This is a genomic window from Brachybacterium sp. 107 (genome assembly GCF_052379725.1).
GTDB lineage: Bacteria > Actinomycetota > Actinomycetes > Actinomycetales > Dermabacteraceae > Brachybacterium.
Genome location: NZ_JBQSYW010000004.1, coordinates 113,587 through 228,577 on the forward strand (window position 1 = coordinate 113,587; position 114,991 = coordinate 228,577).

At 69.7% G+C, this 114,991-nt stretch carries 91 protein-coding genes (2 of these 91 running past the window's edge); 41 read left to right on the top strand and 50 right to left on the bottom strand.

Going from position 1 to position 114,991, the window contains the following annotated elements:
• From ACT3UL_RS06970 to ACT3UL_RS06990, 5 genes are all read left to right on the top strand, one after another.
• Window positions 1–190, top strand: the 3' portion of a protein-coding gene (locus tag ACT3UL_RS06970) for an LLM class flavin-dependent oxidoreductase (RefSeq protein ID WP_444577405.1). It extends 791 nt beyond the left edge of the window; only the last 190 of its 981 coding nucleotides appear in the window; the start codon falls outside the window, past its left edge; it ends in the stop codon at window positions 188–190.
• A gap of 209 nt (window positions 191–399) precedes the next feature.
• On the top strand, window positions 400–825 hold the full coding sequence (locus ACT3UL_RS06975; RefSeq protein ID WP_444577406.1) for a (deoxy)nucleoside triphosphate pyrophosphohydrolase: 426 nt from the start codon (window positions 400–402) through the stop codon (window positions 823–825).
• Window positions 822–3,962 carry a DUF3427 domain-containing protein gene (locus ACT3UL_RS06980; RefSeq protein WP_444577407.1) on the top strand — a complete coding sequence of 1,047 codons (3,141 nt, stop codon included), beginning with the start codon at window positions 822–824 and terminating at the stop codon, window positions 3,960–3,962. The genes ACT3UL_RS06975 and ACT3UL_RS06980 overlap by 4 nt, the downstream gene beginning before the upstream one ends.
• A 149-nt stretch (window positions 3,963–4,111) precedes the next feature.
• Window positions 4,112–4,789, top strand: coding sequence for a class I SAM-dependent methyltransferase (locus tag ACT3UL_RS06985; RefSeq protein ID WP_444577408.1), 678 nt, complete (start codon window positions 4,112–4,114; stop codon window positions 4,787–4,789).
• Between the two features lie 193 nt (window positions 4,790–4,982).
• Window positions 4,983–6,014: a hypothetical protein gene (locus ACT3UL_RS06990; protein ID WP_444577410.1), complete on the top strand. Its 1,032-nt coding sequence runs from the start codon at window positions 4,983–4,985 to the stop codon at window positions 6,012–6,014.
• Here the strand turns inward: ACT3UL_RS06990 and ACT3UL_RS06995 are convergent.
• From ACT3UL_RS06995 to ACT3UL_RS07035, 9 genes are all read right to left on the bottom strand, one after another.
• Window positions 6,004–6,921 (bottom strand): hypothetical protein, encoded by a 918-nt coding sequence (locus tag ACT3UL_RS06995; RefSeq protein ID WP_444577412.1) that lies wholly within the window; start codon window positions 6,919–6,921, stop codon window positions 6,004–6,006. The genes ACT3UL_RS06990 and ACT3UL_RS06995 overlap by 11 nt on opposite strands.
• A 281-nt stretch (window positions 6,922–7,202) precedes the next feature.
• On the bottom strand, window positions 7,203–8,195 hold the full coding sequence (locus ACT3UL_RS07000; RefSeq protein ID WP_444577414.1) for a hypothetical protein: 993 nt from the start codon (window positions 8,193–8,195) through the stop codon (window positions 7,203–7,205).
• Complete coding sequence (locus ACT3UL_RS07005) at window positions 8,188–11,112, bottom strand: GAP1-N2 domain-containing protein (protein ID WP_444577416.1); 2,925 nt, start codon at window positions 11,110–11,112, stop codon at window positions 8,188–8,190. The genes ACT3UL_RS07000 and ACT3UL_RS07005 overlap by 8 nt, the downstream gene beginning before the upstream one ends.
• A complete protein-coding gene (locus ACT3UL_RS07010) occupies window positions 11,109–13,337 on the bottom strand; it encodes a hypothetical protein (RefSeq protein WP_444577417.1) in 2,229 nt (742 codons plus the stop codon). The genes ACT3UL_RS07005 and ACT3UL_RS07010 overlap by 4 nt, the downstream gene beginning before the upstream one ends.
• Before the next feature lie 48 nt (window positions 13,338–13,385).
• Window positions 13,386–15,995: a hypothetical protein gene (locus tag ACT3UL_RS07015; protein ID WP_444577418.1), complete on the bottom strand. Its 2,610-nt coding sequence runs from the start codon at window positions 15,993–15,995 to the stop codon at window positions 13,386–13,388.
• Between the two features lie 10 nt (window positions 15,996–16,005).
• A complete protein-coding gene (locus ACT3UL_RS07020) occupies window positions 16,006–19,572 on the bottom strand; it encodes a tubulin-like doman-containing protein (protein ID WP_444577420.1) in 3,567 nt (1,188 codons plus the stop codon).
• A gap of 61 nt (window positions 19,573–19,633) precedes the next feature.
• Window positions 19,634–22,492, bottom strand: coding sequence for a VWA domain-containing protein (locus tag ACT3UL_RS07025; RefSeq protein WP_444577421.1), 2,859 nt, complete (start codon window positions 22,490–22,492; stop codon window positions 19,634–19,636).
• On the bottom strand, window positions 22,489–22,998 hold the full coding sequence (locus ACT3UL_RS07030; protein ID WP_444577423.1) for a hypothetical protein: 510 nt from the start codon (window positions 22,996–22,998) through the stop codon (window positions 22,489–22,491). The genes ACT3UL_RS07025 and ACT3UL_RS07030 overlap by 4 nt, the downstream gene beginning before the upstream one ends.
• Window positions 22,999–23,489: 491 nt before the next feature.
• The gene (locus ACT3UL_RS07035) at window positions 23,490–25,004 is read right to left on the bottom strand and encodes a GmrSD restriction endonuclease domain-containing protein (RefSeq protein ID WP_444577424.1); all 1,515 of its coding nucleotides are present in this window, start codon (window positions 25,002–25,004) and stop codon (window positions 23,490–23,492) included.
• A 408-nt stretch (window positions 25,005–25,412) separates the two neighbouring features.
• On the opposite strand from ACT3UL_RS07035, the gene ACT3UL_RS07040 reads away from it, so the two are divergent.
• From ACT3UL_RS07040 to ACT3UL_RS07055, 4 genes are all read left to right on the top strand, one after another.
• Window positions 25,413–25,559 carry a hypothetical protein gene (locus tag ACT3UL_RS07040; protein WP_444577425.1) on the top strand — a complete coding sequence of 49 codons (147 nt, stop codon included), beginning with the start codon at window positions 25,413–25,415 and terminating at the stop codon, window positions 25,557–25,559.
• Window positions 25,560–25,681: 122 nt separating this feature from the next.
• The gene (locus ACT3UL_RS07045) at window positions 25,682–26,908 is read left to right on the top strand and encodes an amidohydrolase (RefSeq protein WP_444577426.1); all 1,227 of its coding nucleotides are present in this window, start codon (window positions 25,682–25,684) and stop codon (window positions 26,906–26,908) included.
• A gap of 414 nt (window positions 26,909–27,322) precedes the next feature.
• The gene (locus ACT3UL_RS07050; RefSeq protein ID WP_343922585.1) at window positions 27,323–27,688 is read left to right on the top strand and encodes a hypothetical protein; all 366 of its coding nucleotides are present in this window, start codon (window positions 27,323–27,325) and stop codon (window positions 27,686–27,688) included.
• Window positions 27,688–28,236, top strand: a complete 549-nt coding sequence (locus ACT3UL_RS07055) for an RES family NAD+ phosphorylase (protein WP_444577427.1) — start codon at window positions 27,688–27,690, stop codon at window positions 28,234–28,236. Before ACT3UL_RS07050 ends, ACT3UL_RS07055 begins: the two co-directional genes overlap by 1 nt.
• Before the next feature lie 17 nt (window positions 28,237–28,253).
• Here ACT3UL_RS07055 and ACT3UL_RS07060 read toward each other — a convergent pair whose 3' ends face one another.
• From ACT3UL_RS07060 to ACT3UL_RS07080, 5 genes are all read right to left on the bottom strand, one after another.
• Window positions 28,254–31,043: a sugar-binding protein gene (locus ACT3UL_RS07060; RefSeq protein ID WP_444577428.1), complete on the bottom strand. Its 2,790-nt coding sequence runs from the start codon at window positions 31,041–31,043 to the stop codon at window positions 28,254–28,256.
• Window positions 31,044–31,145: 102 nt separating this feature from the next.
• On the bottom strand, window positions 31,146–32,327 hold the full coding sequence (locus ACT3UL_RS07065; protein ID WP_444577429.1) for a carbohydrate kinase family protein: 1,182 nt from the start codon (window positions 32,325–32,327) through the stop codon (window positions 31,146–31,148).
• Complete coding sequence (locus ACT3UL_RS07070; protein WP_444577430.1) at window positions 32,324–33,127, bottom strand: carbohydrate ABC transporter permease; 804 nt, start codon at window positions 33,125–33,127, stop codon at window positions 32,324–32,326. The genes ACT3UL_RS07065 and ACT3UL_RS07070 overlap by 4 nt, the downstream gene beginning before the upstream one ends.
• Entirely contained in the window at window positions 33,124–34,011 is an 888-nt protein-coding gene (locus ACT3UL_RS07075; protein WP_443398392.1) for a carbohydrate ABC transporter permease, read from the bottom strand. The genes ACT3UL_RS07070 and ACT3UL_RS07075 overlap by 4 nt, the downstream gene beginning before the upstream one ends.
• A 7-nt stretch (window positions 34,012–34,018) precedes the next feature.
• The gene (locus ACT3UL_RS07080) at window positions 34,019–35,389 is read right to left on the bottom strand and encodes a sugar ABC transporter substrate-binding protein (protein WP_444577432.1); all 1,371 of its coding nucleotides are present in this window, start codon (window positions 35,387–35,389) and stop codon (window positions 34,019–34,021) included.
• A 137-nt stretch (window positions 35,390–35,526) separates the two neighbouring features.
• Here ACT3UL_RS07080 and ACT3UL_RS07085 point away from each other — a divergent pair, with 137 nt between their 5' ends.
• Entirely contained in the window at window positions 35,527–36,291 is a 765-nt protein-coding gene (locus tag ACT3UL_RS07085) for a DeoR/GlpR family DNA-binding transcription regulator (protein ID WP_193119100.1), read from the top strand.
• Window positions 36,288–37,793 (top strand): family 4 glycosyl hydrolase, encoded by a 1,506-nt coding sequence (locus tag ACT3UL_RS07090; protein ID WP_444577433.1) that lies wholly within the window; start codon window positions 36,288–36,290, stop codon window positions 37,791–37,793. Before ACT3UL_RS07085 ends, ACT3UL_RS07090 begins: the two co-directional genes overlap by 4 nt.
• Before the next feature lie 215 nt (window positions 37,794–38,008).
• Here the strand turns inward: ACT3UL_RS07090 and ACT3UL_RS07095 are convergent, their stop codons facing one another.
• Window positions 38,009–39,352, bottom strand: coding sequence for an alpha-L-fucosidase (locus ACT3UL_RS07095; RefSeq protein WP_444577434.1), 1,344 nt, complete (start codon window positions 39,350–39,352; stop codon window positions 38,009–38,011).
• Window positions 39,353–39,457: 105 nt separating this feature from the next.
• Between ACT3UL_RS07095 and ACT3UL_RS07100 the strand changes: the two genes are divergently transcribed.
• From ACT3UL_RS07100 to ACT3UL_RS07110, 3 genes are all read left to right on the top strand, one after another.
• Window positions 39,458–41,173 carry a M81 family metallopeptidase gene (locus ACT3UL_RS07100; RefSeq protein ID WP_444577436.1) on the top strand — a complete coding sequence of 572 codons (1,716 nt, stop codon included), beginning with the start codon at window positions 39,458–39,460 and terminating at the stop codon, window positions 41,171–41,173.
• Window positions 41,174–41,342: 169 nt separating this feature from the next.
• Window positions 41,343–42,245, top strand: a complete 903-nt coding sequence (locus ACT3UL_RS07105) for a hypothetical protein (protein WP_444577438.1) — start codon at window positions 41,343–41,345, stop codon at window positions 42,243–42,245.
• A gap of 117 nt (window positions 42,246–42,362) precedes the next feature.
• Window positions 42,363–43,580: a toxic anion resistance protein gene (locus ACT3UL_RS07110; protein WP_444577439.1), complete on the top strand. Its 1,218-nt coding sequence runs from the start codon at window positions 42,363–42,365 to the stop codon at window positions 43,578–43,580.
• Between the two features lie 156 nt (window positions 43,581–43,736).
• On the opposite strand, the gene ACT3UL_RS07115 is transcribed toward ACT3UL_RS07110, so the two are convergent.
• The 7 genes from ACT3UL_RS07115 to ACT3UL_RS07145 all read right to left on the bottom strand — a co-directional run bounded on the left by ACT3UL_RS07115 (window position 43,737) and on the right by ACT3UL_RS07145 (window position 51,073).
• Window positions 43,737–44,468 carry a GntR family transcriptional regulator gene (locus ACT3UL_RS07115; protein WP_444577440.1) on the bottom strand — a complete coding sequence of 244 codons (732 nt, stop codon included), beginning with the start codon at window positions 44,466–44,468 and terminating at the stop codon, window positions 43,737–43,739.
• A gap of 138 nt (window positions 44,469–44,606) precedes the next feature.
• Window positions 44,607–45,680, bottom strand: a complete 1,074-nt coding sequence (locus ACT3UL_RS07120) for a Gfo/Idh/MocA family protein (protein WP_444577441.1) — start codon at window positions 45,678–45,680, stop codon at window positions 44,607–44,609.
• Window positions 45,677–46,600: a 5-deoxy-glucuronate isomerase gene (iolB, locus tag ACT3UL_RS07125; RefSeq protein ID WP_444577442.1), complete on the bottom strand. Its 924-nt coding sequence runs from the start codon at window positions 46,598–46,600 to the stop codon at window positions 45,677–45,679. The genes ACT3UL_RS07120 and iolB overlap by 4 nt, the downstream gene beginning before the upstream one ends.
• 41 nt (window positions 46,601–46,641) lie before the next feature.
• On the bottom strand, window positions 46,642–47,577 hold the full coding sequence (locus ACT3UL_RS07130) for a Cgl0159 family (beta/alpha)8-fold protein (protein ID WP_444577443.1): 936 nt from the start codon (window positions 47,575–47,577) through the stop codon (window positions 46,642–46,644).
• The gene (gene iolC / locus ACT3UL_RS07135) at window positions 47,574–48,626 is read right to left on the bottom strand and encodes a 5-dehydro-2-deoxygluconokinase (RefSeq protein WP_444577444.1); all 1,053 of its coding nucleotides are present in this window, start codon (window positions 48,624–48,626) and stop codon (window positions 47,574–47,576) included. The genes ACT3UL_RS07130 and iolC overlap by 4 nt, the downstream gene beginning before the upstream one ends.
• 332 nt (window positions 48,627–48,958) lie before the next feature.
• On the bottom strand, window positions 48,959–49,348 hold the full coding sequence (locus ACT3UL_RS07140; RefSeq protein ID WP_443345630.1) for a tautomerase family protein: 390 nt from the start codon (window positions 49,346–49,348) through the stop codon (window positions 48,959–48,961).
• A 114-nt stretch (window positions 49,349–49,462) separates the two neighbouring features.
• A complete protein-coding gene (locus ACT3UL_RS07145; protein WP_444577445.1) occupies window positions 49,463–51,073 on the bottom strand; it encodes an MFS transporter in 1,611 nt (536 codons plus the stop codon).
• Window positions 51,074–51,503: 430 nt separating this feature from the next.
• Between ACT3UL_RS07145 and iolD the strand changes: the two genes are divergently transcribed.
• From iolD to ACT3UL_RS07170, 5 genes are all read left to right on the top strand, one after another.
• Complete coding sequence (iolD, locus tag ACT3UL_RS07150) at window positions 51,504–53,414, top strand: 3D-(3,5/4)-trihydroxycyclohexane-1,2-dione acylhydrolase (decyclizing) (RefSeq protein ID WP_444577446.1); 1,911 nt, start codon at window positions 51,504–51,506, stop codon at window positions 53,412–53,414.
• Between the two features lie 305 nt (window positions 53,415–53,719).
• A complete protein-coding gene (locus ACT3UL_RS07155; RefSeq protein WP_444577448.1) occupies window positions 53,720–55,216 on the top strand; it encodes a CoA-acylating methylmalonate-semialdehyde dehydrogenase in 1,497 nt (498 codons plus the stop codon).
• Window positions 55,217–55,538: 322 nt separating this feature from the next.
• Window positions 55,539–56,489, top strand: coding sequence for a TIM barrel protein (locus ACT3UL_RS07160; RefSeq protein ID WP_444577449.1), 951 nt, complete (start codon window positions 55,539–55,541; stop codon window positions 56,487–56,489).
• A gap of 16 nt (window positions 56,490–56,505) precedes the next feature.
• Complete coding sequence (locus ACT3UL_RS07165) at window positions 56,506–57,375, top strand: sugar phosphate isomerase/epimerase family protein (protein WP_444577450.1); 870 nt, start codon at window positions 56,506–56,508, stop codon at window positions 57,373–57,375.
• Between the two features lie 175 nt (window positions 57,376–57,550).
• Complete coding sequence (locus ACT3UL_RS07170) at window positions 57,551–58,744, top strand: Gfo/Idh/MocA family protein (protein ID WP_444577452.1); 1,194 nt, start codon at window positions 57,551–57,553, stop codon at window positions 58,742–58,744.
• Window positions 58,745–59,102: 358 nt separating this feature from the next.
• On the opposite strand, the gene ACT3UL_RS07175 is transcribed toward ACT3UL_RS07170, so the two are convergent.
• From ACT3UL_RS07175 to ACT3UL_RS07215, 9 genes are all read right to left on the bottom strand, one after another.
• Complete coding sequence (locus ACT3UL_RS07175; RefSeq protein ID WP_444577453.1) at window positions 59,103–60,806, bottom strand: ATP-binding cassette domain-containing protein; 1,704 nt, start codon at window positions 60,804–60,806, stop codon at window positions 59,103–59,105.
• Window positions 60,806–62,524 (bottom strand): ABC transporter substrate-binding protein, encoded by a 1,719-nt coding sequence (locus ACT3UL_RS07180; RefSeq protein ID WP_444577454.1) that lies wholly within the window; start codon window positions 62,522–62,524, stop codon window positions 60,806–60,808. The genes ACT3UL_RS07175 and ACT3UL_RS07180 overlap by 1 nt, the downstream gene beginning before the upstream one ends.
• Complete coding sequence (locus ACT3UL_RS07185) at window positions 62,521–63,570, bottom strand: ABC transporter permease (protein WP_444577456.1); 1,050 nt, start codon at window positions 63,568–63,570, stop codon at window positions 62,521–62,523. The genes ACT3UL_RS07180 and ACT3UL_RS07185 overlap by 4 nt, the downstream gene beginning before the upstream one ends.
• The gene (locus ACT3UL_RS07190; protein WP_444577458.1) at window positions 63,570–64,505 is read right to left on the bottom strand and encodes an ABC transporter permease; all 936 of its coding nucleotides are present in this window, start codon (window positions 64,503–64,505) and stop codon (window positions 63,570–63,572) included. The genes ACT3UL_RS07185 and ACT3UL_RS07190 overlap by 1 nt, the downstream gene beginning before the upstream one ends.
• A gap of 261 nt (window positions 64,506–64,766) precedes the next feature.
• Window positions 64,767–65,057 (bottom strand): hypothetical protein, encoded by a 291-nt coding sequence (locus ACT3UL_RS07195; RefSeq protein ID WP_444577459.1) that lies wholly within the window; start codon window positions 65,055–65,057, stop codon window positions 64,767–64,769.
• A 158-nt stretch (window positions 65,058–65,215) separates the two neighbouring features.
• The gene (locus tag ACT3UL_RS07200; RefSeq protein WP_444577460.1) at window positions 65,216–66,298 is read right to left on the bottom strand and encodes an NAD(P)-dependent oxidoreductase; all 1,083 of its coding nucleotides are present in this window, start codon (window positions 66,296–66,298) and stop codon (window positions 65,216–65,218) included.
• 475 nt (window positions 66,299–66,773) lie between these two features.
• Window positions 66,774–68,123, bottom strand: coding sequence for a four-carbon acid sugar kinase family protein (locus ACT3UL_RS07205; protein WP_444577461.1), 1,350 nt, complete (start codon window positions 68,121–68,123; stop codon window positions 66,774–66,776).
• A 79-nt stretch (window positions 68,124–68,202) separates the two neighbouring features.
• Window positions 68,203–69,603 (bottom strand): GntP family permease, encoded by a 1,401-nt coding sequence (locus ACT3UL_RS07210; protein WP_444577462.1) that lies wholly within the window; start codon window positions 69,601–69,603, stop codon window positions 68,203–68,205.
• A gap of 225 nt (window positions 69,604–69,828) precedes the next feature.
• The gene (locus ACT3UL_RS07215; protein WP_193117635.1) at window positions 69,829–70,800 is read right to left on the bottom strand and encodes a 3-hydroxyacyl-CoA dehydrogenase family protein; all 972 of its coding nucleotides are present in this window, start codon (window positions 70,798–70,800) and stop codon (window positions 69,829–69,831) included.
• A 566-nt stretch (window positions 70,801–71,366) separates the two neighbouring features.
• On the opposite strand from ACT3UL_RS07215, the gene ACT3UL_RS07220 reads away from it, so the two are divergent.
• Together ACT3UL_RS07220 and ACT3UL_RS07225 are read left to right on the top strand one after the other, a co-directional pair.
• Complete coding sequence (locus ACT3UL_RS07220) at window positions 71,367–72,851, top strand: Nramp family divalent metal transporter (RefSeq protein ID WP_444577464.1); 1,485 nt, start codon at window positions 71,367–71,369, stop codon at window positions 72,849–72,851.
• The gene (locus tag ACT3UL_RS07225; RefSeq protein ID WP_444577466.1) at window positions 72,848–73,345 is read left to right on the top strand and encodes a hypothetical protein; all 498 of its coding nucleotides are present in this window, start codon (window positions 72,848–72,850) and stop codon (window positions 73,343–73,345) included. Before ACT3UL_RS07220 ends, ACT3UL_RS07225 begins: the two co-directional genes overlap by 4 nt.
• 177 nt (window positions 73,346–73,522) lie before the next feature.
• Here ACT3UL_RS07225 and ACT3UL_RS07230 read toward each other — a convergent pair whose 3' ends face one another.
• From ACT3UL_RS07230 to ACT3UL_RS07240, 3 genes are all read right to left on the bottom strand, one after another.
• On the bottom strand, window positions 73,523–74,374 hold the full coding sequence (locus tag ACT3UL_RS07230; RefSeq protein ID WP_444577468.1) for a fumarylacetoacetate hydrolase family protein: 852 nt from the start codon (window positions 74,372–74,374) through the stop codon (window positions 73,523–73,525).
• A gap of 144 nt (window positions 74,375–74,518) precedes the next feature.
• Entirely contained in the window at window positions 74,519–75,703 is a 1,185-nt protein-coding gene (gene rhmD, locus ACT3UL_RS07235) for an L-rhamnonate dehydratase (RefSeq protein ID WP_444577470.1), read from the bottom strand.
• A complete protein-coding gene (locus ACT3UL_RS07240; protein ID WP_444577472.1) occupies window positions 75,700–76,797 on the bottom strand; it encodes a zinc-dependent alcohol dehydrogenase in 1,098 nt (365 codons plus the stop codon). The genes rhmD and ACT3UL_RS07240 overlap by 4 nt, the downstream gene beginning before the upstream one ends.
• A gap of 454 nt (window positions 76,798–77,251) precedes the next feature.
• Between ACT3UL_RS07240 and ACT3UL_RS07245 the strand changes: the two genes are divergently transcribed.
• Complete coding sequence (locus tag ACT3UL_RS07245) at window positions 77,252–78,013, top strand: SDR family NAD(P)-dependent oxidoreductase (protein WP_444577473.1); 762 nt, start codon at window positions 77,252–77,254, stop codon at window positions 78,011–78,013.
• A gap of 371 nt (window positions 78,014–78,384) precedes the next feature.
• Here ACT3UL_RS07245 and ACT3UL_RS07250 read toward each other — a convergent pair whose 3' ends face one another.
• From ACT3UL_RS07250 to ACT3UL_RS07260, 3 genes are read right to left on the bottom strand one after another with little or no spacing between them, the layout of a single operon-like run.
• The gene (locus ACT3UL_RS07250) at window positions 78,385–79,977 is read right to left on the bottom strand and encodes a tripartite tricarboxylate transporter permease (RefSeq protein ID WP_444577475.1); all 1,593 of its coding nucleotides are present in this window, start codon (window positions 79,975–79,977) and stop codon (window positions 78,385–78,387) included.
• 1 nt (window position 79,978) lies between these two features.
• Complete coding sequence (locus tag ACT3UL_RS07255) at window positions 79,979–80,611, bottom strand: tripartite tricarboxylate transporter TctB family protein (protein WP_444577476.1); 633 nt, start codon at window positions 80,609–80,611, stop codon at window positions 79,979–79,981.
• Window positions 80,608–81,708 (bottom strand): tripartite tricarboxylate transporter substrate binding protein, encoded by a 1,101-nt coding sequence (locus ACT3UL_RS07260; protein ID WP_443426773.1) that lies wholly within the window; start codon window positions 81,706–81,708, stop codon window positions 80,608–80,610. Before ACT3UL_RS07260 ends, ACT3UL_RS07255 begins: the two co-directional genes overlap by 4 nt.
• 418 nt (window positions 81,709–82,126) lie before the next feature.
• Between ACT3UL_RS07260 and ACT3UL_RS07265 the strand changes: the two genes are divergently transcribed.
• From ACT3UL_RS07265 to ACT3UL_RS07295, 7 genes are all read left to right on the top strand, one after another.
• Window positions 82,127–83,074 carry a LysR family transcriptional regulator gene (locus tag ACT3UL_RS07265; RefSeq protein WP_444577477.1) on the top strand — a complete coding sequence of 316 codons (948 nt, stop codon included), beginning with the start codon at window positions 82,127–82,129 and terminating at the stop codon, window positions 83,072–83,074.
• Between the two features lie 171 nt (window positions 83,075–83,245).
• Window positions 83,246–84,445 (top strand): 2-keto-3-deoxygluconate permease, encoded by a 1,200-nt coding sequence (locus tag ACT3UL_RS07270; protein WP_444577478.1) that lies wholly within the window; start codon window positions 83,246–83,248, stop codon window positions 84,443–84,445.
• A 10-nt stretch (window positions 84,446–84,455) separates the two neighbouring features.
• Window positions 84,456–85,733 carry an MFS transporter gene (locus ACT3UL_RS07275; protein WP_444577480.1) on the top strand — a complete coding sequence of 426 codons (1,278 nt, stop codon included), beginning with the start codon at window positions 84,456–84,458 and terminating at the stop codon, window positions 85,731–85,733.
• Between the two features lie 114 nt (window positions 85,734–85,847).
• Complete coding sequence (locus ACT3UL_RS07280; RefSeq protein WP_444577481.1) at window positions 85,848–86,912, top strand: Ldh family oxidoreductase; 1,065 nt, start codon at window positions 85,848–85,850, stop codon at window positions 86,910–86,912.
• Window positions 86,909–87,943, top strand: a complete 1,035-nt coding sequence (locus tag ACT3UL_RS07285; RefSeq protein ID WP_444577483.1) for a DctP family TRAP transporter solute-binding subunit — start codon at window positions 86,909–86,911, stop codon at window positions 87,941–87,943. Before ACT3UL_RS07280 ends, ACT3UL_RS07285 begins: the two co-directional genes overlap by 4 nt.
• Window positions 87,940–88,545, top strand: coding sequence for a TRAP transporter small permease (locus ACT3UL_RS07290; RefSeq protein ID WP_444577484.1), 606 nt, complete (start codon window positions 87,940–87,942; stop codon window positions 88,543–88,545). The genes ACT3UL_RS07285 and ACT3UL_RS07290 overlap by 4 nt, the downstream gene beginning before the upstream one ends.
• Before the next feature lie 4 nt (window positions 88,546–88,549).
• Window positions 88,550–89,827 carry a TRAP transporter large permease gene (locus tag ACT3UL_RS07295; RefSeq protein ID WP_444577486.1) on the top strand — a complete coding sequence of 426 codons (1,278 nt, stop codon included), beginning with the start codon at window positions 88,550–88,552 and terminating at the stop codon, window positions 89,825–89,827.
• Between the two features lie 235 nt (window positions 89,828–90,062).
• Here the strand turns inward: ACT3UL_RS07295 and ACT3UL_RS07300 are convergent, their stop codons facing one another.
• From ACT3UL_RS07300 to ACT3UL_RS07325, 6 genes are all read right to left on the bottom strand, one after another.
• Window positions 90,063–90,857, bottom strand: coding sequence for an SDR family NAD(P)-dependent oxidoreductase (locus ACT3UL_RS07300; RefSeq protein WP_444577487.1), 795 nt, complete (start codon window positions 90,855–90,857; stop codon window positions 90,063–90,065).
• Window positions 90,854–91,924: a 2-hydroxyacid dehydrogenase gene (locus ACT3UL_RS07305; RefSeq protein ID WP_444577488.1), complete on the bottom strand. Its 1,071-nt coding sequence runs from the start codon at window positions 91,922–91,924 to the stop codon at window positions 90,854–90,856. The genes ACT3UL_RS07300 and ACT3UL_RS07305 overlap by 4 nt, the downstream gene beginning before the upstream one ends.
• On the bottom strand, window positions 91,921–93,204 hold the full coding sequence (locus tag ACT3UL_RS07310) for an alpha-hydroxy acid oxidase (RefSeq protein WP_444577490.1): 1,284 nt from the start codon (window positions 93,202–93,204) through the stop codon (window positions 91,921–91,923). Before ACT3UL_RS07310 ends, ACT3UL_RS07305 begins: the two co-directional genes overlap by 4 nt.
• A gap of 134 nt (window positions 93,205–93,338) precedes the next feature.
• Window positions 93,339–94,130, bottom strand: a complete 792-nt coding sequence (locus ACT3UL_RS07315) for an SDR family NAD(P)-dependent oxidoreductase (RefSeq protein WP_444577491.1) — start codon at window positions 94,128–94,130, stop codon at window positions 93,339–93,341.
• 75 nt (window positions 94,131–94,205) lie between these two features.
• Complete coding sequence (locus ACT3UL_RS07320) at window positions 94,206–95,126, bottom strand: sugar phosphate isomerase/epimerase family protein (RefSeq protein WP_444577492.1); 921 nt, start codon at window positions 95,124–95,126, stop codon at window positions 94,206–94,208.
• Window positions 95,127–95,365: 239 nt separating this feature from the next.
• Window positions 95,366–96,145, bottom strand: a complete 780-nt coding sequence (locus ACT3UL_RS07325) for a FadR/GntR family transcriptional regulator (RefSeq protein ID WP_444577493.1) — start codon at window positions 96,143–96,145, stop codon at window positions 95,366–95,368.
• A gap of 241 nt (window positions 96,146–96,386) precedes the next feature.
• Between ACT3UL_RS07325 and ACT3UL_RS07330 the strand changes: the two genes are divergently transcribed.
• The 7 genes from ACT3UL_RS07330 (at window position 96,387) to ACT3UL_RS07360 (ending at window position 104,498) form a co-directional block, all read left to right on the top strand.
• On the top strand, window positions 96,387–97,271 hold the full coding sequence (locus ACT3UL_RS07330) for a sugar phosphate isomerase/epimerase family protein (RefSeq protein WP_444577495.1): 885 nt from the start codon (window positions 96,387–96,389) through the stop codon (window positions 97,269–97,271).
• A gap of 158 nt (window positions 97,272–97,429) precedes the next feature.
• Entirely contained in the window at window positions 97,430–98,332 is a 903-nt protein-coding gene (locus ACT3UL_RS07335) for a phosphogluconate dehydrogenase C-terminal domain-containing protein (RefSeq protein WP_444577496.1), read from the top strand.
• A 62-nt stretch (window positions 98,333–98,394) separates the two neighbouring features.
• The gene (locus tag ACT3UL_RS07340; RefSeq protein WP_444577497.1) at window positions 98,395–99,858 is read left to right on the top strand and encodes a GntT/GntP/DsdX family permease; all 1,464 of its coding nucleotides are present in this window, start codon (window positions 98,395–98,397) and stop codon (window positions 99,856–99,858) included.
• A gap of 226 nt (window positions 99,859–100,084) precedes the next feature.
• Window positions 100,085–101,800 (top strand): dihydroxyacetone kinase family protein, encoded by a 1,716-nt coding sequence (locus ACT3UL_RS07345; protein WP_444577498.1) that lies wholly within the window; start codon window positions 100,085–100,087, stop codon window positions 101,798–101,800.
• Window positions 101,801–101,842: 42 nt separating this feature from the next.
• Complete coding sequence (locus ACT3UL_RS07350; RefSeq protein ID WP_444577499.1) at window positions 101,843–102,313, top strand: ribose-5-phosphate isomerase; 471 nt, start codon at window positions 101,843–101,845, stop codon at window positions 102,311–102,313.
• 279 nt (window positions 102,314–102,592) lie between these two features.
• The gene (locus tag ACT3UL_RS07355) at window positions 102,593–103,354 is read left to right on the top strand and encodes a triose-phosphate isomerase (RefSeq protein WP_444577500.1); all 762 of its coding nucleotides are present in this window, start codon (window positions 102,593–102,595) and stop codon (window positions 103,352–103,354) included.
• 316 nt (window positions 103,355–103,670) lie between these two features.
• Window positions 103,671–104,498, top strand: a complete 828-nt coding sequence (locus ACT3UL_RS07360; RefSeq protein WP_444577502.1) for a hypothetical protein — start codon at window positions 103,671–103,673, stop codon at window positions 104,496–104,498.
• Window positions 104,499–104,549: 51 nt separating this feature from the next.
• On the opposite strand, the gene ACT3UL_RS07365 is transcribed toward ACT3UL_RS07360, so the two are convergent.
• The 5 genes from ACT3UL_RS07365 to ACT3UL_RS07385 form a co-directional block, all read right to left on the bottom strand.
• On the bottom strand, window positions 104,550–105,266 hold the full coding sequence (locus ACT3UL_RS07365; protein ID WP_444577504.1) for a GntR family transcriptional regulator: 717 nt from the start codon (window positions 105,264–105,266) through the stop codon (window positions 104,550–104,552).
• Window positions 105,267–105,536: 270 nt separating this feature from the next.
• On the bottom strand, window positions 105,537–106,034 hold the full coding sequence (locus ACT3UL_RS07370; RefSeq protein ID WP_444577505.1) for a hypothetical protein: 498 nt from the start codon (window positions 106,032–106,034) through the stop codon (window positions 105,537–105,539).
• Between the two features lie 77 nt (window positions 106,035–106,111).
• The gene (locus tag ACT3UL_RS07375; RefSeq protein WP_444577507.1) at window positions 106,112–106,684 is read right to left on the bottom strand and encodes a hypothetical protein; all 573 of its coding nucleotides are present in this window, start codon (window positions 106,682–106,684) and stop codon (window positions 106,112–106,114) included.
• 286 nt (window positions 106,685–106,970) lie between these two features.
• Window positions 106,971–107,972: a Gfo/Idh/MocA family protein gene (locus ACT3UL_RS07380; RefSeq protein WP_444577509.1), complete on the bottom strand. Its 1,002-nt coding sequence runs from the start codon at window positions 107,970–107,972 to the stop codon at window positions 106,971–106,973.
• Complete coding sequence (locus ACT3UL_RS07385; RefSeq protein ID WP_444577511.1) at window positions 107,966–108,955, bottom strand: Gfo/Idh/MocA family protein; 990 nt, start codon at window positions 108,953–108,955, stop codon at window positions 107,966–107,968. The genes ACT3UL_RS07380 and ACT3UL_RS07385 overlap by 7 nt, the downstream gene beginning before the upstream one ends.
• 180 nt (window positions 108,956–109,135) lie before the next feature.
• Here ACT3UL_RS07385 and ACT3UL_RS07390 point away from each other — a divergent pair, with 180 nt between their 5' ends.
• The 3 genes from ACT3UL_RS07390 (at window position 109,136) to ACT3UL_RS07400 (ending at window position 110,679) form a co-directional block, all read left to right on the top strand.
• Window positions 109,136–109,573: a VOC family protein gene (locus tag ACT3UL_RS07390; protein ID WP_444577512.1), complete on the top strand. Its 438-nt coding sequence runs from the start codon at window positions 109,136–109,138 to the stop codon at window positions 109,571–109,573.
• A gap of 150 nt (window positions 109,574–109,723) precedes the next feature.
• On the top strand, window positions 109,724–110,035 hold the full coding sequence (locus ACT3UL_RS07395) for a monooxygenase (protein WP_444577513.1): 312 nt from the start codon (window positions 109,724–109,726) through the stop codon (window positions 110,033–110,035).
• A gap of 65 nt (window positions 110,036–110,100) precedes the next feature.
• Entirely contained in the window at window positions 110,101–110,679 is a 579-nt protein-coding gene (locus ACT3UL_RS07400) for a DapH/DapD/GlmU-related protein (protein WP_444577515.1), read from the top strand.
• A gap of 15 nt (window positions 110,680–110,694) precedes the next feature.
• Here the strand turns inward: ACT3UL_RS07400 and ACT3UL_RS07405 are convergent, their stop codons facing one another.
• Both ACT3UL_RS07405 and ACT3UL_RS07410 read right to left on the bottom strand, forming a co-directional pair.
• Window positions 110,695–111,954 (bottom strand): nucleoside permease, encoded by a 1,260-nt coding sequence (locus ACT3UL_RS07405; protein WP_444577517.1) that lies wholly within the window; start codon window positions 111,952–111,954, stop codon window positions 110,695–110,697.
• A 50-nt stretch (window positions 111,955–112,004) separates the two neighbouring features.
• Window positions 112,005–113,339 (bottom strand): aminotransferase class I/II-fold pyridoxal phosphate-dependent enzyme, encoded by a 1,335-nt coding sequence (locus tag ACT3UL_RS07410; RefSeq protein ID WP_444577518.1) that lies wholly within the window; start codon window positions 113,337–113,339, stop codon window positions 112,005–112,007.
• A 155-nt stretch (window positions 113,340–113,494) separates the two neighbouring features.
• Between ACT3UL_RS07410 and pdxS the strand changes: the two genes are divergently transcribed.
• The gene (gene pdxS / locus ACT3UL_RS07415) at window positions 113,495–114,403 is read left to right on the top strand and encodes a pyridoxal 5'-phosphate synthase lyase subunit PdxS (RefSeq protein ID WP_441462890.1); all 909 of its coding nucleotides are present in this window, start codon (window positions 113,495–113,497) and stop codon (window positions 114,401–114,403) included.
• Window positions 114,400–114,991 carry the 5' portion of a pyridoxal 5'-phosphate synthase glutaminase subunit PdxT gene (pdxT, locus tag ACT3UL_RS07420; RefSeq protein ID WP_444577520.1) on the top strand. Its footprint extends 2 nt past the window's final position, so the window shows 592 of its 594 coding nt (coding positions 1–592); its start codon is at window positions 114,400–114,402; its stop codon straddles the right edge of the window (only 1 of its three bases is visible, at window position 114,991). Before pdxS ends, pdxT begins: the two co-directional genes overlap by 4 nt.

The window sequence follows — 114,991 nt, forward strand, 5'->3', positions numbered from 1 at the left end:
GCCCCAGGCCGCGCACCTGCACCAGATGGCGACCTACAGCGCCGTCGGCACCCCCGGCGATGTGCGGGACAAAGTTGCCGAGTTCGCTGAGCAGACCGGCGCCGACGAGCTGATCATCGCCCACCAGGGACCGCGGGTGGAGCAGCGACTGCGGTCGGCTGAGCTGCTGGCCGAGGCGTATCTGGGCTGATTGGGCGGCATGACTCGGTGCCGCTGCCCGCGACGGCCACTCCTCCGTAGCGGCCGAATTCAAGCCCACGCGCACAATGCCCGGCCATTGCGACGTCGGGACGACGGCGAAGCTCACGCCGACCAGGCAAGATGTCTGGATTTCAGAACCACGGGTCTCCCTTCACTCATACGATGGGCGGACCGGCCAGGGCCAGCAGAGGGAGCCGCATGTCATCACAGCCAGCGATCCATGTTGTGGGGGCGGTCATCGTTCGTGACGGTCTCGTCTTCGCTGCCCGTCGCAGCCCTGAGCGCAGTGCCGGCAGCCTGTGGGAGTTCCCTGGAGGCAAGGTGGAGCCTGGGGAGAAGCCGACGGACGCGCTGCATCGCGAGCTCGCCGAGGAGCTGGGCGTCGAGGTACACGTCGGGGACCTGGCCTCACGCCATACGACCCCGGTAGGCTCCGCGGTTATCGATCTGGCGTGCTACTGGACAGAACTACTATCCGATGCGCCGACGACCAGCACGGATCATGACCAGATGGGGTGGTTCACGCCGGAAGAGTTGTCCGAGTTGGACTGGTCGCCAGCAGACGTGCCGATCATCCGGGATGCCTTCCTCGATCGCACACCTCAGCAACTGGGGAATCGATGAGTGAAAATCATGCTCTGGACCCCGGGCTCTATGAGCTCTTGGTGACGACAGGGCTCTCCGCGGCGCTTGATGATCAGACCCATCAACCGCACGACCGAACCTTCGCAGACGTCGATCCTGCAGACGCGCCACACGTGCTCACGCAGCACCTCAGCGCGGTGATCTTTCGGGTGCTCACCGCACTACCGGTGGAGGAACAGATCGACACTGCGAACCGCCTGCTGCAGGCGATTCCAGCCGCTGTGCGCTCCGAAACGGTGACGTCTGGCCCGCAGCTCCTTACCTCGATCACAGCACCGATGTCGCCGCCTCCTCGTCGGCCGTCGACACCCTTGACTGACGTTGCGCTGTTTACGAACTCTCGCAGTGATCCGCAGCTGGGCTCCGAGCTTAGGCTCGAGATGGCGAGTGCCGACAGCATTGATCTGCTGTGCGCCTTCGTGCAATGGAGTGGCATCCGCGTTCTCGAGGATGCGTTGCGCGCAGCAGCCGAGCGCGGCGTCTCCATACGAGTCCTGACCACGACGTACATCGGAGCTACTGACCGCCGCGCACTCGACTACTTCGTTCGGGAGCTAGGCGCTGAAGTTCGGGTCAACTATGACTCGCAGTCCACTCATCTTCACGCGAAGGCGTGGATGTTCCATCGCAAGAGCGGCTTCCCCACCGCCTACGTGGGTAGCTCCAACATGAGTCGCGCAGCGCTGGTCGACGGCCTGGAGTGGAACGTTCGACTGTCCAAGCACGTGACGCCGACACTGCTCCACAAGTTCTCCTCAACTTTCGCGACCTATTGGGACGACTCTGCGTTTGCGCCGTATGACCCGGACACCGATGCCGAGTACCTCGACCAGATGCTTGCGAAGAATGGAGCGCGACGAGGCGACGGGGAAGTCAACGTCAGCCTGCTCGATGTTCGCCCGTACCCGCATCAGCAGATCATGCTCGATGATCTGCACTCCGAGCGGGAAACCCACGACCGGCATCGGAACCTGCTCGTGGCCGCCACGGGCACCGGGAAGACTGTCATCGCAGCGCTGGACTACAAGCGACTCACCCAAGGCGGGCCGAGACCGAGTCTGCTATTCATCGCCCATCGGAAAGAGATCCTGGAGCAGTCCCTACGCACCTATCGCGAGGTACTCAAGGATGGCGCGTTCGGGGAACTGTTCGTCGACGGCACCCGTCCCTCCCGAGGGCAGCATGTGTTCGCCTCCGTGCAGTCGATCTCGCGGGGGGCCGAGCTTGAGCGCTGGAATCCGGCGCATTTCGACGTAGTCGTTGTCGACGAGTTTCACCACGCCGAGGCAACGACATACCGACGACTTCTCGACCACTTCACGCCCCGTGAACTCCTTGGCCTGACTGCAACACCTGAGCGATCCGACGGTGTAAACGTCGCCAACTTCTACTTCGACGGGCGCATAGCCAGCGAGCTTCGACTGTGGGACGCGCTGAAGGCCGATCTGCTCGTGCCCTTCCACTACTTCGGGGTCGCTGACGGCAGCGATCTGCAGGGCATCCGCTTCACACGGGGGCGCTACGACCTCAGCCAACTATCTGCGCTCTACACAGGCAATGACGCGCGTGCTCGCGTCGTGCTGAAGACCGTCGCCGACAAGGTCACCGATCCCTCCCGAATGAAAGCGCTCGGGTTCTGCGTCAGCGTGGACCACGCGCACTACATGGCGGAGATCTTCAACGCCGCCGGGATCCCATCGCTCGCCCTCTCCGGTGAGTCGCGAAGTGGGGAGCGGCGCGAGGGCTTGCAGCGGCTCCGCGATGGCGAGCTCGCGTGCATTTTCGCGGTCGACATATTCAACGAGGGCCTCGACATTCCCATGATCGATACGGTCCTCATGCTGCGTCCGACTCAATCAGCGACGATCTTCCTGCAGCAACTGGGGCGCGGCCTGCGCCGTACGGAAGGCAAAGCGGTCCTCACAGTGCTCGACTTCGTCGGCCTGCAGAATGAGAACTTCCGCTTCGATCTCAAGTACAGAGCGCTCACTGGCCTCTCCCGCAACAGGCTAGAGAAGAGCATCCGAGACAAGTTTCCATTCCTTCCGCCAGGGTCGCAGATCGTCTTCGATGAGGTCGCCGAAGACATCGTTCTACACAACGTGAAGCAGCAGCTGCGCCTGGCCACTAAGGATCTGATTTCCGACGTTCGGCAGCACCTGCCCACCGGGACGGATCCAAGCCGCTACGCGCTGGGGTCTTACCTCACCGATGCGGAGCGAGGCATGGCAGACGTATACGGTTCCAGCGATCGCACTTACCGCGGAGAGAAGCAGCCAGCATCATGGAAGGCCCTGGTGGATTGGGCCTTTCCCGCGGACGCCTCTCGTCTCCTGGATCCCGAGGCCACGGCGCTGTTCAAGAAAGTTGGCAACGTAGCGCACGTCGATGACCAAGAGCGCATCGAGCGGTACCGAGAGCTACTCACCGCCCACGAACTTCCGGTAAACCTCGACTCGGATCTCACCGCTGCGATGCTCTACTTCACCTTCTGGCCGTCCGGACATGGTGGCGGAATTCGAGCCGGTCTCGAGCGATTGCGGAGCCTGCCAGAACTCGTGAAAGAGGTAACCCAGATCCTCGACTACCGCGAGACCACCGTCCGCACGCTCCCCCTGCCTCTCCCCGGCGCACTGGGCATCTCCCCACTGAGATCCCATGCGCAGTACTCCCGAGAGGAGCTGCTCGCTGGGCTGGGCCTAGGCACTCTCGACGCTGGTGTTCCCGGAGCGATTCGTGAGGGCGTCAAGTGGATGCCGTCGCTGAAGACAGACGCGCTTCTCGTGACGCTCAAGAAGTCTGAGACTGATTACTCGCCAACGACGCTTTACCACGATTACGCGATCAACCAAGAGCTCTTCCACTGGGAATCGCAGAGCACCACGAGCGCCTCGAGTCCCACGGGGCTGCGGTATCAGCGCCACCGCGAACAAGGCTCGAATGTGGTGCTGTTCGTGCGTCGTGCAAAGACCGGTGATATCGGCACCGAGCCGTACACCTGCCTGGGCACCGCACAGTTCCAGAGCTGCAAGGGCTCGAAGCCGATCCAAATCCTGTGGAAGTTGGACCGCCAGGCACCGGTCGAGCTGTACCTCGACGCACGCGCAGCTGCCTAAATTCTGAAGGCGTCAGTTGCTGCCGGCTGGACCCGCAGGCTGTGACGGCGATCTACCGAAGCGGCGTCCCCGGCAAGCTCGTCTGTCTCACGCGTGCGCGGTCTGCAAGAGCGTCTCCGAAGCACTGCGGCATCTGCCAGGCTCGCCCCATGACAGCACCCCACCACCACGGCACGACGCATCAGCACGACGACGCCCCCGTGGACCCCAACGCCCGCCTCTCCCCCACCGAGTACTGGGAGAAGCGTTACGGCGACACAGAGCGGGTCTGGTCCGGCCGGGTCAACGCCACGATGGCCGCGGTAGTCGGTGAGTTCACTCCCGGCTCCGCGATTGATCTGGGCTGCGGGGAGGGCGGGGACGTGCTGTGGCTGGCCGAGCAGGGCTGGCAGGCCCATGGTCTGGACATCTCCTCCACCGCGGTGGGCCGCGCCCGCGCCGAGGCCGCGACGCGCGGGCTCGAAGGCGCCACCTTCACCACCACGGACCTCACCGCCTGGCAGCCCGAGCCGGAGTCGGTGGACCTGGTGACCGCGTCGTTCTTCCAGTCGAACGTCGCGCTCGACCGCACCACGATCCTCCGCCGGGCAGCGTCGGCCCTACGCAAGAGCGGACATCTGGTGGTGGTCTCTCATGCCGCTCCCCCCTCCTGGGCCGCAGACCATCCCGCGGCGATGATCAACATCCACGAGGAGGTGGAAAGACTTGCAGTCCCCGCCGACACTTGGACCGTGGAACGCGCCGAGGAGATCCCCCGCGCGGCGCTCGACCCCACCGGACACCCTGGCGAGCATCTGGACGCGGTGCTGGTGCTACGCCGGCGATGACGTGAACCGCACTGTTCGGAGAGGTTGAGGTTCGCAGGGAAGCCACCGAACTTTGTCCCTCCATCACTTTGGCCCTCGGGCCGAAACGTTTCCGAATGGTGAGCTGGCCGATGGCCGCACAAGCGAACTGAGCCAGGTCATCCTGCGATAATGAGGTTCGTCGATCTATTCGTGCCCCTGAAGGAGCGTCCACGTGGAGAACAGCAATGCCATGGGCATCGCACGCAGGGTCGTCTCCGTCGCGCTGATCGTGCTCACGGCCCTGACTGCCCTTCTGTGGGCCTGGCCGAAGTTCGGTGACGGCGGCTTCTTGTGGGCGCTCTCTGTCCCGGCAGGGGTAGGCATCACGTATCTCGTCCATCTGCTCACCGCTCCTCGCCGCAGCCGACGCAGCATCTGGGTTCCGATCGGCATCATCGCTGTGCTCGCAATGCTGTGGTTCGGTGGCCTGATCGTCGCGACGCTCGCCTCCCCCATCGAGACTCCCACGGACACCCCTTCGGATCAGATCATGCTGCTGCTCCTGGTGATGCTGCTCTGGCCATTTCTGATCGCTGGAGGGTTGCTCGTGCTTCTCGTCCTGAAGGTGGGAGAGCGAATCGGCAACCGCACCGCCACGAGCAAGAAGCAAGCCGGACGGGCCCCCGGCACCCCTGCTATGCCACTCACTCATGGCTCACCATCAATCATCTCAGGAAGCTCACCCCCTTCCGCGCCCGTGCAGATGCACAACTCGTTCAGTCCCTCGGAGCCCTCGCAAACCAGAACGCACTCAGCTACCTCGGCGATTCCCGGTCCGGTTCCCGGCTCGTCCGACGGAATCAACCGTGATCCGAATGCCCCTGATGCCACCCCCGCGGGGACCCGTGATCACGCCGGGCCCGTTGCCACTGGCATTCCCCTCCAGGAACTCTCGACGCTCGCCGAAGTCGCGGTGAGCCTGGGGCAGGACGACGCGTCCTCCGCCCTCACCCTGGAAATCGGTGGCTCGGGGATCACCGTGTCCGCCGACGGGGTCCCGCTGGGATCCGTGAACTGCGTCTGGACCGGCTCGGCGGGGGCCAGTGCGACGGCCCTGGCATCCGAGGTGCTCCACGGCCTCAGGTCATTCGCAGCTCAGACCGCCCGGATCACCATCATTCCCGGCGCCACGGAGATCTCGAACTTGGAGTTCCGTGCCGTGGGCAGTGATCAGCGCTTCACGGTTCGATCGTTCACAGCATGATGCCGCGACGGTAGAGCCCCCAGAGCAACGGATCGAGCACCCTGAACGGCGAGATTCCGCGGGTGGTCAGCTGCTCGTCATGGGGCGGTGTCTCACCCACAGCGGAGACCGCGAAATGGCCGAGGCCGCGGATCCGGGCGTTGCGCATGGCCTGTTCGACCTGCATCGTCACGGTGTTCTCATGGATGAGCTCGAACAACGAGCGGATCTCCTGGTCCAGGAACTCCTGGTCCTGCTCGAACCAGCTCTTCGATTCTTCGGCACGTCCCGGACCCGTCGGACGCATCATCGTCTCGTCCCTGTTGAAGCGCGCCGAGGGATTGCCCATCACCCGTGCATACTGCTCGACATCCGCCTTCGGCAGCTCGTGGAAGGCGTCGAACTTCGAGAACGCAAGGGCGAAGTCGACCATGCCGCCCTGCAGCTGTCCGAGCACGATCGGGAGCACCTCGGTGGAGGACTTTCCGAGACGTCCTTGGTTGACCGGGGGGATGATGCCGGCGAGTATCTGGGTCATCGACGGCAGGCGGAGGGAGTCGAAGAGGAACACCACCAGGTCTGCGCGGGAGAAGTAGGACAACGGCGCCTCGTTGCCGGCGAACTTCTCGATATCCTCTCCCGCGACGTCACGGATGACGAGATGTACCGGGCGCTGCGGGTCAGAGATCTCCCAGATCATCGAGTCTCGCTGGTACGCGCCGCTCTCTGCCCGCATCGGCGGGGTGCCCAGCATGGCTCTGTTCTCACGGAACAACGGTCGCTCGTAGCGCTCCTCATAGACCTCCTGCGTTGCAGCTGTGAACGGTCGGATCATCCGGCCACAGCGCCTGAGGTACTGCTGGAGAACGTACAGCAGCACCGCGATGTACACCGATTTTCCCGCACCGCGAGCTCCGGTGACGGCCATCGTGAACACAGTCGCCTCGCGCCAGTTCGGCGGAAGATCGCGGTGGCAGACGGGACAGGCCTGGACGTTGCAGGGCCCGCCGCATCGCGCGCACGGGATACCTGGCGGGATCTCCCGCTGTTGATCGGTCGGCATCCACGGATAGGAGGGGAAGAGGGAGATCGGTCCCCCTGCCAGGGCACTCGCCGCAGGATCGGGGACAGGGACGCACCGGCCTGAATTGCACCGGAAGCGCGCCTCCCCAGGAACCAGCGATGCGAAGCATGCAGGGCACGACGAGCTCATCGGAGCGCCCCCTTGCCACGAGAGCCGTCCGTCAACCAATCGATCAAAGCCTCCAGCCGTCGAAGGGTCGCGTCATCGAAGCGAGAGTCCTCCCGCTCGAGCTCGAGCCAGGCGTCGGACGTGACGCCGCAGGCGTCGTCTGCCTCGAGCACCTCGAGAATCCTGGGATCGCCGATCACGAGGTTCGCGATCCCCTCGGTGCGCACAGGGACATCGGTGATGAGGAGCGTCCGGCCTGCGCCCTCACGCTGACGCCCAGCGTCCAATGCGACGGACCCGACTCCATTGCGCGTGGCGCCGCCGATGGAACCCTCGACGACGACGGGAAGAGGCCCACCGCCGGCCCTGGCGAGGGCCAGAACAAGATCTCGCAGAATGTCGATGCGTTCCTGCCGGGGGATCATCGATGCCGACCGGTCGATCCGGATCTCGGCAACATCGGGGAGTACTGCGGCTCCGCTGTCGCTCCGGCGACGCCCTATCCACGCTCCGAGCAGCTCGGGGATGGTCCCGACACCGGAGTCGGGATCCCGCTCCGTGACGGACGCCCGGTGCTGACCGGAACCGTCGAGGCCGCTGGGCGGCAGAGTCGACGGAGCTGGAGCGGTCTCGACAGGAGACAGCACCCAGCTGTCCCCCTCCGCTGCGATCCGTGCCAATGGTGCACGGCTATGGCCGGAGATGTCGATCCGCTCGACGAGATAGTCCCGGCGAGCAGAGGGGAACGACAGCGACAGGTCGACGACAGCTCCTCCCGGGAAGGCTTCGCCGCTCTCAGCGGCGGCGAAGAGCGTCGCGCCGTCTCGCGCAGCGTGTACAGCGAACGCTCCCCCAGCGGCGGTTTGACGTCGGAGCTGCGACTGCAGCCCGTCCGCTTCGAGGCGGAGCGGTGTGCCGCTCGGTCCCATGATCTCTACGTGCACAGCGCCTTCGGCCTGGAATCTGCGCGGTTCCCACTGTCCTGCGCGGAGGATCTCCGATTCAGCCATCACGTCCCTCCTTCTTCTGCCACGGCAGCATATTCAGGTTCTTCTTCACCATGTCTCCCAGTCGCTCCACACGTGAGGAGCGGCGGTCTTCGAGCATCGGCACGATCAGCTGCGCACGCGCCCACCCTTGAGCGTCACCACGGAAGGCGTTCCTCGCTTCCCTGACGAGGGCAGCAGTCGCTTCCTCGGGCGCTCCCAGAAGCCGCGCATCGAGCACCGCGGCCGCAGCCGCGCTCAGCCCTGGACCCCCGGGAGCTTCGCTTGTCCCTGCGTGACTCACTGAGGGACGGTCTTGCTGCCAGCCCCCGCCCAGGCCTTCCTCCGGGCGGTTGATTCCTCCTGCGCCAGACCCGGCCCTCGGGGCACCGTGAGGCGGAGCGAGAGATATCGGGCCGCCCACCGAGACGCCCTCGGCTGCGAGCGTTTGGAGCGCCCTGAGGCAGATCTCGCCCCAGGATGCCGAAGGCGCGGCGAAAAGACCTCGAGGGTTCCGGGACGCTTCCACCTCGACGTCCACCAGGTCCAGCGGAACGCGGGTGCCCCGGCGCGCGAGCTGCGGCGACGCAACGGACAGCACGACCAGCGCTGCCGAAGCTCGCAGCTCGGCGGATCGGGTCAACTCGCCGAGCATTCGCTTCACCGCCGGCTCTTCGTCAACAGCAGAAAGTCCGGCTCTCATCTGAACCGCCGCGGCCTGAACGTTCTCTGCCCAGGTCCACGCTGATTCAGGAGTCATCGTGCCGCTGAGGAAAGGCTGGGACAGGCCATCTCCCAGGAGAGCAGCACCTTCCTCCCACGACCTCGGCGCGACGGTTCCGCGCTTCACCTCAGCGATCGTCGGGGAGTTGCGGCGCCGTGCGCTCAAATAACGCGCACTCTCCCGATGTTCGAGGTGGCGCAGCGCGACGATGAGCATCCATCGCCTGGCCTCCGAGACTCCGGCTGCTGCCAGCTCCTCGAGAGCAGGGAGGTCCTCCGGAAGGAGACTGTTCTCGAGTGCCGAGGCGGATTCCCGCTCGAGCAGCAGCGCTGCCGACGATCGCCGCGGAGGCCCGGCCAGTGCGGAGAGCGCGGCGACCGCTCCCGATGCCGACTCCTTGCCCGAGACCACACCTGACAGTGCGATCTGGAGCCTGGTCCATGGCCGCTGCGGGGTCGCGAGAGATGGGCCGAGCGCTATGGCCACCGGCGCCGCAAGCACCGGCTGCGCTCGCGGGTCCGCGGTTTGCCTCGCGATCTCGGCAAGGCCGCGTTCCACCTGATGCGCAAGCTCCTCGCGTCCGGGCTCGGGGAGCGCGGCGACAAGAGCTGCCAGCTCCCGAGGAGTGACGGACGGGGCGGAGTCGTGTGCCCGAGGAGCTAGAAGGGCCGTGGCGAGCGGCGCGAGCAGAGCAGCAAGGCACTCCGCATCGAGAACGAGGCCGTCATCGAGGAACCCTGATGCCAGCTGCCCCCACGCGATGCTGCGCGCGGGCACAGTGGGCGACTCGTGTGCTCCTGCTGAGCGGGAGTCGATCGTCGAAACAGCAGTTCCCACGAGTTTCAGGACCTCTGCAGCACCTGACTCCGTCTCGCTCCAGCGCCGCAGCGCCGCTCTGACGTTCTCCGGCAAGGACGACGCTGCGGCGCGCCCGCCGAGAAGCCACGCAGGGTCGCGGACGGCGGTTCCGAGATAGTGCCGCCCGAGCATCGCTGCACGGTCCTCGGGCGCGCGGTCCCCGATACGGTGGCACAGTCCTCTCCAACCCTCCGGGCCTCGCTGGTTCACCTCATCGACCAGGTTCTCCCTTGCGTGTCGCAGTGTGTCAGCCACTCCCTCGAGCGGACTCGCGAGCGCGGGGATCGCAGCCTGCAGCAGTACGGTCTCCACGTCGTCCCTCAGGGCGACGTCAGAGGACGCACCGAACAGCGACGTCGCGCCGGTATCGCCATGGACCCAGCTCAGCGCCTGTGCCATCGCCGCCGGCCAGGCGAAGGTGATCCCCGTCTGATCGACAAGCTGGCCCAGGACCTGATTGTGGATACTTTCGTGCGCGGCAAGCCAGAGACCCGGATCCGAAGCCATTGCCGCGACGAATCGCCCGAAAGGCGTGACGGGCTGGCCCGGGGGCGGATTGCGTGGATCGACGATCACGCATCCTTGCGGGGTCTGGCCCTCGGCAGCAAGATCGGAGAGAGGCACGGCTGCGATATCCAGTCCGCTGCTCATGAGTTTCTCCAGGTCACGCTCTCCACGCACGCGCTCGAGGGTGGACCAGTTCGCCGAACGTGCGGCCTCCGCCGCCGTGGCGCGGAGCAGCGTTCCGATCCACTGGGCGGCGTCATCGACGGTCTCGACGAGCAGCACCGCCATGTGGCGTCGAGCAGCGTTCTCGGCATTGCTCGCGACAACGTCCGCGAGGGCCCCGAGGACCGCGGCGGCGCCAGGACGCAGCACCTGTTCGAGGGCAGCGTCCGCAGTCACCGAGGTTCCGGACCTGAGCGCCGTCGGGAAGGGGAGGCGGGCCTGCCTCATCTGATCAGGACCGAAGGGTGTGCACCACCACTCGGCCCTCCAGGCGTCCGCACCGAGAAGCGGACGAACCGTCGTCTCGGAGTGATCCACGACCACGTGGGTCATGGTGTTCGGTCGCCCGGTCGTGTCCTGCCCGGCGGGCGCGGTGTGGAGCAGGACCGGGACACCTTCGATGGTTCGGTGCACGAGACGGCGGTCGGCTGCCCTCACCTCCTCCGGCGTGGGGAAGCCGGGCAGAGGGCAGATAGGCGCCAGCTCGGGCTCGATGAGCCGAACGATCGCATCCTTCGTCGTCTCATCCAGGCCGTCGGTCTGCTGGATGACCTGCCAACCGCTGCTCTCCTGCCCGTCGATGACAAGATCGACGGAGCCGAACAGCAGCTGCTCGAATCCTGGGCTCATCCGCGTCGGTCCAACTCGGAGAGCGCAGGATCCGCGAGGGCATAGCGTTCCAGCGCGGTTCGCCGTTCATCGACTCGAACGGTTGCCGAGGGGCGTGCATCCACCATCAGGCGGTACCAGCCGGGACCGTGTTCATCCTCGTCGAACCACACCCGGTGCCGGCCGATGAGTGGGGCTTGCACCTGACCCAGCCCCTGTGGAGAGCTCTGCCCGCCTGGCTGCTCGGCATAGAGAGTGACTCCGGTGCCGTCCTGGGAGTGGAGAGGGAGGCGATCCGTGCGGTGCAGCAGGATCAGTGAGGGTGCCTCGTGCTCTGGCGCGCTCCCGACCACAGCATCTACCGAGATCTCGGCAATGTTCTTGCGCAGCAGTGCGGCGGCTCGTTGGAAGAAACCCGTGCTGCCGCTAGTCCGTCCCATCCCCCACTGCACCGTGTACCGGTAGCCCCATAGCGCCTCGACGGCGGCGATCGTCGGCTCCGAAGCGATCCGGCGGCCTTGGAAATGCGTGACGGCGTTGAGGAAGAGGCGGCATCCCTGCGGAGGCAGGCCCCGCTCGAGGAGGAATCCTCCCGAACGCTCGTACACCGTCTTCTCGACCACCGCATGCGCTGGAGTGCTCAGGTCAGGCTCACTGTCCGGGAATCCGACCCGCAGCTCCACCGAAAGCGCCTCGCCGGGCCAGGTGAATGTCACCAGTTGCCAGTCCATCCTCTGGACCAGGCGTACCTCTTCGATACGCCCGGCCCGCCGGAGCTGAGCGGGCTCCCCGATCAGCACCTCGTCATCGTCTATGGCGGTGACGGGAGTCAGATGCAGCGTGTCCCACGCCGAGCCGCGCGGCCAGTCCAACCCCTCGAGCACCCAGCGCTCCCGACCGTCTTCGGCGACCTCCCCGGTCGGACTCGCGATATTGCGGATGAAGCTGTCCTCGGGAAGCCCTGCCTCAGCGAGCTGGCCGACAGCTATTCGTCCTCGGGAAACTGCTTCCGGTCTCGTCGGGGTCACCGAACGACAGAATCTCACCTGGGTCCCTGGGCGCTGCGTCCAGGTGAGCCTCAGCAGTTCCTGGTGCTCGCGCGTGATCGACTCGACCTCGAGGTCCCCGATACGATCTGGTTCCGACTCCGGGGTGACCTGCAGATGTTTCGGAGCGGACACCAGCGTCCGGCCATCGATCTGCACCTCCAACCCCGCGGCATAGGTATGCCGTTCACCCGGTCGGAGGTCTCCGTCCTGGAAACCCTGCCCGTTGTTCTGTATCTCGAGGTCGCTGCGCAACCAGTTCTGTCCGCGCAGGTGCTTCCCGATGGGCTCCCCCAACGGAAGCTTCGCCACCCGCACTCTGCCCGTGATGTGCCCCGGAAGGATCGGCCGACGCCAGCTCGAGAACACCATCCGTGCGCGGCCGTCATGCTCCACGGTCCAGTCCTGAACGGGTTGGACGTAGATGCCCTCCGCCACCTTGCGCGCCTGACCCACAACGCCTGCTTCGCGGTCGAGCACCTCGTATCCCCAGACGGTGATGAACCGGATCGAGGTGCTCTGCGGCCGCTCGTCGCGTGCAATGGGTTCCCAGCTCAGAAGTGCGTCGTCGGCGTCTTCGGGGCTGAAGGGCAGTTCATGATCACTCGTGACGACGCGGAACAGCTCGCCTTCACCCGGATCAGTCCAGTGGTATCGCAGCGCGGCTCCGCTATCGACCGAACTCGTCTCGACCCGCGGGACAGGCTCGATATCTTCTCGAGAGAAGTCGTACTCCGGGAAGGAGAATCGAGATTCAGGAGCTCCCCCTTGGTCCTCCTCGGAGGAAGGGGGAGAGGCCGGCGAGGGAAGCGGCTCGAGCGCGATGGGCTCCGGTGCTGCGGCCGGCAGACTCGGGGCACCGCTCTCTCCGACCCCTCCACGCGTGCCGCCAGAGGCCGACCACGGGTCTTCTCGTTCGGTTCCGCCGTCATCCAGCTCCGGCTCCTGCGGCTCCTCGGGCAAGGAACCGATGAACTCAGCGTTCAGCGCACGGACGAACGGCACGACCACGTCCTCGAGTCGGCCGGTGCCGAGCCCAGCAGCGAGCACCTGGTCCGCCGTGAAGACCAGGTTTTCCTCGCCGTGGTGCTCGGCCAGGTCGAACAGGCGCTTCCAGGTGGCTGGCGGGAAGTGCTCACGGAACTCTGGGGCAGACTGTGCGATCGGCATCAGTCGCTTGATGAAATCGGCGAAGAGCATATGCGTCCTCTCTTGATCGCCGGATGAACTGGCGGGCAGGGTTCTGAGTCAGAAGACCAGGTCGTCAGACGGGTCGGAGAAGTCGTTCCGAACCGCTGGACCGACCTCGGGATAGACGAAAGCTTCTGCGGGGATCGGCTTGGTGCTCTGGACGAGGACGATGTCCGAACTCATGCCATCCGTCTCGAGCTCGCGCCAGGAATAGGCTGGATCCGCCATGCGAATCCCAATCGTGCGCGAGGACAGCTGCAGCACCTCTTCGACGATCGACGCGGAGCGCGCGTCCCACAGCTCGCTGCGCAGCGCCGCCACCGATACCGGCTCCTCATCGTCCTCGCCTCGCACCACGGTGAGGTCCAGCATCGGCTCGTCGGTGAGGAGCTCCGTGCATCTCGACCACAGTGCCTGTCCTCGGTCAGTGCGCACGCCGTGCTCGGCGGTTGCTTCAGCCCATCTGGTGAGCTCGCTGCCCTCATCTCCCCGAGTGCTCAAGAGCTGGGTCAGAGGCGAGGTCCCCGATTCCCGGAGGCGGACCCGCTGCTCCGGGGTCAGGTCCTGAATGGACGACTTCTCGAAGTCTTCGAACGCCTGCCCCAGCCAGCCCACCGAGAAGGCGCGCGCCCGCAGCTGGGCAGCCGCATCGTCGAGCAGTTCGGGTTCGACTCGCACCATAGGCATCTGCAGTGCGAGGGGAAGTACCGCCTCCGGGCGTCGTTCCTCATCCCGGTCCCGCTCCCGGCCCAACGGTTCTGACAGGAAACAGGTCAGCAGCAGGGCCCAGCGGTCGAACTGCGCATATGCATCGCCGAGGGAATCAAGATCCTCGATGGCCATCCTGAGCCGCTCCATCAACGCCGGAACCTGCAGATCGCGCTGGCGCCGAAGATGGAGCAATCTGAACACTTCACGCTGGAGCAGGGTGAACGTCACGAAGGACGAGATGAGCCAGACAACCAGGCCCACGCCCATCCCGATGCCCATCACGCTGAGCTCGATGACGGCCTGAGCCCCCATGATGCCGAGGGCCACGAGAACCACGATCAGTGCGCCGAGCAGACCACGCAGGATCCATGCCAGACGCTGCTGAGTACGGGTCAGCTCGTCATTCACCATGGGATTCAGCAGAGTGTCCAGCTCCGCACGGAGGCCGGCGATCTCGCGCCGGGTGGCGTCGAACCACCCGGCGACGGTGCGCCCCACCGCAGGGAGGAATCTGTGCTCGTTCCCGGCACGCCAGCGATCGAGTTCGACGAGTTGACGCTGAGCAACGGCAGCGCGCGGATCGTTCTCGCTCGCCGCCTGCTCGAGGACGCTGCGCACCTTATCGACCTCGAGGCAGTCCCATGCATGGAGCTGCAGCGATGAGGAGAGCCCACCCACAGGCTCGGCGATGGAGAACGTTCCTCCACCGTCGAGGCCGGGAGCGACCAGAGAGCGCTGCGGAACGTAACCGGCCCCACCATCGATGAGTAGACCAGGTGATGCGGAGCCGTCGAGAAGCGATCGGGCGCCCTGCAGCAGGTCCGACCACAGTGCCGAGAAGTCCCGCCTCACAGGCTGTCCCAGCCGTAGACCGTCTCCCTCTGCACCCAGGTCCACGGCGCGTGCCGCGTCACGGATGCTGCGCCACGACGCAGTGCTGCCGTCCGCGCCGACACCGCCCACGATGACCGAGACTGGAGAATTCGTGCCGAAGAGGATCGTGGTCGTGCCGGCAGCGAGGCCGGACTGTGCAGTGTGCACCGTCCGACGCAGCCAAGCCTCGGGGGCCCCGAGCAGCGCGCGGCCGAGAAAGCTGACGAACAGTCGAAGGGCGTCGAGGATCCCCATCGTGTCGGCGCTGGCCTGCGGAACCTCGGGACCCGACCGTCGCACGGCGGAATCGTGCCGCTGCGCCCAGGCCCTCGCCGTGTCTCTGACCTGGTTCTCCGGCGACGGATAGGGAGGGACCGAAGAACCACCTGCCCGGGTCGGGGCAGGGACCAGCTCATCCATCTCCAGCACTCGCGCTCGCAGCGACGCCTCGATCTGCTCCGCGTCGATCCGGCGGATGAAGGTCCGCACCATGGACACATCCGCAGAGACATCGGCGCCATGTTCATCGAACGGGGCGCTGACCAAGCCCTTCAGAAGCCCTGCCTGCACCGCGATCCCTGCCGCAGCTGACCCTGGGATCGACTCGGGATGGTTCCACCAAGGAACAGCAGAGAACTCCGGCTCGGCGGTGCTCTCCGGGGACAGCATGACGTCGTACCAGCCAGCACGCCCCAACTGAGCCGGCAGCGGCTCAGCACTCCACGGAACGAGCACACGGACGTGGTAGCGCGACGCCCCTCCTGGCACATCGAGATTCTGGTAGAAATTCTCCGCGGCTGTGTCGAGCGCGTCCTGCGCCGGATGCCCGACGGGCACGATCACCGCCATGCGCAGCCGACGCAGGCCCCGCACGTTGACCGCAGTCGAGAAGGTCGTGGGGTGGATGACCCCCGCCTCGACACGGAGCGCTCGGGGATCTTCCCGGTCAGCAGCCAGAGCCGGGGCCGAAGGGGCTTCGATCCACGTGAAATCATCCAACGCCCCGGCAGCGGAGAGGTCGACGAGCGCGTCGAGCAAGGGCCGCTGGCTGATAGGAGCAACAAGAATCGATCTCTGCTTCATGGTCTGCTCCTCAGAAGACGAACGAGTCGTCGATATCCAGCGGAGTCTTACCGCTGGACGGCGTGACCGTCTCGAGGATCGACCGCAGCGCTAGCAGCTCGCTGCGCATCTCCGCAGCAAGGTCGATGGTGAGCGGCGTGGTGGCGACCTGCTCCCGATGCCGGAAGTTCGTGAAGACCCGAGGATCGTCACGCTTGCCTGCGCCGGGCAGGAACCGCTGGTCGAGCACATCGGCCACCTTCGCGCAATACTCCAGCAGCGCTGTCCGGCGCCCCTCCGGATCTGACGAGGCGCTGAGATCCACGACGGGGCGCAGATCCGGGGCGACCATCCCCGTGCCCAGCAGAGAAGCGATGACTCGGGAGTCCTCTCCCCCTCCGTCCAGCGAGACCACCGGGCCCAGCTGTCCGATATCTGCCCAACGGCGCAGCACCGTCCAAGGACGGAAAGCCGCCAAGCCCTTCTCGTCGGCCTCGACATAGGCCAGCAGGGCGGATTCCAGCACAGCCGGCAGCCAGGCCGTGCTGACGATCATCCGCGACGGCGGAGTGAGCATCGGCGCCGGGAATGAAACCCAGGACTCCTCCTCACGATCCCAGATCCGCACGGGAGTGCGATCGTTCCCATCAGCAGGGATGTCGAGACCACCGGCGAGCTGGGCGACCCACCATCCCCGCACCAGAGCTCGGCGCTCGGCGTCCCCGAACGGGAGACCACCCGGCAGGGCGCGAGCGCGCCGCCAGTGCCAGAAGTCGCGACGGCCGGCGTCGGTACGTCCCTTCCAGTCTTCTGCCACGTCCCGCAGCAGGCCATAGGCGACGGGGAACGTCATCGGGTAGTAGCCGAATACGTCGACCTTCGCCACCGGCAGCGAGCCGAGGGCCTTGTCGATCGCCGGCAGCACCGTGTCGCTGCTGATCTGCGAATTGCGGTCCACCGTGTCCTTGAAGGCATCCACGAGACCGTCGAGGCTCGCGAAGGGCAGCGCGGAGAACTGGTACCCCAGCTGCAGCGGACCGGTGCCCAGCTCACGCTGTATCGATCCGTTGATCGTGGTCAGCGGCTGAGCCATGGTCAGGGTGCGGTTCAGTGCAGCCAGAAGCTGCTGCTGGCGCAGGTCGCGCTCGTGCTCCCCGATCTGCGGGTCGGTGAGGTACGAGCGCAGGGATTCCGCGGCGAAGTTCCCGAAGGACTCACCCCGCCGCTGCACAAAGGCACGCCCGCGACGCAGCAGGTCCGAGCTTCGTGTGCGCACGGTGTACTTGCCGCTCGTGGGAGCTGACGCCCCGGGGATCCCCTTCGGCACCCAGGTACGGGCGGTCTCCAAGAGATCGTCCGGTGCCGCATCACCCGCCCCGCGATTCCATTGGCCGAGGATGACGTTCCGGCGGGCCCACGCGTGCGCCTGATGGATATCTCCTGCATTCTGCTGCGGATCGTCGGCACGCTCGACCGCAACGGCGTCAAGGATGTCGACGCCGAAACGCGGCACATACTCGTCGATCCCCATGAGGACCACTTCATTGTGCGCGTTGGCGAAGCGGTCCGGCACCGATGCGACCTCCGGCTGACCTGGATCGGGCTCGGTGGGCCACGCCTTCACATAGGGACTCGCGAGATGGGCCACGCCCTTGGCGCTGGGAGTCTGCTCAGACTCCGCCACGAGCCCCCTTCGCGCATCGTCGAATGCTCTCTGCAGAGGCTGGGCCACGGAGGGACCCAGATCCTTGAGGAGCGCTGCGACCTTCTGTGCCGCAGTCGAGGCGAGCCAGCCGAACGCTGAATCGCGGAGCGCATGGAACAGATCGTCCTCGAGCTGCCCTGCCGCGGACTGGCCCACCATGGCTTTGCGCTGGCCCAGATACGGGGACAGGAAATGCTCCTCGACCTGCAGAGCTCTAGCCTGACGCAGAGCTGCCAGTTCATGCAGCCGGGGAATGAGCTGCGCGACGACACCACCAGGACCGGTCAGCTGGTCCAGCAGATAGCTCGCATACACGATGCCGTGGTCGGCGATGGCCGCTCGGAGAGTGGCGAGCAGACGCTCGTGCAGCGACCGTGCGAACTCACCGGCGAGACGGTTCGCCGACCCCTCGAGAGCCGCCTGCACGGCGCCCTCCTCGGTCCGGGACCACGGCTCGATGCTGGTTGCCCACTGCTCAAGCGGCATATTGGGGTCGATCGAAGGCCGTCGCGCCATCGCCTCGTTGACGGCATCTCCGGCATCACGGCCTATTGCTTCCTGGGAAAGCCCGGCCGGGGAGAGGAACCAGTCCTGTGTGACGCTGTCCACCGCGCCGGCCCCCACCATGGTGGAGGTGCCACTGGAACCGGGGAGCCCGACGCTCGCAAGGTCCTTCGGGCGTCGGTACTGCCACAGCTCGGCGAGCTGTTGCTGGTCTCCGTGCGAGCTGCCGTCCTGGCGGAATCCGTTCAGGACATGATCCACCGCCGATCGAGCGATGCGCTCTGCCGCATACTCCAGATAGCGGTCGCGTCCCATCGAGAGCGAGGCGTACCCGAAGGAGGACCAGATGGCGTCATCTGCCTTGGCACCCCAGGCGACCTTCTCGGTATCCAATCCACCACCGCCGACATTCGCGACGAGGTAGCTGATGATCTCGTCGAAGCGCGGTGACAGCAGGAGGCGGCCGATCCCGCGTCCCATTCCCCGATAGACGCCGTCGGGCGAGCCATCGCCGAACACCATGTTGTCCACCCCGGTGCGACGTCCGATAGGGAAGACCCTCCGGAAGGGACGCGCTGCGGTTCCCGCGATGCCGAGCCGGTCGTAGATCTCGGCATCCTCACGACCCGCAACGCCACCGTCGGCGGTGGCCTGCGCCGCGAAGATCTCGCCCAGCATCGCGAGCGTGTTGCCTGTCATGCCGGCCCTGTCCTGGTGCGGCAGCTCTCCGAAGACGTCGGCCGTGTAGAGGAACAGGCTGGTGAGATCGCGGTCCACCTCAGGCATCCCGCTGACGATCCGGCACACGTCCAACGTCATCGAAGCACCGGAACCGCCTGCCATCGAAGAGACGACGATCGTCACCGCGCCGGCGGACGGATCGGGGACATCCCCCATCCCCGGGACGGCAGCAGCAGTGCGGCGGGCCTGCTCACGGGAGCGCTCGCTGTTCATCGCGTCGATCGCCCGGCGGATCCCGGGCCCGATCTGTGTCGCCTTCGACAATGTGAGCATGCGGCCGATAGCGCGGGACTGCCCTGCGCCGACTGAGATGGGGAAGGTGACGTCGGAGGAATCACGAGGCATCCAGCTCGCGGTGGCGCGCAGTCCCTCGGTGCCGTGCGCCTGCAGCTTCTGAGTGACCGCAGCGTCTACAGGGGCATAGCTGCCGGTGTCGCCGCACGAGACGTAGGTGCCGCCTAGCTGACCGACTGAGGGCAGGTGCGCTCCATGTTCCTCCTGGATCGGGGTGTCCACATTGACGAACTGCCAACACCCTGGGATCTCGTCGACTCCGTGGACGGCGAGGTCAGCTCGAAGCTGATCCATCATGTAGGACAGAGTCTTGGCACCGGAGCCTCCGCAGCCGATGACGAGAACCTTGCGCATCAGGTATTCCTTCCGTCGGCCGTCGGCCGCTCATTGTGGTCAAGAGGGAGAACAACATCGTTCATCGTCGTCCCCAGGGGGAATCTGGGCCGCCGTTGCGAGGCCCCGACGAGCCCCATCCGGGAGCGCCGCCGGGGGGCGGTCCGGGCTCATCAGGCGGTACAGCGCCTGGGGGCTCCAGTCCCCCAGGGGCGCCCGACGTACCGCGCCCGGAGGACCCCCAGCCCGTTCCCGTACCGCTCGACGAGCCTCGGTCCGGGGCGCCCCCGCCTGCGGATCCCCACCCTGGGGGCGAAGTGACTGGAGTAGGCGGCACCTCGGATGCCTTTGTCCGTGATGGACGCCCGCCACGAGGCCGGCTCGTCGGTGCAGAACCTCGGAGCGAGCGGACCTTGTCGCTCAGTCGGAGCCTGGCATCTTCGAGGACCGCGTCCAGTGATGCCTGGTCCTCGGCGCCGAGCAGGACGATCAGGGTCGCCTGGAATGGATCTTGCGCATCAGGGATCGCTATCCAGTTCCCGCGCACGCCGAGCGGAAGTCGTGCGCGCCCGCGGCGGGCACCTGGAGTCGCCCCGGAGACGGATGGTGAAGGGTTGTCCAGCTCCACCCAGGGCGCCTCGGTGGGCATCAGGGAGATTCGCGAGCGCAGCATCCGTCCAGCGACCGCAACTGAACGGCGTGCCGTCGGCAACGACGTCATGGTCAATGCATTGCGGGCCAGATCGATCTCGGTGCGTCCGCCCCCTTCGGGCAGTCGCACGCGAGTGCTTCCACTCACGAGCGTGCCGCGGGGGATGCGTGCAGTGGTCCAGGTCAGCAGGTAGAGCGCTGCCAACGGGATACCGATTCCGAGGCTCAGTGCGAGGGCGAAGGCCGTCCAGGCGGTGGTGGCGTCGAGCGGACGGCGCAGATCAGCGTCGAAGGGGACGGTCACGGGCTGAGCGGCGGCGGGGTCATCCTCCGGCATGATCATCACGGTCACGGTCCCCTGGACGGCTCCATTCGCATGTTCATCAGTGCTCAGCTCCAGCGAGAGAGCATCCTGTGCGTCCTCTCCCACTCGGACACAGTCCTCTTCGGAAGCAGAAGGGGAGGTGACTTCGACTGCACCCGCCTCTGCGGGAGCCCCGATGATGTTCGGCGACCCAGAGTCGAGCCAGACGCAGCCAGGTCCCGTAACAGCAAGGGAAGCCGTGGCAGTGGTCTCCTCCTCGAGGAGGCCGAACTCGATCCGTGGTCCTACCGTCGGGAAGTTCTGCGGTGCCAGCACAGTGACGGTCGAGTCGAGGAGCGCGGGCTGTAGAGCAGTCCCCTCGCCGGCCTGCTCACCGTGCACAACTGGCCGGGCAGTCGTGATCTGCAATGAGGTGACCAGGCGTCCTTCACCGAGCGCCGCTTCAGCAGGAACCGTGACCGTCACAGGCGTGTTGAGCGCGGATTTGTCCTGCGTCGCGTACAGCTGGTGGGCAGCACCTTCGGCATCGGTGAGGGACACCGCTGCGCTGATGTCTCCACCGAGATCGGAAGGGTCCACGACCGAGTCATCGGTGCGATCCACGAGAGCGAGCGTCACCTGATCGGAGTCAGTGCCTTGCCGGATCTCAGTCGTATCCAACTTCTGCCAGACGAGTATCAGCGGAGAGGAGAGGTGCAGGTTCACGGCGATCTTCTCGCCCGCAGACTGCGAGGCAGGGTCGACGAATCCCACACGCCACGTGCCGGCCCACTCCGTGACGGACTCAGCAGCCATCTCTATCTCGACGGTGCGCGAGGTCAGCCACGTCACGCGCATGCCGTTCTTCTCGACGGTCTCCCCCACGGCACCGGACGGGAAGCGCAGTGCTTCTGCCGCCCCTGGCGGGATGATGTAGGCCTCGAGGCCGTCGACGTCCGCGCCCGCGAGGATCCGCACCGAGCTCAGCGCCCTATCGAGCACGAACGACACCTCGCCCGCCGCGCACTCTCGACCCTGGCAGACGTCCAACGAGGACAAATCCAAAGAGTCCCCGGGGGATGACAGTGCGTCGAAGGCGAGCAGCAGGGAATCCAGATCCTGCACCTCGAAGAACCCACCCTGCGGGCTTGCTACCTCACCGCACTGCGTCACCCCGTGACTTTCCGCCGCCTCGGGCCCGCCGCCCTCCGTCACGCTGCGTAGGAAGGTGAAGTCTGTGTCCTCTGAGGAGAGACCCACTCCGATGAGCGTGATACCGGAACTGCGCAGCTGATCGGCCACACCAGCTGGCCGGCAGATGTCGTCCTGTCCCGCGGCGACCGCGGCATCGGCACCTGCCTGATCGGTGAGGCTGATATCCGGGGCGTATGGCTTCGTCTCCCCCAGCTCCGATCGGCTGCTGCGTGACTCTCGGGGATCAATGTCGTATTCACCGTCGCTGAACCAGAAGACGGCCGAGCAGCTGCTCTCCCGATAGGCCAGATCCTGCCGGGCGGACTCGAGTGCCATCCAGTAGTCGGTGTCGTGGCTGCGAAGATCATGACCGACATCCTCAATCTGGCCGTCGAGGACACTCACTCCATCTGCAGTCAGCGGAGTCCACTCCCCGGGGGTCTCATACGTTGCTGCAAAGCCCGCGACTCGAACTTCCATCTCGTACCCGGACGTCTCCGAGAATCCGGCCAAGCGCTCCACCAAGAACTTCGCCGCCTCGACGCGCGCCAGCTCCGGGTCGGTCGTCCTGAGTGACCCTGACTGGTCCATGAGCAGAACAATGCTGCCCGTCGAGCCCCCGGCCAGGCACGCGCCGAAATCGGAGAGCAGCGCTGGGCCCTCCTCTGAGACTGCCGGGTCCGCTTCAGCTCGCGGGATGAGCACCGTCAGCGTGCCGAGGATCAGAGCCGCGAGCACCGCGAGCACACTCCAGCGACCACTGAGCGTTCCTCGCTGCACCGTTCCCCTCATCCCATCCTCCCCACCACGAGCGCGACCTGGATCGCGGTGACGATGACTGCGATCAGACTGACCACGATCGCCGCACGGTAAATCCACGGGGAACGAGGATCTCGCAGGTAGAACACCTCTGTCTGGCGTAGTGCATCCCGCTGCACGAAGACCACCGCGGCACCGAAACCGACGAACCCCGCGAGCGCCCAAGCGATACCGAACAGGACGAGCCCGCTCGTGAACACTGCCAGCACAACTGCCAGCGCCGCTGCTGCGAACGAAACCCACAGATACCCGTAGGGCGGGCCGACGAGCTTTCGACTTCCACCATTCCCGCCCCCTGCAGACCAGGAACGTGGCGAGCTGGTTAGAACATCCTTCGTACCCCAGGAGCCTGTCCGCGCCTGGCGCGCATCACAGGCCGTGTAGCCACCTGGACCAGCGTTCTTCGCGGCCGGCGGCGTGACCGCATGACGATTCTTGCTCCACGCATCTGGTCCCGATGCTTTGTTCACCACGTCCACCCCTCTGTCACCGCGGTCAGCTCCTGCACTTCTTGGACGTCGCCCCGGAATCCGAGCCACGCTACGAATAGTGGCAGCGCGAGCGCTGCGATGCATGACGCTGCTCCGAGCGGTCGACGCCGATGTGCTGCAGGAAGAATCGACAGGATGAGCCCATTGACGTCGACCAGCCCAGGAACAGCGTCCAACACCCCTCCAGCCACTGCCCCTCCTTGCGTGACCAGGCGACTTCCAACACCAGGACCCGTAGTCACCAGATCTGAACGGTCGAAACGTCGAAGAGAAGAACGTTCCCTCCGAAGATTAAACGACGTTCCAGCGCGCCATGCACAAGGATTTGGGATCGTGACCTTCGGCCATCGGAAACGATGCCTGGAGCGTCAGACGAACCAAGATTCTCGGGCACAGCCCTTCATGAATCCACCAGCAGGACTTGCTTGAGCCGTTGCCGGCCATAGCCGCTCGCGACCGGGTGGAGACGGTAGAGCTGGCTAGCCGTTGTCGCAGCCCACCCCGTCACCATCGCGGTCCAGATGCTTGGCATAGCCAGGCTCCCCCTTGTGTACGGGCGCTGCACCGGCCGCGCGTGCCGCGTCGCAGTTCTTGTAGTAGACGCTTCCTTCGTTGGAGCCGCTGTCCTCTGTGGAGGCCGGCTTCGGAGCAGGAGCAGGTGCCGTCGTGGGAGCCGGGGCCGGTTTCGGCGCAGGCTTCGGTGCGGGCTCCTCCCAGGTGCCCACCACGTCACCCTCCCCGGCAGCCGGCACGGATCCGTCGTCCTCGATCGCGGCGAAGCCGTCGCAGTTCGCCAGCACGTCGCGCATGGCGTCGGCCTCGGCGGGCTTGACCCACAGCTCGTACTTGTCCTTCACCGCGATCTGGCGGGCGACGTACTCGCAGCGGTAGTCCTTCTTCGGCGGGAGCCAGGTGGCGGCGTCTCCGTCGCCCTTCTGACGGTTCAGGCCCGACTCGACGGCCAGCAGGTTCAACGGGTCGTTGGCGAACGCGACGCGGGTGTCCTCGTCCCACTGGGCGGCGCCCGTCTGCCAGGCGTCGGAGAGGGCCACGACGTGGTCGATGTCGATCGTGCTGTTCGCGCGGTCGAAGTCCACGGTGTCGCCGCTGTACGGGGACTTCAGGGAGCCCAGCTGCACGATGCAGCCGTTCGTGCCGCCCTTAAGGCTGATCTCGTGCAGGTCGCGCCGCAGGATGTCGTTGCGGGTGTCGCAGCCGTTGCGGTCCACGTCGTCGCGCCAGCCGAAAGAGTCGCGGTCGTAGTCGGTCTTCGGGGCACGGCCCTTCTCGTCGAGGCCGGCGAGCATCGCCAGCGCGGTGCCGTCAGCCGCCTCGACGGTCTCGGGCGTCGGGGACGGCTCCGGCGTGGTGGGCTCGGGGGCGGGGGTCGTCGTCGGGACGGCCTCGGTGGTCGGCTCCTCGGAGGGTTCAGTCGCCGCCGGCGTCTGGGCCGCGGTATCCGTCGGCGCCTGTTGGTCCTCGTCCGCGGCCGCCTCGGCGACCACGGCCTCCGGCTGTGGTGGCGTGGTCGGGGTGTCGATCGAGCCGGCGATGGCCATCATGGCCACGAATCCCACCGCGACCACGCCGGAGATGACCCGGGAGGGCCACTTGACCGTGTCGTACTGCTGGAGGGGGCGCCCCTTGGCGTCCTTCACCGTGCCGGTCAGCAGGAGCACGAGGTCGATGAGGTACCAGAGGAACAGGCCGCCCATCGTGAGGAACTTCAGCAGCCCCGTCTTCCAGCGCCCGAGGTAGAAGCGGTCCACGCCCCACACCCCGAGGAACAGGGACAGGGCCCACGCGACCGCGTAGTTCTTCCCGGGCTCGGGACGGGGGCGCTGCGGCTCACGGAACCCGTGGGGGCCGGGGGCGCTGTGCGCGCCGGGGTGGCTCTGCGGGAATCCGGGCTCCTGGGGCTGCCCGAAGCTCGGCGCGGAGGGCCAGCCCTGGTTGCCGGACGGCGGCTTCGGGGCAGGGTGATCGGTAGGCATGAGCATCCTTCAGGGGAGATCGCCGACATGCACGAACTTCATGGACCGCGGCGTCGGCACTGGCCACGGGTCTCTCGACCCTCAAGGGTTCCCTCGTAGATTATCTTTCAATCACGTCGTTCGGCCCGAGTTCCCGTCGGAAGTCAGCGACATCACACGGTTGTCCAGAAACTGAGAGCATGCCCGGCAAGAGTCCCGTCGGGGCCGACGGTTCGGCGTCTCGTCGCTGCTTCTGCGCGGATCATCGGCGCCCCGGGTCAGATCATCTCCGCGCCCGTTCAGGTCACAGCCGACGCCGACGGGGGTAAGTTGATCTGCAGGAACGCGTTCGCCCTGCAGGCAGGATCGCCCGATCCCGCCGTCAGCGTCCAACGCCTGCGCGAATGCCAGAAAGGAAGCGGTGCCACGATGGGATCATCTCTGGGACTCGGCCTCTTCGAGGCGATCATGATGGCCGGTACGGGGATCGGTGCCCTCGCCCTGGTTGCCGTGGGTGCTGCCGTGGTGAAGCTCGCTTTCTGGGGACCTGCACGTCGCCGAGACGACGAGAGCTGACGTCGCGCCACCAGCTGCAGGGGCAACCTGTTGAGCTCACGGCGGCCGCTTCGCCGTGGTGACGACGCCTCTCTGGGCGACACCTCATCCTGACCTGAGAACCACGCGTCGAAAGGATCCCCATGTCCGTCCTGAGCACACAGATGATCACCTCGCTGGAGGAGAGCACCTCCCAGTCCGAGGAGCTGTTCACCGACTTCCACCGCCACCCCGAGCTGTCAATGCTCGAGGAGCGCACCCGGACGATCGTCGCCGAGCAGCTCACCGAGTACGGCTACGAGGTGCAGGAGATCGGGGGCGGCGTGGTGGGCGTGCTGAAGAACGGCGACGGTCGCACCGTGCTGTTCCGGGCCGACATGGACGGGCTCCCGGTCACGGAGGCCTCGGGCCTGGACTACGCCTCGACCGCCACGCAGACCGATGCCGACGGCGCGGAGCAGCCGACGATGCACGCCTGCGGCCACGACTTCCACATCACCGCCGGCCTCGGCGCTGCGAAGCTCCTCGCCGAGCATCGTGACGGCTGGTCGGGAACGTACGTGGCCCTGTTCCAGCCCGGCGAGGAGAAGGCCGCCGGTGCCCGGTCGATGGTGGCCGACGGGCTGGTCGACAAGGTGCCCACGCCGGACGTGTGCCTGGGTCAGCATGTGCTGACCACCCCGGTGGCCGGGAAGGTCGCGGTGGCCTCCGGGCCGGTGCTCAGCACGGCCGCGTCGGCGAGGATCGTGGTCCACGGCGCGGGGTCGCACGGCTCGATGCCGCACCTCGGGGTGGATCCCGTGGTGCTGGCCTCGGCGATCGTCACCCGCCTGCAGACCCTGGTCTCGCGCGAGCTCTCCCCGTCGAACTTCGGTGTGGTCACCGTCGGCTCCCTGCAGGCCGGCTCGAGCGCGAACATCATCCCGGACACCGCGACGATGCTGCTGAACTTCCGCGCATACAGCGAGGAGATCCTGGATCAGCTGATCGACGGCGTCGAACGCATCGTGCGCGCCGAGTGCGAGGCGGCCCGCTCCCCGAAGGAGCCGGAGATCGAGCTGTACGACCGCTACCCCCTGACGGACAACGACGCCGACGCCGCCGAGGTGGTGCGCCGCGGGTTCCTGGAGCAGTTCGGGGAGGAGCGGGTGGAGGAGATGGCGCCGGCCACCGCCTCGGAGGACTTCTCGATCGTGCCCGACGCCTTCGGCTCCCCGTACTGCTACTGGGGCTGCGGCGCCTACGCCGAGGGCCGGGAGACGTACCCGAACCACAGCCCCCTGTGGTCCCCCGACCTGCAGCCCACCCTGCGCACGGGGACCGAGGCCGCCGCCACTGCGGTGCTCGCGCATCTCGCCCAGGAGGGCTGAGAAGGACGGCCAGAACGCGGAATGGCGGCCAGAGCGCGAGATGACGGCCAGAAGGCGGGATCACGGCTCCTCACGCCGGATCCCGCCTTCGCCGGGTGCAGGGCCCGGCGACCGCCGCCCCTCACGGCCGGTCGCCTGCCCTCCCCTTCCCCTGATGGAGGGCGGGCACGAGACCGGTGATGCTGCGCTCTGCGCCGACCCGACGGCCCCCACCGTCGGCCGACTCACGCGGCAAGTCGATCCCGTGCCCAGGCCTCGTATCCCTTGCGGGACCCGCACCCAGTCCCTGAAATCTAGGGGGACCTCGGCGGGAGCGCGATGGGGCGGACTGCCCCGGTCACAGATCCCCGGGGAGAACTCCCCATCATCCCGACACCTCTTGCAACATTTTTGTTGCGGGAGGATAGTGGTGCCATGAGCACCATCGACCATCCCGTACAGCCCGACCGCGAGCTGTTCACGCTCAAGGTCCGCTCCACCTCCCGGGCCCTCGGCAGCCAGGCGAAGCTCGCGGCATGGGCCGGCGTGAGCCGCTCCCAGACCACTCGATGGGTGGACGGAGAGACCCAGCCGTCCTCTGACGCCGCCCGCGCCGTCACCGACCTCGAGTTCATCGTCTCCCGTGCCCGCATGGTCTGGGACGACGCCGTGATCCCCGACTGGCTGAGCGGCCACAACGCCTTCCTCGACGGCGCCACCCCACTGGAGATGGTCCGCCAGGGACGCACCTCCGAGGTCCTCGACGCCATCACCGGCGACGAGACGGGTGTCTACGCCTGATGCTGCTGTACCGCGTGCACCCCTGGGTCGACGCCGTCGACCCCGCTGCACCGTATGGCCCGCTCTTCGTTCCGCCGGGACAGGGTGCCGGCCGGTGGGACAACCCCGACCTCTACACCATGCGCTATTTCTCGACGACTCCTGACGGCGCGATAGCAGAGACCTTCGGGCATCTGTCGGCCTGGTCGTCGGAGATGCTGCTCGTGCCGAGCAACGACGAGGCCGTCCGCGCGCTGAGCTGCTACGAGATCCCCGACTCCGCGCGCCTCGCTGACCTCGCGGATCCAGAAACGCTTCGCGCACTGGGTGTCCGCCGGGTCACCGACGTGATCGAGCGTCACAAACGTCGAACACAACGGCTCGCGGCGACGATCTTCGACGAGGGCTCCTTCGACGGAATCTCGTGGTGGTCCTCTTACCACCCCACGATCACCCTGGTCGCGATGTGGGGATCGGACGGCATCACGTGCAGCCGCACCGATCCCCTGAGCATCGACGCCCCTGAGCTCCAGGACGCTGCGCGCCTCATCGTGCGCGAGGTGCGCTGACCGCGCCACCCCCGACGTCACTTGAGGGTGGTCGCCGCAGCCACGGTGCCCGCGTCGTTCTCGAACGAGGCCACCAGGTGCAGGGGCGCCCCGTCCGCGGGCTCGCCGGTCAGCGGCACGTCCGTGGTCGTCATGCCCTTGCCGACCTCCTGGGGATCGACCGTTCCGAGGATCGTCGAGCCGTCCCACAGGTACAGGCGCAGTGTTCCCGCTTCTCCGGTGCGCACCCGTGCGGTGGCGCCGCTCTTCGTGCGCGTGACCTTCTCCAAGCGCAGGGTCCGGGACCGCAGGGCGGGCACCCCGCCGAGGCCGGTGCCGTCGCCGGCGGCCTGCAGGATCGAGGCGGGAGATTCGACGGAGCGGGCCGCGGTGTCCGGGATCTTCGGCTCCACCGGGGCGGACGCTCCGGCGGGGAGATCCGGCAGCTCGAGCACTCCCCACCGGGACGGGTCCGCCTGGATGCCCGGGTAGGTCGACCAGCCGATCCGGGACTGCCCGGTGTTGTCCTGGGTGTCGGAGTCGTAGACGACGACGTTGAAGCCCATGCCCGTCGGGTCGATGCCGTCGGGCAGCTCGGCGAACGGGATCCTGGTCTCGAACAGGTAGCCGTCGTAGGGGTCGGAGATCGCGGCGGCGATCCGCACCCCGGGGGCGGTGTCCGCGATGGGGCCCTGGCGGTTGTCGTGATCGCGCCCCGCCACGGGGCCGCCGATGCTGCCGTCGACGGCGGTGCCCGGCAGGGCCCCGAGGATGAACGTCGAGGCGGTGTTGTCGGAGGTGCCGCGCGGGTCGATCATGATCTCGATCGAGTCGGTGCGGAAGCGCTGCTTGTTGTCCTCCGGGGGCAGCAGAGTGCCGAGCACATCATCGGTGACCTGCACGAACACGTACAGGTTCTCGTCGTCGTAGGTGACCCAGGTGGTGCCGGAGGCGTCGGCCGCCTCGACCGCCTGACCCTCCCACAGGGTGCCGATGTCGATGTTGTCCCCCGGGTATTCGTCGGCCCCGCGCGCGGCATCGACCTCGACGCCCTCGGTGCGCGAGGCGACCAGCCGCGGGACCAGGCAGAGCCCCTGCGCGGTCGGGGCGGCGACCCCGTCGGCCGTGGCGGTGACGGTCACCGGGTAGACGCCGCCGTCCGGGGCCCGGTTCGCGGTGGGCAGGGAGGCGTCGGTGTTCTCCACGCGCACCGTAAGGCGCGTCTCCCCCTGGGCGGGGACCGCTTCGGCCAGCAGCTCCGGTGGGTCTGCCGTGAAGCCGTCCGGGAGCTCGAGGGTGATCTCCGCGTCCTGCGCGGACGTGGAGTGGTTGCGCGCCACGACCTCGAAGGTCTCTGCCCGGCCGGAGCCCAGGGTGCGCCGCGTCGGGACCAGGGCGTCGAGACGCTGCATGCCGAGCTCCGCGGTCCAGTCCAGGAAGGCGGCGATCTCGGGGCGGTCGGCGATCCCCGCCTCCACGGGGCCCGCGGTGCGCAGCGGCAGCACGTTCTGACCGCTGCCTCCGCGGGAGGCGGCCGTGGCGCGCAGCAGCACGTTCTCGCCGGGGGTCGTGCCCGCCGGGGCGGTGACCGTGAAGGTGGCGCTGCGCTGCTGCTTCGCGGGGACGGTGCCGAGCTTCCCGCTGCCCTCGACGCTCCAGCCCTCGGGCGCCTCGAGCTCCACGGTGGCCTGCGGCAGGGCCTTCCCGGGCGAGCCGACGGCGACGGTCACCTCGATGCCCTCACCGGGCAGGGCGACGAAGCGGTCCGAGGTGACCTCGAGCGTGGTGCCCAGCGGCAGCCCGCCGTCGATCGGGAGGGTGGCGCCGGCAAGCGCCGCGGTGTCGCCGCTGGTGGGGTCGGCGAAGGGGGTGCGGGAGTCGATGAGGGTGAACCAGGTGGCCGGGATCTTCGCCGGCTCGGTGGGCGAGGGCGGGTTCACGGCCCAGCCCTGGGTGCGGTAGCTGTGCACGGAGTCGTCGCGCACGGCGCTCCAGCGCTTGCCGTGGCGCTGCGACTCGGTGCCGTTCCAGGTGCCGAAGACGACGTCGCTGGCGATGTCGGGCTCGTAGCCTGCGGCGACGGCGTCGGGCCCGGTGCCGGAGCTGCCGTTGGAGCCGGAGCGCAGGATGCGCCGCGGGGAGAAAGGCGTCAGGCCCTCGTCGAAGTGCTCGGGGAAGACGTCGTCCCGGCCGGCGAGCAGGTACGCCTCGACGGCGAACATCGCGGCCTGCTGGTGGTTGCCGTGGTTGCCCTCGACGGCGGAGGGATTCATGGTGACGATGACGTCTGGCCTGGTCGCCCGCACCACGCGGATCACGCGGCTGAGCGCCTCGGCGCCGCCCCACACGTCGTAGGTGAGCGGCGCGGACAGGGTGTAGAAGAAGTCGACGGCGTCGAGGTTGAAGACGTGCTCGATGCCGGCGTAGCCGACGGCGGTGCGCTCCTCGGTCTCGCGGATGAGGCCCAGCGCGGGCCCCTCCTCGAGGCCCACGGCGTTGCCGCCGCCCTCCCCACGGGTCAGGGTGATGACCCCGGCCCGCTGGTCCTCGAACTCGTTCCACTGGCCGAAGGCGGCCAGGGTCCATGCCTCGTCGTCGGGGTGGGCGCCGATGTACAGGATGTCGAGATCCACGGCTCCGTCGGCGAGGGCCCGCTCCATGGGCGACAGGGCGTTGAGGTCCAGCGCGGTCGCGCCCGCGGCGAGCCCGAGCACGGCGGAGCCCTGCAGGAGTCGACGTCGGCTGACGCTCCCCGGCGACGTCACCGGGTCGGAAGCGGACTGGGTCTGCGGGGCGGGCTGGGGCATCGGGCGGGCGAGGTCGACCATGGTTTCTCTTCTCTCCAGATGCATGCCGCTGCGGTGCGGCTGCACGTCGTCATCGGTGAGCGAACGGGCTGTGAGGCGAAGGGCGGGGAGGTGCGGGCTAGGTCAGTGCTTGCCGGCGTCGGAGCGCAGGGCGAAGGTTCCCTGGGCGCGGCGCCGGCCCTGGACCCGATGGTCCGGGACGACGTCATCGAGGAAGCAGTACCCGTCACGGGTGTAGGCGGCGCGCAGGTCGCCGCTGTCGGCCGCGTCGCTGAGGTGGCGCCACCAGTCGGTGATGTCGCCCCAGCCGGGCGCGGCGAGGGAGCCGCCGAACTGCTGGACGGCGAGCGCCGAACACAGCGACCCGAACTTGAGGCGTTCGGCCAGGGGCCAGTCCGCGAGGGTGCCCAGGACCATCGCGGCGGCGAACACGTCGCCGGCGCCGGTGGTGTCCGTCGCCGTGACGGGGACCGCCGGGCAGAAAGCCTCCTCGCCGGTGGATCCATCGATGGCGTAGGAGCCGGCGGCGCCATCCGTCACCACGGCAAGCGGCACCATCTCGGCGAGCGCCCGCACGGCGCGGTCGGGACTGTCGGTGCGGGTGTAGCTCATCGCCTCCATCGCGTTGGGGGTGAAGGCGTGGCAGTGCGCGAGCGGGGCGAGGTCGGAGAGATCCCAGCGGCCGGTCTCGTCGAAGCCGATGTCGGCGAAGATCTTCGAGCCGCGGCGGGCCAGATCCGCCCACCAGGAGGTCTCCCCTGCCAGGTCGACCACGGCCGCCCGCGCCGCGGGGGCGTCGGCGATCAGCTTCGACAGCGGCTCGGGCAGCTCGTGCCCGTGGGTCGTCATCGCCCGATCCCCCTGGGTGGCGACGGAGACCGTCAGGGAGGAGTGGAAGTCCGGGAAGCGGCGCGACGCGGTGAGGTCGATCCCCTCCTCGTGCGCCATGGTGTGCCACATCCAGTCGGCATAGGCGTCGTCCCCGAACCCGGCGACGAGGCCGGTGCGCAGGCCCAGGCGGGCGGCGGCGACCGCGAGGTTCGCAATGCCGCCGGGGCTGGAGCCCATCCCCTTGCTCCACATCTCCTCGCCGGGCTGCGGAAGCCTGTCCAGCCCCGTGAAGACGATGTCGAAGAAGACCGTGCCGGACAGCAGCACGTCCAGCGGAGGGTCCTCCGGGCTGCGCTGTGCGGCCAGGGGGTCCCAGTCGTCGGCCGCATCGAGCGCAGCGGCCGCCTCGGGGGTGAGGGGCGGGGCGTGCGGGACGTGGGCGTCCGTCGGGTCGGGGTGGTCGGGGGTCATCATTTGACGGCTCCTTCGAGCATTCCGCGGATGAAGTGGCGCTGCAGGAACAGGAACATGATCACCATCGGCAGGGCGACGATCACGGCGCCGGCCGAGAGCAGGGAGAGCTCGGCGGTGTACTGGCCCTGGAAGTTCGCCAGGCCCAGCGGGGCGGTGCGCAGCGTGCCGCCCGGCGCCATGACCAGGGCGATGAGGAACTCGTTCCAGGTCCACATGAACACGAGCACCACCAGGGTGGTCAGGGCGGGCACGGAGGCGGGGGCCACGATCCGCAGCAGGGTGCGCATCGGCCCGGCGCCGTCGATCGCGGCGGCCTCGAGCAGGCTCACCGGCATCGAGCGGAACTGGGCGCGCAGCCAGAAGGTGCCGAAGGCGACGGACTGGGCGATCTGCGGCAGGGCGATCGCGGCATAGGTGTCGGTCAGCCCCACCGTGCGCAGGTCGAAGAACAGGGGGATGACGGTCGCCTCGGTGGGGATCATGAGCCCCAGCAGGAACACGTAGAACAGGAGCGTCGAGCCCGGGAACCGCATCGTGCCGAAGGCGTAGCCCGCGAGCACGGACAGCGCGACGGCGCTGGTCACCACGATCACCGCGACGACCAGGGAGTTGCCCAGCGAGTGCCCGAAGCCTCCCACCTGCCAGGCCTCGACGAAGTTCGCCAGGTGCAGGCCCGGGGCCTGCCCGTTCTGCGGGGAGACGGCGGTGGCGAGGATGGTGAGGATCGGGATCATCGCGAACAGGGCGAAGACGCCCAGCACCACGTAGTTCATCGTCCGCTCGGCGGTGGAGATCCTCATGAGGCACGCTCCCCGATGCGGGTGACGACCACGTTGATCGCGAACACGAGCAGAGTCAGCACGATGGCGACCGCGCTCGCCGAGCCGACCTCACGCAGCTGGAACGCCCGGTAGTACACCTCGTAGCTCGGTACGGTGGTGGCGTTGCCGGGGCCGCCGGAGGTGGTCAGGTAGACCAGGTCGAAGGTCTTCAGCGCAGCGATGATCGTCAGCACGAGAGCGACGACGATCTCCCCGCGCACCGAGGGCAGGGTGATCGCGAAGAACTCCTGCACAGGGCCGGCCCCGTCGAGACGGGCGGCTTCGAAGAGGTCGTCGGGGATCCGGCTCATCCCCGCGAGCAGGAGGAGCATCACCAGGCCCATCTCGAGCCAGGTCCCGATGAAGCCGACGGCGGGCAGCGCCGCCCCGGGGTCCCCGAGCCAGCCGCGGGCCAGCTCGTCGAGCCCCACGGCCCGCAGCGCCTGGTTCAGCGGTCCGTTCGGTGCGTAGATGTTCCGCCACGCGACCGCGACGACGACCAGGGCGATCACCTGGGGCAGGAAGATCACGGAGCGGAAGAAGCCCATCCCCCGCACCTGGCCGCGCCGGAAGATCGCCGCGAGCACCAGCCCGATCACGAGCGGCAGCGCCGCGTAGAACAGGATCAGCACCAGGGCGTTCCCGATCGCCGCCCGGAAGGCCGGGTCCGTGGCCAGGTCGATGTAGTTCTGCAGTCCCACGAAGGTGGACGGACCGAAGCCGGGCCACTCGAAGAGCGAGAACTGCGCGGCCCGCACCAGCGGGTACAGCGAGAAGGCGGCGTAGACCAGGAACGCCGGGAGGATGAACAGGTACGGCGTCGCGCGGGAGCGCACGACGGCCGAGGGTCGCTGTCGAGCCATGCGCCGCTCAGGCCTTCTTGGTGAAGTCGCCGTAGTCCTTCTGCAGGGTCTCGGCGGCGGCCGCGGGCTCGGCCTGCCCTCCGATGACCTCCTGCAGGGCGGCGCCGGCGGTGTCGGCGAAGGATGGGGTCGCGTAGTCGAGGTAGGGCAGCAGCACCCCGTCGTTCGAGACCGCGTCGAAGGCTTCGTAGATGTCCTTGTTGACCCCGGACTTCGGCGCCAGCTCGGCGGTGCGCAGCACCGGCATGCCGCCGTTGTCGGCGATGAGCTCCATCGCCTTGTCGCTGGTGATGTAGTCGATGTACGCCGCGGCGGCGTCCGGGTTGGCGGCCTTGGCAGGGATCCCGAAGGGCAGCCCGGTGCCGCCGGTGGTGGCGACCTTCCCGTCGGCGCCGGCGGGCGGGGCCATGAACCGCAGGTCGTCGCCCATGACGGCTTCCATGTCGGGGCCCAGCCAGGAGCCGCCGATCAGCAGCACCCCGGTGCCCTTGGTGTAGTCGGCCCAGGCGGTGTCGTAGGCGAGGCCGTTGGGCGAGTCGCCGAAGGCGCCGCTGCTGCCCCACTCCGCGAGCTGGGTGAGGGCCTGGATGTTCGGGTCATCGGTCCACTCGGCACCGGCGTTGCCCATGGCGAGCGTGGTGATCTCGTCGGTGGGCACGAAGTTCGCCTGGAGCGGGCCGAACACGTGCAGCGCGGGCCACTGCTCGAGGTTGCCGAGCACGAGGGGCTGCTCGCCCGCCTTCTGCGCCTTCTCGACCAGGGCGAACAGCTCGTCCCAGCTGGTCGGGGGCTCGGCACCGAGCTTCTCGAGCTTTGCCGCGCTGTAGTAGATGCCGCACACCTCGCCGGTCTGCGGGAGGCCCCACAGGGAGCCCTCGCCGAAGGTGACGCCGTCGGCCGAATAGCGGGCCTTGGAGAGCACGGAGTCGGAGAACCGATCCGCCCAGCCGTAGGCCTCGGCGTACCCGGAGAGGTCGGTGAGCTGGCCGGCCTTGACGAACTCGCCCATGTCGCCGCGCGCATTGTTGACCTGCAGCACGTCAGGCACGTCGTTGCCGGACAGGGCGAGGCCCGTCTGCTGCTGGAGGTCGTCGAAGGACTGCTTGACCCGCTTCACCGTGATGTTGGGGTTGTCCTTCTCGAAGGCCTTGATCAGGGCCTCGATCGCGTCGTTCTGCGCGCCGCGGACCTCCTGGTCCCAGACTTTCAGGGTGACGTCACCCATCGCCGAGGGATCCGTCTCGACATCTCCTGCGGCGGGGCCGGAACCCCCACCATCACTGCCTCCGGAGCCGGAATCGGAGCCGGGAGCGCAGGCGGCGAGGAGCCCGAGGCCTCCGGCGACGGCGGTCGAGCCGAGGAAGGTACGTCGACGCATGGGGTCCTCCTGAGGATGCGAGGCGGCAACAGCCGCGATGCTGTGGCGCAGGGCACCATGATGACACATCGTGTGCGGATGTGCAGGCTTCTGCTCGATGGTGTTCGAAGATGATCGGTCGGTGCTACGGTGTGCCCATGCTCAGCGAGGAACGCCACGAGGCCATCGCCGCCTTCGTGCGCCGTCACGGCTCGGCGACCGTCGGCACCCTGAGCTCGGACTTCGCCGTCTCCGAGGCCACGATCCGCCGCGACCTGGAGATGCTGTCCACCTCCGGCGTCGTGCGCCGGGTGCGCGGCGGGGCGTGCGACGTGCGCGGATCGGTGCGCCCCGAGGCCGACCCGCGCGCCTTCGCCGATGTCGCCACCTCCGCGTCCGCCGCCAAGCGCAGCATCGCCGAACGGGCCGTGGCCTGCATCGCCGACGGCGACGTGATCGCCCTGGACATCGGCACCACCGTCGCGGCGATGTGCCCCCTGCTCCAGAACCGGTCCCTGACCGTCGTCACCGCCTCCCTCGCCGTGGTCACCGCCCTCGCCGACGCGCCGAGCATCGACATCGTGGTGCTCGGGGGCCTGCTGCGACCCAACTACCAGTCGCTCGTGGGCACCCTCACCGAATCCGCCCTGCGCCAGGTGCGCGTCGACATCGCCTTCCTCGGCACCTCCGGGATCCGGCCGGACGGCACCGTCCTGGACTCGACCCCCAGCGAGGTGCCGATCAAACGCGGCCTGCTCGAGGTCTCGACCTCCGCCTTCCTGCTCGCCGACCACGAGAAGTTCCCCGGCTCGGGGTTCCTCGAGGTCTCCACCCTGGGGCAGTTCACCGCCCTGGTCACCGACCGCTCCCCCGACTCACTCACCCTCCCCGAGGGGGAGGACCTGGAGGTCCTGCTGCCATGAAGCTGACGATCCTGGGCGGGGGCGGCTTCCGCGTCCCCCTCGTGTACGAGGCCATGGCCACCGGCGCCACCGGACTGCAGGTCGACGAGATCGCCCTGCAGGACGTGGACGCCGCCCGGCTGCGCACGATCACCGAGGTCATCGACGGCGTGCGCGCCCAGCTCGAGGCCGACGGGCGCGCCGCGCATCCGCCGCGCGTCACCGCCACCACCGATCTGCGCGAGGCGGTCACCGGGGCGGACTTCGTGTTCAGCGCCGTGCGCGTGGGCGGCGCGGAGGCCCGCACGGTCGACGAGCGGGTAGCGCTGGGCCTGGGGCTGCTCGGCCAGGAGACCATCGGCCCCGGCGGCCTCGCCTATGCGCTGCGCACCATCCCCGTGGCCCTCGAGATCGCGCGCACCGTCGCCGAGCTCGCCCCCGCCGCCTGGGTCATCAACTTCACCAACCCCGCCGGCATCGTCACCGAGGCCATGCGCTCGCTCCTCGGGGACCGCGTGGTGGGCATCTGCGACACCCCGATCGGCCTGGTGCGCCGCGTGGGCCGCCTGCTGGATGTGGACCTGGTGGCCGGCGAGCGCGGCGCCGAGGTCGACTACGTGGGACTGAACCACCTGGGCTGGCTGCGCACTGTCACGGTCGACGGGGTGGACCGCCTGCCGGGACTGCTGGCCGACGACGACGCCCTCGAGGAGATCGAGGAGGCCCGTCTGATCGGCAAGGACTGGGTGCGGGCCGACGGGGCGCTGCCCAACGAATACCTGTACTACTACCTGCACACCGCCTCCGCGATCGAGAGGATCACGGGTTCGGCGACCACGCGTGGGGAGTTCCTCGCGAAGCAGCAGGGCGACTTCTACCTCGCCGCCGCGGACGCCACCGCGGACGTCGCCGCGGACGTCGCCACAGGCACCACCGCGCCCAGTGCGCCGACGGCCGACTCCGCCCAGCACGACGACGCCGACCCGTCGAGCGAGTCCTGCTGCTCCTCGCCGGTGGACCTCTGGCGTTCGACCCTGCACGAGCGCGAGGCCACGTACATGGCCGAGTCGCGCGATGAGGAGCGCCGCGAGGAGGACGTCGCCGGCGGCGGCTACCAGGAGGTGGCGCTGCGCCTGATGACGGCGCTGGCCACCGGTCGCCGCGAGCGGATGATCCTCGACGTGGGCAATATCAGCGCCAATAGGCAGGACGCCCCGGCCGCCGAGCGCATCGTGCCCGAGCTCCCGGCGGACGCCGTGCTCGAGGTGCTGTGCGAGGTCGACGGGAACGGGGTGCACCCGCTGCCCATCGCCCCGCTGGAGCTGGGACGGCTCGGTATGATGAGCACCCTGCGGTCGGCTGAGCGGAAGATCCTCGAGGCCGCCACGACCGGATCGCGGGAGGCGGCGTGGCAGGGCTTCTCCACGCACCCGCTGGTCAGCTCGCCGGAACTGGGAGCGAAGCTGCTGGAGGGCTACATTGCCGGTCACCCGCAGATCGCGGAGCTGCTCGGCGAGGGGTGAGCACGGCCCGCTTACAGGGGCATGTCAGAACCGTACCGACAACGGTACGGTTCTGACCCGGCAGGCTCCAGGACCTCCTGGACGAGCCTGCCCGGCACCTGGCAGCACACGCACCACCACCCCTGCCGTTCGGTCGATCACCGCTCGCCGACGTCACGGCTGTGGCACCGTGCTCGCGCTCAACCTGGTGACAGCGGCGGTATCCGGATAGCTCATCACCGCAGCGAGAAGGTCACGACCGCGACGGCTCGCTCACCGGGGCCCGGGGTCAACCTGACCTGTCCACCATCTTCCGGCGTGCGCGCAATCTCCCGGATCGCGGCGGAGACCTCCTCGTCGAGAGTCACGGGCCCCGCTGCCGGGTCGAGCAGCAGGGCGTGCAACACGGCGCGCCCGTCGGCGTCGGATCCGAGCGTGAAGCGCACCCCCTCCGGCGGGGTGCGCACCGCCTCGTGGAACCACGGCCGCGTCCCGTAGATCGCCGCGCCGTGCCGGCCCAGCCACTCCCCCAGCTCCTCGAGCGCACTGGCCTGCAGGTCGGGGATGCTGCCGTCGGCGCGGGGGCCCACGTTGATCAGCAGGTTCCCGTTCTTGGAGACGACGTCGGCCAGCAGACGGATCAGCGCGGTCCCGTCCAGGGCGTGCTCGGCGGATTCGTCGGCGTTGTAGCCGAAGGAGAGCCCCAGGCCACGGGTGGATTCGAAGACCTCCTCCTGCACCTCGGCGATGTCCTGGTACTCGCGGGTGAGCACGCCGTGCACGGGTACGCCCCAGCGGTCGTCGACAAGGCCGTCCGGTGTCGCGGCGAGGTGGGCGCGGAACAGCTCCTGGAGGGAGTCCGGGCCGTCGTACTTGCCGGCGTCGGGCCAGTCGATGTCGTTCCACAGCACGTCCGGGGCGAAGCGCTCGATGAGCTCGCGCAGCTGCGCGGCGGCGAAGGCCGCGAACTCCGGGTCGTTGCGGCGCAGGGCGAACAGCTCGTCGGTCGAGGTCAGCGCCTGGAACTCGCTCGCATGCCAGTCGTGGGCGCCCGAGTAGTACAGGCCCAGTCGCAGCCCGGCCTCGCGCACCGCGTCGGCGATCTCGGCGATGAGGTCACGGCCGGGGCCGCGCCGCGCGGCGGTGAAGGGCGTGGTCGCGGAGTCCCACAGGCAGAACCCGTCGTGGTGCTTCGTCGTCGGCACCACGTAGCGGGCGCCGGCGCGGCGGGCGAGATCCACGATCCCGGCGGCGGCGTCCGGGGCCGGGTGCCAGTCGTCGGCGAAGTCCTCGTAGGAGTGGCCCACGCCGAAGAGGCGCTCGTGCCGCTCGCGGGTGGGGCTGCCCTCGATGCGCACGGTGTTGGCGTACCACTCGGCGTACTGGTGGCGGGCGTAGGCGTTCTGCGCGGTGACGTCGCTGCGGTCCAGGACGTCCGCCCAGGCGGGCACCGAGAACAGGCCCCAATGCACGAACACCCCGAGCTTCGCGTCGCGGTACCAGTCGGGCACGGAGAGGTCCGGGTAGGCGGCGGGCGGCGCCGCATCCGCGGGTCCGTGGCGATCATCGAAGCTGATCAACGCACTGCTCCTTCGAGCGCCTCGGCGCGCTCATGGCGGGGTGGGCGGTCGGGGTGGAAGGATGTCCGCACCCCGCATCAACCGCTCAAGCCCCTGGAGCATCCCATGTCTGCGACGTCGCAGTCCACGCACCCCGCCGAGGCCGCCCACCCGTCGGACGGGACCCCGCCCCGGCCGCGCATCGGCATCGCCGGGATCGCGATCGAGTCCTCGACCTTCACCCCGTACCGCTCCGGCGCCGACGACTTCGAGGTGCGCCGAGGCACCGCGGCGATCCTGGACCGCTATCCCTTCTTCAGCGGCGCCGAGGACCGTGGCTCGGCGCCGGGGCCCGCCGCATCCAGCGGCATCGGCGGTGGCCCTTCGGCCTCCGGGCGGGCGCTGCGCGAGGCCGCCGAGTACGCGGGCGTGCTGCACGCCCGCGCCCTGCCGGGCGGCCAGCTCGCCCGCGACGTCTACGAGGGCTGGAAGCAGGAGATCGTCGAGGGCCTCGCCGCCGCCCACGCCGAGGCCCCGCTCGACGGCTTCTTCTTCGACATCCACGGAGCGATGAGCGTGGAGGGCCTCGAGGACGCCGAGGGCGACCTCCTCACCGCGATCCGCGGCGCGATCGGCCCGGACGTCGTGGTCGGCACCGCGATGGACCTGCACGGGAACGTCTCCCACACCCTCTTCGAGGGCTGTGACCTGCTGACCTGCTACCGCCACGCTCCTCACATCGACGCGTGGGAGACCCGCGAGCGGGGGCTGCGCGACCTCGTGGAGACCGCCGCCCGGGTACGGGACGGCGGCACGCTCCCCCACAAGGCGCTCGTGCACGTGCCGATCCTGCTGCCCGGCGAGAAGACCTCCACGCGCATCGAACCGGCCCGGACGATCTACGGCGGCATCCCCGCGATCACACAGCGCGAGGGCATCACCGACATCTCCTACTGGATCGGCTTCGCCTGGGCCGACCAGCCCCGCTGCCAGGCCGCGATCGTCGCCTTCGGGGACGACGAGGCCGCCGTCCGGGCAGCCGCCCTCGAGCTCGCCGGGACCGTGTGGCAGGCCCGCCACGATTTCGAGTTCGTCGCCCCCACCGGCACCTTCGAGGAGTGTCTGGACCAGGCGATCGCCTCGCCGGCCCGCCCCTTCTGGATCTCCGACTCCGGCGACAACCCCGGGGCCGGCGGCGCCGACGACACCACGTACTGCCTCTCCCGGCTCGCCGCCCGCGAGGAGATCCGTTCGGGCGCGGTGAGCGCCCTGATGGTCTCCCTGGTCGACCCGGTCTCGACCGACGCCGCCTGGGAGGCGGGCGTCGGCGGGCGGCTCGACGTGCAGGTGGGCGGCCGGATCGACGCCCGCGACCCGGGGCCCGTGCCGCTCGCGGTCGAGGTGGCGGCGCTGGACGAGTCGGGGCCGACGGGCCGCTCCGCAGCGCTGCGGGTGCTCGACGGCGGGGCATCGAACGGAGCTGCAAGCGGTGGATCGGACGGAGCATCACGCGCGGCATCGGGCCTCGAGGACGCCGTGCCGACGGGCCTGACCGTCGTGGCCACCGCGCGTCGCTCGCAGTGGGCGCGCCACGAGATGTTCGAGCGGCTGGGACTGTCGATGACCGGCTTCGACGTGGTCACCGTGAAGATGGGCTATCTCGAGCCGGACCAGTACGAGGCCGCCGCGGACTGGCTGCTCGCCCTCACTCCGGGTGGTGTGGACCAGGACCTGGTGCGCCTGGGCCACTCGCGGATCCCGCGGCCGATGATCCCCTTCGACGCCGAGATCCCCGCGCCCAGCCCGTCCGACGTGCGCACGGGAGGCGGCACCACCCGCTGACCCGAGACCCAGCACGGACCGGCCGGGCGCCCATTTCCCCTGGAGCCGTCCAGCCGCCCGCGATAACCTTCGAGCACGCCCAGGAACGAGACGCTCGCACGGCGCAGGCCCTCCGGGACCGACGCCCGCCTGCCCTCGTCTCCGCCTTCCGGAGAGACAGCGGGTACTTGTGAACGACGGGAACGATCCGTCGGCCCAGCGGCCGACCACCGGGGACGACACGTCCCCCGGCCCCGTCGCGCCCGATCGCCCGAAGAACCCCGGCGACGTGGACCTGCCGTGGAAGGCCACCGCCGAGCGCCGCAGCCTCTGGGGACCCGTCGAGAAGCCGCTCGAGGGCACCGTGCAGAGCCCGGCGTCCAGCGGCGTCGGCCGCCCCCGCTCCGGGTTCCTCCCCGTCGGCGTCCCCCTCCTCACCGGCGGTCTCGTCGCCGTCGCCTGCCTGGTGCTGGGCCTGGGCACCGCGATCGTCGGCCCGCTCGCCGCGCTCGGGATCGCCGTCGGCGCCGGGGTGCTCGCCGCCGGGGGCAGCGGAGCAGCCGTTCGAGCGCTCCGCCCGGCGCAGATCCTGCAGGTCACAGCTTCCTCAGGCGAATCCGAGGAGACCGTGCGGATGCTCTCCGGGATCCAGCGCAGCACCGAAGTGATGCGCTCGCGGACCACCGAGCTGCGCCGCGCCTCGTCGGATCCGCAGGTGGGGCTCGTGCTCGAGCACGTCGACGCCCTCACCCACCGGATCGACGCCCTCGCCGCCTCAGAGACCCTCCGTGCGCAGCGGCCCTACGAGGGCGAGGTGACGCTCCTGGAGGGGATCGCGACGCGCTACATCCCCGAGCTGCTCGACACCGTCGAGGACATCACCGGGTTCCTCGCCACCTTCGCCGGCTCCGCGCGCCGCGAGGCGCTCGCGAACCTGGATGACGTCGACCAGCAGCTCACCGTGCTCTCCGAGGGCGTCGAACGGATCGAGAGCGACCTCGTCGCCGGGGTGTCCCGCTCCCTCGAGGTGCACGCCGAGTTCCTCCGCACCCGCTTCGCCGACCAGCACGTGAACCCGATCATCGACGTCTGACCCGCTGAGGCCCCGTCGGCCCCCGAGCCGACGACGACCGACCGGGCCGGACCACTCACCGTCCGACCAGACCCTCACCGACCACCCGACCCGCACCACCTGCCCGAGGAGGCCCCGATGGACGACAAGCTGCAACCGCCCACACCCAGCCCGGAGATCACCCCCGCCGAGCCCGTCGAGGAGCTCAGCGAGGACAAGGCCGTCTCGATGCTGGCCGATCTCCCCGCCGAGCAGAAGCAGGACCTCGAGAACCGCGCCGACCAGTGGGTCGACCAGATCTCCGCGCTCAACCCCCACTCCCAGGAGTTCACCGCGCAGGTCGACGCCCTCAGTGCGGTTGCCCGGCGCACCTTCGAGCGCACCAGCGGAACCTCCTCGCGGTTCATGGAGCAGTCCCTGCGCGACGCCAAGGACAGCGGCGGCTCCCAGGAGAACGTCTCGAAGTCCCTGGCCTCACTGCGCACCACGATGGAGGACCTCGCGCCGAAGGACGAGACCTTCGCGTCGAAGGCGCTGTCGTTCCTGCCCGGCAAGAACTCCGCCAAGCGGTACTTCCGCGGCTTCGAGTCCAACCAGAAGCAGCTCGACGAGGTGCTCGCTGCCCTGAGCCGCGGGCAGGAGATGCTGCAGCGCGACAACGCCGAGCTCTCCGTGGAGCGCCGTTCCCTCTGGGAGGACCTCGAGGCCCTCCAGAAGGCGTCGACCCTGCTGAGCCTGCTCGATGACCGCACCGTGCGCCGCGCCGCGCAGATCCGCGCCGAGGGGAAGACCGCGGAGGCCGACGCCCTCGAGCGCGACGTGCTGTTCGCCGTGCGCCAGCGCCGCCAGGACATGGCCACCCAGATCGCGGTCACCGTGCAGGCCTACCTCGCGATGGGCCTCATCGAGGACAACAACACCCAGCTCTCCCAGGGCGTCGAGCGCGCTCGCACCACCACCGTCACGGCCCTCCGCACCGCGGTGATCACCGCCCAGGCGCTCGAGAACCAGAAGCTGGTGCTCGACCAGATCGACGCGGTCAACCGCACCACCGACTCGCTCATCGACCGCACCTCGCAGATGCTCGCGGACAACTCCCAGAAGATCCAGGAGCAGGCCGCGACCTCGGGCGTCTCCCCCGAGACCCTGAAGAAGGCGTTCGACAACCTGTTCACCACGATGGACGGGATCGACGCCTTCCGCACCCAGGCCAACCAGAACTTCCTGACCACGGTGAACGCTCTCGAGCAGCAGGTGGGCCGGGCCCAGCCCTACCTCGAGCGCATGAACCAGGACCCCGCCGAGCACACCGACCTCGAGAGCGCCGCCGACCTCCTGGAGATCGAGGACCGCTGACCCCGCGCGCCTACCAGGCAGTTATGTGCGGCTGGCTTCCATTAGCGGAAGCCAGCCGTACATAACTCCGTAGTAGCCACTCTGCGGTGGACCCGTGACGCGTGGAACGGCAGCGGATCCGGGGTGCGGAGCCCGGGTGCCGGGAGGGGGCGAGGGTCAGGAGTCGACGAGGGTGACCTCGAAGGAGTACCTCGAGGCGCGGTACACGTGGTACCCGAACTCGACGACGCGGCCGTCGTTCGCGAAGGACTTGCGCTCCATGGTGAGCAGGGCCGCGCCGACCTCCTCGTCGAGCAGCTCAGCGTGCTCCTCGTCCGCCACGGTGGCGCCGATGCGCTCGTGGGCGAGCACGGAGACCACGCCCTCCTCGCGCAGGGACGCGTACAGGCCGTTGCTCGCGAGGCTCTCGCGGCTGGGGGCGATGCGCTCGGGCAGGGTGTTGCGCATGACGGCGAGCGGCTCGTCGTCGGCGTAGCGCACGCGCAGCAGCTCGAGCACCTGCTCGCCGGCGCGCAGCTGCAGCCGGTCCACGGCCTCCGGCGACGGCCGACCGATGCGGTACTCGACGACCTCGGTGCGCGGGGCCTTGCCGGCGCTGCGCAGGTCGTCGTACAGCGAGGTCAGCGCGACCTGCCGGTTCACGGGCGCCTGCACCACCTGGGTGCCCACACCGCGCTTGCGCACCAGCATGCCCTTGTCCACGAGCTCCTGGATGCCCTGGCGCACCGTCGGCCGCGACAGACCGAGGCGGCTCGCGAGATCGAGCTCGTTCTCCAGGCGGCTGCCCGGAGGGAGCTCACCGGCCTGGATGGCCTTCTCGATCTGGGTGGCGAGCTGCAAGTAAAGCGGCATCGAGAGCTCGCGGTCCACGACCAAATCGACCGTCATAGCCCGGTTCGGCTCGGATCCTTCCACTGCACTCTCCTCGGTTGACGCCTGCGTCCGCGCCAGGATACGGCGCGGGCAGTGGTTGCTCGGGCGGGTCGGCTCAGCTCGGGCGGGTCGGCTCAGCTCGGGCGGGACTGCTCAGCTCGGGCGGGACTCGAGGCTGACCGTGACCTCCCCGTCGGCCGTGAGCGAGCGCTCGGTGGCCTCACAGACCGCGGCGCCCACATAGCCGTCCCAGGCGGTCGCGGAGCGCGGGGCGACATTGCTGCCGTCGGCCACGGCGTGGATCCAGGCCTGGACCTCGGCGTCATAGGCGGCGATGAAGCGGGGCCGGAAGTCCAGCGGCACGTCCCCGCCCCAGCGTCCGCCCTCGAGCTGGGTGGTGACGCGGCCGAACCCCTGGCCGATGGTCGAGGCGCCCTTCGAGCCGACCAGCTCGGTGCGCACCTCGTAGCCGGCGTTCGTGCTCACCCACAGCTCATCGGTGACGACCACACCGGATTCGGTGCGGAACACGAACAGCAGCGGATCGTGCAGGCCCTCGGGGGCGAGCTCGGTGCTGCGCGGCACCACGGTCTGCACCGAGACCACGGGCTCCTCGAGGAAGTAGGAGATCGCGTCGATCTCGTGGACGGCCGAGTCGAACACCATCATCGTGTCGTCGAAGCCGGGCAGCACGGTGGCGTTGCGGTGCTTGCAGTTCAGCAGCAGCGGGGTGCCCAGCTCGCCGGCGTCCAGGGCGTCCTTGAGCTCGGCGTACTCGGCGTCGAAGCGGCGCATGAAGCCCAGCGAGACGTACTTCCCGCCCGACGCCGCCTCGGCGCGGACCACGTCGTAGGCGTCCTGCGGGTTCATGGCCAGCGGCTTCTCACACAGCACGGGCTTGCCGGCGGCGATCGCGGCGAGGGTCTGGTCGCGGTGGAAGGCGCCGGGGCTCGCGATGAGGATCGCGTCGACGTCGTCCGCGGCGATGACCTCCTCGGGGGTGTCGACCACGCGGGAGCCGGGCGTCGCGGCGGCGACCTTCTCGGCGGTCTCGCGCACGTAGTCGCTGATCACGCTCACGCGGGCGCCCTTGATGCGGCCGCGGATGCGCTCGACGTGGTCGGCGCCCATGCGGCCCACGCCGATGATGCCGACGCGCACGTCCTGGGGAAGGGCGATCTGCTCGGTCGCAGCGGGCGCGGTGGAGGTCGTCGGGGTCTCGCTCATCGGGTCTCTCCTTCGAGTCGGGGGTCGATACCGGCGTCGGCCCAGGTGCCGCGCACCCAGGTCTGCTCGGGATGATCGGTGATGTTCCAGGCGCGCACCGGGTCCGGTCCCGCCATGACGTTGAGGTAGTACATGTCGTGCCCGGGAGCGGCGGCACAGGGGCCATGCCAGCCGTGCGGGACGAGCACGGTGTCGCCGCTGCGCACCTCGGACAGCACGTCGATCGGCGTCGACTCACCGCTCGAGGTGGTCTGGTGGAAGCCGAAGCCGGGGCCGCCGTCGGGGGCGTCCTGGATCTCGTAGTAGTAGATCTCCTCGAGCTCGGATTCGCGGTGCTCCCCGTCATCGACGCTCTCGTCGTGCTTGTGCGCGGGATAGCTGGACCAGTTGCCGCCCGGGGTGATGACCTCGCAGGCGATGAGGCTGTCCATCGCGTCGAAGGCGCCGACGGTGCCGAAGTTGCGCACCGTGCGGGTCATGTTCCCGCCGCCACGGATCTCCACGGAGACGTCCTCCGCGCGGATCAGCGCGACCGGGTGGACACCGGTCGCGACCGCCGTGGCCACCGCGAAGCGGCCCCCGTCGGCCGAGGAGATCGTGGGCTGGGAGCCGACGGGCACGTAGAGCACGTCGGTCGCCGAGGCGAAGACGTCGGTGCGGCCGCGCAGGGTGTACTGCTCGCCGCCGACGGAGACCTCGCAGCCGCCGCTCAGCGGCACGACCATCGCCTCGACGCTGTTCGCGGTGAAGATCTCGCTCTCCCCCGGGCCGAGCGCGAGCACGCGCAGCCCGGTGTGGACCCAGCCGTCGCGGGCGCCGGGGTCGATGATCGTCTCGTAGTTGCCGCGGCCGGTGGAGCCTGCGGGCAGGTGCATATCGGAGGTGCCGGGTGCACCGGGGGTACTGGTGGTCGAGGACATCGGTGGTCTCCCTTCGAAGGGGCCAGTCAGCGGAGAATGTCTCAGCGGAGCATGTCGACGGAGGCGGTCACCGCGGCGGTGACGTCGTCGTCGGCAGGGTAGAGCAGGGTGCGACCCACCACGAGGCCGCGCACGTTGGGGCGGTCCAGCGCCCGCTTCCACGTGGCGCGCAGCGTGTCCGGGTCGTCGTTCGCGGGATCGCCGCCGAGGATCAGGGTGGGCAGCGTGGTCGCGTCCATGACCCGTTCCATGTCGTCCACCGCGGGCAGCTTCAGCCAGGTGTAGGCGCTGGTGGCGCCGAGGCCCTGGGCGATGTGGATGGACTGGATGACGGCCTCGGGGCTGAGGTCGTTGACGATCTTCCCGCCGCCGGGACGGCTGGACATGAACGGCTCGACCATGGCGATCAGCTCGTGCCGCGCCAGATCGGTGACGGCGTGCGCGCTGGCCTCGAGGATGAACGAGGTGCGGTCGTCGTCCAGATCGATACGGGTGAGCATCTTGCCGCCGTCGAAGCCGGACGCCTTGATGGAGGCGGCGTCGTAGGCGGTGAAGCGGTCCTCGATCTCCCAGGAGCTGCCCTGCAGGCCGCCGCGGTTCATCGAGGCGAAGACGATCTTGTCCTCGAGCGCGCCGAGCAGCAGCAGGTCCTCGAGGATGTCCGCGGTGCCCAGCACGCCGTCCACGCCGGGCACGGCGAGCGCCTCGCGCATCCGGTCCAGCAGCTCGCGGCGGCTGGCCATCGCGTGCGGGCGGCCGCCCACGCCGAGGGCGCCGCGCGCGGGATGGTCCGCGGCGATCACCATCATGGTGCCGTCGGTGTCCGCGACGGTGCGCCGACGACGGGTGGCCGCGAGGCGCGCGATGCGGGACGGATCCTCCAGGCGAACTCGCGTGACCTCGTCGTAGGTGCTCACGAACTGGGTGCCGGCCGGCGTGCTGGCCGGGGTGGATGTCTGGGTGGCGGCGCTGCTCATGCGGTCGCCTCCGTGCCAGTAGTCTTCTCCGTGGCCGGGGCGTCGACGCCGCGGTTGCGCAGCGCGCCGAGCATCTGCTCGACAGTCTGCCCGTGGTTCGGGTCGCCGCCGGCGATCAGCAGGTCGATCTCCTCGCCGGTGGGCATCGCGGTGGAGCACTCCAGTCGGCTGGTGACGATCGCGCCGGCCGCATTGCAGCGGGTCAGGATGGTCTCGAGGTCCTGGCCGGCCAGCAGGCCGTGGGCGAGGGAGCCGCCGAAGCTGTCCCCGGCGCCGAGGCCGTTGATGACCTCGATGAGGTTCGGGGCGACCTCCACGCGATCGCCGCGAGTCTTGCCGAGCACACCCTTGGGGCCCTGCTTGACGATCGCGATCTCCACGCCCGCCTCGAGCAGGGCGTCGGCCGCGCGCTCGGGCTCGGTCTCGCCGACGGCGACCTCGCACTCCTCCTTGTTGCCCACTGCGACCGTGGTGTGCTTCAGCGCCTCGCGGTAGAGCTCGCGGGCCTCCCCCGGGGAGGACCAGAACATCGGCCGGTAGTCGAGGTCGAAGACGGTGTGCCGGGTGCGGCCGCGGGCCTCGAGCGCCGCGAAGTGCGCGGAGCGGCTGGGCTCCTCGGACAGCCCGGTGCCGGAGAACCAGAACAGCGGGACCTCGCGGATGGCGTCGAGGTCGAGGTGTTCGGGCGCGACCTGCAGGTCCGGGGCGCTGGGCTGGCGGTAGAAGTACAGCGGGAAGTCGTCCGGAGGGAAGATCTCGCACAGGGTGATGGGGGTGTTCAGCTCGTCGTTCTTCACGACGAAGCGGCCGGAGACGCCCAGGCGCTCCATCTCCTTGACCACGTAGCGGCCGAAGGGGTCGTCGCCGACGCCGGTGATCACGGCCGGGGTGTGCCCGAGCCGGGCCGCCGCGACGGCGACGTTCGTGGGGCTGCCGCCGAGGAACTTGCCGAAGCTGTTGATGTCCTCGAGTCCCGTGGCGATCTCCAGGGGGTAGATGTCGACACCGCTGCGACCGAAGGTGATGATGTCAAGGTCGGGTGCTGCCATGATCTCAGAGCCTCTCTGCGTTGAAATCTGGGCGGTGACCAGGGGCTATCTGCCCGGCCGTACCGCTCGATGGATCTATCGTGCCATGCCTGCAGGCTCATGTCCAGACATGAGGCCGGACATGTTCGGGTGGATTGTCGGGGCGTGCCTCCCCGCGCCCTTGCGCATCCCGGCGCCGACGATTTCTGCGACGCCGCGACCGATGCGGCCGACGGGATCGGTCCTCTGGAGCGCAGAACTCGCCCGGCCGCCCCTGCCCGGACGCCCACGCCAGGACACCTCTCCAGGCCGCCCGCTCCGGCGGCCGAAGCCCGCCCCGTCGGCCCGTGCCCTCAGAGCTCGCCGGTGAGGAACTGCGCCCTGCCGTGCCCGAAGGACCAGTCCTCGCGGTTGTTGTGCACCACCGAGACGAGGAGGTCCTCCGGGCGCACGAGCCCTTCCGTCGAGAGCCGCTCGGCGAGCGCGGCGTAGACCGCCTGCTTCTGCTCGGTGCTGCGCCCCTGCTGGGTGACATGGATGATGACCACCCCGTCGCTGCGCTCGATGCCCAGGCCGGTGTCCTCGGCGATGATCGAGCCGACGGGCAGGGTCTCCACGATCTGGTAGCGGTCCCGGGCCGGCGCGGAGAACAGCTCGAGCATGACCTTCTGGACGATGTCCGCCATCCGGCGCGACTGCTCGGGGGTGCGGACGTCCTGCTGGGTGATGCGTACGAGAGGCATGATCGGTTCCTTGTCCGGGCCGGAGCCCATGAGTGATGAACGGCGAGGCGACCTTCCGGATGGACCCGCCCCTCGCGGGCCCGCTCCTCGCGGACGGCGGCGGGCTGGCCGCACTCAGCGCAGGCGGATCACGCCGCCGGCCTCGCGGAACTCCCATTCGATGCGCTCGAGGGAGAACTTCTTGGTCTCGGGGATGCGCAGGAAGTACCAGATCACCGCGAAGATGTTGATCGCGGCGAAGATCCCGTAGGTGGCGACGGGGCCGATGCCGTCCATCATCACGGGGAAGGTCACGGTGACCGCGAGGTTCGCGATCCACAGGATCATCACTGCGAAGCCGTTGGCCGCGCCACGGATCGCGCTCGGGAAGATCTCCGAGAGCATCACCCACATCACCGGGCCGGGGCCGGACTGCATGCCGAGCATGAACAGCACGATCACGACCACCACGAGATAGGGCACGAACGGCGGGATGTCCGGCGAGACCGCCCCGTCGGTCGTGAGGTACGGATTGATGCCGAGCAGGAAGATCGCGGTCATCGCGATCAGCGAGAGGGTCAGGATCGTCTGCCCCACGAGCAGCACCTGGCGCCGGCCGAAACGCCGCAGCGCGAGCAGTCCGGCGGCCGCGCCGATCACCGAGGCGACCCCCGTGAAGACGTTGAGGATGATCGAGGCCTGAGCGTCGAACCCGGCCGCCATCAGCACCTTCGGTGCGTAATACATCATCGTGTTCACGCCGGTGAGCTGCTGGAGGATGGCGAAGGTACCGCCGAAGATGATGATCGAACGCAGCCAGGGCACCCGCAGACCGTCTCGCAGCGTGAGCTTCTCGCGCTTCTCCTCGGCCCGGCGGTTGGCCTCCATCTCGGCGACCTCGACGGCCACGTCGTCCGTGCCCTCGACGCGCACCCGCTTGAGGTTCGCGATCGCCGCGGCGAGCTCGCCGCGACCCACGTGCCAGCGGGCCGATTCGGGCATCATGCGGATGCCCAGCCACAGGGCGATCGCGGGGATCGAGCAGAGTATGAGCATCCAGCGCCACGCGTGGCCGTTGCCGTCCGAGACGGTGAGCCCACCGATCCCGGCGAGCAGGCTCCACGAGGCGGACTCTCCGGCCGCGAAGGTGCCCGAGGGATCGTCCGCCACGACGGCCTCGGGGCCGCCCTGGAGCGCGGCGATCATGGCGTTCATCGCGAAGGCCACCAGCTGACCGGTGACGATCATCAGCTGGTCGACGGCGACCAGCATGCCGCGCTGCTCCTTGGGTGCCGTCTCCGAGAGGTAGACGGGCACGGTGGTCGAGGCGCCGCCCACGGCGAGGCCGAGCACGAACCGCGCCGGGTAGAGGATCCAGAGGCTCGGCGAGAGCGCGCAGGCCACCGCGCCGACGAAGAACACGATGGCGAGAAGCATGATGTTGTGCCGGCGCCCGTAGCGGTCCGAGAGCCGACCGCCGATGATCGCACCCACGGCGCAGCCGCCGAGCAGGAAGCCGCCGACGAGCCCTTCCTCGAGGGAGGTCAGGGCGAGGCCGCCGGCCTCCTTGGGCATGTACATATAGGGCAGGGCGCCGGAGATGACCCCGGTGTCGTAGCCGAAGAGGAAGGCGCCGAGGCAGGCGACGACCGCCAGGAGGCCGATGGACCGTTTGGGCCCAGCGGCGGGAGTGGTGCGGACGAGCTCGGCGATGCGAGTCCGTTCCGCATGGTGCGACTGGCTCATGTTCCCTCCTTGGAACCTGAGTCCGGTGCGGGACGTCGGGGATCGCAGGGATCCACGGGTCTCACCGGGGGCCGGTCAGGGACCGGCAGGGAGTCGGGGAGCCGGGCACGAGCACTCTCGCAAGGACGTCCATGTCATACGGGAGCCGCCCTCGAGGCATCTCATGTCCGGTCGAAGTGAGTATTCGTCACTGACTTGGAGGCAAGCTAGCACAGCGGTCACCGGCGCCGGAACCCCAGGGCCTCTGCAGGGTTCGCTGGCGGGCCGCCCAGCAGGCATGATGCGCTGGACATCTTGTCCTGACAAACTCTTGACAAGTGCGGGGGCGGCTCGGCATGCTGGTCACATCTGAACTCACCGTCGAGTCCCAGCGACAGATGGTGTCACCCAGGGCCCGCCCTTGCGACGGAGTCCGCATCACGGAGGCAGCATGAGCGTCCCCTCGTCGACCCCCGCCGGCACCGTCCGGCTCACCGTCGCCCAAGCCCTCGTCCGGTTCCTCGCCGCCCAGTTCGCCGAGCGCGACGGCGTGCGCGACCGGCTGATCCCCGGCACCTTCGGGATCTTCGGCCACGGCAACGTGGCCGGCGTGGGCCAGGCCCTGCTCCAGAACGCCACGGATCCGGCCGACGGGGAGAACCCGATGCCGTACTACCAGGCACGCAACGAGCAGAACATGGTGCACACCGCCGTCGCCTACGCCCGCACCACGAACCGCCTCCAGGCCTTCGCCTGCGCCGCCTCCATCGGCCCCGGCTCCACGAACATGATCACCGGCGCGGCCCTGGCCACCGTGGACCGCATCCCGGTGCTGCTGCTGCCCAGCGACATCTTCGCCACCCGCACCGTCGACCCCGTGCTCCAGCAGCTCGAGGACGAGACCGCCGGGGACGTCTCCGTCAACGATGCCTTCCGGCCCGTCTCGCGCTACTTCGACCGCATCTCGCGGCCCGAGCAGCTGATCCCCGCAGCGCTGCAGGCCATGCGCGTGCTCACCGATCCCGCCGAGACCGGCGCCGTAACCCTCTCCCTGCCGCAGGACGTGCAGGCCGAGGCCTTCGACTGGCCGCCGGAGTTCTTCCGCGAGCGCACCTGGCACGTGGCCCGGCCGGTGCCCGAGCCCGCCGCCCTGAAGCGCGCGGTCGACGTGATCCGCGCGGCCCGTCGGCCCGTGCTCATCGCCGGCGGCGGCGCCATCTACTCCGAGGCGAGCGAGGCGCTCGCGGCCTTCGCCGACGCCACCGGGATCCCGGTGCTCGACACCCAGGCGGGCAAGGGCGCGCTCAGCGCGGACCACCCCCTGGCGATCGGCGGCGTGGGCTCGACCGGCAACAACGCCGCCAACGAGCTCGCCGCGGAGGCCGACGTGATCATCGGCGTGGGCACCCGCTACACCGACTTCACCACCGCCTCGCACACCGCCTTCCGCAACCCCGAGGCACAGTTCGTGAACCTCAACGTGAAGGCCTTCGATGCCGCGAAGCACTCCGCGACCATGGTCGTGGCCGACGCCCGGGCCGGGCTCGACGCCCTGCGCGAGGCGCTTCAGGGCTTCACCGCCCCGGCCGAGCACGGCGAGCACGCCCGGCAGTTGTGGGCGCAGTGGGAGGAGCTCATCGAGCCCTGTTTCCAGCCCCATGACCAGGACCTCCCCGCGCAGACGGAGATCTTCGGCGCCCTGAACGACATGATGGGCGATGAGGACATCGTCATCAACGCCGCCGGCTCCATGCCCGGCGACCTGCAGGCGCTGTGGAAGGCCCGCTCCCCCATCCAGTACCACCTGGAGTACGGCTACTCCTGCATGGGCTACGAGCTGCCGGCCTCGCTCGGCGCGAAGATGGCGAGCCCCACCAGCGAGGTCGTCGCGATCATCGGCGACGGAACCTTCCAGATGGCCCCGCAGGAGATCGCCACGATCGTCGCCGAGCGGGTGAAGGTCATCCTGGTGATCCTGCAGAACCACGGCTGGTCCTCGATCGGCTCCCTGTCGGAGTCGCACGGCTCCCAGCGCTTCGGCACCAAGTACCGCATGCGCAACGAGGCCACCGGGATGCTGGACGGCGAGAAGCTGCCCTTCGACATCCCGGCGAACATCCGCTCCTACGGCCTCGAGGTGCAGGAGGTCTCCGACACCGCGGCGTTCCGCGACGCCTACCGCCGCGCCGAGGCCTCCGCCGAAGCCACCGCGATCGTGGTGAACACCAACCTGTACGGACCGAACCCACCCGGCAACAGCTGGTGGGACGTGCCCGTCTCGCAGGTCTCGCGCCTGGAGTCCACCCAGCAGGCCTCGACCGCCTACGAGGCCGAGAAGGCCCCGCAGCGCCACTACCTCTGACCCCTCCGCCCCGGTCGCGCCCGGTCCGGCCCGGCCACATCCAGCCAGCCAGCCAGCCAGCCACAGCCCGGCCACGCTCGGCCACATCGCATCGACTGGCGGATGGTGTGCAGGCAGCGTCATATAGGCGCTTGCTGCACACCCTGCGCCACTGGATACGACAGCTCGCCCCTCGCAGTCCACCATCCCCGGCTCTGACCCCGGCCGCAGCCCCATCCCCGGCCGCAGCCCCGACGCCGACCCCGGTATACGCCCCAGCCCCACCACAGACCACCCCTCACCGCCCGACCCGCAAGGAGAACACCATGGGACAGAACGTCCAGCACTGGATCAACGGCCGCGAAGAAGCCGGCACCGGCTCCACCCAGCCGATCCTGAACCCCGCCACCGGTGAGCAGATCCGCACCCTCCACCTCGGCGACGCCGCCACCGTCGACCGGGCCGTCGAGGTCGCCGCCGCCGCGCAGCGCGAGTGGGCGAAGGTGTCGCTGGCCAAGCGCACCCAGATCTTCTACCGGATGCGCGAGCTGCTCATCGCCGCGACCGACGAGATCGCCGTCGTCATCTCCCAGGAGCACGGCAAGACCGTCGGCGACGCGAAGGGCGAGATCGCCCGCGGCCTGGAGACCCTCGAGTTCGCCACCTCGATCACCCAGGATCTCAAGGGCGGCTTCTCGGAGAACGTCTCCACCGGCGTCGACGCGCACACCATGCGCCAGCCGCTCGGCGTCGTCGCCGGCATCACCCCGTTCAACTTCCCGGCCATGGTGCCCTTCTGGATGCACCCGGTCGCCCTGGCCACCGGCAACGCCTTCATCCTCAAGCCCTCCGAGCGGGACCCGTCGGCCTCGAACATCGTGGCCCGCCTCTACCAGGAGGCCGGCCTGCCCGACGGCGTCTTCCAGGTGGTCCACGGCGGCAAGGAGACCGTCGACGCGCTGTGCACGCACGACGGCATCTCCGCCGTCTCCTTCGTGGGCTCCACCCCGATCGCCAAGCATGTCCACGCCACCGCCTCCGCGGCCGGCAAGCGCGTCCAGGCCCTCGGCGGCGCGAACAACCACGCTGTGGTGATGCCCGACGCGAACATCGAGTTCGCCGCCTCGCAGGTCGCCTCCGGTGCCTTCGGCTCCGCCGGCGAGCGCTGCATGGCCGTGCCGGTCGCCGTCACCGTCGGCGACATCCACGACGAGTTCGTCGCGGCCATCAAGGCCGAGGCGGAGAAGCTCGTCGTGGGCCCCGGCGACGCCGAGACCACCGACATGCCGCCCGTCATCACGCCGGACGCCCGCGACCGGGTGATCCGCATGACCGACGAGGCCGAGCAGGCCGGCGGCACGATCGTCGTCGACGGCCGCGGCCTCGTGGTCGAGGGCTTCGAGAACGGCAACTTCGTGGGGCCGACGATCATCACCGATCTGGACCGCAGCCACGCCACCTACACCGACGAGGTGTTCGGGCCGCTGCTCGTGGTCATGCACGTGGACAACTTCGACGAGGCCCTCGAGCTGGTGAACTCCTCGCCGTTCGGCAACGGCACCGCGATCTTCACCGACTCCGGCCACTATGCGCGCCGCTACCAGGAGGAGGTCGAGGTGGGCATGATCGGCATCAACGTGCCGATCCCGACCCCCGTGGGCTACTACTCCTTCGGCGGCTGGAAGGACTCCCTGTTCGGCGAGCACCACGCCCACGGCCCCGAGGGCCTCAGCTTCTACACGAAGCAGAAGGCCGTCACCACCCGCTGGCCCTCGCAGAACGAGACCGTCGAGGCCTCGATGAGCTTCCCGACCCACGACTGACCAGCCGGGCCGGGCTGGAAGGACTGGCAGGGATGGACGGGCCGGACGTGCTGGACGGGGCCGGCAGTCCTGCTCGCTCAACCGGCCACCCTCGCGAGTACGGGACTTATTCGTGGGACGACCCCGTATATGGAGTCGGCTCCACGAATAAGTCCCTTGCTCAGGGCCGGCCCCCGCCACTGCTCGACCCAGTCTGCCCACCAGCCCCGGCCCCGGCCCCGGCCCCGGCTCACCACACACGGCACCGCACCGCACCGCACCCGTACCCGTACCCGTACCCGTACACACACCACACACCGCACCCCACCGAAGGAGCTGCGCCGTGACCTCTCCCGACGCCCCGCGCATCGACCGTTCCCGCAATCCCGAGCCCCCGTTCGACAAGCTCACCATCGGCGTGTGCCCCGACCAGTGGGGCGTGTGGTTCCCGCAGGACGAGAAGCAGATCCCGTGGCGCACCGCGCTCGGCGAGATGGCTCAGGCCGGGTTCTCCGTCATGGAGACCGGCCCCTGGGGCTACTTCCCACAGGACGCGAAGCAGCTGCAGTCTGCGATGGACGAGCACGGCTTCCGCGTGGTGGCCGGCACCGGCTGGGGCATCCTGCACAAGGAGGAGGCCTGGGCGGAGACCGAGCGCACCTTCCGCGCGATCGCCGAGACCCATGCGGCCGTGGGCGCGGAGTACATGGTGCACCTGCCGCCGATGTACCGCGACGAGAAGACCTGGGAGTTCACCGACGACCGGCAGCTGACCGGCGACGCGTGGAAGCGGTATGTCACCAACGCCAACGAGCTGGGCCGGATCATGAAGGAGGACTACGGGCTGACGATGGTGCTGCACCCCCACGGGGACAGCCACATCGAGACGCCCGAGGAGATCGCGCGGGTCTTCGAAGCGACGGATCCGGAGCTGGTCTCGTTCTGCCTGGACACGGGCCACATCGTCTACGGCGGCGGCGACCCGATCGCGATGATCGACGAGTACCCCGAGCGCATCGGCTACGTGCACATCAAGGCGTTCGATCCGGATCTCACCCGCGAGGCGCACGAGAAGGACTGGCCCTTCGGGGAGGCCGTCGCGAAGGGCGCCTCGGTGTGCCCGCCGAAGGGTCTGCCGAACATGAAGGACCTGGTCGCGAAGCTCGCCACGATGGACAAGGAGCTGTACGTGATCTGCGAGCAGGATCTCTACCCCTGCGAGCCGGGTCTGCCGCTGCCCAATGCGATCGCGACGCGTGAGTTCCTGGCCGAGTGCGGCCTCGGCGTGAAGTGAGAAGGGGAGCGACCCGATGGTGAAGATCCTGCTGGACCCGTCCATGTACCACCCGCACCTCTCCGTCGCCCAGGAGCTGCACAAGGCCCGTGAGCTGGGCTTCAACTACCTCGAGCTGTCCCCGCGCGCGGACTTCCACCAGTGGCACCACTACCCCAAGGTGGATCGTCATCAGATCGCTGAGGTGAAGCGGGCGATGGCGGACACCGGCGTGAAGATCTGGTCCTTCAACCCCGTCTTCGACTGGGCCTCGCCGGATGAGCAGGAACGCCAGGCTCAGGTGCGCAACTGGAAGCGTCTGCTGGAGATCGCCGACGCCCTCGAGGTACCGCTGATCGCCACCGAGTTCTCCGGCGACCCGAACCGGGCGCTCCAGAGCGAGCACCAGTTCTACAAGTCCATCGAGGAGCTGGTCCCCGTCTTCGAGAAGTACGGCCTGGAGTGCACGATCGAGGCGCACCCCTACGACTTCATCGAGGAGAACGACCAGGCCGTGCAGATCATCCGCGGCGTGGACCGCGACTGGCTGAACTACGAGTTCTGCTTCCCGCACGCCTATCACGTGGGCCGCGGGAACCGGGATCCGCGCGAGATGATGGAGTACGCCGGGGACCGCCTGAAGCACCTGCACATCGCGGACGTCTTCGACCACACCGCCAACGTGGGCAACCGCTACATCATGAACCCGCCCGGCGTCGATGCCCGTATCCACCAGCACAACGAGATCGGCAACGGCGAGATCGACTGGGACGCGGCCTTCACCTACCTGCGCGAGCGCGAGTACGACGGACCGATGTCCGTGTGCGTGTTCGGCTGGGAGGAAGAGGCCGACGCCATCAACGTGCGGATGCGCGAGCGGCTGCTCGCAGAGTTCGACGGCGACTGACAACGGGCCGACGGGCCGACGGGCCGACGGGCCGTCGGGCCGACGGGCCACGCGTACCCGCCCCACCGGACGGACCGGTGGGCGCCCGCTCCACCGGGCGGACGGGGCGCGCCCAATGCACCGGGCCGACCGGGCTCCGCGTGCCCGCACCACCACACGACCTCAGGAGTAGACCATGCAGGACATCGGTATCGGCGTGATCAGCCTCGGCTGGATGGGGCGCCTCCATTCCACCTCGTACCAGCGGATCCCGTCCCGCTTCCCCGAGCTCGGGCTGCGGCCCCGCCTGGTGGTCGCGGCGGACCCGGTCGAGGCGAACCAGCTCGCCGCCACCGAGCAGTTCGGGTTCGAGAAGGCGGTGGCGAGCATCGACGAGGTGCTCGCCGATCCTGAGGTCGACGCCGTCTCGATCTGCTCCCCGAACTTCCTGCACCGCGACTTCGCCGTGAAGGCCGCTGCGGCCGGCAAGCCGTTCTGGATCGAGAAGCCGATGGGTGTCTCCGCCGCGCAGTCCCGCGAGATCCACGACGCCGCGGCCGCCGCCGGCGTGGCCACCGCGGTGGGCTTCAACTACCGCCACGCCCCGGCCGTGCAGCACCTGCGCTCCCTCGTCGCGAACGGTCGCCTGGGCCGGATCACGAACGTGCGCTGCTGGCTCAACGCCGACTACGCCTCCTCCCCCGACGGTGCCCTGACCTGGCGGTACGACCGGGATAAGGCAGGCAGCGGCGTGATCGGCGATCTCCTCTCGCACGGCGCGGACCTCGTGGAGTACGTGACCGGTCAGCACATCGAGGAGGTCAACGCGACCTCGGACATCTTCATCCCCGAGCGTCCGATCCCCACCTCCGCCGGGGTGGGACACGGCGGCATCGAGGTGGGCGAGGAGCGCGGCCCCGTGCAGAACGAGGACTGGGTCGCGGCCCTCTCCCGGCTCTCCGGCGGCGCCCACGCGACGCTCGAATCCTCGCGCGTGGCCCGCGGGCACCGCAGCGACTACGCCCTGGAGCTGTTCGGCACCGAGGGCTCGGCCCGCTGGTCCTTCACCCGGATGAACGAGTTCGAGGTGATGATCGACCCGGTCAACGGCACCGACGGCACCAGCGGCGGCGGCGGCGGCGAGCACGGCTACACAACGGTCTTCGCCGGCCCCGGCCACGGCGACTACGCCCGTTTCCAGCCGGGCCCGGGCATCCCCATGAGTTTCGACGACCTCAAGACGATCGAGGCGGCGGAGTTCCTCTCCGACGTCGCCCACGGCACGCACCTGGCCCCGAACGCGGCCGACGGTCTCGCCGCCGCCGAGGTGTGCGAGGCCGTAGTGCGCTCCGCGGCCTCCCGGGCCTGGGAATCCGTGCCCCGGGTCTGAGCCCGACAAGTCCCCGGCCACCCAGTCAGCACAACACCTCAGTCCCGGCCACACGGCACCGTCACCGGCCCCGCCCCTGACCCCGACCCTGACCCCGACGGTCTCGTCACGGCCAGCGGGGCAAAATAGGCGGATTGCACCTTCGATTCCCCCTTCGTTGCCCCGCTGACGCGGAGGTGGCCCGCTGACGCGGAGGTGGCCCGCTGTTGAGCGAGACCGCGAGGCCCCAGCGCACCCTCCCCCGGGCACCCTCCCCCAGCGCCCGCCGCCCCATGACCGCCCAGTTATGTGCGCACTGCTTCCATGGATGGAACGGACGTGCACATAACCGCTGGGTAGCTGTCGAGAGTGGACCAGGCTACGCCGCCTCGCCGTCGCCCTCGCGGAGCCGGCGCTCCGGATCCGGGACGCTCGCGAGCAGCGCCCGCGTGTACTCGTGCTGCGGGTCCCCGAGCACGTCGCGCGCGGTGCCCTGCTCCACGGCGCGACCGGCGCGCAGCACGGTCACGTGGTCCGCGAGCGAGCCCACCACGGCCAGGTCGTGGCTGATGAACACGCAGGCGAAGCGGGTCTCAGCGATCGCGTCGCGCAGCACGTCGATGACGTGCGCCTGGATGGTGACGTCCAGGGCGCTGGTGGGCTCGTCGGCGATCAGCAGCGCCGGTTCGAGGATCAGGGCACGGGCGATCGAGACGCGCTGGCGCTGGCCGCCGGAGAGCTCGTGCGGGAGTCGGCTGACGTAGGAGGCCGGCAGGTGCACGACCTCCAGCGCCCGCTTCACCCGTCGGGCGATATCGGTGCGCGACGTGCCCCCGGCCAGCTGCAACGGCTCCCCGATGCTCCAGCCCACGGTGCGGCGCGGGTTCAGCGAGGAGGCCGGGTCCTGGAACACGAGCCCCACCCGCGCATACGCCGCCCGACGCTGCGCGGCGCCGAGGGTGCGCGGGTCGACGCCCTCGATCTCGAGGGTGCGCGCCTGCGCGGGGACCAGCCCGGCCAGGGCCTTGCCCCACGTGGACTTCCCGGACCCGGACTCCCCGACCAGGCCGTGGATCTCTCCGCGTCGGATCTCCATGCCGACGTCGTCGAGGGCCAGGTACGAGCCCCCGCGCCGGTGGTACTCCACGGTCAGCCCGTCGACGCGGACGACGGGGTGCTCCGTGGGTCCAGCAGCGGCAGAGGCAGGGGCCTCGTCGGCCCGCTCTCCATCGTCCGTCCGGGCGGCCCGCCGGCCCCGTGCGGCGCCACCCCGCGCCCCGTCGGCCCGCTCGAGGCTCTCGGCGAGGCGTGGCACGGCCGCGAGCAGCGCCTTCGTGTACGGGGCCTCGGGCGCGGCGAGCACCTGGCGCACCGGCCCCGTCTCGACCACGTCGCCCTCCTTGAGGACCACGACCTCGTCGGCGATCTCACCCACCACACCCATGTCGTGGGTGATGAGCAGGACCCCGATCTGCCGCTCCGCCACGATCCTCACCAGCAGGTCGAGGATCCCGCGCTGCACGGTGACGTCGAGCGCGGTGGTGGGCTCGTCGGCGATGAGCAGGGCGGGGTCGCCGCTGAGCGCGAGGGCGATGACCACGCGCTGCAGCTCCCCGCCGGAGAGCTCGTGCGGGTAGGAGGCGGCGGTGCGGTCCGGATCGGGCAGGCCGACGGAGGCCAGCAGCTCCCTCGTCCTCGTCACCGCCCGCGCCCGGGAGCGGATGCCCTCGCGGACGGCGAGGACGTGCCGGAAGCCCGTGGACACCTTCATCACCGGCGAGAGCGACTGCCCGGGCTCCTGGAAGATCATCCCGATCTGCCCGGACCGGATCCGCCGCATCTCCGAGGGGGAGCAGCCGACGAGCTCCGCGCCGTCCAGCCGGGCACTGCCGCGCACCTCGGCGCTGCGCGGCTGGAGCCCGATCGTGGACAGGGCCGTCATGCTCTTCCCGGACCCGGATTCGCCCACCAGCGCGGTGATCCGCCCCGCGCGCACGGTGAGGTCCAGGCCGGTCACGATGGACCGGCCCGCGATGCGCACCTGCAGGTCGCGGAGGGCGAGGAGCTCGTCGGCAGTGCTCATCAGCCCAGCGTCACCGTGAGGTAGTTCGGGTAGGCAGGGAACTCGCCGATCACGAAGTTCTCCACGCCGGAGCCGTGGGTGAAGGAGTTCTTCGAGTAGATCAGCGGCACCACGGGCGCGTCCTCGAGGATCTGCTTGTCGACAGCGGCCCACTTCGCGTGCGCCTCGTCGGCATCGATCGTGGAGGAGGCCTCGAGGATCGCGGCGTCCACGTCCGGGTTGGCGTAGCGCGCCAGGTTGTAGTTGCCGTCGCCGATCTGGCTGGAGTCGAACAGCGGGGTGAGGTTCGCGTTGGGCGAGGGGACGTCGGGCTGCCAGGAGCTGAGCACCAGGTCGTAGCCGGTGCCGTCGCCCGCGGTGACCTCGGAGGAGTAGGCGTTCTCGTCCAGCGGCTGGATCGTCACGGTGATCCCGGCGCGCTTGAGACCCTGCTGCACGGACTCGGCGGCGCCGGTCTGGTCGTCGGTGATGACCAGGCGGAGCGTCAGGTCGCTCGCCCCGGCCTCCTTGAGCAGCGCGGTGGCCTTGTCGACGTCACCGGTGGGCTCGTCGCCGTACAGCGAGTACTCCTCGCGGCCGGCGATGCCCGGGGTGATCAGCGTGGTCGCGTAGTCGCCGGAGATCTCGCCGCCCTTCGCGGTGCGGTAGGCCTCCTTGTCCACGGCGTACTGGATGGCCTGGCGGACCTTCACGTCCTTCAGCCCGTCGGACTCCGTGTTCAGGGCCAGGTACTCCAGCGCGCCCGGGCCGGAGGTGACCAGGCGGTCCCCGACCTTCGGATCGTTCTGGGCCTGGACCAGCTGCGCAGTGGGCACGAAGCTCGACAGGAAGGCGTCCTGGGAGTCCGAGCGGTCCGCGATGATCGACTGGGCGACGACGCTCGCATCCTGCGCGAGGGAGAACTCGATCGAGTCGGGGCCGCCGAGGCGTGCCGCGTCGGTGTCCACATCCCACTTCTCGTTGCGCACCAGCACGGCATTGCTGCCCGGGGAGTAGGACTTCAGGCGGTAGGGACCGCTGGCGACGGGCTTCGTCGCGTACGTCTCGGGCTCGCCGGAGTCCTCGGGGACCGGGGCGAACGCGGGGGTCGAGGCGATCCAGCCGAAGTCGCCGTAGGGGCGGTTGAGGTGGAAGACGAGGGTGAGATCGTCGGGCGTCTCGATCGAGTCGAGGTGCTTGCCGGAGAACGGACCCGCGTAGTCCTCGCCGCCCTCGAGCAGCACCTTGTGATAGGTCAGCCCGCCGGTGAGCTCGGCCGCGAAGGAGCGCTCGAGGCCGTACTTCACGGTCGCCGCGGTGATCGGGGTGCCGTCCTCGAACAGCAGCCCCTCCTGGAGGGTGAACGTCCAGGTCTGGCCGTCCTCGGAGGCGGTGCCGACGTCGGTCGCGAGGTCGGGGATCAGCTCGGTGGGGGCACCGGCCGTGGTCTTCCAGGCGGTGAGGCGGCGCGCGGTCAGGCCCAGCGTGGTGATCGCGAGGTTCTGGCTGGTCGCGGGGTCGAAGCTCATCTCCTCGCCGGTGGTGAAGATGGTGAGCGTGCCGCCGGTCTTCCCGCCGCCCCCGTCGGAGGAGCCGCCGGAGTCGCCGTTCGAGCAGGCGGCAAGAGTTCCCATGCCGAGCACGAGCGGGGTGGCGGCGAGGATGCCGCGTCGTGAGAAGCGAGTCGAGGGCAGCGAGGGCTTCGAGGGCTTCGAGGGCTTCGAGGGCTTCGAGGTCATGGGGTCGTCTCCTGGGGGTTCTGGTCAGGCAGGGGGGTGGCGGTGGAGGGGCGGCGCGAACGGCCGCCCTGGGCGAGCCGACGGTCCAGCAGCGGCCGCGCGAGGTCGGCGCTGAGGTTCGCGAGCACGATGAGCAGCGATCCCACGAGCGTGGTGCCGACGATGACCGGCAGGTCCGCGGTGGAGGTCGCATCCAGCAGCAGGGCGCCGAGGCCGGGCTGGCCGAAGATCCGTTCGGTGATCACGGTGCCGCCCAGCAGCGCCCCGATGTCGAGCGCGATGAGCGTCGTCAGCGGCAGTGCGAGGTTGCGCAGGGCGTACCGGTCGATCCGTCGTTCGGACAGGCCGCTGGCCCGCGCGGTGCGCACGTAGTCCAGGCCCAGCTGCTCGATCATCGAGGACCGCACGAGCCGGGCGTAGATGGCGCCGTTGAGGAACGCGAGCGTGGCCCAGGGCAGCACCAGGTGCCGCGCCCATTCCAGCGGACCCTCGGTGAAGGGCTCGTAGCCGCCGCTGGGCAGCAGGTCCAGGCGCAGCGCGAACACCACCACGGCGAGCAGACCCACCACGAAGGCGGGGGCCGACGCGGCGATCACGGACACGCCCGTCACCACCCGGTCCAGGATCCCGCCCTGGCGCCGTGCGGCGAGCGCCCCGGCGGCGATGCCGAACACGGCCTGCAGGGCCACGGCGCCGAGGGCGATCGACAGGGACACCGGGAAACGGTCCGCGATCAGGGCCGTGACCGGCTGGTGGAGCTGGAAGGAGTACCCGAGGCAGGGGGCCGCGCACTCGACGATCACGTCGGCCGAGCCGAAGGTGCGCCCGGTGACGATCGCGACCAGGAAGGTGCCCAGCTGCACCCACCAGGGCTTGTCGAAGCCCATGAAGCCGCGGGCCGCCTCGAGGTCCTCGGGCGAGCAGGGCTTCCCGCACATCCGTAGTGCGGGGTCGATGGGGGCGACGTAGAAGATCGCGAAGGTCAGGCCGACGACGACGAGGAGCACGCCGAGGCTGCGCGCGACGCGCTGCAGGGAGAGGGTCATCAGCGCACTCCCCGGGGGTCGAGGGCGTCGCGCAGGGTGTCGCCGAGGATGTTGAAGGAGAACGTCACCACGAACAGCGCGGCGGCGGGGAACAGCAGGAAGGCCGGGTCCACGAGCAGCCAGCTGATCGCGTCGCCGATCGAGCGGCCCCACGACGGGGTGGGCGGCAGCACGCCGACGCCCAGGAACGACAGCGTGGCCTCGGCGCTGATCCGGCCCGGCAGGGAGATGCACGAGTAGACGATCACGGTCGAGGCGACGTTGGGCAGCACCTGGTGGCGGAAGAGGTGGCCGAAGCGGGCACCCATCACCCGGGAGGCGACGACATAGGGCTGCTGCACGATCACGCGGGTCTCCGCGGCGACCACCCGGGCGATGCCGGGCCAGCCGAACATGCCGATGACCAGGGTGAGCAGGAGCGCGCGAGGCGCCTCGAGCGGGAACAGGGCGCTGAGCGCGATGGCGAAGATGAGGAAGGGGAAGCCGAGGGTCACGTCGGTGGCGAAGCCCACCAGCTTCTCGACGACCCCGCCGACGGCCCCGGCCACGATGCCGAGCACCACCCCGATGACCGTGGCCAGCACGGTGGAGGCGATGCCCACCAGCAGCGACACCCGCGCACCGTGGATGACCAGCGAGAACAGGTCGCGCCCGGTGCCGGGCTCCACCCCGAACCAGTGCTCTGCGCTGACGCCGCCGAAGAAACCGGTCGGTGAGGTGTCCGGCCCCAGGGCGTCCGCGTGATAGGTGAACGGGTCGTTCCCGGACAGGGCGCTCAGCTGGCTCGCGAAGACCGCGGACAGCAGGCTGATGACCACGACGACTGCGGCGGTCGCGGGCACCGGGCGCAGGAAGGAGCGCCACACGGGGGCGCGGGAGGGTCTCTCGTCCGTCGAAGCGGCGGCCTCGACCGGAAGCGCATCACTGGTCGTCATCTCGGATGCTTTCGGTTGTGCAACGTTAAGCGATGGTTAGTATCGCACCCCCGTGCCGCGCTGAGCCCGCGACCTCGTCACAATTCGACAACTCCGCCGCTCCGATTCGCGCACCGCCTCGGCTCACACGGCCGTCGGCCTCAGCGCCGCCAGATCCTCCAGGTGCGCCGCCGCGCCACCGGCTCCGCCTCCAAGCCCGCGTCCGCCCGGGCCGATTCGCTGCGGTACCAGTCGATGCGGGCGGCGATGCCTCTGCACTGCTCAGGCATCGTCGGAACCGGCTCTCTCCTCCGCCCGGCGTGCGATCTCCCGATCGTTCGCATCCGCCCGGCGCGATCCGAAGGCAGCACCCAACGCGATGCCCGCGCCGAGCCCGATCGCCATGGCGTACCCGAAGTCGCCGGGCAGCGCCTGCCCGAGGAGCTGTCCGATGGCGGCACCGATGACACCACCCAGGATGATCCACACGGCCTGGATGCCGCCTCGGCTCCACATCGGCGTCCTGCGCTTCCCGGTTCCCTCGCGCGCCCGCTGCATGTCGTCCTGCGCCATCGCTCTCCTCCTCGCTCGTCGGGTTCCCAGGGAATCACAGTCGACCCGGAGTTGATCGACGAAAGGTCCCAATCCTGGAAGGCTTCGTCTATCACCACGGCAGGAACCCGGCTGGACCTCGGGAGAGAGCGAGGGCGTCGTGGCAACGCGCGACTCGGTCAGCCTTTCCCGCCGCGCAGCACCTCGAACACGATCGAGTCGTCCTTGCGGTCGTGGCCCAGCTCGCTGCCGCGCTGGTAGATCGCTTCGGCCGACGCCGCGAGCGGCACCTCCTGGCCCACCTCGCGAGCCGCCTCGCTCACCAGGCCCATGTCCTTGACGAAGATGCTGAGCGCCGAGCGGACCTCGTCGAACGCGCCATCATCGACCGCGCCGGCGACCATCCGCCCGCCCCGGTCGCCGAACATGAACGATGCGGCCGCCCCGGTGTTCAGCACTTCGTGGACCTGCTCGAGGTCGAGGCCCATCGAGTCGGCGAGCGCGAGCGCCTCCCCCGCCGCGGCGATGTGCACACCGCACAGCAGCTGGTTGACGACCTTGAAGCGCTGGCCGTCCCCGGGACGCGGGCCGACGACGGGAGCGTTCGCGGCGAGCGCGCCCAGCAGCGGGCGCACGGCGGCGACGTCGGCTTCCGCGCCGCCGACCATGATCAGCAGGTCGCCGGTCCCGGCGCGGGCCACGCCCCCGGAGACGGGCGCGTCGACCACGTGCGCGGTGATGCCCTCGAGCGCGGCGACGGTGCCCTCGATCGCGGCGGGGCCGACGGTCGACATGATCAGCAGCGTGGTGTCGGCGGTGAGCGCCGGGGCGATGCCGCCCGTACCGCTCGCGCCACCGGTGCCGTCGGTGTCACTCGTGTTGCTCGTGTTGCTCGAGTCGCCCTCACCGAACAGGACTGACTCGAGCTGGGCGGGGGTCGCGACCATGACCACGACGATGTCCGCGCCGGTCGCGGCCTCGACCGCGCTGCTCACGGGAGTCGCGGCATCAGCCACCGCCTCACGGGCATCGGGGCTCAGGTCGAACGCTCGCACGGTGAACCCCGCGGCGCCTGCGGTGCGGACCATGGGCGCTCCCATCGCGCCGAGGCCGATCCACCCGATCGTCGCCGAGGTCGGCGCCGAGTCCAGTTCGGAGGCGACGCCCGAGACTGTGGAGTGCGCAGGTACCGCCGGTGAGGCGGCATCGCGCGAGGGGGTGGGCTGAGCGGACGGGGAGGGCTGAGCTGACGGGGAGGTCATGGGCTTCTCCTGAGGTGAGTGAGAGACTTCTGGCGAGTTTCGGCCCGATATGTTCCCTGCGCTGGAACAGATCGGAGCACAACTGGTCGGATGCGGCGTGCGATTGGTCCGGGCGCGACATGCGATGAGCGGCGAAGGGCGGCCGCCGCACGATGCGGAGCGCCCACCGCGAGGCGCTCCGCATCGTGCCACGTCGCGAAAGGTTCCAGCCCCGTGGCACCTTTCACGACACCGCCGGGCAAGCGGCGGGCGACGGGCGGCGAGCCGCGAGGCGCGAGCCGCGAGGCGGCGGGGCGCTCACCACCGTGCCACGTCGCGAAAGGTTCCAGCTTCATGGCACCTTTCACGACACGGCGGCAAGCGACGCGCGACGGACGGCGGGCGGCACGCGGCGGGACCGCGGCGAGTGTCGGCGGACGGCTCGCGGCGGGCGGCGGGGCGGCCCGTCGTCCCAGCGGGTGGCGACGTCCGGTCGTCAGCGGGCGGCGACGGCGGCGGTGAGGCGGTCCACCACGTCGGCCAGCGCCTGCTCGCCGCCCACGTTGCCGGGGAACACCACGTACGGCGCGCCCATGACCTCCTCCGGAGCCTCCTGCGCGGAGAACAGCGAGACCTGGCCGGGCCAGAACTGACCCTCGACCCGGGCCCGACGGATCCCGAGCCCGTTCGCGGCGACCTCGTGGGAGGTGATGCCGCCCTTCGCGACCACCCACGCCGGCTTCACCGACCGCACGCGCCGCACCACCTCGACCACGGCGTCGGACACGCTGCGCGCGATCGCGAGCGACTCGGCGGGATCATCGGTACGCACCAGGTCACGGCTGGTGTAGAGCACGCAGTCGTCCTCCAGCAGGGCCTCCCGCAGCCTCTCGACGACCTCGTCGAGGTACTGTTCGCGGCGGCCATCGAGCAGGGACGGCACCTGGAGCTCGACCTCGACCAGGGTGCCGCGCTCCTGGACGGCGCGCAGCTGGGTGGTGGTCAGGCCCACGTGCGAGCCGACGACGACCAGCCCGTGGTCCAGCCGCCCCTCGGGGATCGTGATGGAGTCCGCGCCCACCACCTCGGCGCCGCTCTGCCCGGCCAGCGGGCGCACGAAGGACGGTCCGCAGCGGCTGATGAGGGTGCGGCCCTCCGCCTCGAGCCGTGCGACGGCCTCGGCGACGATCTCCATGTCGGAGTACTCCGTCGCGTTGACGACGACCCAGCGGCGGTCCCGCGCGGCGGCGAGGATCTCGTGGACGCGATCGACGCCCCCGGTGCGGATGTCGTCGAGGCCGATGCTGAGCACGTCGGCCGCGCGGACCGCTCCCCCGGAGCGCTCCTCGAGGAACTCCCGCAGGTCGGAGTGGGTGTAGCCGAAGGTGGCGTCGCGGGCGAAGTCGGTGTCCTCCACGCGGCGCGGCTCCCCGTCGACGACGGCGTAGTGCACATCGCCCTCGGTGTACCGGCCGGCCTCGAGCATCGCCGGGACCAGCAGGATCGCGTCGACCGCGAGGTCATGGGCGGCGAGCTCGTCCGCGATCGCCGCGGGTTCGGCGATGACGTGCCCGCGCAGCGTCGAGTCGGAGCGGGAGACGACGTGCAGGCCCTCCCGGGTGACGGGATCCGCGAGCACCCCGGCGAGGAGGCGACGGGTCAGGGAGACGGCGTCGGCCTCATCGAGCGCCCGGGTGTTGGTCAGCACGAAGCAGGTGGACCCGGGCTCGGCGAGCACCTCGGTGGGGATCGCGGGGTCGAGGTCGAAGGCGACGTCGATCCCGGCGACGCACTGCGAGCCCGTGGGGTCGTCATCGAGGACGAGCAGGCGACGGGAGTCGGCCATGGTGGAGGTCCTTTCCGGGGCGGGCGGTGCGGGAGAGCAGGCCAGGCGGGCGGCGGCCGGCGCGGCCGCCGCCCGCGGGTCAGGCGGCGATGACGAACACCACCGCCGACAGGGCGAAGCCGACCAGGGAGATGGTGGTGCCCACGACGGACCAGGTCTTGAAGGTGGTCACGGTGTCGAAGCCGCAGAACTTGCCGATCAGCCAGAAGCCGGAGTCATTCACGTGCGACCAGCCGATCGAGGCGGCGCCGATGGTGATGACCATGGCGGCCACGGCGATGGAGTTGAAGTCGCCGGCCATGATCGCCGGGGCCATGATCGAGGCGCCGGTGGTCGCGGCGACGGTGGCCGAGCCCTGGGCGATGCGCATGGCCATGGTGACCAGGTACGCGGCGACGATGAGCGGCAGGCCCAGGGCGTCGAGCCCGTCGGCGACCTCCTTGCCGATGCCGGTCTCGGTGAGGATGGCGCCGAACGCGCCGCCCGCGCCGGTGATCAGGATGATCGAGCAGACCGGCGCGAGAGCGTCGTCCACGAGCTCCTCGAGGAGCCCGCCCACCTGCTGCCCGCGACGACGACGCGGGATGACGTAGAGCAGCAGCATCGCCAGCAGCGCCGAGAGGGCGAGCGCGACCGGCGTCGCGCCGATGAGGCGCGAGACCTCGAAGGCGAGATTGTCGGCGCTCACGGTCCCCTGCGCCTCGAGGGTGGAGAAGGCCGTGTTGAAGAAGATCAGGACCAGCGGCAGCAGCAGCACCAGCACGATGGCGCCGAAGGCGGGGCGCTCGTCGGCGGGCACGGTACGGGGCTCGCCGAGCAGGGCCGGGACGGGCGTGTTCGGGAAGCGCTTGGAGATCGCGCGGGCCACCAGGTAGCCGCCGAAGTACCAGGTGGGCAGGCCGATGAGCAGACCCACCAGCACCACGAGGCCGATGTCGGCTTCCATCACGGTCGCCGCGGCCGTGGGGCCGGGGTGCGGGGGCAGCAGCGCGTGCATCATCATGAACGACGCGATCGAGGGCAGCACGTAGAGCATGAACGAGCCGCCCAGGCGGCGGGCCACGGTGTAGATGACCGGCAGCATCACGATGAAGCCGGCGTCCAGGAAGATCGGGAACCCGTAGAACAGCGAGGCGACGGCGAGGGCGAGCGGCGCGCGCTTCTCCCCGAAGGTGTCGAGCATCTTGTCGGCCAGCACCTGGGCGCCGCCGGTGGTCTCGATCAGCCTGCCCAGCACGGCGCCGAAGCCGACGAGCAGGGCAACGGTGCCGACGGTGGTGCTGAAGCCGCCGATCACCACCTCGATCACGTCGCCGACGCCGATGCCGGCGGCGAGGCCGGTGGCGACCGCGACGACCAGCAGCGAGAAGAAGGCGTGCAGGCGGGCTTTGATGATGAGGACGAGCAGGATGACGATCGCGACGACGGCGATCGTCAGGAGCAGCCAGACCGGCCGATCCGCGAGGACGAGTTCTTCCACGGGTGGGTCTCCAGACGTTGAGGAATCACTCCGAGCAGGAGCCCCGACGTCGGAACGCCCGGGGCCCGGTCGGTGCCGGGCCCCGAGCGTTCGGCTCAGGTCCCGGGCAACAGTGCCCGGCCGACGGGCGGTGCCCGTCGGATGAGAAGGAGGGTGAAGAGGAGATCGAGAGGGGGAACGCTCCGTCGGCGGGCAGGTCCCGGCCGACGGGGATCTCCCCGAGGGTCACTCCGCCGTCGGCGTGGCCTTCGGGGCCGGGCCGAGCTCGGCGAGGAGCTGCGACATCTTCGCGTAGGCCTTGTTGCGGTAGGCGATCAGCTCGGCGGAGGTGCTCTCGTCGTAGTCGCCGAGCAGGCCCTTGCCGTTCTTGACGCCCTTGCGATCCGCCGCGACGGAGTCGGTGAGGATCTGCGGGGTCGCGAGGCGGTCGCCGAAGGCGTTCTCGAAGGTCACGAAGCAGTTCGCGTAGATGTCGAGCCCGGCCTGGTCGGCGATCGCGAACGGGCCGAAGAAGCCCAGGCGGAAGCCGAAGGTGGTGCGCACGATGGTGTCGACGTCCTCGGCGGTCGCCACGCCCTCCTCGACCACCGCGGTGGCCTCCTTCAGCAGCGCGTACTGGAGGCGGTTGAGCACCATGCCGGGGGTGTCGGCGACCTGGGCGCCCTGGTTGCCGGACTTCTCCAGCAGCTCCTTGACGGCGGCGACCGCCTCGGGGGTGGTGTCCTTGCCGGCGACCAGCTCGACGCCCGGGATGAAGGGAGCCGGATTGGAGAAGTGGACGGTGAGGAACCGCTCGGGGTTCGTCACAGCGCTCTCGAGCTCGCTGACCGGGATCGTCGAGGTGTTGGTGCCGATGATCGCGTCGGGGCGGGCGTGCTGCGAGATCTTCCCGAGCACGTCGCGCTTGACGTCGATCCGCTCGAAGACGGCCTCCTCGATGAAGTCGACGTCGGCGACGGCCTCTTCGATGGTCTTGCCCGCGGAGATGTTCTTCGCCACGAGGTCGGCGCTGCCGGGGGCGTAGAGGCCCTGCTCCTCGAAGTCGCGCGCTTCCTTCTGGAGGCGCTCGAGGGAGGCGTTGGCGTTGTCGACGCTCACGTCGGCGATGGTCACGTCGAAGCCGGCCATGGCGAGGACCTGGGCGATGCCGCCACCCATGTAGCCGGCGCCGACGATGGTCACGGTGGAGATGGTCATGCGGAGGACTCCTTCGTCGAGGGGCGCCGATCGGGGGGCCGACGCCATGATGCCTGCGCGCAGGGAGCGGTGGCCGCCCGAGCGCTGCGCGATACCCCGAGCATAGCGATCCTATTGGATTCCTGCTAGATCGACGCCCCCACCCACGGGTGCATCTCCCAGCGTGACCACGGGTCCGCTCCGGACCCGATCCAGCTCCGACACCGACCGCTCTCCCGCCGATGACCACCGAGTAGCCCGGCACCTGCACCGATCCGCCGCACCTGGCAAATCTCCTGCGCATCGCGTGGACTGCGGCCCTGACCGTCGGCGGCGCGGACCGTCGGTTCACCTCGAATCGACGATCCTGTAGGAACTGGTTGACAGGAGGGTCGCCACCGACCTACCGTCAGCGACAACGTGAGTGAGGTCTCACCGTGAGCTCCCCCAGAGTACCGCGAGGGGCGCACCGCCCTCCGTCCGAGAACGACCTCGAGACGGCCCCGCGGGACTCGAGACCTCCGCGCCATCCCCGCCCGCCTCCGCGAGCATCCCCTCCCCCGCCTCGCCCAAGGAGCACCAAAGACATGACCACAGGACAGCCCGAGCAGCTGGGCCTCGAGGAGCTCCGGTTCCCCGACGCCGACCCTCGGCTCAAGAAGTGGAGCTTCGGGAACCTCATCGCGTTCACCGGGCCCGGCATGATCCTCGCCTCCGTGACCATCGGCAACGGCGAGATCTTCTCCGCCTCACGCGGCGGTGCCGTGTTCGGGACGGTGATCATCTGGACCTTCGTGCTCTGCGCGATCATGAAGGCCGCGATCGTCTACTCCGGCGGCCGCTACATCGTGCTCACCGGTGAGCACCCCTTCCAGCGCTGGGCGCAGATCATCCCCGGCCCCAAGAACTGGCTGGCGCTGCTGCTCGGCGTGCTCGCCGTGGTCTGCTTCCCGTCCTGGGCGGTGGCCTACTTCAAGGGTCTCGGCCAGTGGTCGAACTGGACGTTCCACACCGACATCGATCCGATGCTCTGGGGCATGTTCTGGGGCGTCGTCGGCTTCGCCACGGTGTTCCTGCGCAGCTTCAAGATCGTCGAGAACTTCCAGACCGTCGTGGTCGGCCTCATGATCGTCTTCGCGTTCGTGGCCGTGTTCGTCTCGAATCCGCCGTGGGCCGAAGCATTCAAGGGTCTGATCCCGAGCGTGCCCAGCGACTATCCGGCCTGGGTGCGCGACGGCTTCCCCGATGTCGCCTCCCGCCCGATCCCGCTGGAGATCATCGCCTACCTCGGCGCCCTCGGCGGCGGCACCTACGACTACATCGGCTACGTCGGCTCCCTGCGCGAGAAGAGCTGGGGCCTGCTGGGCGTTCCCAACCATGCCGAGCTCGAGGAGAAGCTGCGCCGCCTGGACACCGACCAGGCCCGCATCCCCCTGTCGACGGACCCGGAGAACGTCGCGAACGGCCGCGCCTGGCTGCGCGCCGTGAAGCTCGACGTGCTCGCCTCCTTCGTCTCGGTGACGATCCTGGCGCTCACCTTCATCATCCTCGGCGATGTGGTGCTGGGCTCGGGGGCCGCGGAGACGGTTCCCGGCGACGACGACATCCTCACCGATCAGGCAGCCTTCTTCTCGGTGATCTCCCCGGTGCTGGTGTACCTCTACCAGCTCGCGATCTGGGCGGCGTTCTTCGGTTCGCTGCAGGCCCTGTTCTCGACGATCTACCCGTACACCTTCCGCGAGAGCTTCGCCCCGAGCTTCAAGGCCCTGCGGGATCCGAAGAACTGGCAGAAGGTGCGCATCGGCGTGGCCGCGTACACCTTCCTCGGCGCGACGGTGCTGCTGTTCAGCGGCATCAGCTACACCACGGTGATCTCCTTCGCGGGCATCCTCGGCGGTGTGCTGTCCCTGGGTGTCTGGGGCTTCGCCCAGCTGTGGACCGAGCACAAGGTGCTGCCGCCGCAGTTCCGGATGCACAAGGCGGCGCAGATCCTCGTGGCCGTCAGCTCGCTGGCGCTGTTCGTCTTCGGCCTCATCGCGCTCGTCCAGTTCTTCCAGGACTTCCTGGGATGAGCACCCTGAGCACCCCCGCCGCAGGCCCCGCCCCGACCGCCGTGAGAGGATCCGGGACCATGCGCACCCCCATCTATCTGATCGCGATCGCCTCGTGCCTCGTGCTCTCGTGGCTGTTCGCCTCGCGGGAGAACTGGATCGGGTTCGCACTCGTGCTCATCGGTGCGATCGCCTACTCGGTCCGGCTGGTCACCGTCTCGCGCACCGAGCGCAAGGCGGCCGTGGAGGCCGCGCGCGGCCCGAAGGTGCGCACCTCGGCGGAGCAGGAGGCGCTCAAGTCCGAGCTCGGGCAGATGCGCGACGCCTACGAGCGCAACCGTCGCGTGATGCTGCTGATCGCGGTGCTGGTCGGCGGCCTGGCCACGGTGGCCTGGGCCTGGAACCCGGCCTTCGCCCTGGCGCTGCTGATCTTCGCGATCCCCGCCCTGCTGCTCGCCTGGCGCAACACCAAGGCGGTGCGCCGGATCGACGAGGGCCTCTCCTCCGCCCGCTGACCCTCCCGCCCCGGACGTGGGCACGAGCGCCGGATCTCACGGCGACACAGAGAACCGCCCCGACAGCCTGATGGCCGTCGGGGCGGTTCTCGAGGTGCCGGCGCCCTGTGCACGGGATCGCGCCGGCTCGGACGCCCGCGTCGGCTCCGGATTGGGGTCGCCGACGCGGGCGCCTTGTCAGCGGCGCTGGACGAACACCGAGCGCTGGTCCCCGAGGCCCTCGATGCCGAGCTCGACCACGTCGCCGTCGCTCAGGTACGGGAAGCGGCCGGAGAGGGCCACGCCCTGCGGGGTGCCGGTGTTGATGAGGTCGCCGGGTGAGAGCACCATGTACTGCGAGAGATGGTGCACCAGCTGCGCCACGGTGAAGACCATGTCGGCGGTGGTGGAGTCCTGGCGGGCCTCCCCGTTCACGCTCGACCACAGACGCAGGTCCTGCTGCTCGACCTCGGCCGCGGGCACCAGGGCGGGGCCCACGGGGTTGAAGTTCTCGGCGCACTTGCCCTTGGACCACTGGCCGCCGGACTCCGCGATCTGGTAGTCGCGCTCGGAGACGTCATGGCTGGTCACGTAGCCCGCGATGACGTCGAGGGCCTCCTGCTCGTCCTTCAGGTAGGAGGCGCGCTTCCCGATGACCACGCCCAGCTCGACCTCCCAGTCGACCTTGGTGGCGCCGGGCGGGATCGGGACGCCGTCGTGCGGGCCCACCACGGTGTTGGGGTGCTTGAAGAAGACGATCGGGGTCGTCGGTGCGTCGGCGCCGGACTCCGCGGCGTGGGCCGCGTAGTTCTGGCCGATGCAGATGACGGCCTCGGGGCGGGCGATCGGGGCGCCCACGCGCTCGGACTCCGCGTCCTCCCACACCGGCAGCTCGCCGGCCTGCTGTGCGGCGGCGACGCGGGCGATGCCGTCGGCCGCGAGGAAGTCGCCGGTGATGTCGGCGGTGACGTCGTCGAGGCGGTAGGTCACTCCCTCGTGCACGAGGGCGGGCTTCTCCTGGCCGAGGGGGCCGAGTCGTCGCAGTTCCATGGATCTCTCCTTCGAAGGGGTGGGGCGTGGGCTTCGCCGCTGTCGCCCGGATATCGCGTGCCTCCACTGTGCCAGGCGCCGCATCACTGCGCGCGACCGGACCACAGGGCGATACATCCTATGTCTGGGGATGTGCGGCGCGGGTCAGTGGGTGTGGGGGCGCTGTCGCGGGATCTCGGGGTTGAACTCGACGCCGAAGCCGGGGGTGTCCGGCACCCGGATCTTCCCGTTCTCCGGCACCGGTTCTCCGAGCAGCATCGGGGAGAACATCGGGACGATCTCCTCGGCGGTCGGGTGCATCATGAGGAACTCACTGAACGGGCTGTTCATGCGGGTGATGACGAAGTGGTACGAGTACACGGAGGAGCCATGGGGCACCACCATCGCGCCGTGCGCGTCGGCGAGCGCGGAGATCTTCAGCAGCTCGGTGATGCCGCCGCACCAGCCCACGTCGGGCTGGATGATGTCCGCGCAGCCCATCTCGAGCAGCTGGCGGAAGCCCCAGCGGGTGGCCTCGTGCTCGCCGGTCGTGATGAGCATGCCCTTCGGGACGTTCTTGCGCAGCTGCTGGTAGCCCCAGTAGTCGTCGGGGATGAGCGCCTCCTCGAGCCAGCGCAGCCCGTGCTCGTGCGCCCGGTGCGCGAGCCGCGTCGCGTAGTCGACGTCGAGCGACATCCAGCAGTCGTACATGAGCCAGAAATCGTCGCCGACCTTGTCCCGCATCTCCGCGAGCAGGGCGATGTTCTTCTCCAGCCCCTCCTCGCCGTCGGCCGGACCATGATGCAGCGGCATCTTGCCGCCGAGGAAGCCGAGCTGCTGCGCGACATCGGGCCGCGCGCCCGTGGCATACATCGACAGCTCGTCCCGCACCGGCCCGCCGAGCAGGGCGTACACCGGCTCCTGGCGCAGGCGTCCCAGCAGGTCGTAGAGGGCGAGGTCGACGGCGCTGATCGTGTTCAGCACGATGCCGCGGCGCCCGTAGAACAGGGTCGAGCGGTACATCTGGTCCCAGATCCGCTCGATGTCGGTGACCGCCGCGCCCTCGAGGAAGCGCGCGAGGTGCTTCTCGACGATCCAGGCCCCGAGCTCGCCGCCGGTGGAGACCGCGAAGCCGATCGTGCCGTCGTCGGCCTCGAGCTCGACCATCAGCGTGCCCAGCACGTTCAGTCCGAAGGACTGGCGGGAGTCGGCGTACTCGGGGTAGATCGACATGGGCGTGGAGATGTGGTCGTCGATCCAATGGTCCGCGCCCTGGTCGTGATAGTCGGCGCCGCCGCCGGTGACGGTGTAGGCGCGGACGTGGGCGATGGTGCGCTGATGGGCGCTCATGCGGTGGTCTCCTCCTGCGACGAATCCAGGGGTGAATCCTGGGCTGAACGATCGGAAATTTCCTGTCCGTCGAAGCGGACCAGGATCTTCCCGGCCGGGCCCTTCCCGGCGGCGAGGGCGGTGAAGGCCTCCTGGGCCTTCTCGGGCGGCACCACGGCGCTGACCAGCGGCGCGACCTCCTCGGCGTGCTCGCCGATCCAGGCGGTGGCGTCGGCGAAGTCCTGGGCGGAGTAGGTGAAGGAGCCCACGACGGTGCGCTCCTCGGTGCTGATCGCGAAGGCCGGCAGCTCGAGGCGGGGAGAGCCCATGCCCACCAGGACCACGCGGCCGCCGAGGGTGGTGGCGGAGAGCGCGTCGGTCATGGTCGCGCTGAGGCCGACGGCGTCGATCGCGAGGTCGGCCGGGCCGCCCAGCGCCTCGGCGACGAGGTCCGCGGTGGATCCGGCCGACGGGTCCAGCACCTGCGCACCGAGCGAGGCGACGAGCTCGCGGCGTCGCGGGTCCATCTCCGACAGCGCGACGTTCTCCACGCCGGCCCGCTGCAGGGCGATCACGACGCTCTGCCCGATCGGTCCACCACCGATGACCAGCACTTTCTCCTCGGGAGTGGGCCGGCCTAGCCGCACGGCGTGCACGGCGACGGCGAGCGGTTCGATGAGGGCGCCGAGCTCGAGAGGCATCGCCGGGTCCAGCAGCAGCACGTTGCGGGAGGGCACCACCACGTAGTCGGCGAAAGAGGCCTGGATGTCCCGGGCGACGCCGATGACGTGCTTGCCCGGAGCGTGCTGCTCGCGGCCGCGGTACTGCTCGGCCTGCTCCGGGGGGACCACCACCGGGTTGAAGGTGGCCGGCGCGCCGAGGGGCAGGGCCGCGGCATCGACTCCCTCGCCGAGCGCGGCGATCGTGCCGGAGGATTCATGGCCCATCACCTGTCCCGGGACGCGGCGGCCGTTGTCGCCGGTGAAGCCATGGAAGTCGGAGCCGCAGATGCCGGTGGCGCACAGGCGCAGCAGCACCTCGCCGGGGCCGGGCTCGGGGCGTGCCGTCTCGACGAGGTCGAGGCGATGGAAGTCGGTCAGGACGAGTGCTCGCACGGGGGCTCCTCCGCGATGGGGTTCGACGCTCAGGAATCGATGCTCGGGGATCGATGCCGACGCGACACAGGACGACGACCCCGGGGAGACCCCGGAGACAGCGGCCCGGAGCACGACTTCGTGCACGACGGGCACCCATTCCGGACGCAGACATCGGATGTTAGTGTCCGGTGGGGATCGGGAGCCGAGGCTCCGGATCACGCCCTTCGGACGCTATCAGCGCTCCGGACGGCAGGACCCGTCCTCGTGATCCGCGTTCCGGGAACCCTCTATCCGATATCCACAATCTCTGCGCGACACCCCTCCCACCAGCGCGAACACCGCCCAGGTGCACCACGACGATCCGTATCGCGAGCAGCTGCGACCCGTGGGCCGCGAAAGCCCAGGTCGGACCATTCCAGCCCACCCCGATCCCCATATCCTGTAGGCACGACCACTCGACGAGGAGCTCACCATGACCGCTGTGACCGAACCAGAATTCGCCGGCCTGAAGGCCATCGTGACCGGCGGCGGCGCCGGCATCGGCGCGGCGACGATCCGTGCACTGCAGGCCCGCGGCGCGGTCACCGCGGCCCTGGACCTCGACCCGTCGGGCGCTCCCGAGGGCGCCCTGCAGATCCAGGTCGACGTCACCGACACCGCCGCCGTCACGGCCGCGGTGGACCACGCGGCTGCGGAGCTCGGCGGGATCGACATCGTCATCAACAACGCCGGCATCGGCGCGCAAGGCCAGGTCGGCGCGAACGACGACGCCGAGTGGGCGCGCGTGCTCGACGTCAACGTGGTCTCCGTGGCCCGCGTGACCACCGCAGCCCTCCCCCACCTGCGCAGGTCCCAGGCCGCCGCGGTGGTCAACACCGCCTCGATCGCCTCGATGCTGGGCCTCCCCGAGCGCGTGCTCTACTCCGCCTCGAAGGGCGCGGTGCAGGCGATGACGCTGGCCATGGCCGCCGACTGGATCGCCGAGGGCATCCGGGTGAACGCCGTGGTGCCCGGCACCGCGAACACCCCGTGGATCGGGCGTCTGCTCGAGAAGGCGGACGACCCCGAAGCCGAGCGCGCCGCCCTCAACGCCCGTCAGCCGCACGGCCGCCTGGTGGAGCCCGAGGAGGTCGCCGAGGCGCACTGCTACCTCGCCTCCCCGCGCAACCGCTCCACCACCGGCGTGCTGCTCCCCATCGACGGCGGCATGACGAATCTGCGCACCCGCTCCTGAGCCCCGCGCAGTAAATACGGGACGAGTCGCTACAAGGACGAGTCGGTACAGGGACCAATCGACAGAGGGCCCCGATCCCGCCGTGGGAGGCGGTATCGGGGCCCTGTCCTGCTGGGAACCAGCTCAGCGGAGCGCCGCGTCCCGAGGCCGGCTGAGCGTCGAGAGTGCACCACGTGTCGGTGAGCGGCTTCTCACCGACACGTGGTGCACTCTCGAACCCGGATCCTCCGCATCGGTCACTCCTGACCTGCGCCTGTCGCTCCACAGAAGAGTCGCTCCACAGAAGAGTTGCTCCGCAGAAGAGTCGTCAGACGGAAGGTCCCGACCCGTGGCTGTCGCTGCACAGCAGAGTCGCTGCGCAGAAGGCGCTATCAGGCCGTCACGTCGGCGTCGTCGTCGGTGCCACCGTGACCATCGGTGTCGGCACCCGCCGCCTGGTCCTGCGCGGCCTTGAGGGCCGTGGCCCGCTCGGCGCGCCGGCCCAGCCAGCCCATCATCGGCGCTGACGCGATCGCGAGGATCACCAGCACGATGAGGATCGCGCTGATCGGGCGGGTGAAGAACTCGGTGAGGTCCCAGTTCGTCTTGATGACCGACTGCATGAAGGTGCGCTCCACGATCGGTCCCAGCACGATGCCGAGCACGACGGGGGCCAGCGGGATGCCGCCCTTCTCGAAGAGATAGCCGATCACCCCGAAGATCACCATCAGGCCCACCTCGAGGTAGCCGTTGTTGATGGCGAAGGCGCCGCAGATCGAGATCGACACGATCAGGCCCATCAGCACCGAGCGCGGGATCCGCAGCACGAAGCCGGAGGCCCTGATCAGCAGGAAGCCCAGCGGGAGGAGCAGCAGGTTCGCGATGATGAAGATGATGTACAGCGAGTACAGGGTGTCCGTCTGGTAGAGGAACAGGTCCGGCCCCGGGGTGATGCCCTTGACCAGCAGCACGCCGATGAGGATCGCGGTGATGGTGTCACCGGGAATGCCGAAGGCGAGCGTGGGGACATACGCCGAGGCGATGCCCGCGTTGTTCGCGCTGGAGGCGCCCGAGATGGCTTCGATCCGCTGGTCGTCCGCCGAGTTCTTCCCCGGTCGGACGCGGCTGGTGGAGCGGGTGAACGCGTAGGCGATCCAGGCCGCGATGTCGGCCCCCGCGCCCGGAAGGGCGCCGACGATGCCGCCGATGATGGAGCCCGAGCCGACGCGGCCCTTGTTGCGCCAGATCGCCCGGAACGTCGGCCGGAGCGTGCCCGCACCCTCGAGCCGCGGGATCGGCATCGATTCGCCCTTCTTCGCGGTGACGGCGCGCAGCACCTCTGAGAGGCCGAACAGACCGATCATCGCCGCGATGAAGTCGACGCCCCGGTACAGCTGATCCTCCCCGAAGGTGAAGCGCGGGAACCCGAGGGTGACGTCCAGGCCGACGGTCGAGACCAGCAGCCCCACCATGAGCGCGATACCGCCCTTGAGCTGGGCCCCCTTGGAGACGATGACCGCTGCGGTGAGGCCGAGTACGGCCACCCAGAAGTACTCGTAGCTCGTGAAGCGCAGGGCGAACTCCCCGAGGATCGGGGAGACGAAGATCAGCATGATGGAGCCGAACAGGCCGCCGAACACCGAGGCGACCAGGGAGACGCCGAGGCCCAGCGCGCCCTTGCCGTTGCGGGTCAGCGCGAAGGCGTCCTCCGTGTAGGCGGCCGACGACGGGGTGCCGGGGATGCGCAGCAGCGCACTGGGGACGTCCCCGGCGAAGATCGCCATCGCGGACATGGTGATGATCGCGGCGATCGCCGGCACCGGATCCAGGAAGAAGGTGAAAGGGACCAGCAGGGCGGCGGCGAGGGTCGCCGTCATGCCCGGCAGGGAGCCGATGACCAGGCCGAACAGCGCGGCCAGGATCATCACGAGGATCGTCGTGGGATCGGCGACCAGCTCGAGGGCGCTTCCGAAATTCTCGATCATGTCAGAACCCCTGGATGATGCCGTCGGGAAGCTGGACCATGAGGGCCAGCTCGAACATGGCCCACAGGCCGAGGGACGCGAGCACGCCCGTCGTCACCGCGACCCACCACTTCGCCCGCAGGGACGCCACGATCGCGCTGACCAGGATGGCCATCGTGAGGGGGAAGCCGAGGATCTCGGCGAACAGCACGTAGAAGACGATCCCGCCCATGAGCACGGCGCCGTTGATCCAGCGCCGCGCGCCGTCGGAGCCGATGTCCGTGTCCAGCACCGCGACGGTCTCCAGCTCGGAGACGGGGACGTCCCCATCGGACTCCGGGACCGAGGCCGAGGCCAGCGACGGGGAGTCGTCCTCGGGGGAACCGGCGCCGGCGGCGACCGCCGCGAGCTCGGCGCGATGCCGGCGCTCGCGGCGCGCAGCGAGCACGTTGGTGAGGACCAGCAGCACGCCGAAGAGGATCAGCAGGCCGCCGATCATCATCGGGAACAGGCCGGGGCCGGGGATCCCCTCCCGGATGTACGGCATGGAGGCGCCGTAGGGGATCACGACGGCTCCGACCACGACGGAGGCGACTCCGATGACGAGATTGCTGCGGCCCGCCCCCGTCGTGCTCGTGGTGTCGGCCGTGGTCACTTCGCGAGCCCTGCTTCCTCCATGACCTTGCCCTTCGCGGCGTCGTCGTCCGCCATGAGGGTCTGGAAGTCCTCGGCGCCGCGGTACTTCACGCCGAGGCCGGACTTGGCCATGAAGTCGTTGAACTCGTCGGACTCGGCGATCAGGCCGAGGTGGCACTCGAGCTCCTCCACGACGGTGGCGTCCATGTCCTTGGGACCGGCGATGCCGCGCCACACCGACATGGAGTAGTCCGATCCGGTCTGCTCCTGCAGGGTCGGGACGTCCGGGAAGTTCGGATCGGGCTCCGTGCCCATCACGGCGAGCGCCTTGGCGCGATCGGAGTCGAGCATGGTGGTGGACTCGCCCAGCGAGTTCGTGGTCATGTCGATGCCGCCGGCGACCATCTCCTGCAGGGCGGGAGCCGCGCCTTCCGAGGGCACGAAGTTCACGGAATCCAGGGGGAGGTCGTTGTCGATCAGCATGCCCAGCAGCGCGAGGTGCCAGATGCCGCCCTGCCCGGTGCCGGAGGAGGTCACCTCGCCCGGGTGCTCCTTGATGTAGGCGAGCAGCTCCTCGGCGCTCTCCCACTCGGCGTCGGCGGCGACCGTGATCCCGGCGGGGTCCTCGTTCATCTGGGAGATGGCGGTGAGGTCCTCGCCGCTGATGTCGGTGAGCCCCTGATGGTGCATCATGCCGATCTCGACGGTGACCAGACCGATCGTCTGCCCGTCGGGCTTCGCGTCGACGATGGCCTGGTGGCCCACGACGCCGGAGCCGCCGGTGCGGTTGACGACGTTGATGTTGCCGCCCATCTGGCCGGAGAGCTGGTCGCCGATGAGGCGGGCGACGCCGTCGGTGCCGCCGCCGGCGGCCCACGGGACGATCAGCTCGACCGGGCCGCTGGGGTAGTCGGCGTTGATGTCGTTGCAGGCCTGGACCGCGCTGTCGTCGGCCCCACCGGCCGAGTCGCCGGACCCGCCGGAGCAGCCGGCGGCGACGAGGGCGAGGGCCGCGGCGCCCGCGATTCCGGACAGCAGCCGGCGGGCGGGACGACGTGCGGGGTGCTGCGGAGCGGGTCGGGCGGGGGTGCTGGGGGACGGGATGGTGCGTGTCATGGCGGACTCCACTTCATCGTGAGGGTCGGAGGATGCAGGGCACAGCGGGAACATGCCGTGCACATCGAGGAGAGAGCGCCGCCTGCACGGCTGTGTGCTCGGGGTGGCCGGTGGCGGCAGGTCCTCAACATCGAGGTGCTCCGAAAGTTACCAACGCCGGGAGTCGTGAAGCCTCCGGGCGCGATCCGCGATCCGAAAATCCTATATACGATATTGGTAAGGTGTGTCACAGCAGCTCGGTGACCTGCGGAGATGGCGGTATCGCCGGATTCTCCCGACACCGGCTCGTGACCACGCCGGACAGCGGCCCACCGCTCCGCGCCGCACCTCGTACTGTCCTTCTCCGTCTCGTTCCGTCTCGTTCGGTCCGTCCCGTCCCGTCCCGTCCCGACCCACCCCGTCCCGCGCAGGAGGATGCATGCCCCGAGTCGAACAGACCGACTGGCTGGAGACCTTCGTGGCCGTGATCGACCACGGCAGCTTCTCCGCCGCGGCCCGGGCGCTGCACCGCGCCCAGTCCCGGGTGAGCACGCACGTCGCCTCGCTCGAGCGCGCGCTCGGCGGCACCCTCGTGGATCGCAGCCATCGCCCCATCGGCCCCACGGAGCTGGGGATCGCCTTCCTCCCGCATGCCCGTGCCGTGCTCGAGGCCCTCGAACGCGGCGCCGAGGCCGTCGAGCAGCACACCGGCACCCTGCGCGGGCGGGTCGTCATCGGCTGTCACCCCAGCGTGAGCGCCGGTTTCCTGCCGGGCGTGCTGGCGGCCGTGCACGCCGAGCATCCCCTGCTGCGGATCGAGCTGACCGAGCACACCACCCCGGATCTGGTCTCCGGCATCGGCGCCGGACGCTTCCACATCGCGATCCATTCCCTCGCGGCGGATCCGCCCTCGGACGATCTCCAGAGCGTGCACCTGTGGACCGAGCGCTTCGTGGCGATCGTCCCTCCCGGGCACCCGATCCTCCCGTCCGGCCCGATCCCCCGCGAGGGACTGGATCCCGAGTCCCTGGTCGCGCACCCGCTCATCGCGGTGGCCCAGCCCGGGGCGGCGGCGGATCCCGATACGGGCAGCGCACTGCAGGCGTGGGGCCTGGAGATCCCGCTGGCCTGGCAGTCCGAGCAGCCGCAGTCGGTGGTCAGCCTGGCCCGCGCCGGGCTCGGCGTCGGCGTGCTGAACGCCCTGGCCGCGAGCATCTCGGACACCAGCGGCATGGTCGTGATCCCAGTCGGCTCCCTCGCCGAGGGTCGACAGGTCGCGGCCACCCGGGACCGACGGATCGTCTCCTCGCCGAGCGTCGACGTGGTCTACCAGGCGATCCTCGACGCGCCGGCGCCCCCCGGCGTGCGGCCGGCGGAGCACGCTTGACGGACCATCGCGAACCATAGATCCTATAGGCCAATCCCGAGGGCTCTCCAGCCGCGTCCTCGGGACCGCCACGTCGCCGGTACCTGAACCCGGCGCGTCCGACTCACCACCCGACCTTCCGGACGCCCGCGAGGCACTCCCCTTCTCGTAACGACGCGACAAGGAGTTCCCATGAACGACGCCCCTCCCGCAGACCTCAAGCAGCTGCGCTCGCCGCTCTACGGCCTGATGGACAGGATCCCGGGCGGGACGATGGTCATCCCGCTGATCCTGGGCGCCATCGTCGGCACCACCGCGCCGGCCTTCCTCGAGCTCGGCAGCTTCACGACCGCCCTGTTCGCCACGCCCATGCCGATGATGGCGCTGGTCATCTTCGCGACCGGCATGCAGATCACCCCGCGCAGCATCGGCCCCGTCGCCGGCACCACCGGCGCGATCATCCTGGGCAAGACCCTCGTGCCGGGTCTGCTCGTCGTCGGCCTCGGCTTCACGGTGGGCCTCGACGGCCTGCTGGGCATCTCGATCCTCGCGATGCTCGCGACCTTCGACAACTCCAACGGCGGCATCTGGCTCGCCTTCACCGGCAAGTACGGCACCAAGACGGACCGTGGCGCCTATGTCGCCTCCGCCGTCAACGACGGCCCCTTCTTCACCATGCTGTTCATCGGCGCGGCCGGCCTCGGCTCGATCCCGCTGGACGCCTTCGCCGCCGCGATCATCCCCCTGATCCTGGGCATCATCGTGGGCAACATCGACCACCGCTGGACCGAGATCATGCGCCCGGTCCCGAACATCGTGATCCCCTTCTTCGCCTTCGGCCTGGGCACCGGCATCGACATCAGCGCGATCCTCACCGGCGGCATGACCGGCATCGTCCTGGGCCTGCTGGTCACCCCCTTCACAGGCGGCACCACCTACCTCGCCTACCGCTTCCTGCTGCGCCGGGGGAAACGCGCCGGCATCGGCTTCGTCGCGGGCACCACCGCCGGGAACTCGATCGTCACCCCGGCGATCATCGCCTCCGCCGACCCACGCTTCGAGCAGTACGTGGACGTCGCCACCGTGCAGGTCGCCACGGCCGTGCTGATCTCCGCGATCACGGCACCGCTCATCGCCGCGTGGTTCCTGAAGCGCAGCGGCACCCTGAGCGATCCCGACGAGGACGGGCTCGACGACCGCGGCGAACCCCTCGCGGTCGGGGCGCGCGGCATCGGCGTACGGGACGTCGGCGCACACAGTGCCAGCGCACGCAGCGCCGGAGGACGCCGCCGGGCCGACGGGCCGGACGGCAGGTCCGTCGAGCCGGGCTCCGACAGGGCCCACCGCCGCGATTCCGACGACGTCGACTCCACCCGATCGGGATCGAGGTGACCCTGCTGCCGTGACCACCCCCGCCGCCCCTCGACTCACCCGCGCCCATCTCGTCTGGGCGGTGGGGGTGTTCGCGTACCTGTGCGCCGTCTCCGGCCGAGCATCCTTCGGGGTGTCGAGCGTCGAGGCCTCGGCGCGGTTCGGGATCGACGGGGCGGTGCTGAGCCTGTTCGGCGTGGTCCAGCTGGGCACCTATGCGGCCGCCCAGATCCCGGCCGGTCTGCTGCTGGATCGGATCGGGCCGCGGCGGATGATGGTCCTCGGGGCCGTGACCATGGCTGCCGGGCAGGTGCTGCTCGCCGTCGCCACCGACGTGCCCACGGCGCTCGTCGCGCGCCTTCTCACGGGGATCGGGGACGCCGCCACCCTGATCAGCGTGGTGCGGCTGATCGCCACCTGGTTCCCCACCGGGCAGGTGCCGCTGTTCACGCAGCTCGCGACGATGATCGGTCAGTTCGGGCAGGCTGTCGCCGCAGTCCCCTTCCTGGCACTGCTGGTGGGCGCCGGGTGGACCGCGGCGTGGTCCTCGCTGGCCTTCCTGCTGCTGCTGAGCGTGCTGCTCGTGCTCGCCGTGGTGCGCGACGAGCCGCCGGGCGAGCCGGGCGCCGCTCCCCCGGTGCCGGCCAGACCGGCCCAGGTGCTGCGGGACGTGTTCACCTCCCGCGCGGCATGGTCGGGCTTCTTCCTGCACGCGCTGACGCTGGCCTCGGTCAATGCCTTCCTGTTCCTGTGGGGCGTGCCCTTCCTGACCATCGGCCATGGACTGAGTCCTGCGGAGGTGGGCACGCTGCTCACGGTGAACGTGGTGATCATGGTGGGGATCGGTCCTCTGATCGGGGTGTTCACCGGCCGCTTCCCCCACCACCGCGCTCGGCTGGGCTGGATCGCCGGCGCCGTCCTCTCCGTGGCATGGGTGGGCACCCTGCTGGCTCCGGACCAGCTCGCTCCCTGGCAGCTGATGCCGCTGATCATCGCCCTGGCCGTCGGCTCCGCGACCTGCTCCGTCGGCTTCGACCTCGCGCGCACGGGCGTCCCCCGCCGGGCGATCGGCACCGCCACGGGCATGGTGAACATCGGCGGCTACTCGTTCTCGCTGCTCTCGGTGCTGCTGGTCGGCGTGCTGCTGGACGTGCTGGCGCCCGACGGCGCCGCGAGCCTCGACGACTACCGCCTCGCCCTCTCCTCGATGGGCGTGCTGATGGCCGTCGCCGCGCTGGGGCTGCTCCTCACCACACGGCGCCGAACCGCACGCCCCCGGGCCGCGGACCCTCGGGCCACCGGCCCCTGAACTGCAGGCCACGGAGCTCGCCCGAGACCTCCGACGTCTCGAGGGTCGCGCTCCTTGTTTTTGTGCCGTAGATTATATAGTTTACGGAGACTCCGGAGAGAAAGGACCGTGACGATGACGTCGCCACGCTACGCCGCAGATGCCCTCTGCGCGCTGGCCACCTCACTGCTCGAGCAGGCTGGAGCCATGAAGTCCACCGCTCGGCTGGTCGCCGACTCGCTGCTCGCAGCGGATCGCGCAGGGATCCACTCCCACGGACTGCTCCGCCTGCCCCTCTATCTCGAGGTCATCGCCGCAGGCGGTATAGATCCGATCTCTGAACCGCGGATCGTGCGCCAGTTCGGCGGGGTCACGGTGCTCGACGGAGCCTGCGCCTTCGGCCAGGTCGTCATGCAGCGCGCCGTCGACCTCGTGGCGGAGTCCGCACGCACCCACGGCATCGCAACCGTCGCCGTGCAGGGATCCAGCCACTACGGGGCCGGGCAGTACTGGACGAACCAGCTCGCCGAGCAGGGCATCGCCGCGATCCTCACCTCCACCACCGGACCTGTCGCCGCCCCCTTCGGCGGGTCCCGGCCCGTGCTGGGGACCAACCCCCTCACGGTCGCTCTTCCGTCGGCCGGACCGCACCCCCTGGTCGCCGATCTCGCGACCACCGCCGGCGCGTACGGCAAGATCGTCGCCGCCCGCAACGAGGGCGCCGACATCCCGGACGACTGGGGTGTCGATGCGGCCGCACGGCCCACCACGGATCCCGCCGCCGTGCTGGACGGGGGCGCTCTGCTCCCCTTCGGGGGCCACAAGGGGTCGGGCATTTCGGTGCTGCTCGAAGGCCTCTCCGCTGCTCTCACCAGCGCATCCTTCGCCTTCCAGACCGTCGACATCTGGCAGGACCAGTCCTCCCGAATGAACACCGGACACGTCCTGATCGCCCTCGACCTCACCGCCTTCGGCGATGCCGAGGCGATCCGGGCACGGGTCGCCGAGCTCCAGGACGAGGTCCGGTCCTCCCATCCCGACTCCCCGGTGCTCGCCCCCGGGGATCTCGAGCACACCCGTCTCGTCGAGAACGCGGAGACCGTCGAGGTCGCACCGTCGACCCTCGAGCAGCTCCGGCACCTCGCCGACCAGCACGACCTCCCGTTCCCGTCCCCCCTCGCAGAGAAGAGCCCGCGATGACCCCGAGCCGTCGCGGCCGCCGACCGGCCGCCATCCTCGCCTCCGCCCTCACCGCCCTCGCCCTCGCCGGGTGCGGGCTGTGGGAGCCCGTCGACACCAGCCAGATCGAGAAGGCCACCGTGGACCCGGATTCCCGGGTCATCCGCTTCGCCCACCAGTACGACCCCGCCCACCCCGTCGAGTCCTGCGGCGCCGCGACGCTGCGCACCGAGCTCGCCGACGACGGCTTCACCGTGGAGACCTACCCCTCGGGCCAGATCGGCGGAGAGGGCGAGACCACCGAGCAGATCGCCACCGGCGGCCTCGAGCTGGGCGTCGTCGGCCCCTCCTTCCTGGGGGTCTGGTATCCCGACGCAGCAGTGCTCGACGCCCCGTTCCTGTTCACCGACGTCGACCAGTTCGACGAGGCGACCAACGGTCCGATCATGGCCGAGGTGTACGACGAGATGGCCGCGGAGACCGGTCTGCGCGTGAACTCCACCTGGTACTACGGCACCCGCCACATCACCTCCAACGTCGAGATCACCGAGCCGGACGACCTCGCCGGGCTGAAGATCCGCACCCCCGATGCGCCGCTGTACATCACGAGCTTCGCGATCATGCACGGCAGCGCCACGCCGATGGCGCTCTCTGAGGCCTACCTCGGGCTCCAGCAGGGCGCGATCGACGCCCAGGAGAACCCGATCCCCACGATCGACGTCCAGAAGTTCTACGAGGTCCAGGACTACCTCAACCTCACCGGGCACATGGTGCAGGCGGTCAACATCGTCTCCTCCGAGAAGTTCGTGGAGTCGCTGACGGCCGACGAGAAGGCCGGGTTCAAGGACGCGATGGAGAAGGCCCGCATCGCCACGCGGGACTGCATCGTCGAGGCCGAGCAGGAGACCCTCCAGACGTGGGAGGACGACGGCACGATCACGATCAACGACGACGTCGACGTCGCGGCCTTCCAGAGCCTCATCGCCGAGGAGTTCCCCTCCAAGGTGCCGTGGGGCGACCTCTACCTCGAGATCCAGGAGTCCGTCCGATGAGCATGCAGTCACCCCGGCCCATCGAGGGCGAGCACGACGGCCAGGTCCCTGACCTGGACACCTACATCGAGCGTGACTACTACGAACGGAAGTGGAAGCCCTACGCCCTGTTCGTGGACGCCGAGCGGTTCGTCGCCGGAGCCCTGCTGATCGCCGTCTTCGCGATCATCATCTTCCAGGTGTTCACGCGCTACGTGCTGAACATGCCCCTGCCGTGGAGCGAGGAGGTGGCCCGCCTGCTGGTGGTGTGGCTGACCTTCGTCGGGGCCGGATTCGTCGCCTCCCGCAACGCGCACATCGCAGTGGACATCCTCGCGGTGTACCTGCCCCGGAAGCTCGCGACCGCCACGCAGATCTTCTCGATGCTCACGGTCGTGGCGGCGTCGGCCTACATGGTGTGGGCCGCCATCTCCCTCATGCTGCTGACGGGCCCCCTGCGGATGACCGCGACCTCCCTGCCCATGCCCCTGCTGTACGGCGCCGTGTTCGTGGGCTACCTGATGATCCTCGGGCACACCGCCCTGAACATCGTCATGTACCTGCGCCATCCTGCCGAAGTCCCGGACGCGGTCGAGAAGGCCGCATCGATGGAAGGTCTGTGACCCCATGGTTCTGCTGATCATGTTCGCAGCCCTGCTCGTGCTGCTCGCCCTGCGCGTCCCCGTGTGGATCGCCCTGCTCATCCCGTCGATCGTCTACATCATCATCGACGACACCGCCACGGCGGCCCTGGCCGCGCAGCAGACCGCCTCAGGCGTCTTCGACTTCGCGATCCTCGCCGTGCCGATGTTCATCCTGCTGGGCAACCTGGCCAACGTCTCCGGCGCGACGGACCGTCTGTTCGACGCCGCGACCAGCGCGATCGGCCACGTGCGCGGCTCGCTCGGCTACGTCAACATCGCCACGTCCTTCGGGTTCTCCTGGATGAGCGGCGCGGCGATCTCCGACGCCGCCGCCATGGGTCGCATCCAGGTGCCGGCGATGACGAAGCGCGGCTATCCCGAGGGCTTCGCGCTCGGCATCACCGGCGCCGCCTCGCTGATCGCCCCGATGATCCCGCCCTCGATCCCAGCGATCATCTACGCCGTGACCGCCGGCCTCTCGGTGAGCTCCCTCTTCATGGCCGGGATCGTCCCGGCGCTGGTGCTGGTCGCGGCCCTGTGCGTCATGGTCTGGATCCAGACCCGCAAGCGCGATGACCTCCGCCTGGAGAAGCCCCCGGCGGCCAAGCGGGTCAAGGACGTCGTGAAGGCCCTGCCCGTCGCGGGCGCCGCCGTGATCATCCTCGGCGGGATCCTGTCGGGGATCGTCACGCCCACCGAGGCCTCCGCCCTGGGCGTGGCCTACGTGGCCATCCTCGCCCTGTGCTACCGCACCCTGAACGGGAAGTCCCTGGGCCGGATCGCCGCCTCCACGGTGGAGACGACCGGCAGCGTGCTGGTCATCGTCACCAGCGCATCGCTGTTCGGCTGGGTGCTGGCCCGCGAGCAGGCCCCGCAAGTGATGACGGAGATGATCCTGCAGATCACGGATCGTCCGCTGGTGTTCCTGCTCCTGATCAACATCCTGCTGCTGATCGTCGGCGCAGTCCTGGAGCCGACGGCCGCGATCCTCATCCTGGTGCCCGTGCTGGCCCCGATCGCCGATGTCTACGGCATCGACCCGGTGCACTTCGCCGTCATGATGATCTTCAACCTGATGATCGGCCTGCTCACCCCGCCCGTGGGGCTGGTCCTGTTCGTGCTCTCCTCGGTGACGAAGGTTCCGGTGACCCGGGTGATCAAGGGCGTCCTGCCCTTCTTCGTCCCGATGCTCGCCGTGCTCCTGGTCATCACCTTCTTCCCGCTGCTGAGCACCTGGCTGCCAGGGCTGGTGGCCGGGTGACGGGGTTGGTGGCCGGCTGACGGGGTTGGTGCGCGACTGAGCACCCGGGGCGCTGGGGTCGGCGGGACCAGTCCGACAAGGCCACTTCCACAGTCGAGACTGCACCACGTGTCGGTGAGAGGGTTCTCAACGACACGTGGTGCAGTCTCGACCGCCTGCATCCGGCCGGCAGCCAGAAATCGCAGGTCGCAGGTCGCAGGTCTCAGGTCGCGGGTCTCAGGGCTCAGGGCCCGGGTCAGCCGACGCGCAGGCCGCCGTTGAGGTTGTAGGTCGCTCCTGTGGTGAAGCCGCCGTGCGGGCCCACGAGGAAGGCGACCAGCTCGCCGAGCTCCTCGGTGGTGCCCAGCCGGCCCACGGGGGTGCGGGCCACGAACTGCTCGCGGCGCTCCCCCTCGAGGGGTCCGCCCATGATGTCGGTGTCGATGTTGGCCGGGGCGATCGCGGCGGTGGTGACGCCGGTGCCGGCGACCTCCTTCGCGAGGCCCCGGATCAGGCCCTCGACGCCCGCCTTGGAGGCTGCATAGGCGGAGGTCGAGAAGTTCCCGCCGCCGTCCTGCGCGGCGGTCGAGCTCATGGCGACGATCCTGCCCAGGCCCTGCGCGAGCATCGCGGGCAGCACGCGCTGGGCGAGGTGGAAGGTGCCCAGGGTGTTGATCGAGAGGGTGCGCAGGAAGTTCTCGCTGGTCATCTCGAGGAACGGGGTGGGGTTCGCGATGCCCGCGCTGCACACGAGCGCGCCGATCGCCGGGGCGCCGGGGTCCTGCTCGACGGCGGTGATCGCGGCGTCGACCGAGACCTGGTCGGCGATGTCGACCCTCGCCGTGACGACGTAGGGCGAGCCCGCCGCGCGCGCCTCGTCGGCCGCGCTGACGAGCCCGGCCTCGTCGAGGTCGAGCAGGGCGAGCGGACGGCCCTGCCGGGCGAGGGTCAGCGCCACGCCGCGTCCGATGCCGCGCGCGGACGCAGCGCCGGTGACGACAGTGGTCAGGCCGACGATGCGGGCCTCGTCGGCCGCGGAGCGCTCGGTCATCCGCGCGTTCCGGCGGCCGACGCCGGTGCCCCGTCGGCCCCGCTCGAAGAGGTCGTCCCGGTTGCCCCGCTCGACCCGTCGGCCGACGCCTGCGGGGCGTTCACGACGTTGCGCGGGGCCCGGCCGCTTGCGACGGCGGTGACCTCGCCGAGCACCTCGGCGCCGGTGTTCTCGGCGAAGTCCTTCGTCCAGCACAGCGAGTGCGGGGCGAGCACCACGTTCTCCAGCGCGAGCAGGGGGCTGCTGGCCGGGAGCGGTTCGACCTCGAAGACGTCGAGCCCGGCCCCCGCGATCGTGCCGTCCTGCAGTGCGGTGATCAGGGCCGGCTCGTCGACCACGGCGCCGCGGGCGATGTTGATGAGGAACGCGGAGTCCTTCATCCGGGCCAGCTCCGGGGCGCCGATGAGGTGGCGGGTCTGGGAGTTCGCGGCGACCGTGACGATGAGGTAGTCGCTGCGCGCGATCACCTCGTCGAGCTCGAGCTGCTCCACGCCGATCTCGGCGCAGAACTCCGGGCGGGGCGACCGGTTCCAGGCGATGACCTCGAGGTCCAGGGCGCGCAGCTGACGCACCGTCTCCTGGCCGATCCCTCCTAGGCCGATCATGCCGATGGTCGCGGTGGCCAGGCCGGGGCCCCGGTACTCGGCCTTGCGGTCCCAGTCGGCCTCGCGGACCAGTCGGTCCTTGGGCAGCAGGTTGTGGGCGAGGGCGAACAGGAAGGTCAAGGCGGTGTGGGCCATCGGCACCCGCAGCCCGGTGGGGGCGTTGGTGACGGTGATCCCGGCGGCGTCGCAGGCCTCCAGGTCCACGGAGTCGAAGCCGGCGCCGAAGCGGGCCACGTGCGTGAGCGTGGTGACGCCCTCGAGCTGCGCGGCGCCAAAGGGGGTGCCGCTGAGCAGCAGCACGGCGTCGAAGCCCTCGAGCGCCCCGGGGCTGATCGGAACCTCGACCCGGGACCATTCGATGCCCTGCTCGGCGAGCGTGCCCAGGCCGATGTCACCGTAGATGGTGGACCCGTCCGCCTCGGAGTAGTCCGCGGTGACGGCGAGCTTCCAGGGGGCGCTCATCGGGCGTTCCCGTCGGCCGTCGTGCCGGATTCCGGCTCGCGGTGCAGGCCGGCGCCGTGCCAGGCCTCGGGGTAGTCCACGAAGCCACGATCCAGCGCACCGATGCTGGTGGCGCCGAGCTGACCCATGGCGAGCTCGAGCTCCTCGTCGAGGATGTCGAGCACGCGCAGCACGCCCTTCTCGCCGCCCGCGGCGTTGCCGTAGCCCCAGGCCCGGCCGATGGAGACCAGGTCCGCGCCCACGGCGAGGGCCTTGGCGATGTCGTCACCGGTGCGCACGCCGGAGTCGAACACGACGGTCATGTCCTCGCCCACGGCGTCCACGATCGAGGGCAGCACGCTGATGGTGCTGGGCGTCGAGTCGAGCTGGCGGCCGCCATGGTTGGAGACGTAGATGCCCTGCGCGCCGACGTTCCGGGCGCGCTGGGCGTCCTCGGGGGTGAGGATGCCCTTGATGTACACCGGGCCGTCCCACTGACGCCGCACATCCTCGATGTCTGCCCAGGTCAGGGTGAGGTTCGTGAGGTAGCGCTTCACGAACTCCTGGTGGGAGACGGCGTTGTCGCCCTGGATCTCGCCGGCGAGGTTGCGGAAGCCGATCGTCGGGGGCTTCATGATCGCGCGGGTCCAGTTGAGGTAGCGCACCGCCTGCACGGCGTTGCGCGGGGTGATCTTCGGGGGGATCGACATGCCGTTGCGGTGGTCGCGGTAGCGCTTGCCGTTCAGCGGCACGTCGACGGTGACCACGAGCGCCTCGGCGCCGATGGCCTTCGCCCGGGAGATCAGGTTCGAGACGATCTTGGGGCTCTTGTACATGTACAGCTGGTACCACAGCGGGCCGGTGGCCTCGTCCGCGAGCTCCTCCATCGCCCAGTTCGAGGCGGTGGAGATGGTGAAGGGGATGTTCGCCTTCCCGGCCGCGCGCACCGCACCCAGCTCGCCCTCACCGCCGATCATGCGCTGCAGGCCCAGCGGCCCGAGCACATAGGGACGCTGCAGGTCCATGCCGTCGACGGAGGTGCGGATGTCGATCGTGGAGATGTCGGTCAGCCAGCGCGGGCGGAAGCGCACATCGCGCAGGTCGCGGGTGTTCGCGTCGAGGGTGATCTCGTGGTTGGAGGCCCCGTCGACGATGTCGAAGGCCATAGTGGGGAGGCGCTTCTTCGCGAGCTGCCGGATGTCCTCGATGGAGGGGGCGGATTCCATCGGGTCCAGGCGGAAGCCGCCCGCGGCGAGCATCTTCGCGAATTCGAGGGCACCGGAAAGTGTCGAGTCGGCCAAGGGGTCTCTCCTTCGAGTCGGAATGGCTGGTCCTGCTGTCCTGCTGTCCTGCTGTCTTGCTGTCCTGCTGTCCTGCTGTGCGACGGTGCACGAGGTGCGGCCCCGGGGTGGTCGCCCCGGGGCCGACGGGTCCCTCAGTGCATGTGCTTGCCGCCGTCGACGTTGATCGACGTGCCGCTGACGAAGCTGGAGTCCTCGCTGACCAGGAACGCGATCAGGCCGGCGACCTCCTCGGGCTGGCCCACGCGCTGCAGCGGGATGTTCTCGCTCATGCCGGCCTTGCGGTCGTCCGTGAGCGTGCCGCCCATGATGTCGGTGTCGATCGGGCCGGGCAGGATCACGTTGGCGGTGATGCCGTACTGGCCCAGCTCGCGGGCCGCGCCGCGCGTGAGGCCCTGCACGGCGGCCTTCGCAGCGGCGTAGCCGGTCTTGGAGAAGGTGCCGCCGCCGTCCAGCGCCGTGATGGACGCGGTGTTCACGATGCGGCCGCCGAAGCCGCCGTCGATCATGCGCTTCGCCGCGGCCTGGATCATCAGCAGGGTGCCCTTGCCGTTGACGTTCATGACCTTGTCCCAGATGTCCGAGGTGATCTCGAAGATCGAATGGGGGCTGGGGATGCCGGCAAGGTTCACCAGGGCGGCGACCGGGGGCATCTCGGCGTCGATGCGCGCGAAGGCGGCGTCCACGGCGGTCTGGTCGGAGATGTCGACGCCGACGCCGATGACCGTGGCGCCGCTCTCGGCGGCGAGGTCCGCGGCGAACTTCTCGACGGCTGCACCATCGATATCGGCGGCGACGACGCTCCAGCCATCGGCCACGAGCTTGCGGGCGACCTTGCGGCCGATGCCGCGCTCGGCGCCGGCGCCGGTGACGATCGCGGTGCGCTCATCGGGGAAGGGCTGGATGCGGGTGATCTCGAGGGACATGCGGGTTCTCCTTCGAACTCGGGGTGAGGTGGTGGAGCGGTATTGCAGTGAAGCGGTGTGACGGTGGAGCGGTGATCAGGCGAGGGCCGAGGCCAGCACCTGACGGATGTACTGCACGTTCTCGGCGATGACGCCGAGGGAGTCGGAGCCGTAGTGCTCGCAGCAGAACGGGCCGGAGTAGCCGAGCTCGAGGGCACGGAGGATCACCTGGCGGTAGTTGATGTAGCCGTACTTCAGCGGCATCGGGGCCGAGGAGTACGCGCCGGTGGCCGGATCGAGATCCCGCGTGTAGTTCTTGATGTGCCAGAAGTTCGAGTGCGGCAGCACCTTCTCGAACATGTCGGCCCACGGCTCGACCTCGCGGTGCAGGCGCACGAGGTTGCCGATGTCCGGGTTCAGGCCCACGGACTCGTGGCCCACGTCCTTGACGAAGGCGACGGCCTCATCGGCAGTGCCGACGTAGGTGTCCTCGTACATCTCGAGGCTGACCTCGATGCCCTGGTCGCGGGCGGCGTCGCCGAGGGTGCGGATCCGCTCGATGGCGAGGTCGCGCAGCGCCGGGTCGTCGACGTGGCCGTCGGCCAGCCAGAACCAGATGGCCTTCTGCTGGGCCTCGGTGGTGGCCTGCATGAAGCCGGTGTTGACCACGCTCACGCCGAAGCTGGGGGCGAGGTCGATGAAGCGCAGCGCGTCGGCCACGTTCTGCTCGCCGTTCTTCACGTCCACGACCGAGTTGCGGGTCATGGAGATCGAGGAGAGGGTCATACCTTCCCCGTCGAGCACGCTGCGGAACTCCTCGACGCGCTCGTCGGAGAGCTTCGCGAGCGGCAGCCAGGCGTCGGTGGGGTCGATCTGGTCGACGCCGAGCGCCTTGACCTGACGCAGCTGGGAGGCCCAGACGGAGGAGGAGGCCTCCAGGGTGGGGGTGCCGTCCGGCGTGGTGCTGCCGAACGACAGCATGTTGGCTCCGATGGGCCAGTTCTCCGCTGTGAACATCCTTGTCCTCTTTCCTCGTGACGTCTCGTTGCCATCGATCCTATAGGATCGCTCGCCGTCGTGTGAAGTCTTTCGGGGAGAAACGTCGCGAGACGCCGCTGGGGGCCGACGAGCCGACGATCGGGCGCACGCCGCCGACACCCACCGACGACAGGGCTCCCGGAGGAAGGTCTGCGGGAGGGTCTGCGGGAAGACCAGCGGGGGAGCTCCGCGCGGGAACCCTGCGGATCACGCGCGGGTCAGGAGTCCGATGTCGAGTCCCGCAGGAGGCGCTCCGCGGCCGTGGCCATGTGCTGCTCCATCGCCTCGCCGGCCGCGGCGGCATCACCGGCGGCGACGGCCTCGGCGATCAGCTCGTGCTCGAGGATCGCCCGGTCGATGTCGTCCCGGTTGTCGACCGCACGGTCGAACCAGACCCGCAGCAGGGTGCGCGTGGTGGCCAGCAGCTCGCCGACGAGGTCGTTGCCGCCGATCTGGGCGAGCACTCGATGGAAGGCGATGTCGGCGGCCACGTACCCCTCGGGATCGTCGGCCGCAGCTCGCTGACCCTCGACGATCCCCGCCAGCTCCGCCTTCTGCGCGGCGGTGGCGGTGAGAGCCGCGAGCTGGGCGGCGCTGCGCTCGAGGGCGCCGCGCACCACGCTCAGCTCGGAGGTGCGCTCCTGGTCCATCAGCAGCGACCAGCTCAGCGTGCTGGGGAGCAGCTCCGAGGTGCCCGAGCGCAGGTAGGTGCCCGATCCGGCGCGGGTCTCCACCACGCCGAGCACCTCGAGCGCGGAGATCGCCTCGCGCACCGCGCTGCGGCCCACGCCGAGCTCCTCGGCGAGCGCCCGCTCGCCCGGCAGGCGATCACCGGGGCGCATCGACTCACCGAGCAGGAGATCGAGCAGACGGTGCGCGACGGCGCTGCTCGGAGAGCGGTTGAGGCCTGTGGGAACGATCCGGCGAGCCCCGAAACGGGCAGGCGACGAGCCGTCGCCGTCCGACGGCTCGGCGGCGTGCAGAGATGGGGTGGTCACAGCGCCTCACAGTACCGGCACGGCCCTCTGGGCCGACGTCCGAGACGTTTCCGCGCAGCGGGTCGACCTCAGGACCTTCATGACAATTGGCCAACCGGTTGACCAATTCGCGTCTGCGGCGTTAGGGTCGGCGTCATCGTCGGCGCGACCGGCCCGACCGGCGCCACAGCAGCCCCGGCCTGACCACCCAGCCGCGACGAACGACCTGACCACCGCGAATCCCACGATGGAGTGACCGCGCATGACGCACCCCTTCCCGATCGGCATCGGCACCTATGCCCTGTTCTGGGAGTTCGAGGGCCGCAACCCCGAGCCGTTGAGCATCGCCGGCATGATCGATCGCGCCGCCCAGCTGGGCTGCGACGTCTTCCAGATCTGCGATGACCCCCGCGTCGAGCAGCTCGACGCCGCCGAGCTGCGGGAGCTGCGGGAGCGCGCCGAGATCCTCGGCGTCGAGCTCGAGCTCGGCACCCGCACCATCGGCCGCGAGCACCTATACCGCTTCCTCGACATCGCCGAGGCGCTCGGCGCGCGCACCCTGCGCTCGATGATCCAGTCACAGGAGATCGCCGAGGGTGCCGAGTCCGCGGTGGAGGAGCTGCGAGCTGTCCTCCCTCGCCTGGAGGCCCTCGAGATCACCCTCGCCCTGGAGACCTACGAGCAGGTGCCCACCACGACCCTGCTGCAGGTGATCGAAGCGGTCGGTTCCCCGCTCGTGGGGATCTGCCTGGACCCCGCGAACTGCGTCTCCGCGCTCGAGCACCCGAAGCAGGTGGTCGAGTCGTGCGCGCGCCGCACCGTGAACCTGCACGTGAAGGACTTCGCCTTCGCCCGTCAGGAGGGCTGGGTCGGCTTCACCTTCTCCGGCGCACCGCTCGGGGACGGGCTCCTCGACCTCGAGCACGAGCTCGCCGCCGTGTACGGCGAGGTCGCACCGGCCACCGGTCGTCGCGCCGCCCCGCCCCACCGGGAGGGCCCGATCGGGGAGCACCGCACCCCGAGCGCGATCGTCGAGCACTGGCTGCCCTGGCAGGGAGACCTGCAGAGCACCCTGACCGCCGAGCGGGCCTGGACCGACCGCACCCTCGCGGCCCTGCGCGCCTGGCGCGACGCCCGCGTCGGCTGAGCCGCAGGCCTCGCCCCCCTGCCCCACTGCCCCACCGCGTCCCGCGCCCCGCACCTGCACCTGCACCTGCCTCTGCACCCGACGTCACCACCGCCAGCGGCCCGCCCGGGCCGACCAGAGCGCCCCACCCGGGGCACCACCCACGAAGGAGTCATGCCATGACCAGCAGCAAGGAACTCAACCCCCTCTTCGGCAAGTCCGTGGAGCTGGACCCCTCGATCTCGGTCGCCGTCGTCGGCGCGGCCGGCAAGATGGGCACCCGCGTCTCGAACAACCTCAACCTCACCGACGCCCCCGTGTACTACGTGGAGGCCTCCGAATCCGGCCAGCAGCGTCTGGCCGAGCTGGGCCGTGAGGTCACCGAGCTCGAGGACGCCGCGAAGGCCGCCGACGTGGTCATCCTCGCGATCCCCGACGTCATCCTCGGGAAGGTCTCCGAGCAGGTCGTACCCCTCATGAAGGAGGGCTCGGTGCTGCTCACCCTCGACCCCGCCGCCGCCTATGCCGGGCTGCTCGCCGAGCGCGAGGGCATCCACCAGGCCTGCGCGCACCCGGCCCATCCGTCGGTCTTCCTCGAGCGCACCACCCCCGAGGAGTGGGCCGACACCTTCGGCGGCATCGCCGCGCCGCAGGAGGTCGTGGCCGCCTACGAGGGCGGGGACGAGGCGATCCGCGAGCGCACCGCCGGCGTGATCCGCGCGATCTACGCCCCCGTGATCGACGTGCACTGGGTGACGATCAAGCAGCTCGCCCAGCTCGAGCCCACCCTGGTGGAGACCACCGGCTGCATGATCGGCCAGTTCCTCAAGGACTCCATGGACCACGCGATCCACGAGGTCGGCATCCCCGAGGACGCCGTGAAGGCCCTGTTCTACGGGCACATCTTCATCTCGCTGACCAATGCGCTGCGCGGCTCGAACCCGTTCTCCGACGCCTGCCTGCGCGCCATGGACTACGGCCGCGAGTCGATCATCAAGCCCGACTGGACCAAGGTCTGGGACGACGCCGAGCTCGACAAGATCCTCGCCACGATGCTCGACCTCGACACAATCGAGCGCTGACCAGCACCCCCTCTGCCGGGGCGCCCTGACCCAGGTCGCCCCGGCCCACCGAGAAAGGCCCGATGATGTCGCCATTCCTCCTGCTCGGGATCGCCGTCGCCGCGATCGCGATCCTCCTGTTCACGGTCATAGCGCTGAAGTGGCCCGCCTATGTCTCCCTGCTGGTCGTCTCCGTGCTGACCGCCCTGGCCGCCGGCGTCGCTATCCAGGACGTCGTCCCCCTCATGATCGAGGGGATGGGCGGCACCCTCGGCAGCGTGGCATTGCTGGTGGGGCTCGGGGCGATGCTGGGCGGCATCATCGAGAAGACGGGCGGTGCCGAGGTGATCGCCCAGCGCGCCGCCGAGGTGCTGGGCGAGAAGCGCCTCGCCCAGGCGCTGCTGATCGCCTCCGGGCTGGTCGCGATCCCGATCTTCTTCGACGTCGCCTTCATCATCCTGGTGCCGATCATCTTCGCCTTCGCCAAGGCCGCCGGGCATCGTGCCCCGATCGCGATCGGCATGCCGGTCGCCGTGCTCATGGTGTTCATCCACAACACCGTGCCCCCGCACCCCGGGATCGTCGGCTCCACGACGCTCCTCGGCCAGGACCTCATGGGCCTGGTGACGCTGCTGGGCATCGCCCTCGCGATCCCCATGGGCGTCCTGGTGCACGTCGTCGGCAAGAAGGTCATCGGCTCGCGCGCCTTCTCCCTCGATCCCGAGATCGCGCAGAAGTACGCCCTGGCCGGCGCGGCGAGCGTCCGCGCAGCAGGATCCGGCGCAGCGGGCGGGCGCACCCCAGGCTCCGCGCCCTCGGCGCTCGACACCGCCCCGACGGACGGCGAGGTGCGAGCGGATGGCGAGACTCATCGGCGTCCCCCGGCGACGCTCGTGATCGCCCTGATCCTGCTGCCGATCGTGATGATCGCCTGCGGCACGGTGGGGACCCTCGTGTTCCCCGACGGCAGCTCGGCGGCGAACGCGCTCTCCTTCATCGGCGCTCCCGCCTTCGCGCTGCTGGTCGCCACCCTGATCGCCATGTACCTGCTCGGCGTCATGCACGGCTGGGGCAGGCAGCAGATCAGCGAGGTCATGGACGGCGCGCTCGGCCCGGCGGCGATCGTCATCCTGGTGACCGGAGCCGGCGGAGTGTTCGCCAAGGTGCTCACCGAGACGGGTGTGGGCGATGCCGTCTCCGGGCTCCTGCTCGACGCGGGTGTGCCGATCCTGCTGCTGGCCTTCCTGGTCGCCCTGGTGTTCAAGGTCGCCCAGGGCTCCGGCACCGTCGCCACGCTGTCCGCTGCGGGGATCGTCCAGAGCACCGTGCTCGCCGGCGACTACTCCTCGCTCCAGGTCGCCCTGATCATCCTGGCGATCGGCCTGGGCTCGCTGACCCTGTCCCACATCAACGACTCGGGATTCTGGATCGCGACGAAGTTCCTGGGGCTCTCGGTCGCCGATGGGCTGCGCACGTGGACCGTGCTGACCACGGTGCTCGGTGTCAGCGCGATGGTGATCCTGAGCCTGGTCTGGCTCATCGCCTGACGGCTCCGCCCGCTTCCCCCGATGCGGCCGCATCGACCGACGATCCCCCGCACCTCGGCGACGGCCGTCGCCGCCCCTGCACTCCAGCTCTTGATCCCGCCGCTGTCCCACCCTGAACTTTTCCTATAGGATCGTGGGGACGACGGGGTCACCGACCCCACCCGTTCGACACCGACTGCGCGCCGCCGGTCCCCCGATTCGGACGCCCTGTGGAGGAATCTCACCGATGACGTATCTCTTCAATGACCCCGCCGACTTCGCGACCGATGCGGTCCGCGGCCTGGCCCTGTCCCACCCCGACCACATCGCCGTCGTGCACGGCGGCGTGGTGCGTCCGACCGCGACCCCGAAGGGGCAGCCCGCCCTGGTGATCGGCGGCGGCTCCGGCCACTATCCCGCCTTCGCCGGCTGGGTGGGCCCCGGCATGGGCCACGGCGCCCCGTGCGGCAACATCTTCGCCTCCCCGTCGGCCTCGCAGGTGTACTCGGTGGCCCGCAACGCCGAGAACGGCGGCGGCGTGGTGCTCGGCTTCGGCAACTACGCCGGCGACGTCCTCCACTTCGGGGCGGCCGCGGAGAAGCTGCGCGCCGAGGGCATCGACGTGCGCATCATCAAGGTCAGCGACGACATCGTCTCCAACACCCCGGAGAACCATCGCGACCGCCGCGGCATCGCCGGTGACCTGCCCGTCTTCAAGATCGCCGGCGCGGCGATCGAGGCCGGAGCGGGCCTCGACGAGGCGCAGCGCATCGCCTTGAAGGCCAACGACGCCACCCGCTCCTTCGGCGTCGCCTTCGACGGCTGCACCCTGCCCGGCGCCCCCGAGGCCCTCTTCCATGTCGCCGACGGGCAGATGGGCGTGGGTCTGGGCATCCACGGCGAGCCCGGTGTGCGCGACGAGCCGATCGGATCGGCCGACGAGATCGCCGCCCTGCTGGTCGAGGGCGTCCTCGCCGAACAGCCCGAGCGCGCCGCCGACGGCTATCAGGGCCGCGCCGCCGTGATCGTCAACGGCCTGGGCACGGTGAAGTACGAGGAGCTCTTCGTGGTCTACGCGAAGGTCGCCGAGCTGCTCGAGGCCGCGGGCATCACGCCGGTGCGCCCCGAGGTCGGCGAGTTCATCACCAGCCTCGACATGGCCGGGCTGTCCCTGACCCTGGTGTTCCTCGACGAGGAGCTGGAGCAGCACTGGCTGGCCCCCGTCGACACCCCCGCTTTCCACCGCGGCGCCATGCCCGCCGTGGAGCGTCCCCGCCGCGAGACCTTCTGGGAGGCCGGGGCCGACGAGACCCCGGAGTCCACCGAGGAGTCCCGCGAGGTCGCGACGGCGATCGCCGGCGTGCTGGACCTGTTCGAGGCCGTCTGCGTCCGCGAGGAGGCCGAGCTGGGCCGGATCGACGCGATCGCGGGCGACGGCGACCACGGCCAGGGCATGGCCTACGGCACCAAGGGCGCCGCGGCCGCCGCGAAGTCGGCCCTCGCCGACGGCGCCGGAGCCCGCACCCTGCTGGTCCGCGCCGGCGAGGCCTGGTCCGAATCCGCCGGCGGCACCTCCGGCGCCCTGTGGGGCGGCGCGCTGATCGCCGCCGCGAGCACCTTCGCCGACGACGCCGGCAGCTCGCCCCGCACGATCGTCGAGGCGGTCGACGCGGGCATCGACGCGGTGCTGCGCCTGGGCGGGGCGACGGAGGGCGACAAGACCATGGTCGACGCCGCGATCCCCTTCCGCGCCGCCCTCGCCGACGCGTTCACCGGCGACAACGCCTCCGCGGCGATCCTCTCGGCCGCCGGCGTGGCCCGCTCTGCGGCCGACGCCACCGCCGACATCACCGCGAGCCTCGGCCGCGCTCGCGTGCTGGGCGACAAGTCCCTCGGCACGCCCGACCCCGGTGCGATCTCGTTCTCGATCCTCATGACCGAGCTCGGGCGGCACCTGGCCTGACATCCTGGAACCACCTCACCTCATCACTCGAAGGAGACCCTCATGGCACTGAAGATCATCGTCGGCGGCGACAACGCCGGTTACGGCTACAAGGAAGAGTTCAAGGCCCTGCTCGAGGCCGACGACCGCGTCGAGTCGGTTCTCGACGTCGGTGTCGGTTCGGCCGACGACGGCACCTTCTACCCCAACGTCGCCGTCGCGGCCGCGGAGAAGGTCGCCGCCGGCGAGGCCGACCGGGCGCTGCTGGTGTGCGGAACCGGCCTCGGCGTCGCCATCGCCGCGAACAAGGTCCCCGGCATCCGCGCCGTCACCGCGCACGACCTCTACTCGGTGCAGCGCTCCGTGCTCTCCAACAACGCGCAGGTGCTGTGCATGGGCCAGCGCGTGATCGGCCTCCAGGCCGCCCAGGAGCTCGTGAAGGTGTGGCTCGACCTCGAGTTCGACCCGGAGTCCTCCTCCGCGGCGAAGGTCAACGCCATCTGCGAGTACGACGGCTCCCTCGACCAGGCCTGAGCCTGCCGACCCAGCCCGCAGCCGTGCTCCGAAAGGTTCCACCCAGATGGCACCTTTCGGAGCACGACGGGCCGCATCGCCCCGGCGGGAGTCACCGGGGCGCACCGGCTCACCGGAGACCGATACCGGCGTCACCCCTGGGCGCGGCGTCGCGAACGGCACGGCGTGACAGGTCGGCGTGACTGGTCGGCGCGGCGTCTGGAACGGCGCGGCGGGCTGGACGCGAGGTGACCTCCGCAGCAATCCGACCACCCCTCGAACGACACGGAAGGATCCCGCATGAGCACCTTGTGGATCGGCACCAGCTGGAAGATGACCAAGACCCTGGCCGAGGGACGGGCGTGGGCCGAGGGCCTGCGCGACCGGCTGGACTCCGCGGCCCCGACCGGCGTGCAGCCGTTCGTCATCCCGTCGTTCACTGCGACCACCACGGTGCGCGAGGTCCTCGGCGAGGGCTCCCCCGTGCTGCTCGGGGTGCAGAACGCCCACTGGGAGGACGCCGGCGCCTGGACCGGCGAGGTGTCCGTGCCGCAGGCGAAGGATGCCGGTGCGCAGATCGTCGAGATCGGGCACTCGGAACGTCGTGAGCACTTCGGCGAGACCGTGGAGACCACCCGGCTGAAGGTCGCCGCGGCCCTGCGCCATGGCCTCACGCCTCTGCTGTGCATCGGCGAGAGCCTCGAGGTGAAGGACGCCGGTGGCTCCTCCGAGTTCATCCTGGATCAGGCCGCCGGGGCGCTGGGCGGGCTCAGCGCCGAGGAGCTCTCGCGCGTGGTCATCGCCTACGAGCCGATCTGGGCGATCGGCGAGAAGGGCCGCCCGGCGACCGTCGAGGAGCTGATCGAGCCCTTCGCCGCGCTCGGCGCGCAGTACACCGGGACAGTCTCCGGGATCCTCTTCGGCGGCTCCGTGAACCTCGACAACGCCGCGGATCTGCTCCGGATCGACCACGTGACCGGCCTGTTCGTCGGCCGCACCGCGTGGGAGCTGGGCGGCTACCTCGAGCTGCTGCGCATCGCCGAGGCCCACGCAGGATCCTGAGCGCCGTGGCCCCCCGGGGAATCGGGGGATGGCCCCCAGGCCCTGCTCGGGGTCCGGCGATACCCTGAGAGCAGTCGGTGACGAGAGACGACGCCGGCCCCCGCACACGGGTCCTGCACCGGGGTCCGGTCGATGGGTCCAGCATCTGGGTCCTGTACACGGGTCCTCCGCAGAGGCTCCGCACGAGGGCCCAGGCCGTCGTCCCCGCCGCGGACGTCAGCTCAGTCCCACGAGAGGCCTGGGGGTGCCCATGAGCGAGCAGTTCCGGACGAATGCTCAACCTGATCGGCGGGGTCGTATACCCCGCCTCCATCCCATGCCCCGAGGCAGGAACATGGGCTGGTCGGCGACAGCGGGACACCGCCCCTCGTGGGGCCCACCCGGCGATCCGCTCGTGGGGACGGTCCATGCCCCGCTCTCGACGGCGATCGCCGTGCCGCGTCGGCGCGGGCGGTGGCTCACCACCGTCGTGCCCACCGTCCTCGGCGGCACGTTCGGGATCAGCAGCTTCATGGTGCTCGGGGTGAGCAGCCTCATCGGGGGCGCCGGCCTGGTGGCTCCGCTGCTCGCGGGCCTGGGGGTCGGCATCGTCGTCGGCGGCGGCACGGCCTTCCTGCTGCGCAACCGCACGCAGAAGCCGGTGCGGCTGGGCGGCGCCGCCGAGCTGCCGGCCGGGACCCGTGTCGTGCTCGAGAAGATCGTGCACTCCACGAAGCACCAGCGACGGAGCCTCACCCGGATGAGGCGAGCCAGGCCCGGCCCGGCGGTCAGACCCGTGCTGAACCGGGCGGAGCTGCTGCTGCAGCGGATCAATGCCCTGGTGGGCTCCGCCGCCCTGCAGTCACGTCGTGCGTCCGACGACGACGTGCTCATGCTGGAGGGCATGGCCGCGCGCTACGTCCCGGAGCTGGTGCGTGCCCTCGAGGACACCGTCGGCTTCCTCTCCCCCGTCACCGGCGAGGCACGGGAGAAGGCCCTGGCGAACCTGCAGAGCATCGACCAGCAGCTGTCGGCGCTCGGCGAGGAGCTGGATCGGATCGAGCACGACATCGTCGCCGGGGTCACCCGCTCGCTCGACGTTCACTCCGAGTTCCTGAGGCGCCGCCTGCCCGAGCAGGGCAGGAGCCCTGTCGAGGATCGCTGACGCCGACGGCGACGCGCACAGTCGGCGCCACCCTGAGAAGGACGACGCCGGTCAGACGGGGTCGGTCGCTCCCTGCGCCTCGACCTCGCTGGTCCGGATGGACCGCACGAGCACCGCGTCGAGGTGGTCGGCGAGCGCCTTGAGCGCCGCATCGTGATGGTGCTGGCGCACCTTCGCCAGGATCGTGCCGTGCTCCTCGTACGCCTCACGGGCATCGAGCTGCAGCGGACCGCCCTCCCAGGTCTGGCGCATGCGGTGCGTGTGGGTGCTCAGGCTCTCGAACATCTGGGCCAGGTAGCGGTTGTCCGCGTGCTTGTAGAGCACCTGGTGGAAGCCCCAGTCGGCCTGGAAGTGCTCATGGACCAGCTCGTAGGAGACCTCGCCGGTCCGTTCGGCCGTCTCGATGCGCTCGATGATCTCGGCGTGATGGGCCTGCGCCGCCTCGAGGCCCGCGAGCAGGTCGTCCCAGTGCTCGAAGGCACGGTCCAGCACGGCGAGCTCGATGGTCTTGCGCGCCTCCAGGAGCTCGGTGATCTGCTCGCCATCCAGCATCGGGGCGACGACGTATCCGCGCAGCGCGACGTACTCGACCAGACCGGAACGCTCCAGGGACACCATCGCCTCGCGCACCGGCGTGGGTGAGACCTCGAGGTCGCGCGCCAGTCCGTCGATGCTCAGGCGAGAGCCCGGCGCCCACCGGGACTCGAGCAGACGCTGGAGGATCAGCTCCTCGACCTCGTCGCGCAGCACCTGTCGTCTGATGGCCATGGTGAGTCCCTTCGACAGCGAAAGGGCTGGTCAGTGACTGCATGCCCTCACGCACTAGCTATCCTTTTTCCCATAGGATACCTAGTTCACGTTGGTCGGGGTCGGGAACCAGAATATCGACCAGTCTGAGGCGGAACCGCATCAGTACCCGAAGACCAGTGGCGCCTGCTCCTCCGTTTCGGACCACACGGCTTTGTGCTCGCAACAGTCCATCAGTCCGCCGTGGCCCCTGGAGAGACCGTCGCGGATACCAGCTTCGCCTATCCGTTCTCAGTCCCTCTTCTCTCGCTGGTGCTGTTTGGCGTCGTTGATCTCTTCCGCGAAAACCTCCGCGGTCATGGTCTTCGTTTTGTCCCAGGCCTCCCGCACCTCACCGCGTGTCATCCCGTCACGCCACGGCCGCGCGAGGAATACCAGTTCGAGCCCGTGCCCCACGAGGACGGCTAAGGTAGCGACCACAACCCATTGCCCATCGCCGGCGCCAATTATCGCGCCAGCGAGCAGGCCCGCAGGGATGGCCAGCAAGAAGAGCAACAGAGCCTTCAAGCCACTGCCCGGGTCATCGTGCTTCCTTGCGAGGACAAATCGACGCTCGATGAAGGTGCCTGCAATGGATATCAACAACCAGCTGCCGACTGCCCCTCCGCAGAGAATCTGGAAGGAGGCCGGAGGCGCGAGGCTTGCCAGTTGGGCGATGCCCATCAAGGCCAGAGAGGCGACCGCCCCAATGGCGCCCACGATCAGGTGTCCCATGAGTGCGTTACTCAAGGGCAGCGGCTCCCAGACAGACTCCTCGCTCTTACGCGATGAGCCGTAGGAATCGTCACGTGGTTTATCTGTATGTGTCACCCGAAGCAAGCCTCCGCCACGGCGGTCACACCAATAATGGAACCGAGGAGTGCCGCTGCCTCGGCGCCCAGTTCCGTCGCGGCCGCGCCAGATTTAATGGCGACGTAGATGCCCCTTACGCCGCCCCAAATCTGCTTAGCCTCCTTGAGCCACTTAAGCACTTTTGTCGCGGGGACACCGTATGTAATGACGACAGTTGCGATCTCGACGGCGCACGAACCAGCGCTCGCATGCGCCTGAACGTCTCCGGGCGATCCCACAGATGCCGCCGCCTGGGGGTCGATCGTCACTACCCCCTCGAGAGCGTTTTTCAGGGCTTCCTCATACCCGGGGTACGAGGACGGGTCTGCTTGCCTGAGGCCCTCGGGGATGGTGTCAAGCTTCGCGATGATCTCGTCCAGTTGCCCGTCAGGGTCCGGCGAGCCCGCTTCGGTCTGGGCTGGGTCGGCTGTGGCTGGTGCGGTCGCGTACGCGGCGGCCGGGGTAAGTAGAGCGACGCCCAGAAGAGTGGGCCCCGCCAGGAAGAGTTGTCGACGATTCACGATTCTGACCCCGTTTGATTCGTGCATTACTCAGATGGTGATGGGCGTCACGCTCTCATTCGAACGTGCGGAAGAGCAAATCCTGTCGTCATGCGTCGTGGCGTACAGACCCGGTGTGCCTCGACCACCGACACCTTGGTCGACAACAAGATCCGCGACTGAGAATCGGCGATGGTCCGTGCAGCACCCGTCTGCTAGGAATACCGCCATGCCTGGTCAGTCTTCGCAGTCATGCTCCCGTGCACGGCCCCATCCTCGGCAACCGCCAGGACGCAGCGCGGCGCTCTCGTGTCGAATACCGCCGCCACCTGGGTCACACGGTATCCAGTGCCTCCGGCTGCCCCGTGCGCACCGACTCCTGCGCGGCGGCGACCACGCGCACCGTGCGCAGGCCCACATCGCCCGAGGGCTCCACGGCCTGGCCCGTTCGCACGGCCCCGAGGAATGCCTCGAGCAGGGCCGCGTCGGAGTCCACGCCGTAGGGCAGCCACTGGCCGGGCCCGCCGACGTGCTCGGCGAAGGCGTCGACCTGGAGCTGACCGCCGGTGCCCACGGCCTGGATCCGGAGGCCGCCCCAGGTGGGGGCGTCGGCCGGCTGCGACCAGGAGCAGTCGATGGTGGCGACCAGGCCCGAGTCGTAGGTCAGGGTGACGAGCCCGCCGGTCTCGGCGCCCTCGCCGGCCCGGTCCGCCCAGAGGATGCGGTTGGTGGTGGCGTGCACCGTCGTGGGCGGGCCGACCATCGAGTCGAGGATCTCGGCGATGTGCACGGTGTGGTCCACGAGGGAGCCGCCGCCGGCGAGCTCCACGTCGGTGAACCAGGCGCGGGTGTCGGGCAGCTTGCCGTTGTTGGTGCCGGTGATGCCGATGACCTCGCCGAGGGCGCCGTCGGCCACGGCGGCGCGCAGGGTCTCCACGGCCGGGGCGAAGTGCACCGGGAAGGCGGTCATGAGCACCACGCCGGCCTCGGCGCACGCGGCGACCATGGCTTCGGCGTCGGCGACGGTCGTGGCCAGCGGCTTCTCGCACAGCACGTGCACACCGCGGCGGGCCGCCTCGAGCACGAGCTCCTTGTGGTGGGCGTTCGCACTGGTCACGACGATCGCGTCGGGACCCTCGGGCCAGGCGTTCCACGCCTCGTCGTAGGAGCCGACCACCGTCACCCCCTGCACATCGCCGAACCCGTCGGGATCGGCGACCACCAGGTCGATGTCGGCGCGCGGCTCGAGCCGGGCCGCGTACGCCCCGGCGTGGGTGTGCGCGCAGCTCATGAGGGCGATCTTCAGCGTGCCCGTGCTGGGCGATGCGGTCAGCATGTGATACTCCGTCCGGTGCGCAGGGACTCGAGGGCGGCGCGGGAGACCTCGACGGCGTAGGCGCCGTCGGCCGCGCTGACCCGGGTGGGGGTTCCGGAGCGGAGGGCGGCCGCGAACTCGAGGATCTCCTCGGCGTAGGGGCTGCGCATGCCGCTCACGTCGGGCAGGAAGCCGTCTCCCGCAGCCTGCTGCTCGGTGGCGACCCCGTCGAAGACGACGCCCGGATCACCGACGGAGTCGTACTGCAGGCGGCCCGCATCCCCGGCGAGGTCGAAGGTGTAGCGGAAGGTGGTGCCGGGCGGGCCCCACAGGCCGCGGCAGTGGCTGATGGCGCCACCGGTGTGGGTGAGCACGGTGTGGGCGGTGCGCACAGTCTCGGCCGAGCTGGAGATCGACTGCTGGGCGTAGACCCGCTCGACGGGCCCGGCCAGCCAGATCGCCTGGTCGATGTCGTGGATCATCTGGTCCATGATGATGCCGCCGGACTGCGATTCGTCGGCGAACCAGGGCTGCGTGGGGAAGGATCCGGTGCGCTCGAAGCGGAGCACCGCGATCCGCCCGATGGTGCCGGCCTCGACGGCGGCCCGGGCTGCGGCGTACTGCGGGAAGAAGCGCACCACGTGCGCGGGGAACAGGCGACGGCCTGCACGGCCGGCATGCTCGACGACGGCGCGGGCATCCTCGGTGGTGAGCGCGAGCGGCTTCTCGCACACGACGTCCTTGCCGGCGTCGAGCGCCTGGTGGACGATCTCGGCGTGCACGGCGGTGGGAGTGCAGACGTCCACGACGTCGACCGCGGCCAGGAGCTCCTCGAGGGTCGCGTGGACGGTGGCCCCGAACTGCTCGGCATACTCCGTCGCCCCGTCGAGGCTGAAGCAGTGCAGCTCGGCACCGATCTCCAGCCATCCCGGGGTGTGGGCGCGCGAGATGCCGCCCGTTCCGATGACACCGACGCGCACTGGCGCGACGGGTGGTGACGACATGGTCATGGTCAACCTTCCGGGCTGGACGGACCCTATTTACGAAAGCGGTTTTCGTAATCCTTCCCGGAGTCCCGGGCGGTGTCAAGGGTCGCCAGCGGTCGAGACGCCCGCCGGAACGGCGCGGCAGCAGGAAGGTCGGCCCGGCCGCCTATGCTCGCGCCACCCGACGAAGGGACCGACATGGCCTCCCCCTGGAAGCTCACGATCGACTGCTCCTCCCCCACCGTGCTGGCACGCTTCTGGTCGGAGGCGCTCGGCTACGAGCCCGCCCCGGTGCCGGCCGGCTACGACAGCTGGCAGGCGTGGCTGATCGCCTATGAGGTGCCCGAGGACGAATGGGACGACGGGGCCTATCTCCACGATCCGACGGGTGCGGCGCCCTCGCTCTCCTTCCTGCGGGTGCCCGAGGAGAAGACGGTCAAGAACCGCCTCCACCTGGACGTCCAGGCCGGCGGCGGCCGACAGGTCCCGCGGGATCAGCGGTGGCCGCGGGTCGCCGCGGAGGTCGAGCGCCTCACCGGCCTGGGTGCGAGGGTCCTCCAGCGGCACGACGGGCCCGACGGGCCGGACCACGTCGTCATGGCGGACCCCGAGGGCAACGAGTTCTGCGTGGTCTGACGTCCGCACGTCGCCGCAAGGTGCCGCCCGTCGCCGCACGCTGCCGTCCGTCGCTCTGTGGCAACTCCTGGCCGGAGCCGCGGGGGATCGCCGCTGGCGTGGTGTGGTGGGAGCTCGACCGATCCCGATCCCGACCCCAGGAGTGAACCCATGCCCCGACTCGTCTCCATCGAGTTCTCGTCCGACGGCCCCTTCGGCGCCCAGGCCGCCTCCGCCTACGCCGAGCTGGCCGCGGACATCGCCGCCGAGGACGGCCTGATCTGGAAGGTCTGGACCGAGGATCCGACGACCTCGGTCGCGGGCGGCGCCTACCTGTTCGCCGACGAGGCCTCGGCGGATCGCTACGTCGACAAGCACACCCGGCGCCTGGGCTCCTTCGGCATCACCGATGCGAGGATCTCGAACCTCGCCGTCAACGAGCAGCTCTCGACCACCACCTTCGCCACGCTGACCCAGGACTGATCCGACCTCTCGATCTGCGCCTCCTGCATCTCCCGGCGTCGAGGCATCCCGCTACGCTCGCTGCCATGAGCAGCACTCCCGAGCCGGCCGACACCCGCACCCAGCGCGAACGCATGCTCGCGGGCGACTGGTACATCTCCGATGCGGAGCTGGGGGCGCTCCAGCTGCAGGCGGCGCAGCTCGCGGATCGCTATCACCGGGCATGGCTGGCCGATGCGCCGGCGGCCCGTCACCTGCTCGAGGAGCTGCTGGGCGACGTGGGCGGGGGAACCGTCGTGCGACCACCGATCTCCCTGGACTACGGCAGCAACGTCACCCTCGGCGCGCGGACCTTCGTGAACTACTACCTCACGGCGGCCGACGTCGCGACGATCACCATCGGCGACGACTGCCAGATCGGCCCGAACGTCCAGCTGCTCACACCGATCCACCCCACCGACCCGGGGCCCCGGCGGGAGGGCCTGGAGCGCGCCGAGCCGATCACGATAGGGGACAACGTGTGGCTGGGCGGCGGGGTCACCGTGCTGCCCGGCGTGAGCATCGGCGACAACTCGGTCATCGGAGCATCCGCTGTGGTCACGAAGGACATCCCGGCGAACGTGGTCGCCGTCGGCAACCCCGCCCGGGTGATCCGCGAGCTCTGAGAGCGTGCCCGGCGTCTACGCCGCGACGTCGGCCCGGCCCGCTCCGTCGGCCCCGTCGCCCCCGCCGATCGCGTCGGCCGTCTGCTGCTCCCGGAACATGCTCCCGAAGAAGATCGCGACCAGCAGCGCGAGCGCGGCCGGCACCAGCCAGATCGGGATCCAGTCATGCGTGCCGTCGGCGGCGAGGAAGGCGTCGACGATCGGCCCGGAGATCAGCGAGCCGATCAGCAGACCCACGCCGTAGGTGGCCAGGGAGATGAGGCCCTGCGCGGCCGAGCGCACCCGCGCGGGGGCGAAGCGGTCCGTGTAGATCTGCCCGGCCACGAAGAAGAAGTCATAGCAGACGCCGTGCAGCAGCAGTCCGATCACCACGAGCCACAGCAGGGAGCCGGAGTCACCGACAGCGAACATCGCATAGCGCGCGGCCCAGGCGAGCATGCCGATGAGCAGGGTCTTCTTCACGCCGAGCTTCCTCAGCATCAGCGGCATGAGCAGCAGGAACCCGGCCTCCGAGAGCTGCCCGAGGGACTGCACCGCCGCGGCCCTCGGCACTCCGATCTCGTTGAGGTAGAGGTTGGTGAAGTTGTAGTAGAACGCCAACGGGATGCAGATGAGGATCGAGGCGATGAAGAAGACCAGGTAGGAGCGGGACTTCAGCAGCGCCAGGGCATCGAGGCCCAGGATGTCGCGCACGGTGGCGGGGCCGTCGCTCGGCTCCGGCGGGGTGTGCGGGAGGGTGAAGGCGTAGACGCCCAGCAGCGCCGAGCCGATCGCGGCCATGACGAAGGTGTTCGAGAGCGCCCCGCCGGTCTCCCAGCCGAGCCAGCCGATGAGCAGGCCCGCGATGATCCAGCCGATCGTGCCGAACACGCGCACGCTGGGGAACTGCCGCTCCGGGCTCTCCATGCGGCGGAAGGAGATCGAGTTCGCGAGCGCCAGGGTGGGCATGAAGGACACCATCGCGAGCAGGGCGAAGACGAAGAAGGCGCCGAAGTCCTCCTGGCGCCCGGCGAGGAACAGCATCACCGCGCTGAACAGGTGCAGCACGCCGAGGATGCGCTGGGCGGCGAAGAAGCGATCGGCGATCAGGCCCACGATGAAGGGGGCGAGGATCGCGCCGAGGCTCTGAGTGAGGAAGGCGAGCGCGATCTGGCTGCCCGTCGCCTCGAGATCGCTGGCGAGGTAGGTCCCCAGGGTGACGAACCAGGCGCCCCACACGAAGAACTCGAGGAACATCATGGCCGAGAGACGGGTGCGGGTCAGCGAATCCAGCATGCCGAGGACCTTAGCGTGTGGCCTGGCTCACCGCGAGGAGGATTCCACCCTCAAACCGCTTCGCGGGCCGCGGCGGCGACGTCTGCGGCGAGCGCCTCGGCGTCCTCCCCGGAGAGGTCGTGCACGGTGAGCCGCAGGTGGCGCGAGAGGTCGGCGTCGGGCGCGAGCCGGAAGTCGTCCCCGGTGCGCACGAGCCACCCCCGCCGCATGAGCCGCTCGGCGACCTCACGGGCCGGGGCCGGGACGGGCACCCACAGGCTCATCCCGTCGCCGGCCTCGACCGGCAGGCCCAGCGCGGCGAGGCGGGCGGCGAAGCTCGCGTTCCGCTCGGCGTAGTGGGCACCGGCGCGGTCGATGAGCGCCAGGGCATCGGGGTCGCGCATCACCGCGTGGGTGATCCGCTGCAGCAGATGGCTGACCCAGGTGGTGCCGGGGCTGAGCCGCTGCGCGAGCCGGCCCGCGGTGTCGGGGTCGGTGGCGGTCACGGCCAGGCACATGTCAGGGCCCACGAACTTCGAGACCGATCGCAGCAGCGCCCAGCGCCGATGCCCCGGACCGATGATCGAGTGGAACGGCCGCTGGGAGAGGTAGGAGTAGTAGTCGTCCTGGATGACGAGCACGTAAGGATGCTCGTCGAGCACCTCTCGCAGCTGGGCGGCGCGCTGCTCGCTGAGCGAGGCCCCGGTGGGGTTCTGGGCGCGCGGGGTGCACACGACGGCGCGCACTCCCTGCTCCAGCGCGGAGCGCAGGCCCTCGACGGTCATCCCCTCGGCGTCGACCGGGACCGGCACCGCACGATATCCGCCGAGGCGGGCGATGTGGATGCTGGCCAGGAAGCACGGGTCCTCGAGGGCCACGGCGTCGTCCCGCATGAGCGCCTGGGCGAGCAGCCGCTCCACGGCGTCGACAGCGCCGCTGGTCAGGGTGAGCCGCACGTCGGCAGGGTCCCCCGGGGCGTCCGGGGTCATCCAGTCCCGGGCCCACTGCTCGAGATCACGATCGATGACGGGTTCGCCGTAGAGCACCGGGCGGCCCGCGGCGGCGGCCAGCGCCGGCGCGAGATCCGGGATCAGGCGCGGATCGGGGTTGCCCGTGCCGACATCCCGGAGGGACCCGGCGGCGGCGAAGCCCTCCTGGGCCACGGGGGCCCGCTGCGCGACCCGCGTGCCGGCGCGCCCCTGGGAGACGACCACGCCGGAGCGGGCGAGGTTCCGGTAGGCGGCCACGGCGGTATTGCGGTTGACCTGCAGCTGCTCGGCGAGCGCGCGCACGGAGGGCAGGCTCTGCCCCGGGTCCAGCTCGCCGCGTTCCACGAGCGCCCGCACGCTGTCGGCGATCTCCACGGCGGTCCCGCCGCTGATCACCAGGTCATCGTCGTTGCTCACCCGGTCGAGTCTAGGCGGGAACGGCGATCTCCCACGGACACCCGTCGACGCTTGACCCATGCCGTGCTACTTTTTGGCCTAGGTCAATGTGGTGCAGGGAGGGTCGACGCGTCGGACACCGTCGGCCCGCGCCGCGCGAGCGACAAGGACACCTCATGAACAGCACCCCCACTCCCAGCTCCCCCACCACGGGCACCGGCACCGTCAAGCGCGGGCTCGCGGACATGCTGAAGGGCGGCGTCATCATGGACGTCGTCACCGCCGAGCAGGCGAAGATCGCCGAGGATGCCGGCGCCGTCGCCGTCATGGCCCTCGAGCGGGTCCCGGCAGACATCCGCGCCCAGGGCGGGGTCTCCCGCATGAGCGACCCCGACATGATCGACAGCATCATCGAGACCGTCTCGATCCCGGTGATGGCCAAGGCTCGCATCGGCCACTTCGTCGAGGCGCAGATCCTCCAGGAGCTCGGGGTGGACTACATCGACGAGTCCGAGGTGCTCTCCCCCGCCGACTACGTGCACCACATCGACAAGCAGCGCTTCACCGTGCCCTTCGTGTGCGGCGCGACCAACCTCGGCGAGGCCCTGCGCCGCATCACCGAGGGTGCCGCGATGATCCGCTCCAAGGGCGAGGCCGGCACCGGCGACGTCTCCGAGGCGACCAAGCACATCCGCACCATCACCGCCCAGATCCGCGAGCTGGCGGCGAAGAGCGAGGACGAGCTGTACCTCGCCGCCAAGGAGCTCCAGGCTCCGTACTCCCTGGTCAAGGAGGTCGCCGAGACCGGCGCCCTGCCCGTCGTGCTGTTCACCGCGGGCGGCGTCGCCACCCCCGCAGATGCCGCGATGATGATGCAGCTCGGGGCCGACGGGGTCTTCGTCGGCTCCGGGATCTTCAAGTCCGGCAACCCCGAGCAGCGGGCCGCCGCGATCGTCAAGGCGACCACCTTCCACGACGACCCCTCGGTGATCGCCGAGGCCTCCCGCGGGCTCGGCGAGGCGATGGTCGGCATCAACGTGGCCGACCTCCCTGCCCCGCACCGCCTGGCCGAGCGCGGCTGGTGACCACCGCGCCCCGCGTCGGCATCCTGTCGCTGCAGGGCGACGTGCGCGAGCACGCCCGGGTGCTCACCGAGCTGGGCGCGCAGGTCGAGCTCGTGCGGCGCCCGGGCGAGCTCGACGGCCTCGACGGTCTCGTCCTGCCCGGCGGGGAGTCGACGGTGATCGACAAGCTCTCCCGGGCGTTCGAGCTCCAGAGCCCGCTGCGTGCAGCGATCGCGGGCGGCCTCCCCGTGCTGGGGACCTGCGCCGGACTGATCCTGCTCGCGGACCGTCTGGCCGACGGGATCGCTGGTCAGGAGACGTTCGGCGGGCTCGACGCGACGGTGCGGCGCAATGCCTTCGGCGGCCAGGTGGAGTCCTTCGAGGCGGACCTCGAGGTGCCCGAGCTCGGGGCGCCGACGGTGCGGGCCGCCTTCATCCGCGCCCCGGTGATCGAGCAGCTCGGGCCCGACGCGACGGCGCTCGCCTCCCTCCCCGACGGCCGGGTCGTCGCCGCCGAGCAGGGGAACCTGCTGGGAGTGGCGTTCCATCCGGAGTCCACCGGGGAGACCCGGTTCCACCGTCGCTTCCTGGACCGGGTCCGCGGTGCGT

What these genes read in the sequence shown, in the direction of transcription:
- ACT3UL_RS06975 (WP_444577406.1), top strand. Translation starts at nt 400, where the DNA reads ATGTCATCACAGCCAGCGATCCATGTTGTGGGGGCGGTCATCGTTCGT.
- ACT3UL_RS06980 (WP_444577407.1), top strand. Translation starts at nt 822, where the DNA reads ATGAGTGAAAATCATGCTCTGGACCCCGGGCTCTATGAGCTCTTGGTG.
- ACT3UL_RS06985 (WP_444577408.1), top strand. Translation starts at nt 4,112, where the DNA reads ATGACAGCACCCCACCACCACGGCACGACGCATCAGCACGACGACGCC.
- ACT3UL_RS06995 (WP_444577412.1), bottom strand. Translation starts at nt 6,921, where the DNA reads ATGGCCGTCACCGGAGCTCGCGGTGCGGGAAAATCGGTGTACATCGCG.
- ACT3UL_RS07000 (WP_444577414.1), bottom strand. Translation starts at nt 8,195, where the DNA reads ATGGCTGAATCGGAGATCCTCCGCGCAGGACAGTGGGAACCGCGCAGA.
- ACT3UL_RS07005 (WP_444577416.1), bottom strand. Translation starts at nt 11,112, where the DNA reads ATGAGCCCAGGATTCGAGCAGCTGCTGTTCGGCTCCGTCGATCTTGTC.
- ACT3UL_RS07010 (WP_444577417.1), bottom strand. Translation starts at nt 13,337, where the DNA reads ATGCTCTTCGCCGATTTCATCAAGCGACTGATGCCGATCGCACAGTCT.
- ACT3UL_RS07015 (WP_444577418.1), bottom strand. Translation starts at nt 15,995, where the DNA reads ATGAAGCAGAGATCGATTCTTGTTGCTCCTATCAGCCAGCGGCCCTTG.
- ACT3UL_RS07020 (WP_444577420.1), bottom strand. Translation starts at nt 19,572, where the DNA reads ATGCGCAAGGTTCTCGTCATCGGCTGCGGAGGCTCCGGTGCCAAGACT.
- ACT3UL_RS07025 (WP_444577421.1), bottom strand. Translation starts at nt 22,492, where the DNA reads ATGAGGGGAACGGTGCAGCGAGGAACGCTCAGTGGTCGCTGGAGTGTG.
- ACT3UL_RS07035 (WP_444577424.1), bottom strand. Translation starts at nt 25,004, where the DNA reads ATGCCTACCGATCACCCTGCCCCGAAGCCGCCGTCCGGCAACCAGGGC.
- ACT3UL_RS07040 (WP_444577425.1), top strand. Translation starts at nt 25,413, where the DNA reads ATGGGATCATCTCTGGGACTCGGCCTCTTCGAGGCGATCATGATGGCC.
- ACT3UL_RS07045 (WP_444577426.1), top strand. Translation starts at nt 25,682, where the DNA reads ATGTCCGTCCTGAGCACACAGATGATCACCTCGCTGGAGGAGAGCACC.
- ACT3UL_RS07050 (WP_343922585.1), top strand. Translation starts at nt 27,323, where the DNA reads ATGAGCACCATCGACCATCCCGTACAGCCCGACCGCGAGCTGTTCACG.
- ACT3UL_RS07055 (WP_444577427.1), top strand. Translation starts at nt 27,688, where the DNA reads ATGCTGCTGTACCGCGTGCACCCCTGGGTCGACGCCGTCGACCCCGCT.
- ACT3UL_RS07060 (WP_444577428.1), bottom strand. Translation starts at nt 31,043, where the DNA reads ATGGTCGACCTCGCCCGCCCGATGCCCCAGCCCGCCCCGCAGACCCAG.
- ACT3UL_RS07065 (WP_444577429.1), bottom strand. Translation starts at nt 32,327, where the DNA reads ATGATGACCCCCGACCACCCCGACCCGACGGACGCCCACGTCCCGCAC.
- ACT3UL_RS07070 (WP_444577430.1), bottom strand. Translation starts at nt 33,127, where the DNA reads ATGAGGATCTCCACCGCCGAGCGGACGATGAACTACGTGGTGCTGGGC.
- ACT3UL_RS07075 (WP_443398392.1), bottom strand. Translation starts at nt 34,011, where the DNA reads ATGGCTCGACAGCGACCCTCGGCCGTCGTGCGCTCCCGCGCGACGCCG.
- ACT3UL_RS07080 (WP_444577432.1), bottom strand. Translation starts at nt 35,389, where the DNA reads ATGCGTCGACGTACCTTCCTCGGCTCGACCGCCGTCGCCGGAGGCCTC.
- ACT3UL_RS07085 (WP_193119100.1), top strand. Translation starts at nt 35,527, where the DNA reads ATGCTCAGCGAGGAACGCCACGAGGCCATCGCCGCCTTCGTGCGCCGT.
- ACT3UL_RS07090 (WP_444577433.1), top strand. Translation starts at nt 36,288, where the DNA reads ATGAAGCTGACGATCCTGGGCGGGGGCGGCTTCCGCGTCCCCCTCGTG.
- ACT3UL_RS07100 (WP_444577436.1), top strand. Translation starts at nt 39,458, where the DNA reads ATGTCTGCGACGTCGCAGTCCACGCACCCCGCCGAGGCCGCCCACCCG.
- ACT3UL_RS07110 (WP_444577439.1), top strand. Translation starts at nt 42,363, where the DNA reads ATGGACGACAAGCTGCAACCGCCCACACCCAGCCCGGAGATCACCCCC.
- ACT3UL_RS07115 (WP_444577440.1), bottom strand. Translation starts at nt 44,468, where the DNA reads ATGACGGTCGATTTGGTCGTGGACCGCGAGCTCTCGATGCCGCTTTAC.
- ACT3UL_RS07120 (WP_444577441.1), bottom strand. Translation starts at nt 45,680, where the DNA reads ATGAGCGAGACCCCGACGACCTCCACCGCGCCCGCTGCGACCGAGCAG.
- iolB (WP_444577442.1), bottom strand. Translation starts at nt 46,600, where the DNA reads ATGTCCTCGACCACCAGTACCCCCGGTGCACCCGGCACCTCCGATATG.
- ACT3UL_RS07130 (WP_444577443.1), bottom strand. Translation starts at nt 47,577, where the DNA reads ATGAGCAGCGCCGCCACCCAGACATCCACCCCGGCCAGCACGCCGGCC.
- iolC (WP_444577444.1), bottom strand. Translation starts at nt 48,626, where the DNA reads ATGGCAGCACCCGACCTTGACATCATCACCTTCGGTCGCAGCGGTGTC.
- ACT3UL_RS07140 (WP_443345630.1), bottom strand. Translation starts at nt 49,348, where the DNA reads ATGCCTCTCGTACGCATCACCCAGCAGGACGTCCGCACCCCCGAGCAG.
- ACT3UL_RS07145 (WP_444577445.1), bottom strand. Translation starts at nt 51,073, where the DNA reads ATGAGCCAGTCGCACCATGCGGAACGGACTCGCATCGCCGAGCTCGTC.
- iolD (WP_444577446.1), top strand. Translation starts at nt 51,504, where the DNA reads ATGAGCGTCCCCTCGTCGACCCCCGCCGGCACCGTCCGGCTCACCGTC.
- ACT3UL_RS07155 (WP_444577448.1), top strand. Translation starts at nt 53,720, where the DNA reads ATGGGACAGAACGTCCAGCACTGGATCAACGGCCGCGAAGAAGCCGGC.
- ACT3UL_RS07165 (WP_444577450.1), top strand. Translation starts at nt 56,506, where the DNA reads ATGGTGAAGATCCTGCTGGACCCGTCCATGTACCACCCGCACCTCTCC.
- ACT3UL_RS07170 (WP_444577452.1), top strand. Translation starts at nt 57,551, where the DNA reads ATGCAGGACATCGGTATCGGCGTGATCAGCCTCGGCTGGATGGGGCGC.
- ACT3UL_RS07175 (WP_444577453.1), bottom strand. Translation starts at nt 60,806, where the DNA reads ATGAGCACTGCCGACGAGCTCCTCGCCCTCCGCGACCTGCAGGTGCGC.
- ACT3UL_RS07180 (WP_444577454.1), bottom strand. Translation starts at nt 62,524, where the DNA reads ATGACCTCGAAGCCCTCGAAGCCCTCGAAGCCCTCGAAGCCCTCGCTG.
- ACT3UL_RS07185 (WP_444577456.1), bottom strand. Translation starts at nt 63,570, where the DNA reads ATGACCCTCTCCCTGCAGCGCGTCGCGCGCAGCCTCGGCGTGCTCCTC.
- ACT3UL_RS07190 (WP_444577458.1), bottom strand. Translation starts at nt 64,505, where the DNA reads ATGACGACCAGTGATGCGCTTCCGGTCGAGGCCGCCGCTTCGACGGAC.
- ACT3UL_RS07195 (WP_444577459.1), bottom strand. Translation starts at nt 65,057, where the DNA reads ATGGCGCAGGACGACATGCAGCGGGCGCGCGAGGGAACCGGGAAGCGC.
- ACT3UL_RS07200 (WP_444577460.1), bottom strand. Translation starts at nt 66,298, where the DNA reads ATGACCTCCCCGTCAGCTCAGCCCTCCCCGTCCGCTCAGCCCACCCCC.
- ACT3UL_RS07205 (WP_444577461.1), bottom strand. Translation starts at nt 68,123, where the DNA reads ATGGCCGACTCCCGTCGCCTGCTCGTCCTCGATGACGACCCCACGGGC.
- ACT3UL_RS07215 (WP_193117635.1), bottom strand. Translation starts at nt 70,800, where the DNA reads ATGACCATCTCCACCGTGACCATCGTCGGCGCCGGCTACATGGGTGGC.
- ACT3UL_RS07220 (WP_444577464.1), top strand. Translation starts at nt 71,367, where the DNA reads ATGACCACAGGACAGCCCGAGCAGCTGGGCCTCGAGGAGCTCCGGTTC.
- ACT3UL_RS07225 (WP_444577466.1), top strand. Translation starts at nt 72,848, where the DNA reads ATGAGCACCCTGAGCACCCCCGCCGCAGGCCCCGCCCCGACCGCCGTG.
- ACT3UL_RS07230 (WP_444577468.1), bottom strand. Translation starts at nt 74,374, where the DNA reads ATGGAACTGCGACGACTCGGCCCCCTCGGCCAGGAGAAGCCCGCCCTC.
- rhmD (WP_444577470.1), bottom strand. Translation starts at nt 75,703, where the DNA reads ATGAGCGCCCATCAGCGCACCATCGCCCACGTCCGCGCCTACACCGTC.
- ACT3UL_RS07245 (WP_444577473.1), top strand. Translation starts at nt 77,252, where the DNA reads ATGACCGCTGTGACCGAACCAGAATTCGCCGGCCTGAAGGCCATCGTG.
- ACT3UL_RS07250 (WP_444577475.1), bottom strand. Translation starts at nt 79,977, where the DNA reads ATGATCGAGAATTTCGGAAGCGCCCTCGAGCTGGTCGCCGATCCCACG.
- ACT3UL_RS07260 (WP_443426773.1), bottom strand. Translation starts at nt 81,708, where the DNA reads ATGACACGCACCATCCCGTCCCCCAGCACCCCCGCCCGACCCGCTCCG.
- ACT3UL_RS07265 (WP_444577477.1), top strand. Translation starts at nt 82,127, where the DNA reads ATGCCCCGAGTCGAACAGACCGACTGGCTGGAGACCTTCGTGGCCGTG.
- ACT3UL_RS07270 (WP_444577478.1), top strand. Translation starts at nt 83,246, where the DNA reads ATGAACGACGCCCCTCCCGCAGACCTCAAGCAGCTGCGCTCGCCGCTC.
- ACT3UL_RS07280 (WP_444577481.1), top strand. Translation starts at nt 85,848, where the DNA reads ATGACGTCGCCACGCTACGCCGCAGATGCCCTCTGCGCGCTGGCCACC.
- ACT3UL_RS07285 (WP_444577483.1), top strand. Translation starts at nt 86,909, where the DNA reads ATGACCCCGAGCCGTCGCGGCCGCCGACCGGCCGCCATCCTCGCCTCC.
- ACT3UL_RS07290 (WP_444577484.1), top strand. Translation starts at nt 87,940, where the DNA reads ATGAGCATGCAGTCACCCCGGCCCATCGAGGGCGAGCACGACGGCCAG.
- ACT3UL_RS07295 (WP_444577486.1), top strand. Translation starts at nt 88,550, where the DNA reads ATGGTTCTGCTGATCATGTTCGCAGCCCTGCTCGTGCTGCTCGCCCTG.
- ACT3UL_RS07300 (WP_444577487.1), bottom strand. Translation starts at nt 90,857, where the DNA reads ATGACCGAGCGCTCCGCGGCCGACGAGGCCCGCATCGTCGGCCTGACC.
- ACT3UL_RS07305 (WP_444577488.1), bottom strand. Translation starts at nt 91,924, where the DNA reads ATGAGCGCCCCCTGGAAGCTCGCCGTCACCGCGGACTACTCCGAGGCG.
- ACT3UL_RS07315 (WP_444577491.1), bottom strand. Translation starts at nt 94,130, where the DNA reads ATGTCCCTCGAGATCACCCGCATCCAGCCCTTCCCCGATGAGCGCACC.
- ACT3UL_RS07320 (WP_444577492.1), bottom strand. Translation starts at nt 95,126, where the DNA reads ATGTTCACAGCGGAGAACTGGCCCATCGGAGCCAACATGCTGTCGTTC.
- ACT3UL_RS07330 (WP_444577495.1), top strand. Translation starts at nt 96,387, where the DNA reads ATGACGCACCCCTTCCCGATCGGCATCGGCACCTATGCCCTGTTCTGG.
- ACT3UL_RS07335 (WP_444577496.1), top strand. Translation starts at nt 97,430, where the DNA reads ATGACCAGCAGCAAGGAACTCAACCCCCTCTTCGGCAAGTCCGTGGAG.
- ACT3UL_RS07340 (WP_444577497.1), top strand. Translation starts at nt 98,395, where the DNA reads ATGATGTCGCCATTCCTCCTGCTCGGGATCGCCGTCGCCGCGATCGCG.
- ACT3UL_RS07345 (WP_444577498.1), top strand. Translation starts at nt 100,085, where the DNA reads ATGACGTATCTCTTCAATGACCCCGCCGACTTCGCGACCGATGCGGTC.
- ACT3UL_RS07350 (WP_444577499.1), top strand. Translation starts at nt 101,843, where the DNA reads ATGGCACTGAAGATCATCGTCGGCGGCGACAACGCCGGTTACGGCTAC.
- ACT3UL_RS07355 (WP_444577500.1), top strand. Translation starts at nt 102,593, where the DNA reads ATGAGCACCTTGTGGATCGGCACCAGCTGGAAGATGACCAAGACCCTG.
- ACT3UL_RS07360 (WP_444577502.1), top strand. Translation starts at nt 103,671, where the DNA reads ATGCCCCGAGGCAGGAACATGGGCTGGTCGGCGACAGCGGGACACCGC.
- ACT3UL_RS07365 (WP_444577504.1), bottom strand. Translation starts at nt 105,266, where the DNA reads ATGGCCATCAGACGACAGGTGCTGCGCGACGAGGTCGAGGAGCTGATC.
- ACT3UL_RS07375 (WP_444577507.1), bottom strand. Translation starts at nt 106,684, where the DNA reads ATGCACGAATCAAACGGGGTCAGAATCGTGAATCGTCGACAACTCTTC.
- ACT3UL_RS07380 (WP_444577509.1), bottom strand. Translation starts at nt 107,972, where the DNA reads ATGCTGACCGCATCGCCCAGCACGGGCACGCTGAAGATCGCCCTCATG.
- ACT3UL_RS07385 (WP_444577511.1), bottom strand. Translation starts at nt 108,955, where the DNA reads ATGTCGTCACCACCCGTCGCGCCAGTGCGCGTCGGTGTCATCGGAACG.
- ACT3UL_RS07390 (WP_444577512.1), top strand. Translation starts at nt 109,136, where the DNA reads ATGGCCTCCCCCTGGAAGCTCACGATCGACTGCTCCTCCCCCACCGTG.
- ACT3UL_RS07395 (WP_444577513.1), top strand. Translation starts at nt 109,724, where the DNA reads ATGCCCCGACTCGTCTCCATCGAGTTCTCGTCCGACGGCCCCTTCGGC.
- ACT3UL_RS07400 (WP_444577515.1), top strand. Translation starts at nt 110,101, where the DNA reads ATGAGCAGCACTCCCGAGCCGGCCGACACCCGCACCCAGCGCGAACGC.
- ACT3UL_RS07405 (WP_444577517.1), bottom strand. Translation starts at nt 111,954, where the DNA reads ATGCTGGATTCGCTGACCCGCACCCGTCTCTCGGCCATGATGTTCCTC.
- pdxS (WP_441462890.1), top strand. Translation starts at nt 113,495, where the DNA reads ATGAACAGCACCCCCACTCCCAGCTCCCCCACCACGGGCACCGGCACC.